The 86,129-nt window shown below is 71.3% G+C and carries 86 protein-coding genes and 1 pseudogene (1 of these 87 only partly in view); 38 read left to right on the plus strand and 49 right to left on the minus strand.

Features of this window, described 5'->3' with window-relative positions:
* The 7 genes from ACT4MF_RS10580 to ACT4MF_RS10610 form a co-directional block, all read right to left on the minus strand.
* Positions 1-50 carry the beginning of a sugar O-acetyltransferase gene (locus ACT4MF_RS10580; RefSeq protein ID WP_444682593.1) on the minus strand. It extends 508 nt beyond the left edge of the window, so the window shows 50 of its 558 coding nt (coding positions 1-50); it begins with the start codon at positions 48-50; the stop codon falls past the left edge of the window.
* Between the two features lie 55 nt (positions 51-105).
* Positions 106-504: a DUF7975 family protein gene (locus tag ACT4MF_RS10585; protein WP_099255744.1), complete on the minus strand. Its 399-nt coding sequence runs from the start codon at positions 502-504 to the stop codon at positions 106-108.
* Between the two features lie 83 nt (positions 505-587).
* Positions 588-1,733 carry a DUF7118 family protein gene (locus ACT4MF_RS10590; RefSeq protein WP_444682594.1) on the minus strand — a complete coding sequence of 382 codons (1,146 nt, stop codon included), beginning with the start codon at positions 1,731-1,733 and terminating at the stop codon, positions 588-590.
* Positions 1,733-2,116, minus strand: coding sequence for a phosphoribosyl-AMP cyclohydrolase (gene hisI, locus ACT4MF_RS10595; protein WP_444682595.1), 384 nt, complete (start codon positions 2,114-2,116; stop codon positions 1,733-1,735). Before hisI ends, ACT4MF_RS10590 begins: the two co-directional genes overlap by 1 nt.
* Positions 2,117-2,201: 85 nt before the next feature.
* Positions 2,202-2,663, minus strand: a complete 462-nt coding sequence (locus ACT4MF_RS10600; protein ID WP_444682596.1) for a GNAT family N-acetyltransferase — start codon at positions 2,661-2,663, stop codon at positions 2,202-2,204.
* Between the two features lies 1 nt (position 2,664).
* Positions 2,665-3,996, minus strand: coding sequence for a DUF92 domain-containing protein (locus ACT4MF_RS10605; RefSeq protein WP_444682597.1), 1,332 nt, complete (start codon positions 3,994-3,996; stop codon positions 2,665-2,667).
* Between the two features lie 329 nt (positions 3,997-4,325).
* Complete coding sequence (locus ACT4MF_RS10610; protein ID WP_099255740.1) at positions 4,326-5,105, minus strand: HAD-IIA family hydrolase; 780 nt, start codon at positions 5,103-5,105, stop codon at positions 4,326-4,328.
* A gap of 168 nt (positions 5,106-5,273) precedes the next feature.
* On the opposite strand from ACT4MF_RS10610, the gene ACT4MF_RS10615 reads away from it, so the two are divergent.
* Together ACT4MF_RS10615 and ACT4MF_RS10620 are read left to right on the plus strand one after the other, a co-directional pair.
* Positions 5,274-6,047 (plus strand): GTP cyclohydrolase III, encoded by a 774-nt coding sequence (locus ACT4MF_RS10615; RefSeq protein ID WP_099255739.1) that lies wholly within the window; start codon positions 5,274-5,276, stop codon positions 6,045-6,047.
* Positions 6,048-6,213: 166 nt separating this feature from the next.
* Positions 6,214-6,444 carry a hypothetical protein gene (locus tag ACT4MF_RS10620; protein WP_444682598.1) on the plus strand — a complete coding sequence of 77 codons (231 nt, stop codon included), beginning with the start codon at positions 6,214-6,216 and terminating at the stop codon, positions 6,442-6,444.
* Between the two features lie 124 nt (positions 6,445-6,568).
* Here ACT4MF_RS10620 and ACT4MF_RS10625 read toward each other — a convergent pair whose 3' ends face one another.
* The gene (locus ACT4MF_RS10625; protein ID WP_099255737.1) at positions 6,569-6,775 is read right to left on the minus strand and encodes a DUF8149 family protein; all 207 of its coding nucleotides are present in this window, start codon (positions 6,773-6,775) and stop codon (positions 6,569-6,571) included.
* A 150-nt stretch (positions 6,776-6,925) separates the two neighbouring features.
* On the opposite strand from ACT4MF_RS10625, the gene ACT4MF_RS10630 reads away from it, so the two are divergent.
* The 6 genes from ACT4MF_RS10630 to tgtA all read left to right on the plus strand — a co-directional run bounded on the left by ACT4MF_RS10630 (position 6,926) and on the right by tgtA (position 13,946).
* Positions 6,926-8,488 carry a heme-binding protein gene (locus ACT4MF_RS10630; protein WP_444682599.1) on the plus strand — a complete coding sequence of 521 codons (1,563 nt, stop codon included), beginning with the start codon at positions 6,926-6,928 and terminating at the stop codon, positions 8,486-8,488.
* A 154-nt stretch (positions 8,489-8,642) separates the two neighbouring features.
* Positions 8,643-9,107 (plus strand): universal stress protein, encoded by a 465-nt coding sequence (locus tag ACT4MF_RS10635; RefSeq protein WP_444682600.1) that lies wholly within the window; start codon positions 8,643-8,645, stop codon positions 9,105-9,107.
* An 89-nt stretch (positions 9,108-9,196) separates the two neighbouring features.
* Positions 9,197-10,450, plus strand: coding sequence for a DHH family phosphoesterase (locus ACT4MF_RS10640; protein WP_444682601.1), 1,254 nt, complete (start codon positions 9,197-9,199; stop codon positions 10,448-10,450).
* Between the two features lie 44 nt (positions 10,451-10,494).
* A complete protein-coding gene (locus ACT4MF_RS10645) occupies positions 10,495-11,487 on the plus strand; it encodes a carbohydrate kinase family protein (protein ID WP_444682602.1) in 993 nt (330 codons plus the stop codon).
* Between the two features lie 82 nt (positions 11,488-11,569).
* Positions 11,570-12,346: a Nif3-like dinuclear metal center hexameric protein gene (locus ACT4MF_RS10650; protein WP_444682603.1), complete on the plus strand. Its 777-nt coding sequence runs from the start codon at positions 11,570-11,572 to the stop codon at positions 12,344-12,346.
* Positions 12,347-12,449: 103 nt separating this feature from the next.
* Positions 12,450-13,946: a tRNA guanosine(15) transglycosylase TgtA gene (gene tgtA / locus ACT4MF_RS10655; RefSeq protein ID WP_444682604.1), complete on the plus strand. Its 1,497-nt coding sequence runs from the start codon at positions 12,450-12,452 to the stop codon at positions 13,944-13,946.
* 28 nt (positions 13,947-13,974) lie between these two features.
* Here the strand turns inward: tgtA and ACT4MF_RS10660 are convergent, their stop codons facing one another.
* Entirely contained in the window at positions 13,975-14,409 is a 435-nt protein-coding gene (locus ACT4MF_RS10660; protein ID WP_099256570.1) for a pyridoxamine 5'-phosphate oxidase family protein, read from the minus strand.
* A gap of 119 nt (positions 14,410-14,528) precedes the next feature.
* Complete coding sequence (locus ACT4MF_RS10665; RefSeq protein ID WP_444682605.1) at positions 14,529-15,704, minus strand: sensor histidine kinase; 1,176 nt, start codon at positions 15,702-15,704, stop codon at positions 14,529-14,531.
* A 144-nt stretch (positions 15,705-15,848) separates the two neighbouring features.
* Here ACT4MF_RS10665 and arcS point away from each other — a divergent pair, with 144 nt between their 5' ends.
* The 3 genes from arcS to ACT4MF_RS10680 all read left to right on the plus strand — a co-directional run bounded on the left by arcS (position 15,849) and on the right by ACT4MF_RS10680 (position 19,622).
* Positions 15,849-17,693, plus strand: a complete 1,845-nt coding sequence (gene arcS, locus ACT4MF_RS10670; protein WP_444682606.1) for an archaeosine synthase subunit alpha — start codon at positions 15,849-15,851, stop codon at positions 17,691-17,693.
* A gap of 183 nt (positions 17,694-17,876) precedes the next feature.
* A complete protein-coding gene (locus tag ACT4MF_RS10675; protein WP_180271849.1) occupies positions 17,877-18,041 on the plus strand; it encodes a DUF7838 family putative zinc beta-ribbon protein in 165 nt (54 codons plus the stop codon).
* Between the two features lie 339 nt (positions 18,042-18,380).
* A complete protein-coding gene (locus ACT4MF_RS10680; RefSeq protein WP_099256573.1) occupies positions 18,381-19,622 on the plus strand; it encodes a CaiB/BaiF CoA transferase family protein in 1,242 nt (413 codons plus the stop codon).
* A gap of 45 nt (positions 19,623-19,667) precedes the next feature.
* Here the strand turns inward: ACT4MF_RS10680 and aceA are convergent, their stop codons facing one another.
* From aceA to ACT4MF_RS10695, 3 genes are read right to left on the minus strand one after another with little or no spacing between them, the layout of a single operon-like run.
* Entirely contained in the window at positions 19,668-20,711 is a 1,044-nt protein-coding gene (gene aceA, locus ACT4MF_RS10685; protein WP_099256574.1) for an isocitrate lyase, read from the minus strand.
* Positions 20,712-20,716: 5 nt separating this feature from the next.
* A complete protein-coding gene (locus tag ACT4MF_RS10690) occupies positions 20,717-20,845 on the minus strand; it encodes a hypothetical protein (protein WP_275539533.1) in 129 nt (42 codons plus the stop codon).
* Positions 20,842-21,180, minus strand: coding sequence for a hypothetical protein (locus ACT4MF_RS10695; protein ID WP_099256575.1), 339 nt, complete (start codon positions 21,178-21,180; stop codon positions 20,842-20,844). The genes ACT4MF_RS10690 and ACT4MF_RS10695 overlap by 4 nt, the downstream gene beginning before the upstream one ends.
* Before the next feature lie 274 nt (positions 21,181-21,454).
* Here ACT4MF_RS10695 and thiL point away from each other — a divergent pair, with 274 nt between their 5' ends.
* Entirely contained in the window at positions 21,455-22,339 is an 885-nt protein-coding gene (gene thiL / locus ACT4MF_RS10700) for a thiamine-phosphate kinase (RefSeq protein ID WP_444682607.1), read from the plus strand.
* Between the two features lie 34 nt (positions 22,340-22,373).
* Here thiL and ACT4MF_RS10705 read toward each other — a convergent pair whose 3' ends face one another.
* A complete protein-coding gene (locus tag ACT4MF_RS10705; RefSeq protein WP_099256577.1) occupies positions 22,374-23,285 on the minus strand; it encodes a 1,4-dihydroxy-2-naphthoyl-CoA synthase in 912 nt (303 codons plus the stop codon).
* A 225-nt stretch (positions 23,286-23,510) separates the two neighbouring features.
* Here ACT4MF_RS10705 and ACT4MF_RS10710 point away from each other — a divergent pair, with 225 nt between their 5' ends.
* From ACT4MF_RS10710 to ACT4MF_RS10720, 3 genes are read left to right on the plus strand one after another with little or no spacing between them, the layout of a single operon-like run.
* Positions 23,511-24,536 carry an ABC transporter substrate-binding protein gene (locus ACT4MF_RS10710; protein ID WP_444682608.1) on the plus strand — a complete coding sequence of 342 codons (1,026 nt, stop codon included), beginning with the start codon at positions 23,511-23,513 and terminating at the stop codon, positions 24,534-24,536.
* Entirely contained in the window at positions 24,536-25,339 is an 804-nt protein-coding gene (locus ACT4MF_RS10715) for an ABC transporter permease (RefSeq protein WP_444682609.1), read from the plus strand. Before ACT4MF_RS10710 ends, ACT4MF_RS10715 begins: the two co-directional genes overlap by 1 nt.
* Positions 25,327-26,139, plus strand: coding sequence for an ABC transporter ATP-binding protein (locus ACT4MF_RS10720; protein WP_099256580.1), 813 nt, complete (start codon positions 25,327-25,329; stop codon positions 26,137-26,139). Before ACT4MF_RS10715 ends, ACT4MF_RS10720 begins: the two co-directional genes overlap by 13 nt.
* A gap of 22 nt (positions 26,140-26,161) precedes the next feature.
* Here ACT4MF_RS10720 and ACT4MF_RS10725 read toward each other — a convergent pair whose 3' ends face one another.
* Entirely contained in the window at positions 26,162-26,323 is a 162-nt protein-coding gene (locus ACT4MF_RS10725) for a hypothetical protein (RefSeq protein ID WP_180271851.1), read from the minus strand.
* Positions 26,324-26,455: 132 nt separating this feature from the next.
* Here ACT4MF_RS10725 and ACT4MF_RS10730 point away from each other — a divergent pair, with 132 nt between their 5' ends.
* Positions 26,456-26,860, plus strand: a complete 405-nt coding sequence (locus ACT4MF_RS10730; RefSeq protein ID WP_099256581.1) for a helix-turn-helix domain-containing protein — start codon at positions 26,456-26,458, stop codon at positions 26,858-26,860.
* A 53-nt stretch (positions 26,861-26,913) separates the two neighbouring features.
* Here ACT4MF_RS10730 and ACT4MF_RS10735 read toward each other — a convergent pair whose 3' ends face one another.
* The 3 genes and pseudogenes from ACT4MF_RS10735 to ACT4MF_RS10745 all read right to left on the minus strand — a co-directional run bounded on the left by ACT4MF_RS10735 (position 26,914) and on the right by ACT4MF_RS10745 (position 28,332).
* Complete coding sequence (locus ACT4MF_RS10735; RefSeq protein WP_099256582.1) at positions 26,914-27,144, minus strand: hypothetical protein; 231 nt, start codon at positions 27,142-27,144, stop codon at positions 26,914-26,916.
* A 156-nt stretch (positions 27,145-27,300) separates the two neighbouring features.
* Positions 27,301-27,948: a deoxyribose-phosphate aldolase gene (gene deoC / locus ACT4MF_RS10740; protein ID WP_099256583.1), complete on the minus strand. Its 648-nt coding sequence runs from the start codon at positions 27,946-27,948 to the stop codon at positions 27,301-27,303.
* Between the two features lie 92 nt (positions 27,949-28,040).
* Positions 28,041-28,332: pseudogene (locus ACT4MF_RS10745) on the minus strand (Hsp20/alpha crystallin family protein).
* A gap of 147 nt (positions 28,333-28,479) precedes the next feature.
* On the opposite strand from ACT4MF_RS10745, the gene gatD reads away from it, so the two are divergent.
* From gatD to ACT4MF_RS10765, 4 genes are read left to right on the plus strand one after another with little or no spacing between them, the layout of a single operon-like run.
* Positions 28,480-29,781: a Glu-tRNA(Gln) amidotransferase subunit GatD gene (gatD, locus tag ACT4MF_RS10750; protein WP_444682610.1), complete on the plus strand. Its 1,302-nt coding sequence runs from the start codon at positions 28,480-28,482 to the stop codon at positions 29,779-29,781.
* Complete coding sequence (locus ACT4MF_RS10755) at positions 29,778-30,821, plus strand: GNAT family N-acetyltransferase (RefSeq protein ID WP_444682611.1); 1,044 nt, start codon at positions 29,778-29,780, stop codon at positions 30,819-30,821. The genes gatD and ACT4MF_RS10755 overlap by 4 nt, the downstream gene beginning before the upstream one ends.
* The gene (locus ACT4MF_RS10760) at positions 30,818-31,030 is read left to right on the plus strand and encodes a hypothetical protein (RefSeq protein WP_444682612.1); all 213 of its coding nucleotides are present in this window, start codon (positions 30,818-30,820) and stop codon (positions 31,028-31,030) included. The genes ACT4MF_RS10755 and ACT4MF_RS10760 overlap by 4 nt, the downstream gene beginning before the upstream one ends.
* A 45-nt stretch (positions 31,031-31,075) precedes the next feature.
* Positions 31,076-32,353, plus strand: a complete 1,278-nt coding sequence (locus ACT4MF_RS10765; RefSeq protein WP_444682613.1) for a DUF6498-containing protein — start codon at positions 31,076-31,078, stop codon at positions 32,351-32,353.
* A 38-nt stretch (positions 32,354-32,391) separates the two neighbouring features.
* Here ACT4MF_RS10765 and ACT4MF_RS10770 read toward each other — a convergent pair whose 3' ends face one another.
* Positions 32,392-32,913 carry an HPP family protein gene (locus tag ACT4MF_RS10770; RefSeq protein ID WP_444682614.1) on the minus strand — a complete coding sequence of 174 codons (522 nt, stop codon included), beginning with the start codon at positions 32,911-32,913 and terminating at the stop codon, positions 32,392-32,394.
* A 109-nt stretch (positions 32,914-33,022) separates the two neighbouring features.
* On the opposite strand from ACT4MF_RS10770, the gene ACT4MF_RS10775 reads away from it, so the two are divergent.
* On the plus strand, positions 33,023-34,024 hold the full coding sequence (locus ACT4MF_RS10775) for an A24 family peptidase (RefSeq protein WP_099256588.1): 1,002 nt from the start codon (positions 33,023-33,025) through the stop codon (positions 34,022-34,024).
* Between the two features lie 32 nt (positions 34,025-34,056).
* Here the strand turns inward: ACT4MF_RS10775 and dnaG are convergent, their stop codons facing one another.
* Positions 34,057-35,673 carry a DNA primase DnaG gene (dnaG, locus tag ACT4MF_RS10780; RefSeq protein ID WP_444682615.1) on the minus strand — a complete coding sequence of 539 codons (1,617 nt, stop codon included), beginning with the start codon at positions 35,671-35,673 and terminating at the stop codon, positions 34,057-34,059.
* A gap of 176 nt (positions 35,674-35,849) precedes the next feature.
* Here dnaG and ACT4MF_RS10785 point away from each other — a divergent pair, with 176 nt between their 5' ends.
* Complete coding sequence (locus ACT4MF_RS10785; protein WP_099256590.1) at positions 35,850-36,104, plus strand: DUF3311 domain-containing protein; 255 nt, start codon at positions 35,850-35,852, stop codon at positions 36,102-36,104.
* Positions 36,101-37,585 carry a sodium:solute symporter family protein gene (locus tag ACT4MF_RS10790; RefSeq protein ID WP_444682616.1) on the plus strand — a complete coding sequence of 495 codons (1,485 nt, stop codon included), beginning with the start codon at positions 36,101-36,103 and terminating at the stop codon, positions 37,583-37,585. The genes ACT4MF_RS10785 and ACT4MF_RS10790 overlap by 4 nt, the downstream gene beginning before the upstream one ends.
* A gap of 49 nt (positions 37,586-37,634) precedes the next feature.
* Here the strand turns inward: ACT4MF_RS10790 and hemA are convergent, their stop codons facing one another.
* The 6 genes from hemA to ACT4MF_RS10820 all read right to left on the minus strand — a co-directional run bounded on the left by hemA (position 37,635) and on the right by ACT4MF_RS10820 (position 42,548).
* Positions 37,635-38,978: a glutamyl-tRNA reductase gene (gene hemA / locus ACT4MF_RS10795; protein WP_444682617.1), complete on the minus strand. Its 1,344-nt coding sequence runs from the start codon at positions 38,976-38,978 to the stop codon at positions 37,635-37,637.
* Complete coding sequence (locus tag ACT4MF_RS10800) at positions 38,975-39,652, minus strand: precorrin-2 dehydrogenase/sirohydrochlorin ferrochelatase family protein (protein ID WP_444682618.1); 678 nt, start codon at positions 39,650-39,652, stop codon at positions 38,975-38,977. Before ACT4MF_RS10800 ends, hemA begins: the two co-directional genes overlap by 4 nt.
* Positions 39,649-40,734 (minus strand): siroheme decarboxylase subunit beta, encoded by a 1,086-nt coding sequence (gene ahbB / locus ACT4MF_RS10805; protein ID WP_444682619.1) that lies wholly within the window; start codon positions 40,732-40,734, stop codon positions 39,649-39,651. Before ahbB ends, ACT4MF_RS10800 begins: the two co-directional genes overlap by 4 nt.
* 85 nt (positions 40,735-40,819) lie before the next feature.
* Positions 40,820-41,287, minus strand: a complete 468-nt coding sequence (locus ACT4MF_RS10810; protein WP_444682620.1) for a DUF7112 family protein — start codon at positions 41,285-41,287, stop codon at positions 40,820-40,822.
* Positions 41,288-41,298: 11 nt separating this feature from the next.
* Entirely contained in the window at positions 41,299-41,697 is a 399-nt protein-coding gene (locus tag ACT4MF_RS10815; protein ID WP_099256596.1) for a 30S ribosomal protein S6e, read from the minus strand.
* A gap of 125 nt (positions 41,698-41,822) precedes the next feature.
* A complete protein-coding gene (locus tag ACT4MF_RS10820) occupies positions 41,823-42,548 on the minus strand; it encodes a lipoate--protein ligase family protein (protein ID WP_444682621.1) in 726 nt (241 codons plus the stop codon).
* A 129-nt stretch (positions 42,549-42,677) separates the two neighbouring features.
* On the opposite strand from ACT4MF_RS10820, the gene ACT4MF_RS10825 reads away from it, so the two are divergent.
* The 3 genes from ACT4MF_RS10825 to ACT4MF_RS10835 all read left to right on the plus strand — a co-directional run bounded on the left by ACT4MF_RS10825 (position 42,678) and on the right by ACT4MF_RS10835 (position 46,039).
* The gene (locus ACT4MF_RS10825; RefSeq protein WP_444682622.1) at positions 42,678-44,357 is read left to right on the plus strand and encodes a sensor histidine kinase; all 1,680 of its coding nucleotides are present in this window, start codon (positions 42,678-42,680) and stop codon (positions 44,355-44,357) included.
* 87 nt (positions 44,358-44,444) lie between these two features.
* Positions 44,445-45,332 (plus strand): DUF8155 domain-containing protein, encoded by an 888-nt coding sequence (locus tag ACT4MF_RS10830; RefSeq protein ID WP_444682623.1) that lies wholly within the window; start codon positions 44,445-44,447, stop codon positions 45,330-45,332.
* Between the two features lie 245 nt (positions 45,333-45,577).
* Entirely contained in the window at positions 45,578-46,039 is a 462-nt protein-coding gene (locus ACT4MF_RS10835; protein ID WP_444682624.1) for a PaaI family thioesterase, read from the plus strand.
* On the opposite strand, the gene ACT4MF_RS10840 is transcribed toward ACT4MF_RS10835, so the two are convergent.
* From ACT4MF_RS10840 to ACT4MF_RS10850, 3 genes are read right to left on the minus strand one after another with little or no spacing between them, the layout of a single operon-like run.
* Positions 46,009-47,985: a molybdopterin biosynthesis protein gene (locus tag ACT4MF_RS10840; protein ID WP_444682625.1), complete on the minus strand. Its 1,977-nt coding sequence runs from the start codon at positions 47,983-47,985 to the stop codon at positions 46,009-46,011. The two genes, ACT4MF_RS10835 and ACT4MF_RS10840, sit on opposite strands and share 31 nt — an antisense overlap.
* On the minus strand, positions 47,982-49,235 hold the full coding sequence (locus ACT4MF_RS10845; protein ID WP_444682626.1) for a molybdopterin molybdotransferase MoeA: 1,254 nt from the start codon (positions 49,233-49,235) through the stop codon (positions 47,982-47,984). Before ACT4MF_RS10845 ends, ACT4MF_RS10840 begins: the two co-directional genes overlap by 4 nt.
* A 50-nt stretch (positions 49,236-49,285) precedes the next feature.
* Positions 49,286-50,191 carry a CehA/McbA family metallohydrolase gene (locus tag ACT4MF_RS10850; protein ID WP_099256603.1) on the minus strand — a complete coding sequence of 302 codons (906 nt, stop codon included), beginning with the start codon at positions 50,189-50,191 and terminating at the stop codon, positions 49,286-49,288.
* Positions 50,192-50,295: 104 nt separating this feature from the next.
* Between ACT4MF_RS10850 and ACT4MF_RS10855 the strand changes: the two genes are divergently transcribed.
* Positions 50,296-50,823, plus strand: a complete 528-nt coding sequence (locus tag ACT4MF_RS10855) for a nucleoside deaminase (RefSeq protein ID WP_099256604.1) — start codon at positions 50,296-50,298, stop codon at positions 50,821-50,823.
* A 30-nt stretch (positions 50,824-50,853) separates the two neighbouring features.
* Positions 50,854-51,846: a carbohydrate kinase family protein gene (locus ACT4MF_RS10860; RefSeq protein WP_444682627.1), complete on the plus strand. Its 993-nt coding sequence runs from the start codon at positions 50,854-50,856 to the stop codon at positions 51,844-51,846.
* 58 nt (positions 51,847-51,904) lie between these two features.
* Here the strand turns inward: ACT4MF_RS10860 and ACT4MF_RS10865 are convergent, their stop codons facing one another.
* Positions 51,905-52,732 (minus strand): BtpA/SgcQ family protein, encoded by an 828-nt coding sequence (locus ACT4MF_RS10865; RefSeq protein WP_444682628.1) that lies wholly within the window; start codon positions 52,730-52,732, stop codon positions 51,905-51,907.
* Positions 52,733-52,842: 110 nt separating this feature from the next.
* Between ACT4MF_RS10865 and ACT4MF_RS10870 the strand changes: the two genes are divergently transcribed.
* Complete coding sequence (locus ACT4MF_RS10870; protein ID WP_099256607.1) at positions 52,843-53,295, plus strand: DUF7124 domain-containing protein; 453 nt, start codon at positions 52,843-52,845, stop codon at positions 53,293-53,295.
* Positions 53,296-53,332: 37 nt separating this feature from the next.
* Here ACT4MF_RS10870 and ACT4MF_RS10875 read toward each other — a convergent pair whose 3' ends face one another.
* Positions 53,333-53,494, minus strand: coding sequence for a hypothetical protein (locus tag ACT4MF_RS10875; protein ID WP_180271852.1), 162 nt, complete (start codon positions 53,492-53,494; stop codon positions 53,333-53,335).
* Positions 53,495-53,628: 134 nt separating this feature from the next.
* On the opposite strand from ACT4MF_RS10875, the gene ACT4MF_RS10880 reads away from it, so the two are divergent.
* From ACT4MF_RS10880 to ACT4MF_RS10890, 3 genes are all read left to right on the plus strand, one after another.
* On the plus strand, positions 53,629-54,729 hold the full coding sequence (locus ACT4MF_RS10880) for an NADH:flavin oxidoreductase/NADH oxidase (RefSeq protein ID WP_444682629.1): 1,101 nt from the start codon (positions 53,629-53,631) through the stop codon (positions 54,727-54,729).
* Positions 54,730-54,796: 67 nt separating this feature from the next.
* The gene (locus tag ACT4MF_RS10885) at positions 54,797-56,014 is read left to right on the plus strand and encodes a GNAT family N-acetyltransferase (protein WP_444682630.1); all 1,218 of its coding nucleotides are present in this window, start codon (positions 54,797-54,799) and stop codon (positions 56,012-56,014) included.
* A gap of 81 nt (positions 56,015-56,095) precedes the next feature.
* Positions 56,096-56,911 carry a DUF7547 family protein gene (locus ACT4MF_RS10890; protein ID WP_444682631.1) on the plus strand — a complete coding sequence of 272 codons (816 nt, stop codon included), beginning with the start codon at positions 56,096-56,098 and terminating at the stop codon, positions 56,909-56,911.
* Positions 56,912-56,934: 23 nt separating this feature from the next.
* Here ACT4MF_RS10890 and ACT4MF_RS10895 read toward each other — a convergent pair whose 3' ends face one another.
* A complete protein-coding gene (locus ACT4MF_RS10895) occupies positions 56,935-58,146 on the minus strand; it encodes an ABC transporter substrate-binding protein (RefSeq protein WP_444682632.1) in 1,212 nt (403 codons plus the stop codon).
* Between the two features lie 67 nt (positions 58,147-58,213).
* Positions 58,214-58,963: a sugar phosphate isomerase/epimerase family protein gene (locus tag ACT4MF_RS10900; protein ID WP_099256612.1), complete on the minus strand. Its 750-nt coding sequence runs from the start codon at positions 58,961-58,963 to the stop codon at positions 58,214-58,216.
* Positions 58,964-59,272: 309 nt separating this feature from the next.
* On the opposite strand from ACT4MF_RS10900, the gene ACT4MF_RS10905 reads away from it, so the two are divergent.
* Positions 59,273-60,052, plus strand: a complete 780-nt coding sequence (locus ACT4MF_RS10905) for an HU family DNA-binding protein (protein WP_444682633.1) — start codon at positions 59,273-59,275, stop codon at positions 60,050-60,052.
* Between the two features lie 64 nt (positions 60,053-60,116).
* On the opposite strand, the gene ACT4MF_RS10910 is transcribed toward ACT4MF_RS10905, so the two are convergent.
* The 7 genes from ACT4MF_RS10910 to ACT4MF_RS10940 all read right to left on the minus strand — a co-directional run bounded on the left by ACT4MF_RS10910 (position 60,117) and on the right by ACT4MF_RS10940 (position 66,915).
* On the minus strand, positions 60,117-61,190 hold the full coding sequence (locus tag ACT4MF_RS10910; protein ID WP_444682634.1) for a methionine synthase: 1,074 nt from the start codon (positions 61,188-61,190) through the stop codon (positions 60,117-60,119).
* A complete protein-coding gene (locus ACT4MF_RS10915; protein WP_444682635.1) occupies positions 61,190-62,191 on the minus strand; it encodes a 5-methyltetrahydropteroyltriglutamate--homocysteine methyltransferase in 1,002 nt (333 codons plus the stop codon). Before ACT4MF_RS10915 ends, ACT4MF_RS10910 begins: the two co-directional genes overlap by 1 nt.
* Positions 62,192-62,289: 98 nt before the next feature.
* Positions 62,290-62,883 (minus strand): HemK2/MTQ2 family protein methyltransferase, encoded by a 594-nt coding sequence (locus ACT4MF_RS10920; RefSeq protein ID WP_099256615.1) that lies wholly within the window; start codon positions 62,881-62,883, stop codon positions 62,290-62,292.
* Entirely contained in the window at positions 62,880-64,145 is a 1,266-nt protein-coding gene (locus ACT4MF_RS10925) for a mechanosensitive ion channel family protein (RefSeq protein WP_444682636.1), read from the minus strand. Before ACT4MF_RS10925 ends, ACT4MF_RS10920 begins: the two co-directional genes overlap by 4 nt.
* Entirely contained in the window at positions 64,142-65,338 is a 1,197-nt protein-coding gene (locus tag ACT4MF_RS10930) for a mechanosensitive ion channel family protein (protein WP_444682637.1), read from the minus strand. The genes ACT4MF_RS10925 and ACT4MF_RS10930 overlap by 4 nt, the downstream gene beginning before the upstream one ends.
* Before the next feature lie 4 nt (positions 65,339-65,342).
* A complete protein-coding gene (locus ACT4MF_RS10935; protein WP_444682638.1) occupies positions 65,343-66,251 on the minus strand; it encodes a 16S ribosomal RNA methyltransferase A in 909 nt (302 codons plus the stop codon).
* 85 nt (positions 66,252-66,336) lie between these two features.
* Entirely contained in the window at positions 66,337-66,915 is a 579-nt protein-coding gene (locus ACT4MF_RS10940) for a DUF655 domain-containing protein (protein ID WP_444682639.1), read from the minus strand.
* A gap of 195 nt (positions 66,916-67,110) precedes the next feature.
* On the opposite strand from ACT4MF_RS10940, the gene ACT4MF_RS10945 reads away from it, so the two are divergent.
* A complete protein-coding gene (locus ACT4MF_RS10945) occupies positions 67,111-67,980 on the plus strand; it encodes a YqcI/YcgG family protein (RefSeq protein WP_444682640.1) in 870 nt (289 codons plus the stop codon).
* The gene (locus ACT4MF_RS10950) at positions 67,973-68,563 is read left to right on the plus strand and encodes a cysteine hydrolase family protein (protein WP_444682641.1); all 591 of its coding nucleotides are present in this window, start codon (positions 67,973-67,975) and stop codon (positions 68,561-68,563) included. The genes ACT4MF_RS10945 and ACT4MF_RS10950 overlap by 8 nt, the downstream gene beginning before the upstream one ends.
* 43 nt (positions 68,564-68,606) lie before the next feature.
* Here the strand turns inward: ACT4MF_RS10950 and ACT4MF_RS10955 are convergent, their stop codons facing one another.
* A complete protein-coding gene (locus ACT4MF_RS10955) occupies positions 68,607-70,067 on the minus strand; it encodes an MATE family efflux transporter (RefSeq protein ID WP_444682642.1) in 1,461 nt (486 codons plus the stop codon).
* A 121-nt stretch (positions 70,068-70,188) separates the two neighbouring features.
* On the opposite strand from ACT4MF_RS10955, the gene lipA reads away from it, so the two are divergent.
* Positions 70,189-71,169, plus strand: coding sequence for a lipoyl synthase (gene lipA, locus ACT4MF_RS10960; RefSeq protein WP_099256622.1), 981 nt, complete (start codon positions 70,189-70,191; stop codon positions 71,167-71,169).
* 284 nt (positions 71,170-71,453) lie between these two features.
* Complete coding sequence (locus tag ACT4MF_RS10965; RefSeq protein WP_444682643.1) at positions 71,454-72,851, plus strand: ABC transporter substrate-binding protein; 1,398 nt, start codon at positions 71,454-71,456, stop codon at positions 72,849-72,851.
* Between the two features lie 143 nt (positions 72,852-72,994).
* On the opposite strand, the gene ACT4MF_RS10970 is transcribed toward ACT4MF_RS10965, so the two are convergent.
* The 5 genes from ACT4MF_RS10970 to ggt form a co-directional block, all read right to left on the minus strand.
* The gene (locus ACT4MF_RS10970; RefSeq protein ID WP_444682644.1) at positions 72,995-73,699 is read right to left on the minus strand and encodes an ABC transporter ATP-binding protein; all 705 of its coding nucleotides are present in this window, start codon (positions 73,697-73,699) and stop codon (positions 72,995-72,997) included.
* Positions 73,696-74,508 (minus strand): ABC transporter ATP-binding protein, encoded by an 813-nt coding sequence (locus ACT4MF_RS10975; protein WP_245851749.1) that lies wholly within the window; start codon positions 74,506-74,508, stop codon positions 73,696-73,698. Before ACT4MF_RS10975 ends, ACT4MF_RS10970 begins: the two co-directional genes overlap by 4 nt.
* Positions 74,509-74,606: 98 nt before the next feature.
* Positions 74,607-75,983 carry a branched-chain amino acid ABC transporter permease gene (locus ACT4MF_RS10980; RefSeq protein ID WP_099256626.1) on the minus strand — a complete coding sequence of 459 codons (1,377 nt, stop codon included), beginning with the start codon at positions 75,981-75,983 and terminating at the stop codon, positions 74,607-74,609.
* Positions 75,980-77,092: a branched-chain amino acid ABC transporter permease gene (locus ACT4MF_RS10985; RefSeq protein ID WP_099256627.1), complete on the minus strand. Its 1,113-nt coding sequence runs from the start codon at positions 77,090-77,092 to the stop codon at positions 75,980-75,982. The genes ACT4MF_RS10980 and ACT4MF_RS10985 overlap by 4 nt, the downstream gene beginning before the upstream one ends.
* 282 nt (positions 77,093-77,374) lie before the next feature.
* A complete protein-coding gene (ggt, locus tag ACT4MF_RS10990; protein WP_444682645.1) occupies positions 77,375-79,003 on the minus strand; it encodes a gamma-glutamyltransferase in 1,629 nt (542 codons plus the stop codon).
* 115 nt (positions 79,004-79,118) lie between these two features.
* Between ggt and ACT4MF_RS10995 the strand changes: the two genes are divergently transcribed.
* Positions 79,119-81,383, plus strand: a complete 2,265-nt coding sequence (locus ACT4MF_RS10995) for a hypothetical protein (RefSeq protein WP_444682646.1) — start codon at positions 79,119-79,121, stop codon at positions 81,381-81,383.
* A 511-nt stretch (positions 81,384-81,894) separates the two neighbouring features.
* On the opposite strand, the gene ACT4MF_RS11000 is transcribed toward ACT4MF_RS10995, so the two are convergent.
* From ACT4MF_RS11000 to ACT4MF_RS11010, 3 genes are all read right to left on the minus strand, one after another.
* Complete coding sequence (locus tag ACT4MF_RS11000; protein ID WP_444682647.1) at positions 81,895-82,041, minus strand: hypothetical protein; 147 nt, start codon at positions 82,039-82,041, stop codon at positions 81,895-81,897.
* A 634-nt stretch (positions 82,042-82,675) separates the two neighbouring features.
* A complete protein-coding gene (locus ACT4MF_RS11005) occupies positions 82,676-85,084 on the minus strand; it encodes a heavy metal translocating P-type ATPase (RefSeq protein ID WP_444682648.1) in 2,409 nt (802 codons plus the stop codon).
* A 96-nt stretch (positions 85,085-85,180) separates the two neighbouring features.
* On the minus strand, positions 85,181-85,936 hold the full coding sequence (locus ACT4MF_RS11010) for a helix-turn-helix domain-containing protein (RefSeq protein WP_444682649.1): 756 nt from the start codon (positions 85,934-85,936) through the stop codon (positions 85,181-85,183).
* Positions 85,937-86,129: the final 193 nt, after the last annotated feature.

The following is an 86,129-nucleotide window of genomic DNA, read 5'->3' on the forward strand; positions in this document are numbered from 1 at the left end:
TTCGGATCGTAGCGCTCCCCGGCGAGCATCCGCTCCGTCTCGGTGGGCATACCCGACCGAACGCGCCCCGTCAAATAGCGGTTTCCGTCGGGTGGCCGGACCGGATCAGATCGCCGTCACCCACGCCCGGTAGTCGTCGTCGAGCCCGTACACCTCGCGGAACGCCCGGTCGATGAACCCCGCCACGCGGTTCGCGTCGGACCGGGCGGTGACGACGGCGTTGGTCCCCTCGGCCTCCTCCGGACTCACCAGTTCGTCGATCCGGAACTCCGGGAACTCCCCGAGCAGGTCCTTCAGCCGGTCCAACTCCCCGTCGGTGCAGTCCAGGACGAGCTCCGTCCCCGCGAGCTGGATCCACGGCGGCACCTCGCCGTCCCCCGTGGTGTCGCTGTCGGGGTCGACGTCGACGGTCATCACGTCGCTCGACCGGGCGCGATGGGCGGCCGCCGCGTCCGCGAACAGCTTCAGCCGGTCCGCCTCGGTCGCGGCGTCGAATCTGGTCATATCCACACGTCTGCACCGCCGACTCTTAAAAAGCCGTCTCACACGCCTCGCCGGTGTTCCGGGTTCACCGCGGCCCGGAAGAGCTACTCCCGCTTCGTCTCCGCCAGCACGTCCTCGGCGACCGACAGGGTCCGCTCCGCCTCGCGCACCCGATCGTGGATGACGCCGCGCTTGAGGAGGTCGAGCTCCGAGCCGTCGAGCGCGTCGCGCACCGCGGCCGCGCGCCGGAGCCGCTCGTACTCCTCGTCGCGGGCGAGCTCACGGATCGACCGGAGCGTCGCCACCGTCTCGTCGCCCGCGACCCGCGAGACGAGGGGGATCAGCTCGTCGATCTCGTAGGCCAGCTCGTCGCCGCCCGCCGGCGGCCAGTCGAGCGTCAGCGGCTCGGCGTCGAGCCGCTCGATGTAGGTGCGGTGGACCGCGACCGCGGTCCGGAGGGCGCCGGGGTCGTCGACGTAGTGTTCCAGCTTCGAGTTCGAGTAGTCCGCGTACTCCAACAGCGTCGGCAGCGGCTCCTCGCCCGCGTCGTACTCCGCCACGTACTCGCGCAGGTCGGTCGGCGGCACGTCCGCGTCGACGAACGGCGTGCCGTCGGCGCGGTCGAGGAAGGAGAACAGCTCTCGGGCCGACGCCGTCTTGTAGAACTCTTCGAAGGCCTCGCGGACCGCGTCGTTGTACGCCTCGATCGGCTCGCGGAGCCGGTCCACGTCGGCGTCGAGGTCGGCGTCGGCCATGTCGGCGACCTCGCGCAGCTCGTCGAGCCGGGCGTCGAGCGCCTTGCGCGCCTCCCGCGCCGCCTTGCGCGCGGCCCGATACTCGTCGAGGGCCTCGTCGCGGGCGGCGAGCAGGTCGACGTACTCCCCCGCCGGCTCCAGCGCCTCGCGGGCGGCGGCGAAGTCGGACTCGGAGAGCCGGCGCTTGTCGACCGCCTCGTCCGCGGCGGCGAACGCGTCGGCCGCGAGCGCGTCGTCGTCCGCGTCGACCGCCTCGCCAAACTCGCCCCGGAACTGGACGTATGAGCCGAAGTCGCCGGTGCCGACCGCGTCCTCCTCGTACTGGTCGAGCACGCGGTGCGCCCGCCGGTACGCGTCGGCGGCGGTCTCGATCCGGTCCCGGCCGAGGTCGGCGATCCGCTCTTCGATCCGGGTAAGCTCGTCGTAGCGCTCGCGCAGCGTCGCGGCCGCCTCGCCCGCCTCGCGGACGGGATCGCCTTCGTCACCCGCCGTCATCAGTACACCTCGTCCGGGTCGAAGACGCGCTCGCCGACGCGCTCGCCGTCGATGGTTCGATGGAAACAGGAGCGGTGGCCCGTGTGACACGCCCCCACGTTCTGGTCGACGAGGTACAGCAGGGTGTCGGCGTCGCAGTCGACTCGGACCTCGCGAACCTCCTGCGTGTGTCCGGAGGAGCCGCCCTTGTGCCACAGCTCGTCGCGCGACCGCGAGTAGTAGTGCGCCTCGCCCGTCTCGCGGGTCCGGTCGAGCGCCTCCGGCGAGACGTACGCGAGCATCAGCACCTCGCCCGACTCGGCGTCCTGCGCGATCGCCGGGACCAGCCCGTCGTCGCCGAAGTCGACCTCGATCGCCTCCTCTCCCGCGTCGGCGTCGGTCATGTCTCGCCGGACGCGTGGGGCTCGAATAGGCCTTTTGTCTATCTTCACGCCGCGGGCGGGGTCGGCGAGGGCGGCGGCGAGAGGCTCACTCCCGACGCAACACCAGCGCGTCGCCGTCGGCGTACGCGTCGGCGCGCCGGTCGACGACCTCGAACCCCATCCCCTCGTACAGCGACAGCGCGGCGTCGTTGTCGGGGTGCGCCTGGAGCGTCACGGGCCCGGTCGCGTCGTCGATGACCGCCGAGAGCAACCCGCGGGCGCGTCCCTCCCGGCGGTGGTCGGGATCGACGGCGAGTTCGGTGAGGTGGACTCCGGGTCGGTTCGGCGCGTCGACCGGGAGGAGGTAGCCGACCGCCCGCCCGTCGGCGACGCTGACGAGGGCCGACCCGACCGCGAGCCCGTACTCCAGCAGCTCCGGGTTCGGCTGTCGGAGGTGGGTCTGTAGCTCGCGGATCCGGTCGGCGTCGGCCGGCCGCGCGGCGCGGACTCTGGGGTCGGGGGCGGGACCGTCGGTGGCGCGCTGGTCCTCGGACGACTCCCCCGTCATCTCACGCCCCCACCCCGAGGGCGACGCCGGCGGCGACGGCGACGATCGCTCCCGACAGCGTCGCGAGGAAGTTCACCGCTTGGTTCCCGACCCGCTCGCCCTCGATCAGCGCCCCGAGGAGGCTGTCGACGGTCATCCCCGCGACGCCCGCGAGGGCGACGATCCCCCCGCCGGCGACCGCGTCGCCGATCGGCATTCCGAACGCGGCGAGGCCGGCGACGAAGAGCGCGCCGCCGACCCCGGCCAGCTCGCCCTGCCACGTCACCGCGCCGTCGGTCCCCGGCTCGACGCGGCGCAGGGTCGTCACCAGCCGGGGGCCGTCGAACAGCCCGCCGATCTCGGACGAGAGGGTGTCGGCCATCGCGGTCGCGGTCGCGCCCGCGAACGCGAAGCCGAAGAGCGCGCCCGGCACGCCGACGTGGGCGGTCGCCGCGTAGCCGACGACGGCGACGAGCGCGACCGCGGAGTTCGCCAGCACGTTCCCGGTGCCGCGGGCGCCCTCGTTCTCCTGCGCGACGCCCCGGTTCGCCTTCTCGTCGAAGCGGTACTTCGAGGCCAGTCCCCCGATCGCATAAAACGAGATGAGCGTGGCGAACCAGCCGACGCCGCCGAGGACGACGGCCAACAGCGCGGACAACACGCCCGTCAACATCCCGGGGACGGAGGCCGTTCCGAGCGCGAACGAGACGTAGCCGAGCGCGCCGGTCACCGCCAGGCCGAAGGCGACGAGCGGGACGGTGACCGTCGGGTCCACCGCGACGAACCCCCAGACGGCGAACGCGACGAGAATGACCGTGATGTGCGCGTCCCGGTCGAACACGAGCGACCTGACGAGCGCCGCCGTGAGCGCCGCCACGGCCCCGAGGAAGACGATCGCGGGGAGCCCGCCGACGAGGGCCGACCCGTCGATCTGGAGCAGCACGCCGATCTGTCCGGCGATGGCGCCGACGGTGCCGCCGGCGACGTACCCTGCCACGAGGGAGAACTCCTCGGTCGAGCGGCCGGCGACGACCGCCCGGCTGAGCCGCCCGCATCCCACCGCGAGCGTCGCCGCGGCGAACGCCTCGTACGGGAGCGGCGCGCGGGGGAGCGACGCGAACAGCGCGAGGCCGGCGGCCGCGAGCGCGAACGCGACGAAACCGTAGAGGCGTTCTTCCTCCCGATCGCCCGGCAACGCGAGCGTCTCGAACCACTCGCCGTCGCGGACCCGGAAGAAGGCGAGGCCGGCGGCCGCGAGGAACGGCACGGCGGCGGCGTCGCCGAGCGCCGGCGCGAGGACGGCGACCGCGGCCACCACGGCGAAGACACTCGCCCGTCGAAGCCTCCGTATCACACCCTCGAATACCCGCGACGCGCACTTAACGGTCCCGACAGCGCCCCGCCGCCGTCGGCGGACGCTCGCCCGGTCAACGCGCCCCGGCGTTCAGTATCGGTACTCGTTGAACTGCACCGCGTGCCCCTCGATCACGCGAACGGCCCGCTCCGGGTCTTCCTCGTCGTCGACCGCCTCGTCCTCGTGTGAGTTACCCTCTCCCATGCCCCGACGGAAGTTGGTCATCGGTATAACTGTTATCCGCACGGCGGAAGTGGTCGACGCGCCGGGAGCGCCACCGGGATCGACGCCGCAACGCACCGCTTGCGTCCGCAGCGACGCGCCCGCGTTCAGTCGAGGATCCGGTCGATGCCGCCGAAGTCGTCGATCACGTAGTCCGGCGAGACGTTCGCGTCGGCGACCATTGCCTCGTCGGTGACGCCGGACAGCACGAGGACGGTGGTCATCCCGGCGCGTTCGCCGAGCGCGATGTCGGTGTTGAGTCGGTCGCCGACGACGAGACACTCCTCCGTGGGAGCCTGCAGCCGCTCGCGGACCATCTCGATCGCCGTGTCCGAGGGTTTCCCGAGGACCGCGTCCGGCTCGCGCTCGGCGACGCCGGCGATCGCGTTGATCACCGCTCCGGACCCCGGCACGTCGCGGTCGGGGGCCGGGATGACCACGTCGGGGTCGGTGCCGATGAAGGGGATGTCTCGCTCCAGCGCCCACAGCGCCGTACAGAGGTCCTCGTAGCCGAACTCGCGGTCGATCGAGGCCACGAGCGCGTCCGCGGCGTCGACGTCGTCGGTCGTCGAGAGCCCGGACGCCTCGAACTGTTCGAGCAACCCCCGATCGCCGATACACAACAGCTCGTCGTCCGCGTGCCGCTCGCGCAGGTACCGCGTGGTCACGCTCCCGGCGGTGAACACCTGGTCCGCGTCGATCTCGTACCCCGCGGCGCCGAGTCGGTCGACGTACGCCGGCGGGGCTTTCGTCGGGTTGTTCGAGACGAACAGCGTCTCGACCCCGGCCTCGCGGAGCCGCCGGTAGCCCGCCGGCGCGCCCGGGATCGGATCGTCGCCTCGCACCACCGTGCCGTCCACGTCGAGGACGGCGCCGCTGAACTTCATGGGCGCATTCGGAACGCCACGGTGGTAGGGGTTGCGCCGTTCCCTCGTCTCCCGCCCGCCATTCACCGCACCCGGCCGCCGCGGCAAACGCCGTTTCACATCTGGTACCAGTTTCACCTTCGGGATAACGGAAGCGTAAAGCGGGGCCGTTCCCAATCCACGTTCACTGTGACGACGACTCAGGTGACCCTGGTCCAGATCGATAACTACGGGCCGTGGACGGTGACGCCGGAGCCCCGCAGAGAGATGGATCTCCAGGCACTCCAGTCGCGACTCTTCGCGGACATCGCCCAGTTCATGGGTCCACGAGACGCCTACGTCTTCTCCACCCGCTACGACAACATGATCGCCGTGACGAACGGCCTCGACGGCGCGGCCCACGCGGCGCTACAGGAGTCGATCGGGAACCGCTATCCCGTGAGCGTCAGCCTCGGGACCGGGGTCGCCGAGCGACCGATCGACGCCTTGGAGTCGGCGAACCGCCTGCTCCAGACCGAGGGGAGCGCACAGGACGAGGGTCGGACCGAGGTGCTCGCCGGCGACTACCTCACCGAGACCACTCCCTCCGACCTCCAGATCGGCCACTTCGACGTGGTGAACGTGACCGGGAAGTACACCGACCGCCTCAACGAGTTCGACACGTTCCTCAACGTCGAGCGCGCCTACAGCTCGCTGACGCGGTACCTCCGCGAGGAGCACGGCGCCCTGTCGTTTTTCGTCGGCGGCGACAACATCGTCGCCGTCTGTCCGGACCTCCCGGAGCGCGCGTTCGCCGACGCGGTCGCTCACGTCGAAGCCGACGCCGACATCGAACTGCAGGTCGGCGTCGGTCGCGGCGCCTCCCCTCACGAGGCGGGCTTCGCGGCCAAACACGCCCTCGAAGCCTGCCGCGCCGGCGGCACCAGCGTCGAACTCTCCGGCGCGTCGATTCTCGGCGACTGATCACCGCGCCTACCGTCGTCCCCGCGTCCGCGTCCGCTGTCTCCTCTCCGGTCGCCACCGCCTCTGTACCGCGTGCTTCGAGGGCCTCCCGAATCGCGCAGCCGTTATCTAATCCGATAATTTGACTGTGGCGTTTTTATATGGCCGCTCGCAACTCTCGGGCAACATGTCCGATGACACAGTGTTCGTCTGCACCGCGGACGACTGCCACGAAGGGCCGTGGGAGGGCTCCCACGACGCGATGGCGCACTGCGCCGAGCACCCGGACCACGGCTACACGGGACGCCCGCGCAAGGAGACCGACGACGTCATTCCCGCGACGGCGACGCGGAAGCGCGACAACCGCAACCTCCAGCACAAGGGCCACCCGAAGGGCGCGCTCGCGCAGGACGACTGACCGCGTTCGCGGCCGAACCGACCGCGAGACGCGCGTTCGCGGCTGAGGCCGGCTGCCGGCGCTCGGCGTCGCGCGCCCCCGCAGCGACTGATTCCCTCCCGGCGTCCTCCGGTTCTCTCGCTATTCAGGGCTCCTCGAAGAGTCCGAGATCCTCGGCGACGAGGTCCGCGAGCTGGTCTTTGAGCGCGGGGTCGACCTCCGCGATCTCCTCGCCGTCGTGTTTCCCGTCGTTGTGCTTGGTGAGCGCGTCCGCCACGTCGGAGAGCGGAACGCTGGTCTCCGTCTCGCACTCGGTGCACACGATCGGGACGGACGGTTCGTCGGTTGACATTGTCCGAGTAGTCGCGGGTGGCCCGTATAGGCCTTCGGGACGGGAGCGGGCGAGGGCCCCGTCCCCGGCGGGATCTCGCCCCGGTGTCGACGAGTCCCAGCGACTGAGGCGACTCGCAAACCCCTAAGTCCCGGCGACCCAAGTCGGCGTATGGTCGAGGCACCACAGACCGAGGAGGGGTGGTTCGCGCTGCACGACTTCCGGTCCATCGACTGGGACGCGTGGCGCGCTGCCCCCGAGCGAGAGCGGGAACGGGCGATCGAGGAGGGGGCGGCCTTCCTGAAACACCGAGAGCTGGTCGCCGACGCCGACGAGGGCGACTCCGGCCTGTTCTCCGTGCTCGGCCACAAGGCCGACCTGCTGTTCGTCCACTTCCGTCCCGCGCTCGACGACCTGTCGTCGATCGAGCGCCGGTTCGAGGACACGGCGCTCGCGGAGTTCACGGAGCGGACGACCTCCTACGTCTCCGTCACCGAGGTCTCCGGCTACGTCTCCGACGAGTACTTCGAGGACCCCGAGTCGGTCGACACGGGGCTCAGACGGTACATCGAGGGGAAGCTGACGCCGGAGATCCCCGACGACGAGTACATCTGCTTCTACCCGATGAGCAAGCGCCGCGGCGAGGAGTACAACTGGTACGACCTCTCCTTCGAGGACCGCGCCGACCTCATGGCCGACCACGGCGACGTCGGCAGGGAGTACGCCGGGAAGATCAAGCAGGTGATCGCCTCCTCCGTCGGCTTCGAGGACCACGAGTGGGGCGTCACCCTGTTCGGATCGGACCCGACGGACATCAAGGACATCGTCTACGAGATGCGGTTCGATCCCGCCTCCGCGCGGTACGGCGAGTTCGGCGAGTTCTACATCGGTCGCCGGTTCCCGCCCGCGGACCTGGGCGCGTACCTCGCCGGCGAGACGGTACCCACGGGCGACGGCGACGAGGGGCATCACGGCGAGGGGCACCGCGACGCGGGCGGCCACGGCGGCGAGGGTGGTCACGGAGGCGGAGACCATCACGGCGAGGCCGGCCACGGCGGCTCCGCGCACGGCGATCACCCCCACAGCGAGGGCGACGCGAGCGGGGAGGGCGACCACCCGCACGGGGGCGACGGGGACGACGACGCCTCGGACGCCGACATCCGCGGCGAGCTCGCGGACCTCGACATCTACGCCGGCAAACCCAGCGGCGAGGACGTGTACGCGACCGTCCTCTACAGCGAGGCCGACGTGGACGAGCTGTTCGACGAGGTCGAGGGGCTCCGCGGCAACTTCGACCACTACGGCACCCACGTGAAGACGGCGGTGTACGAGGGTCGCGCGACCGACCGCGCCGCCGTCGTCTCCATCTGGGACACGGCCTCCGCCGCCGAGACGGCGGCCGGCTTCCTCTCGGAGCTCCCGGAGATCGTCGCCCGCGCCGGCGAGGAGTCCGGGTTCGGGACGATGGGGATGTTCTACACCGTCAAGCCGGAGCATCAGGGGGACTTCACCGACACGTTCGACGACGTGGGCGAAATTCTCGCGGAGATGGACGGCCACGTCGAGACCGACCTGATGATGAACGTCGAAGACGAGAACGACATGTTCATCGCGAGCCAGTGGCACGCGAAGGAGGACGCGATGGCCTTCTTCGGCTCCGACGAGTTCCGCGAGACGGTCCAGTGGGGCCGCGAGGTGCTGGCCGACCGGCCGCGGCACGTCTTCCTGGCGTAGGCGAGACGCGAGGCTGGGCGGCGTTGCGAACCGCGCTCCTCGCCTGCGGTGCTTGCCGCGGTCACCGTCGTCCGCGCCGGTTCCCCCCCCTCTCGCCCGCCCCCGCGACACCCGACCGCCTGTTTTTAACTACTCCCTCGGCGAACGGGGTGGTATGTTCGACACGATCGTGGTCGCGACCGACGGTTCCGACAGCGTCCGCCGGGCCGTCGATGTCGCGGTCGATGTCGCTGCGCGGTTCGACGCAGAGGTCCACGCCCTCTACGTCGTCGACAGCGGCGAGGTCGAGTCCACGCCGGACGAGGTCCGCGACGACCTCCGCGACGCGCTCGACGACCACGGAGAAGACGCGCTCGAGCAGGTGACCGACGCCGCGATCGCGCGCGACGCCGACCTCGACATCACGTCCGAGGTGCGAGAGGGCCGCCCCGCTCCCGAGATCGCCGGGTACGCGCGGGAGGTCGACGCGGGCGTCGTCGCGATGGGAACCCGCGGTCGGCACGGGGAGAACCGGTTCCTCATCGGCTCGGTGGCCGAGCGCGTCGTCCGGACGTGCCCCATTCCCGTGCTCACCGTCCGGCAGCTCACCGACGAGGACCCCCGCCGGACGACGATCTGAGGGCCGAACCCCGCGGTTCGCGTCCGAGCGGTCGGCGCCCGACCGTGCGAGAACGGCGGAGTTTTCCCGCTCCCGCCCGGCGCGACGGTATGGACGACGAACTCATCGACGAGGGGGACATCCCCCGATCGCGGTACACGCGGCTGCCGGGCAAGGGATTCTTCTATCCGGACTCGCTGGACGAGGAGCGCGCCGAGCGGCGCGCGCGGGAGGCGATCGAGGGGAGCGAGGCGGTCGTGATCGCCGACGCCGACGCCGACGGGCTCGCCTGCGCGGCGATGATCCGGGAGGCGTACGACGCCGCGCTCGACGCCGCGGCGTTCGAGGCGGCCATCGCGGCGCGGCTCGACGACGACGGGGGTAACGACGAGGCGGACGAGGAGAACGAGCGCGGAGCGTCCGACTCCGAGGCCGACCCCACCGAGGACGCCCACGCTCAGTCGCCGGTCGGGCTGGTCGCCGCCGGGCCGTACTCCATCGACACGTCGCTTGAGCGCGTGCTCGCGTACGCCGACGGCGACGTGGACCTGTTCGTCTGCGATCTGTGCCCCGACGACTACGAGTGGATCGCCGAGCCGCTGGAGGCGCTCGCGGGGTCGACCGCCTCGATCCGGTGGTTCGACCACCACCAGTGGGACGAGTCGACCGCCGCGGCCGTCCGCGACCTCGGCGTCGACCTCGTGGTCGGCGAGTCCGACGAGGAGTGCACCGCCGACGTGGCGCTCCGCTCGCTCGACCACGACTTCGACGAGCGGTGGAGCGAGCTGGCGACCGTGACCCGCGACCACGACCTCTGGATCAAGGAGGACCCCCGCTCCGACGATCTGGCCGACTACTCCTACTGGGCCGGCAGCGAGGAGTACGCGGCGATCGTCGGCGCGTACGGCGCCGACCTCCCCGGGACAGTCCGGGAGTTCGTCGCCGATCGGCGCGTCGAGAAGGAGGCCCGGATCGGCGCCGCCGTCGACCGCGCGGTCACCCACGAGATCGGCGACTGGACCGTCGCGGTGACGTACGGGCGGTGTTCGCAGAACGAGGTCGCGGAGACGCTCCGGGAACAGGGGGCCGACGCCGCGGTGATCGTCAAGCCCGCCGGCTCCGCCTCGATCCGCGGCTCCGAGGAGTTCCGGCTCGCCCACGAGGTCGCCGGGAAGGTGAACGGGGGCGGCCACCCGCAGGCGGCCGGCTGCAAGCCCGACATCTACGACGACATGCTCGACTACGCGCACCACTGGACGACCGAGGGGCAGGCGTGCAAGCGGGTCATCCTCACCGCGTTCGAGACGGTCGCGGCGGAGGTCGCGGCTGAAGAGGGCGACGAGGCGAGCGACGCCGACGAGTAGCGAACCGCGAACTTTCATACCGGTCGGCGCCCCTCGGTTCACGCATGACAGACATTCTCGTGGCGGGCGAGACGCTCGTCGACCTGCTCCCCGGGGCGGGCGAGACGCTGCGCGACGTGGACGGCTTCACGCACCGACCGGGCGGCGCCCCGGCCAACGTCGCGGTCGGGCTCTCCCGGCTCGGCGAGCGCCCGGCGTTCTGGACCCGGCTCGGCGACGACCCCTTCGGCGACTTCTTGCGGGAGACGCTCGACGAGGAGGGCGTCTCGGACGCGATCTCCCGGCGCGTCGGCGGCAACACCACCCTCGCGGTGGTCTCTCCCGCGAGCGCCGACGGCCGCCGCTTCCGCTTCTACGGCTCGCGGGACGTGACGTTCGGGTTCGAGCCCGAGGGACTCCCGACCGACGCGCTGACCGCCGTCTCGTGGGTCCACCTCGGCGGCGTCGCCCTGACGCATCCGGCGGGGCGGACGGCGATGCGCCGGCTGGCGGCGGCGGCCGACGAGCGCGGCTGCACCGTCTCGTTCGACGTAAACTACCGCCCGGATCTGGTTCCGGAAGGAGACCGGGACGCGGTGGTCGAAGCGATCCGCGACATCCTCGGGGACACCGACGTGGCGTTCGCCAGCGACGAGGACGTGGCGGCGACCGGCATCTCCTCGCACGAGGGCGAGGAGTTGGCCGGCGACCTGCTGGGGCACGGACCGCACACGGCAGCCGTCACGCTCGGCTCCGACGGCGCGGTCGCGGCGAGTTCGACCGCGGCGCCGTGGGGCGAGACGACCGCGCGTCACGGGGGGTTCTCCGTCGAGGCGGTCGACGCCACCGGCGCCGGCGACGCGTTCACCTCCGGGCTGATAAGCCGGTTCGCCGCGCTGACGGACGGCACGACCGCCTCGACGGCGGCCGAAGCCGACCTCGCCGACGCGCTCGCGTTCGCCAACGCGACGGCCGCGCTCTCGGTGCGGGACCACGGGGGGATGGCGGCGCTCCCCGACCGCGGGGCAGCCGACGCCTTCCTCGCCGAGCGGGAGTAACCGCGTGAGCCGTCGTCGCGGCATGGCCGCGACGGCCGGGGAGAGCCGCGCGCTTTATTTCCCGCCCGGCGCACGCGTCGGTATGGATCGCTCCGACTACGTGCGGCGGCTCGACGACCGACTGGAGACGGCGGCGTACGCCGACGTCGACGCCAGCGCGAACGGATTGCAGGTTGGATCGGACGAGGGATCGGTCGAGCGCGTCGCCTTCGCGGTCGACGCCGCGGACGCGACGATCGAGGCCGCGGCCGAGGCGGGCGCCGACGTGCTCGTCGTCCACCACGGCATCTCGTGGGGCGGGATCGACCGCGTCACGGACCGAACGTACGACCGGGTCGCGGCGCTCGCGGAACACGACATCGCCCTGTACGTCTCGCACCTCCCGCTCGACGGGCACCCGGAGCTCGGCAACGCCGCCGGCGTCGCGGCGGCGGTCGGCCTCGCCGACCGGGAGCCGTTCGGCGAGATCGGACCGGTCACGATCGGGACGATCGGCGAGACGGACTCGCCGCGGTCGGCGGCGGCGATCCGCGAGACGCTGGACGGGTTCGAGGGACAGCCGGACGGCGAGGAATCGACGACGCGGGTCATCGAGTTCGGCCCCGACGAGATCGAGCGCGTCGCGGTCGTCACCGGCTCCGGGACCGACTGGCTCGACGAGGCGGTCGAGGCGGGCGCCGACGCGCTGATCACGGGCGAAGGGAAAGGGCAGGTCTACCACGACGCCCGCGAGGCCGGCCTCACCGTCTTCCTCGCCGGCCACTACGCGACCGAGACGTTCGGCGTCCGGTCGCTGCAGGCGCTGACCGAGGAGTGGGGCGTGGAGACGACGTACGTGAGCCACCCGACGGGGCTCTGAGCCGGGCGACGACGGCGCGCCCCGCCGCCGAGAGCGCGGCGGTCGTCGCCGGCTCGTCGCCCCCGAACGCAACCCTTACCGCCCGCGTCCCCGCACTCCGGGTATGCGCGATCACTTCGAGATCCGGGACCACGACGCCGCCGGGCGGATCGGGCGGCTGGAGGTCCCCCGTGCTGGGGTGACCGTCGAGACGCCGGCGCTCCTGCCCGTCGTCAACCCCAACGTCCTCACGATCGAGCCGCGGCGGCTCGCCGAGGAGTTCGGCGCGGAGATGCTGATCACCAACTCCTACATCATCCGGAGCACCGACCGGATCCGCGGCCGCGTCCTCGATCAGGGGCTCCACGAGTTCCTCGGGTTCGACGGCGCGATCATGACGGACTCCGGCTCCTTCCAGCTCGCCGAGTACGGCGACATCGACGTGACCACCGAGGAGATAATCGAGTTCCAACGGCAGATCGGGAGCGACGTGGCCACCCCGGTCGACGTGCCCACGCCGCCGGACGTCGACCGCGACCGCGCCGAGCGCGAGCTCGAGACCACCAAGACGGCCCTCGCCGACGCGGAGGCGGCCGACACCGGTGACATGCTCCTCAACGCCCCCGTCCAGGGGTCGACGTTCCCGGACCTCCGCGAGGCGGCGGGGCGCCACGCGAGCGCGACCGATCTGGACGTGTTCCCCGTCGGCGCGATGGTCCCCCTCCTGAACTCCTACCGCTACGCCGAGGTCGTCGAGGCGGTGCGCGCCGCGAAGCGGGGCCTCGACCCGGACGCGCCGGTCCACCTCTTCGGCGCCGGCCACCCGATGATGCTCGCGCTGGCGGTCGCCGCGGGCTGCGACCTGTTCGACTCGGCGGCCTACGCGCTGATGGCGCGCGACGGGCGCTACCTCACGGTCTCGGGGACCGAACACCTCGAGGAGATGGAGTACTTCCCCTGCTCGTGTCCCGTCTGCGCCGAGCACACGCCGGCGGAGCTCCGGCAGATGGACGGCGGCGGAACCGCCGACCGGTCCGCGGAGGAGCTCCTCGCCGAGCACAACCTCCACGTCACCTTCGAGGAGCTGCGGCGCGTGAAGGCCGCGATCCGCTCGGGCGACCTGCTCCAGCTCGTCGACCGCCGCGCCCGCGGCCACCCCGCGATGCTCGACGGGCTCCGGACCCTCCTCGACCACGCCGACGAGATCGAACGGACCGACCCGGTGTCGAAGGACGCGTTCTTCTACACCTCCCACGAGTCGGCTCGCCGCCCCGAGGTCCGGCGACACCACGACCGGCTCTCGCGGCTCGCGGTCCCCGACCGGCTCCTCCTCACCGAGTCCGACGCGCCCTCCGACCACGAGTACGACGCGGTGTGGCGCGTGAAACCGCCGTTCGGTCCCTTCCCGCGGGCGCTCTCGGAGACGTACCCGCTCACCGCGGAGGTCCCCGAGCGGCTCGACGGCGCGGCGCAGGTCGCCGCCGCCGAGGGCGTCGCGAGCCTCGCCGACGCCAACCCCGACAGCGACCTCACGCTCGGGCACGACGACTGGGCGGCGCGCGCGCTCGACGCGGTTCCCGACCGCGTCGAGACGGAGAACCTCCGGCATCTCGGCCGCTGAGAACGCGGGCGCGGCGCTCGGCGGCCGCTCACCCCATCCGCTTCGAGTAGTCCCACGAGTGGAGCCGTTTCGGCTCGATCCGGACTCGGACCTCCTCGCGCTCGGGCCGGAGGAGTCGGTCGCCGGTCGGGTTGTCGACGCCGCCGAGGTAGCGCTCCAACAGCGCGCGGAGCAGTTCCTTGTCCCCGTCCGGGCTCACCGTCGCGCGCCCCCGCCCCCTGACGCCCTTGTACGGCGGATCGTTCGTCGACACCTCGAACGAGACGCGGTCGTCGTGCGCGAGGAAGTCGGTGAGATCGGCGCTCGCGCTCGTCGCGCAGTTGACGGCGCCGTCCCACGAGAACCACAGCGAGACGATCCACGGGGCGTCGTTCGGGGTGCGGCAGCCGATGCGGACCGGAATCCGCGCGCCGTCGAGAAACTCGTCGACGCGCTTCCGGTCCCACGGCCCGGTGATCTCCATACGCGCCGTAGGGTGGCTGGGAACCTAACGGTTCGGCCGGGCGGCTAGCGGTTCGCCCGGACATCCGACGATTCGCCCGGAGGCGCCGACGGCCGTCGGCTTCGAACCCCCGCCCTTCCCTACGCCGCCGGAATCCCCATCGTCACCGTCGTGCCGGTGTCGCCGTCGCTCGCGCTGTCGTCGGTCGTCCGCGTCGTCTCGATCGACAGCCACCCGTCGAACGCGTCGGCGGTCGCCCGGACGATCCAGAGCCCGAGCCCGCTGGCGTGCTCCAACTGCGTCTCCGGCTCCCGGCCGGTGATCACGCGGCTCTCGGCCTCGTGGATTCCGGGGCCGTCGTCGTCGACGGCGATCGCCACGTCGCCGTCGACTTCGCGTGCCGACAGCTCGACCGCGGTCGCGCCGTGCTCGATCGCGTTCGTCGCGAGTTCCTCGACCGCGGTCGCGAGTCGGTCGTCGGCCAGCGCGGCGCAGGACTCGACGTCGACCGCGACGGTCTCGGCGCCGGCCTCGCGGGCGGCCTCGGCCGCGTCTTCGAGCAGCGGCTCGACCGGAACCGGCCCGCGCTCGCTGGGGCGGCGCTCGAAGGCCGCCTGCAGGCGCTTCGCGTCCTCCGCGAGCCCGCCGATCACCGCGGCGCTCTTCGCCACCGCCTCGGCCGAGTCGCGGAGCTCCGGGTCGTCGACGCCCTCGGCGATGAGCGACGCGTGGCCGCCGAGCACCGTCGTCTCGTTGCGGAGGTTGTGTCGGATGATCCGGTTCAGCACGGAGACCCGGCGCTGTTCCTTGGCGAGCTGCTGGGCGCGGACCCGTCGGGCGTCGTAGACGCCGATGATCACGTGCGCGACCGCGCCGATCGCGAGCACCTTCGCGACGGTGAAGGTCGGTGCGACCATCGGCGTCCCGAGCTGCGACTGGTACCGGATGACCCCGAGCATGATCGCTCCGAGCACGATGATCCCGAAGAGGCTCCAGACGGCGATTCGGACCGCGTTGCGCGTCGTGAACGTGCTCCGGTACAGGAGCCCGCCAACGACCACCAGCGCCACCGAGAGCACGGTCCCGAGCACCGACAGCACGACGCCGATCGGTGGTTCGGCGCCCGAGACCAGCGGGGTCACGTTCGGTATCAGCAGGGCGAACCCGGAAAGCGAGACGAACAGCGCGGCGGCGGCACGGGCGACGCCTCCCTCCGGCTCCTCGGAGACGTGGTCCGGATCGACCACTCCGAGCGTCACCAGCAGTTCTTGCAGCCGTCCCTCCCCCGCGTCTCGCGTGTCATATCGTCCTGCCATTCCCTCTGCGGACGCCGCTCCAAAATAAAACGCTTCGCACGCGAGTATCAGCCGGTGGAACTCGGAACGCGGGCCGGAGACCCCGCTGTCCGCCCCGCGGTCGCGGAACACAAGAGAATTGACCGTCCCCCCGCGAGGGGGAGTATGACCGAGTACTTCGAGGTCCACGAGCGCGACGGCGCCGCCCGGCTCGGCGAGCTCCGACTCGCAGAGCCGGTGGCGACGCCGGCGCTCGCGGATCCGTTCCTCAGGGACGCGGGCAGCCTCTGGGCCGAGAGCCGCGAGGTCCCCGACGGCGACGAGTCGTCGCTCACCGTCCTGCCGCACCGCGCGTTCCCCGCGGGCACCCGCGAGGAGGTCCGCGAGTCGTTCGCGGTCGACCACCCGGACGTCGACTACCCCTCGGCCGCGGTCGTCGACAGCGAGAGCGCCCGCGAGGTGGGCGCCGACGCGTACGTCCTCGCCGACGCCGCCGGCTTCGTCGGCCACGGCGAGGCGTTCCGCGACGCGCTCGTCGCGGCGAAGGAGTCCCTGCCGGCCGACACCGCGCTCACGCTTTCGGGCGTCGCCACGCCGCGGAACGTCGCGCTCCTGGCGTACGCCGGCGTCGACCTCGTCGACGCGACGTTGGCGCGGACGAAGGGGACGCAGGGGATGTACTGCACCGCCGACGCGGAGCATTTCCTCGAGGACCTCGACGAGCTGCCGTGCGCCTGTCCGGCCTGCGCGCAACCCCGCGCGGAGTTCACGCGCGCGGACTGCGCCGAGCACAACGTCAACGCGCTCCGCGCCGAGCTGCGGCGCGTGCGCGAGCGCATCCGGGCCGGCCGCCTCCGCGACTACATCGAGGGCCAGACCCGTCACGAACAGTGGCTCACGGCCGCGTTCCGCGAGTTCGACGACCAGTGGGGGTACCTCGAAGAGCGGACCCCGCTCATGCGCGACGCCGAGGTGACGGCGGCGACCGCGGAGACGCTCGACCGCGTCGAGATCCGGCGGTTCGCCGACCGCGTGACGAGCCGGTACCGGAACCGCTTCGCCGACCAGCCGCTCGTGTTGGTCCCCTGCTCGGCCACCAAGCCGTACAGCGACTCCCAGAGCCACCGGCAGTTCCACGACGCGATCCAGTGGCGCGGCCACACCGTCTCGATGACCTCGCCGATCGGCGTGGTGCCCCAGGAGCTGGAGACGACCTACCCGGCCCAGCACTACGACGCGGTCGTCACCGGCGACTGGAGCGAAGACGAGATCGAGTTCGTCGCCGAGGTGCTCCGGCGGTACCTGCGGCGCAACGACTACTCGCGGGTGATCGCGCACGTCCCCGACCACGGCTACCGCGAGATCTGCGAGCGCGTCGAGCGGGACCCCGACGTCGACGCGCCCTTCGAGTACACCTGCGTCGGCCACCCGACGAGCGACGAGTCGCTCGGCGAGCTGAACGCGGCCCTGCAGGGCGAGCCCGCCTACAGCAAGCGCGAGCGCGAGCACAACACGGTCCGGGCGCTCGCGGACTACCTGCTCGGCGACGGCGCCGGCGACGACCTGTTCGGCGGGCGCGGCGCGAGCGGCGCGAGCGCCGAGGGCGATCGATACGGCGGCGAGGCCGACATCCGGACCACCGGTCGCTACCCCAAGCTCCAGGTGTGGGGCGACGACCCCGACGCCGGTCGGGAGGGCGAGCCGGGCGAACAGCTCGCGACGATGGTGCCGCAGTACGGCACGCTCTCCTTCACCCTTGCCGGCGCGCGTCGGTGGGTCGAGAGCGACGCCCCCACCAAGCGGGTCGAGATCGACCCGTTCGTCCCGCACGGCTCCGTCTTGGCCCCCGGCGTCGTCGACGCGGACGACGACATCCGCGTCGGCGACGAGGTCGTTATCGAGGGACCGAACGCGTTCGCGGTGGGCCGCGCGGAGATGTCCGGCCCGGAGATGGTCGAGTCGACGCGCGGCGTCGCCAGCGAGGTCCGGCACGTCGACGAGACGCAGTAACGCCGACGCGGCGCGACGGCCGGCGGTCGATTACCGGTCGACCGCAGACCGGCTCGGACTCGCGGAATGCGACGAGGTGGAGGCGGTCGGCAAGGCCGGCGAAGCGATGATCGAAAGGCCTGATCACCCTCTGCCGGCCGTCGAATCAGTACCTTCAAAACCGCGCCGGACGGATGCGGGCGTATGGCGCTCGAAAAGGACGTGGACTGTCCCTCGTGCGGAGAGACCCAGTCGTTCTACCGGACCGCGGCGATGACGATCCACCTCGGTGAGAAGACGAAGTGGCGCTGTCCCGAGTGCGGGTACGGCTACATCGAGGTCGACGGGATCGACACGCTGCCGGCCTGACTCGCCGTCGACCGCTTCGTAGAGCCTTTTCGACGTTCTTGCACACGCATCCGTCGCCTCCCCGAGAGCCGAGGCCCCGTCGCGCCTGCGACCCGGTCGGCGCCCCGGCTGGTCTGCGAAGCGGTCGACGCCTCGGGTGGTGCGGCTCGCGGGCGCCCGCGCTCTGCCGGGAGGCTCATAACCCGTCCGCTCGAGTCGGAGGCATGGACGCGATAGGAGGGCCCGACGCGGGATCGGCCCGCCGGCCCGACGCGGGAGCGCACCGACGAGCGACCACTGGACCGACTCGACGAGCGACCGCCGCGCCGACCTGTGGGGGTCCGACGGGGGTGATGCCGCGTGGTCGGTGAGGCGCGCGACCCCGACGGCGACACGGGACCGCTCGACGGGGTCACGGTGCTCGACGCCTCGCGGGTGTTGGTGGGGCCGTTCTGTACGATGCAGCTCGGCGACCTCGGCGCCGACGTGATCAAGATCGAGCGACCGGGCGAGGGCGACCAGACGCGGACGTGGCGCCCGCCGGCCTTCGGCGAGGGCGACGACGCCCAGAGCGCCTACTACGCCAGCGTCAACCGCAACAGACGCTCCGTCGAGCTGAACCTCGCGAACGAGACCGGGCGGGAGGTGTTCCGGGACCTCGCCCGCGAGGCCGACGTGGTCGTCGAGAACTTCCGGGTCGGGAAGATGGCCGAGTGGGGGCTCGACTACCCCGACCTCGCCGAGGAGAACCCCGAGCTGGTCTACTGCGGGCTCTCCGGATACGGCGAGTGGGGACCGGACCGCGACGAGCCCGCGTACGACCTCGTGATGCAGGCCCGTGGGGGGTTCATGTCGATCACGGGCGTCGAGGGCGGCGCGCCGGTCAGGATCGGGGTCGCGCTCGCCGACATCGGCGCCGGGATGTACGCGACGCAGGCGATCCTCGCGGCCCTGTTGGAGCGCGAGCTCGGCGACGGAACGGGACAGAAGATCGACGTGAGCTTACTCGACGGGCAGGCCGCGTGGACCAGCTATATGGCGGCGAACTACTTCGCGAGCGGCGAGCCGCCGGGGCGGATGGGGAGCAAACACCCGAACATCGCCCCCTACCAAGCGTTCGAGACCCGCGACGGCTACGTCGTCGTCGCCTGCGCGTCCGACGCGTTCTGGCCGCGGCTCTGCGAGGCGCTCGACCGCCCCGACCTGCTGGCGGACGAGCGGTTCGAGACCAACGAGAAGCGCGTCCGCAACCGGGACGCGCTGGACCCCGCGCTCGAGGAGTCGTTCGCGGAGCTCACGACCCAGGAGGCCCTCGACCGGCTCGGCGAGCACGGCGTCCCCGCGAGCCCCGTCCGCGACATGGCCGACGTCTTCGACGACCCCCAGCTGGCCGCGCGGGACATGGTCGCCGAGTTCGACCACCCGACCGCCGGGCCGATGCAGGTGCCGGGCTCGCCGATGCACTTCTCGCGGACGCCGACGACGGTCCGCCAACACCCGCCCTCGCTCGGCGAGCACACGGAGACGGTGCTCCGGGAGCACGGCTACGGCGACGGCGACATCGCGGAGCTGAAAAAACAGGAGGCGATTCCGGACCGGTGACGCGACCGGCGGCGCGCGCGCTCGGTCGATCGTCGGCCGGCGCGGTCAGTCGTCGTCGGTGCTCTCGGCCGTGATCGGGTCGTTCTCGTCTTCGGTGAAGCCGGCGGACTCTTCCTGTCGCTCGCGCGCCTCGGGATCGAACTCGGCCTCGATGTCCTGGTAGCGCGGGACGAAGGAGAGCTCGTGGTGGCTCTCGGTCTCGTGGCCGATGTAGCGCTCCTCGAGGTCGAACTGCGCCTCCTCGTCGTTCTGCGCGATGTTCTCGAAGTCCTCGTAGGCCGCGTGGGCGCCCGAGTGGAGCCCGTACAGCGTGATGAAGATGTACTGGTAGCCCAGGTCGCCGAGCTCCTGGAAGGTGAGCGGGTCCTCCTCCGCGCCCCACTCGAACGAGGAGGAGTAGTTGAAGGCGAGATCCAGATCGGGATGGGTCTCGTGGATCGTCTCGGCGTACTCGATCGCGTCCTCGCGCGACGGGTCGGGCATCTCGGGCCAGACGAGGTCGACGCCGGCGTCGGCGTAGATCCGGCCGCGTTCGAGGTGCTCCTCCCAGTCGCCGTTCGCGGAGCCGTACGCGTCGGTGCGGGCGATGATGACGGTGTCCTCGCTCTGCTTGGCGTCGACGGCCGCCTCGAACCGGGAGCGCGCCTGTTCGCGGGAGACGATCTGCTTGCCCGCGATGTGGCCGCAGCGCTTCGGGGAGGTCTGGTCCTCGATGTGGATCGCCGCGACGCCGGCCTTCTCGTACTCGCGGACCGCGCGCCGGACGTTGTGGACGCCGCCGTAGCCGGTGTCGCAGTCGGCGATGACGGGGAGGTTCGTCGCCTCGACCATGCGCTTGGCGTTCTCGACCATCTCGCTCATCGTGACCATCTCCAGGTCGGGGAAGCCGAACTGGCCGAGGACGGTCGAGTACCCGCTCATGTAGGCGGCGTCGAGGCCGGCCATCTCCGCGAGTCGGGCGTCGAGCGCGTGGTAAATCCCGGGCGCGAACGTGTAGTCCTGCTCCTCGAACAGCTCGCGGAGCTGGCGGCCGGCCGGGTTGTCGATATCTCTGGTGAAGACGTCGTCGTCGAGTTCGTTGGGATGCATTGATGTCACTCCGTCGTCGCGTCGTCGGTGTACTGGGTGGTCGTCTCGTCGAACGTGGTGGCCGCGCGCCGCGTGAACGTGGTCGGGTCCGGTCGCGGTCCGCGCCCGGTCCCGGCCATGGGGACGGCGCTCATCGCGACCCCCCGTCGGTTCGCGTGCGGCGAGCCGGTCGCAGGTCGGGGACCAGCGGGGCGTCCCGCTCGCCCTCTGTCGGCGGGGGGCTCGGGCGTCGAGCGGTGTCGGTCGCAGTCGGCCCCCCGGTCGACGGGCGTGTCGTCGGGACGATGGGGGCACCCGCCTCCTCGGTGGTCGGCGTGCGCCCGGGGATCGTCCGGGGAGAAGTGTCGGCGTTCGTCGGATCGGTCGTCGTCCGATCCGGTGTCGATCGGTCGGTCGACGTTCGGTCGGTCGATCGGGTCGTCTGACTCGTCGGTTCGTCGGTGGGCGTGGTGTCGTTAGGTGTCGTCATCGGGTCGTGTGGGCGGTTGCGGCGGTCGTCTGGTGATCGTGCTGTCGGCGGGTCGGGGTGCTGCGTGTCCGCGTACGGATACTGTCATTGCACTCGGTAGGAGAGGGAGGTTGGTAATAAACATAATGATTGATAATGATAATATACGTTAATGTGTATTATCCGTTTAAATGTTTCTTGGTAACGGGCCACAAGATCGGCGCCGATCGGGGGCGCGGATCGCTTCCTCCGGACCGATCCCTTCTAATCCGTTCCCCCACGATCCAACGGTATCGTGAACGAGCGAGACGCGCTCCGGGCGCTCGCGGCCGACCTCCCGCACGCGGGCGACGACGCCGCGGTCGTGGGCGACACCGTGATCACGACCGACATGCTCCACGAGCGGACGGACTTCCCGCCCGGAACGACGCGGTACACCGCCGGCTGGCGCGCCGTCGGCGCGTCCCTCTCGGACGTGGCGGCGATGGGGGCGACGGCGACCGCCGCGGTCGCGGTGTACGCCGACGCCGCCTTCGACGACGATCGACTCGACCGCTTCATCGCGGGCGCGGTCGACGTCTGCGAGGCGGTCGACGCCGAGTACGTCGGGGGCGACCTCGACACCCACGACGAGTTCACCGCGGCCTCGACCGCGGTCGGCGACGCCACCGACGCGGGCGTCGTCACGCGGTCGGGCGCGCGCCCCGGCGACGCGCTCTGTGTCACCGGCGAGTGGGGGCGGTCCGCGGCGGCGCTCCGGTTATTTCACAGCGACAGCGACGAGGCGGTCGAGCGCGCCAACGACCTGTTCCGGTTCACGCCCCGGGTCGCCGACGGAGTGGCGCTCGCGGGCAGCGCGACCGCGATGATGGACTCCTCCGACGGGCTCGCGCGCTCGCTCCACCAGCTCGCGGAGGCGAGCGAGGTCGGGTTCGAGCTCGACCGCGATCGGGTCCCGGTTCACCCCGCCGTCGACGAGGTCGCGGAGGCCGACGAGCGCTTCGAGCTGGCCGCACACTTCGGCGAGGACTTCGAACTCGTCTGCGCCGTCCCCGAGGCGGCGGTCGAGCGCGCCCGCGAGGCGTGTCCGGGCGGGCTGACCCGCGTGGGGCGCGTCGTCGACGGCGGCGTGACGGCCGACGGCGACCCGCTCCCCGACCGCGGGTACACGCACGGGTAGTCGCGCGACCGACCCGCCGAGGCGGGATCGGCCCTCAGTAGTGCCAGGGGTAGTCGCGGAACCCCGGCTCGCGCTTCTCCAAGAACGCGTCGCGCCCCTCCTGCGCCTCCTCGGTCATGTACGCCAGGCGGGTCGCCTCGCCCGCGAACACCTGCTGGCCGACCATGCCGTCGTCGGTCATGTTGAACGCGTACTTCAGCATCCGCATCGCCGTCGGCGACTTCTTCGTCATCTCGTCGGCCCACTCGATCGCCACCGCCTCCAGCTCCTCGTGGGGGATCGCCTCGTTCACCATCCCCATCTCTTCGGCCTCCTCGGCGGAGTAGGTCTTCCCGCGGAAGAACACCTCGCGGGCCTTCTTCTGGCCGATCTGCTTCGCGAGGTACGCCGATCCGAACCCGCCGTCGAAGGAGCCCACGTCGGGGTCGGTCTGGAGGAACTTCCCGTGCTCCTCGCTGGCGAGCGTGAGGTCGCAGACCACGTGCAGCGAGTGGCCGCCGCCGACCGCCCACCCCGGCACGACCGCCACGACGGGTTTGGGCATGAACCGGATCAGCCGCTGGACCTCGAGGATGTGGAGCCGACCGGCGCGCGCCTCCTTCACGAGCGGGTCGTCCTCGTCGCCCGCCTCGTCGTCGTCGCGGTACTCGTAGCCGGAGCCGCCGCGCACCGACTGGTCGCCGCCCGAGCAGAACGCCCAGCCGCCGTCTTTTTCCGAGGGGCCGTTGCCCGTGAGGAGCACGCAGCCCACGTCCGCCTGCTTGCGCGCGTGGTCGAGCGCGGCGTACAGCTCGTCGACGGTTCCGGGGCGGAACGCGTTCCGGACCGCCGGGCGGTCGAACGCGATCCGGACGACCGGCACGTCGACGCCGCGGTGATAGGTGATGTCGTCGAACTCGTCGGTGACCGGCTCCCACGCGTCGGGGTCGAATAGCTCCGAGACCATACGCGCGTGTTGGTGTGCGCACTCATAAACGACGGCGGGTCGGCGGTGGACGGCGACCGCTCTGCAAGTATTGCGTTAATCGCTGACGTTTGGTTTGAACGATACCGGCGTATCAGCGATTGAAAAGCGGAAAAAGACGCTTTTAGGAGGATATCGGCCGTCACTGGTATCCGCCCCGGTTGCTGGTGGCGCGGAGGTATTCCACGCGTGGCCACTGTAGTGGGTATGTACGAGCGAAACGCGGGAGCCTCGCGGCGGTCGTTCCTCGCGGCCGCGGGCGGCGCGGCCACGGTCGGCCTCGCCGGCTGCCTCGGCGGCGACGACGGCGGCCTCGACGAACTGACGGTCGCGCATATGCCGATCTATCCCGACCTGCAGTGGTACGTGATGGAGGGCGAGGGGTATTTCTCCGAGATCGACGCCGAAATCGACGGTCGGGAGTTCACCGACGGCCCGGCGATCGTGCAGGCGTTCAGCGGCGGCGACATCGACATCGCCATGTTCGGGATCGTGCCGGCGATGATCGTCATCGACAACGACATCCCCGCACAGGTGACCGCGGCGAACATCCGCGAGCCGATGGGGGTCATGGCCGACTCCTCGTTCCACGACACCTTCGAGGAGCACGGCGCGGACGCGTTCGGGGTCTGGGAGGAGGAGCAGGGGCGCCCCTTCCGGTTCGGGACGTTCCCGCAGGGGAGCGTCCCCGACGTGCTGCTCCGCTACTGGCTCCGCGAGACCGGCGTCGACCCCGAGGCGAACGACAGCATCGAGATCCGCGAGATAAACGGCGCCAACGCGGTGTGGCAGGCGATCAACGGCGGCGACATCGACGGGACCTCGATCATGGAGCCGGTGCCGACGATCGCTCGAGAGGAGGGCTCGTCGGTCACGATGCTCCGGACGGCCGCCGAGATTCTGCCGGGACAGCCGGCCGCGGTCACGCTGATGAGCGACGCGGTCCGCGACTCCCCGCTCGCGGGGCAGTTCCTCGAACAGCACGCCCGGGCCACCGAGTTCATCGGCGAGAGCCCTGACGCGACGGCACAACACGTCGAGTCGGGGATCGGGATGCCGGCGGACCGCGCGCGGACGGCCCTCGACTCGCCGCTGTCGAACTTCGTCACCGACCCCGCCTCCATCAGCGAGGCGACGCCGGTGTTCTCGGAGTTCGCGGCGAGCAACGGCCAGATCGACGAACAGCTCAGCAACGACCAGATCTTCGACTTCGAGGTTTACGACTCGCTCTGATGGCCACCGACACCGGAGGGGAGTTCGACGGGAGCGGGTTGCGGGCCGATGTCGGCATCGGCGATCCGCAGCGGCTGCTCCGCGGCATCGCGGGGTTGGCCGGCTTCGTCGCGCTCTGGCACCTCGTCTCGCTCACGCAGCCGGCGATCGTGTTGCCGTCGCCGGTCGCGGTCGCGGCCGAGTTCCGCGGGCAGTTCGCCTCGGGGACGATGCCCGCGGCGCTGGCGTCGAGCGTCCGCCACTGGGTCCCCGGCACGATCGCCGGTACGGGGCTCGGCGTGGCCGCCGGCGTCGCCTTCGCGTGGAGCGGCCTGCTCGACGACGTGACGGCCCCGCTGATTCGGCTGCTCCGACCCGTGCCGCCGCTGGCGCTGATCGGGTTCGCGATCGCGTGGTTCGGGCTCAACCACGCCGGGGCGGCGTTCATCATCGCCGTCGGCGGGTTCTGGATCAACTTCTACGCGAGCTACGGCGCGGTCGAGGAGGTCTCCGACGACCTGATCGACGTGGGGCGGACGCTGGGCGTGCGCGGCGATCTCGACATGGTCCGGTCCGTCGTCCTCCCGGCGTCGCTGCCGGGGATCATGACCGGGATCCGCACCGGGCTCGGTCGGTGCTGGATGCTCGTCATCGCCGCCGAGATCTTCTCCGTGCCGGGGGTCGGCCGCGAGATCCTGCGCGCGAGCAACAACCTCCGCGTCGACCGGGCGATCGCGTACATCTTCGTGTTGAGCCTGATGTACCTCCTCGTCGACGTGGCGTTTCGCGCGGTCCAACGACGGGTGTTAGCATGGCAGGCGTGAACCGAGGCCCCGGGCCGGAGACGGGGGCGGACGGGTCCGGAGCGGCGGCGGATGCCAGCGTCGCCGTCGACGGGGTCGGCAAGACGTACGACGACGGCGGGAGTCCGGTTCGGGCGCTCGACGACGCGTCGTTCGCGGTCGACGAGGGGGAGTTCGTCTGTCTCGTCGGCCCGTCCGGCTGCGGGAAGACGACGCTGTTCCGGATCATCGCCGGGCTCACGGAGGCCACGGACGGAGCGGTCCGGGTCGCCGGCACGCCCGTCACCGGGCCGACGACGGACATGGGGGTCGTGTTCCAGGAGTACCACCTGTTCCCGTGGCTCACCGTCGAGGAGAACGTCGGGTTCGGCCTGGAGCGGACCGACCGGAGCGAGGCGGAACGGGAGCGGCGGATCGACGAGATGCTGGACCTCGTCGGCCTCACCGAGTTCCGCGACTCGTACCCGAAGTCGCTCTCCGGCGGCATGAAACAGCGCGTCGCCATCGCGCGGTCGCTCGCGGTCGACCCGGAGCTGCTCCTGATGGACGAGCCGTTCGGCGCGGTCGACGCGCAGACCCGAGAGATGTTACAGCGCGAGCTGCTCGACGTGTGGGGGTCGACCGGCAAGACCGTCCTGTTCGTCACCCACGACGTGACAGAGGCGGTGACGCTGGCCGATCGGATCGTGGTGATGGCGGCCGAGCCGGGACGGGTCGACGAGATCGTCGACGTCGACGTCTCGCGGCCCCGCGAGCGCGGCGACCCCGCCTTCGGCGAGCACGTCGCTCGCGTACGGGAGCTGATCGGCGCGGGACCCTAAGCGGGCGCCGCTCCGCACACGGCTACCCCTCCTCCTCGACCGCGGCCGCCAGCTCATCGATGTGTGTCCGGAGCACCGAGATCGTCGCGTCGGCGTCCGCGTACCCCTGATCGTAGCTGTCCAGCGTGGACTCGGTCTCGTCGAGGAACCGGTCGACCGCGGCCTCGATCGCCTCGTCGCTCATGGCCGCCGGTTCGATCGCCGCCCGGTTATACCCCCCGGCGACTGTTCGGGCGCTCTGGTAGCGGGGACCATACAATTGTGTCATTTACACACAAGTCTTTTGACGGAACGTATCGTACGTAGAGACAACATCATGCCGGATTCTCTGTCAGAACAGCTCCAGAGCGACATGGAGTGTGAGGGACTACTCGAGTGTTTTCACGGGCTCAAGCCGCTCGATCGCGAGTGCTTCAGCGTGCTCGTCGAGAGCGAGGAGGCCATGACCATCGACGCGATCGCCGATGCGGTCGACCGCGAGCGCTCGACGGCCTACCGGGCGGTCCAGCGGCTGCTCCAGACCGGGTTCATCACCAAAGAGCAGATCAACTACGATCAGGGCGGCTACTACCACGTCTACTCGCCGACCGATCCCGAGAAGATCACCGACGAGATGCAGCGCATGCTCAACGACTGGTACGCGAAGATGGGCCAGCTGATTCAGGAGTTCGAAGAGAAGTACGAGCGATCGGAGAGCGGCTCGGCGACCGCGTCGAGCTGATCGGGTTCTGCCGTAGACGTTTCTGCCGTGCTTCGGGTGTCAGTCGCGTTCGCTCAGCGGCGGCGCAGCGCGTACGCCGCGTAGCCGACGGCGGCGAGCAGGCCAGCGGACAGCAGGCTTCCGAACACCGCCGGTGAGGTCGTAACGAGCTCGCCGAACGGGTCGGTCAACGCGAGCACGCCGACGATGAGAACGAGGGCGATGAGGATGCCTACCGCGCCGAACGCCTTGAACGCCGCGTCCAGGTCTATACCGTGCGATTCGGGTTCGACCGAGTGGCTCATACGTCACAGTAGGCGCTCAGAGTATAAATTGGTACAACGGCGTTCTCACGTCGAGGGAACGCACGCGGCTCCGGCGACCCCGCCGGTTCCGGCGACCCCGCCGGCTCCGGCGACCTCGCCGTCGGCGGCGACGAGCGGGCGCCGTCGTCCGACGACCTACTCCGCGCTCTCTGGGTGGCCGTCGACGATGGCGACGCCGGAGGACGCGCCGATCCGCACCGCGCCGGCCTCGAGCATGGCGGTCGCCTCGTCGTAGGAGCCGACGCCGCCGGAGGCCTTCACGGGCAGGTACTCGCTCATCAGTTCCACGTCGGAGACGGTGGCGCCGCCGTCGGCGAATCCCGTGGAGGTCTTCACCATGTCGGCGTCGGCGTCGACGGCGGCCTCGCAGGCGCGGCGTTTCTCTTCGTCGGTCAGGAGCGCGGTCTCGATGATCACCTTCACCGGGACCGGCACCGCGGCGACCACGTCCGATATCTCGGCGGCGACGGCGTCGTCCTCGCCCGCCTTGAGCCGCCCGACGTTGATCACGAGGTCGATCTCGTCGGCGCAGGCGTCCCACGCGGCGACCGCCTCGTCGCGCTTCGTCCCGGGCGCGTGCTGACCGTGCGGGAAGCCGACGACGGTCGCGATCGTCTCCGGTGCGTTCCCGTACTCGGCGGTCTCGGGGAGATAACAGGGGGGGATACAGGCGTTCATCCCGTGATCGGCGGCCTCGTCGAGCACGGTCTCGACGTCGCCCCACGTCGTCTCCGGGCCGAGCACGGTGTGGTCGATGCTGGCGGCGAACTCGTCGCGGTCCATGCCCTCACGGTCGGTGGCGCGAGTAAAAAGACGTACTGGGTCGGTCCGGCGGACCGGCCGGTCGCGACGGGCGCCGACGTTCGGCCGACCGATCAGCTCTCGATCTCGATTTCGGTGCCGGTCACCGCGGCGTCGACGACGACCGGCAGACGGACGGTGAGGATGCCGTTCTCGTAGGTCGCCTCGATGGCGTCCTCGTCGACCGTCTTCGGGAAGCGGACCGACGGTGGTAGGTCCGGCGCACGTCACGGTTCGGGTCCTCGTGTTCGCCGGCGATGTTGAGCACGCCGTTGTCCCACGAGGCCGTGATCTCCTCGGGATCGAACCCGGGAGCTCCACCGTGAGCACGAACTCGCCGGTCGTGGGAGCGCCATTGTTGACCACCTCGAATGCAGCCGGTGGTACGGTTGCGCTTCGAAATGAAACATATCATTTCTGTCATTTGTTAGCAAACCTATCAACGACGCCGACACGGGACGGCTCCGCCGCCGAACGGTTGGATTCAAGTCCGCCGGAGGGGAATCCGGTGGTATGCAACCGGGAGATCGCGTCCGCGTCGACCGCGGGGACGTCACGAACGAGGGGGTACTGCTCCCCTCGACGACTCGCGACCACCTCGTCGTCAAGCTCGACGGGGGGTACAACGTCGGTATCGACCGCGACGAGGCGGACGTGGAGGTGCTCGAATCCGGCGCCCGCGACGTCGACGAGGGCGCCGACGCGGGCGGCGGCGAGGCCTCCGAGATCACCTTCGAGGGGGACCTCCCGACGGTGTCGCTCATCTCGACCGGCGGGACGATCGCCTCCACCGTCGACTACCGGACCGGCGCGGTCACCGCCCAGTTCGACGCCGAGGACGTGCTCCGGGCGGTCCCCGACCTGGCGGGCCGAGCCAACTACCGCGGGCGCGTCGTCGCCAACATCCTCTCCGAGAACATGGAGCCGCCGATCTGGCGGGAGCTCGCCGAGGCCGTCCGCGAGGAGGTCGAGGCGGGCGCCGACGGCGTCGTCGTGATGCACGGCACCGACACGATGCAGTACTCCGCGTCCGCGCTCTCCTTCATGCTCGACTCGCCGGTGCCGATCGTGTTCACCGGGAGCCAGCGCTCGGCGGACCGACCCTCCTCCGACAACGTGATGAACGCGGTGTGCGCGGTCGAGGCCGCGAAGGCCGACCACGCCGAGACGCTCGTCTGCATGCACGCGAGCCCCTCCGACGACGCCTGCGCGCTCCACCGCGGGACCCGCGTCCGCAAGAACCACACCTCCCGCCGGGACGCCTTCGAGACGGTCGGCGCCGAACCCCTCGGCCGCATCGACTACGAGGCCGCGGCCGAGGCGGGCGCCGACGGCGACGCCGCGGACGCCGCCATCGCGTGGCACCGCGAGCCGCTCCCGCGGGGGGACGCGGACGACGGCGGCGCCGCCGTCGCCCTCGACCCGGCCCTCAGCGGCGACGTGGAACTGGTGAAGTTCACGCCGGGCATGGACCCGGCCGCGTGGGACTACCTCGACGACAAGGACGGCGTCGTGATCGAGGGGACTGGGCTCGGCCACGTCCACACCGACCTCATCCCGCGGATCGAGGAACTGGTCGAGGGCGGCACCGTCGTCGCGATGACGAGCCAGTGTCTCGCCGGACGCGTCTGCGACCGGGTGTACGACACCGGCCGCGACCTGCTCGACGCCGGCGTCGTCGAGGCGGGCGACACGCTCCCCGGCACCGCGAAGGTGAAGCTGATGTGGGCGCTCGCGAACCTGTCCGACCCCGCCGAGGCGATGGGCCGCGACATCGCCGGCGAGCTCACCGAGGAGTCGCAGCCCTGGCGATGAGCGACCGGGAGTCCAGCGGCGCCGAGCCGGCCCCCGTCATCCGCGAGGCCCGCCCCGCCGACGCCGACGCGGTGACCGCGTTCGCGCGGGACACGTGGGGCGAGCGCCACGAGGACTACATCCCGCGCGTCTTCCCGGAGTGGGCCGCGGCCGACGATCCCGAGGCCGGCACCTTCGTCGCGACGCTGCCGCCGGACGCGGTCGCCGAGAGCGACGCGATCGGCACCACCGACGGACGCGAGCCGGGCGACACCCTCGTCGAGGGCGACGGGACGGGCGCGGCCGCGGCGGGCGATCGAGAGGCGGTCGTCGGCTGTATCCGGGGGGCCCTGCTCTCGGAGTGGGAGGCGTGGGGACAGGGGATCCGCGTCGACCCCGCCGCCCGCGGGTTCGGCGTCGGGACCGCCCTCTCGGCGGCCGTGCTCGACTGGGCCCGCGACCGCGGCGCGCGGGTGTGCCGCAACATGGTGTTCTCGTGGAACGTCATGGGGCTCGGGCAGTCGCGGGCGGTCGGCTTCGAGCCGGCGACAGAGTTCCGATTCGCCGAGCCGGAGCCGGAGTCGGATGCGGTCGACCCCTCCCTCGACGACCCCGACCCGAACGCGGCGTGGGCGTTCTGGCACGACAGCGACGCCCGCGACCACCTGCGCGGGCTCGCGCTCGACCCCGACGAGTCGTGGGCGTGCTCGGCGCTCACCCGCGACCGCCTCCGGACCGCGGCCGACGAGGACCGGCTCCTCGCGGTCGCCGGCGCGGACGCGCTCGCCGGGTTCGCGGTCCGGACGCGCCTGACGGAACGCGAGGAAGCCGGAGAACCGACGCGGACCGCGATCTACGGCGCCGCCGCGTGGCGCGACGTCGACGCGGCCGGCGCGCTGTACGAGGCGATCGCGGCCGACGCCGCCGCGGTCGACGCCGACGCCGTTCGGGTGCTGATCCCCGAGACGGTCGAACACGTGAGCGACACGGGCGCGAACCGTGTCCCGGTGGCGGCCGAACCGGACTTCGTGATGAGCGCGGACCTCACCGGTGAGCCGTGAGCCTCTTCGGCGTCGCCCTTCCCTGGTCGCTCCCCCTCACCCTCGTGATCTACGGCGTCGTCGTCGCCGCCGCGGCGTGGATCTACCGCGACGCGAGGGCGCGCGGGAGCCGTTACGCGGTCGTCTGGGCGCTCGCGACGCTCGTGTTCACGATCGTCCCGGTTCTCGCGTACCTCTACCTCCACCGCGACGCGGGGCCGGCGCAGTGACTCGCACCGACCGCTTATCCCCTCGGGACTGAATCGCTCGAACGAATGCCCTCCACCGACCACGCACCGCGCCCGGAAGCCCGCGCTGAGGACCGTCGCCCGCGGGCGATCGGGTTCGTCCTCTCCAACGCGCTCCCGCTCGTCGGCGTCGTCGCGCTCGGCTGGAACGCGGCGGCGCTGATGGCGCTCTACTGGTTCGAGCTCGGGATCGCCTCCCTCTGGGCCGTCGTCCGCGCGCTGTTCGCCGGGCGCCCCTCCGAGATCGAGCGCGACGCGCTGCTCGTCGGGCCGCTCGCGCAGCGACGGGTCTCGCTTTCGATCCCTCGAACCGGCCTCGAGATCCGGCTCTCCTCGCTGCTCGTGCTCCCCGTCATCGTCCCGGTCCTCGCCGTCGTCTGGCTGTTCGTCGGCGCGCTCACGGTCGGCGTCGTCGCCGACGGCGGGCTGGCGCCGGGCGCGCTCGACACCGTGGCGCTCGCGATCGTCGCCGTCTTCGTCGGCGAGGGGGCGACGACGCTCGTCGACTACTTCGGGCGCGGCGAGTACCGGGACCACAGCGCCCAGACGGCGATACGGGGCGTGTTCGCCCACGGTGCAGCGGTCTTCCTCGGCGGGCTGTTCACCGTTACGATCGTGGGCGCGGCGACGCTGGAGGGCGACACGCCGATCGCCGCGCTCGACCCGGACGCGGTCGGGCTCCCGCTCCTGCTCGGGGTCGTCGCGGTGAAGGCCGCGTTCGACCTCGCGGGGCTGTACAGCGACCGACTGGCCGCGTTCGACGACGCCTCGGCGCTCGATCTGGGGTTCTCGTCCGACCCGCCATCGCCGGAGCCGGTCGACGGCTCGCTCGCGGAGCCGGTCCGTACGGTCCGTCAGTCCGGGCGCGCTCGCCTCGCCGGGGCGCTGACGACGCCCCTCGCTCACCCGGGGCTGTGGTACGTCGCCGGGGCGTTCGCGCTTGTCGGCCTCCTGTTCGCGATCGGGGGGAACTGGGCGACCGTCGGCACCCTCGCCGCGGCCGCCGTCGGGCTCCCGCTGGGGGTCGCGACGCTCGACCACGAACTCCGGTACGGGCTCGTCTCGTACCGCGCTGGGGCGGACGCCCTCGTCGCTCACGACCGCCTCTTCGGCGCGACGCTGTGGCGCGTCGAGCCGTGGGACGAGACCGCCCTCCGGGTGACGCGGGGGCGACTCGACCGGCGGCTCGGAACCGAGACCGTCGTTATCGAACTCCGAGACGACGAGTACCGGCTCCCCGGATTGGCTGACCCCGAGCCGGTGCTGTCGGTGTTCGACAGGCGCGCGGAGCGACCCGCGGACTGAACGGGAGACCGATCGACCGGTCGGCGACCGCGCGGCGGTCACCGATTTTCGGCCCGGTAGAGCGGGTGTGCCTCGCCCGCGACCCGCCTGAACACCGCGATGACGCCGGCGTGAACGCTCACGAGGACGGTCACGCTCGCGACGATGGTCGCAACCTCGATCGGGGCCGGGAGCAGCCCGAGCGACACGATGAGCGTCGTCGCGCAGGCTGGCGCGTGGACCGCGTCGGTGGCGATCATCGCCCAGCTCGTGGCCACGAGCGAGACGGTCGCGCTCGCCGCGAGCCGGAACCCCCCCGGGGAGAACGCCGGCGGGGTCGCGGTGAGGCTGGCGCCCGACGCGATCAGCCACCACGCCGCGAACCCGGTCACGCCGCCGATGAGGTGGCTCCCGACGATCCGGGCGGCCCGATCGCGCTCGCTCCGCCTGTCGAAGGCGATCAGGAACGCCGACGGCCCGAGGCTCGGGAAGACGAACGGCTGGCCGGTCCCCCACGCGATCGCGCCGAGGACGGTGAAGAGGAGCCCGGCGTACAGACTGGTTCCGACGCGGCGTCGCATCGCCCGCCGGTCGGAGACGGCCCCACAAAGCGCCGGCGGTTCGGCTCGCGCTATCGATCGCGAGATACGAATCCGAACGCCTAATTGTGGCCGCGCCGCCGGTGATGACATGTTCGCGACGCTGCCGGACGCGCTCCGCCTGTTCGTCGTCCCCGTCTTCGCGTGGGCGGCCCTGCGGGACGTTCGGACCAGACGGCTTCCGAACCGGCTGTGGCCGCCGCTGTACGCGTTCGGGGCGCTCCTGTTGGTCTGGGAGGCGGCCCGGCTGTGGCCCTTCGCGGGGCTCGACGGGCGGCTGTTCCTCGTTCAGGCCGCGATCAGCCTGCTGTTCGTCGCCCCGCTGGGCTACGCGTTCTGGTACCTCGGCGCGTTCGGCGGCGCCGACGCGAAGGCGCTGATCGCGATCGCGGTGCTGTTCCCGACGTTCCCGGAGTACGTCGTCGCCGGGGCGAAGCTCCCGCTCGTCGACACCCAGATCGGCGTGTTCTCGCTGACGGTGCTCACGAACACGGTCCTGCTCGCGCTCGCGTACCCGATCGGGCTCGCCGCGGTTAACCTCGTCCGCGGGGAGCGCTCGGCGACGATGTTCCTCGCGCGACCGGTGGCGACCGACTCGCTGCCGGACCGCCACGGGCGCCTGTTCGAGAGCGACGCGGGAACGACCCGGAACGGCCTCGATCTGGACGCACTTCGGATGTACCTCCGTTGGCGGGGGGTGACGCTCGCGGAGTTGCGCGAGGACGCGGCCCGCCTCCGCGACCCCGACAGCGTCGCCGAGACGCGCGACCCGACCGACGGCGGGACGCACGTCGGCCCGCGGACGGACGGGGGGACGGCGACCGGTGCCGACGGTGAGAGCGGCGCCGACCGCTCCGCGGACCGGTCCGACGACCCGTGGGCCGCCGAGCGCTTCCTCGACGAGATCGACCACGGCGCGTACGGCACCGACGCCGAGACGCTCCGCGGCGGGCTGGCGGTCGTCGCCCGGAAGGACCGCGTGCTCGTGTCGCCGGGAATGCCGTTCGTCGTTCCGATGGCGATCGGGCTGCTCGTCTCGCTGACGTACGGCGACGCGCTGTTCGCGGTGCTGGGCGCCGTCGGGTTGGTCTGAGGCGGCCGGCGACCGCGGTCCGAGCGCCCCCGTCAGCTCCCGGCGCGCAGGTCGCCGACCGTGAGCACTCGCGTCCCCACGGGTCGCTTCACGAACTCCCCGACCTCGCGGCCGAGCAGCTGGCTGACTCCGCGCTGGGCGGCGACGTCGAGCAGCCGCTGGTCGATCGGGCCGTCGACGACGACCGTGTGCGGGGCCGTCTCGGCGCTCTCCACCGCGTCGAAGGCGTCGGCCGCCTGGACCTCGGTGAGGACCCCGCGGTCGTCGCCGAGCAGCCGGGCGCGGTCGCTGCCGGCGTCGACGATCTCCTGTACGTGTTCCTCGATCGAGCGCGGCTCGTCGTCGATCGGGGTGTCGTCCGCCGGTCCGCGTTCCTCGCCGCTCGACCCGCCGGTATCGGCGCTCGCCTCGTCGTCGGACGGCGTATCCGTTTCGTCCGCGTCGTCCGTGTCCTCTGTGTCGCCCGCGTCATCCGGGGCGGCGCCGTCTGCTGTATCGCCGCCGCGCTCGCCGTCGTCGAGCGCGTCGTCGCTGTCGGCCCCGTCTTCCTCTTCGGCTTTCTCGGCGTCGATCGCCGCGGGCCCCGGCGCGTCCTCGACCGCCTCCACGAGTCCGCCCGCGTTCGCACCGCGGGCCCCGTCGGCGGCGGCGCCGGAGTCGCTGCCGCCGTTCGCCTGGTCGGCTCCGGCCGCGGTTTCCGCGTCGCTCTCGGTCGTTCGCGCCGCTCCGTCGGCGGGACCCGACGCCCTGTCGGTGAGATCGGTCTCTCCGTCTTCGGGAGGGCGGTCTCCCTCGGGGGACGCCTCCCCCGGCTCGTCCGCGGCCGCCTCGCGGAGGTTCGGCTCGTCCGCGAGGCTGCTGTACGGCACCTTCCCGCGGAGCGCCTCGAAGACCGCGTTGCGGTCGAGGTCCTCGACCGACTCGCCCGGCGGCGCGAACGCGACGTAGTCCACGTCGCCCACCTGCGCGAGCTCGCGGAGGATCAGCTCGCCGCCGCGGTCGCCGTCGAGGAACGCCGTGACGGTGCGGTCGGCGGTGAGCTCCGCGACCGCGTCGGGAACGTTCGTCCCCTCGACGGCGACCGCGTTCTTAATCCCGCACTCCAGCAGCGTGAGCACGTCAGCGCGCCCCTCGACGACGATGACGGCGTCGGAGTCGCCGACGCGGGGGCCGGCGGGGAGTCCCTCGTAGTCGACGATCCCCTCGACGCGGGCGGCCTCGCGGACCTCCTCTAGGATGTCGTCGCTCCTGAGGCTCGTCTCCTCGAAGCCGCCGGCGACGAGCTCCTTGGCGCGCTCGACGACCTCGCGGCGCTTCGCCGCCCGCACGTCCTCGATGCTCGTCACCTCCACCGAGGCGTGACAGGGGCCGATGCGGTCGATCGTCTCTAGCGCGGCGGCGAGGATCGCGGTCTCGACCTTGTCGAGGCTCGACGCGACCGTGACCTCGCCGAACGACTGGCCGTTCTCGGACTCGACGGCGACGTCGATCCGACCGACCCGCGAGGACTCCTGGAGGTCCCGCAGGTCCAACTCGTCGCCGAGGAGGCCCTCGGTCTGGCCGAACACCGCGCCGACGACGTCGCTCCGCTCGACGACGCCGTCGGCCGCGATGGTGGCGTGAATGAGGTATTTTTCGGTGTCTTTCATGATGGGTGAATGGTGATGATCGGGCGGAGCCGGCCGCCCGTGCGTCGTTGTGTCCGTCGGCGAAAATAGTTATCGCACGCGCCTGCGTCGGCAGCGTTCGAAGAAAATTTCTCTTCGATGGTCAATACCGAACGATACCAACACTATTTAGTCACAAAGTTCTAACATTGCTCCACATGAGCCGATCACGGAGAGATATCGCGTGGATACCGACGTTCGCGGTCCTCGTCGCCTTCGCGGTGCCGTGGCCGCTGTGGGGAGTCGACCTAACCGTCGCCGGGCTGCCGGTGTGGATCTGGTGGCACGTCGCGTGGCTCGGGCTGTGTACCGTCCTGTTCTCGCTGTTCGTTCGGAGCGGCGCGTGGGAACGCGGGATGGGCCGTCGCCCGGAGTCGGGCGCCGGTTCGGCGCTCGGGGGTGATCGGCGATGACGCTCGGCCTGTCGCTCGGTATCGTCGTCGGGTACCTCCTGTTCGCGCTCGCGGTCGGCCTCGTCGCGTACCGCGTCTCCGAGACCACCGCCGAGGACTACTACCTCGCGAGCCGTTCGATCGGGACGGTCGTACTGCTGTTCACCACGTTCGCCACCTTGCTCTCGGCGTTCACCTTCTTCGGCGGCCCGAACCTCGCGTTCGCCGCCGGCCCGGAGTGGCTGATCGTCATGGGGACGCTCGACGGCGTGCTGTTCGCGGTGTTGTGGTACGTTATCGGCTACAAGCAGTGGCTGATCGGCGACCGGAACGGGTACGTCACGCTCGGGGAGATGCTGGGTGACCGGTTCGGCTCCGTGGGCCTGCGCGCGCTCGTCGCCGGGGTGAGCCTCCTCTGGCTGTTCCCGTACGTCATGCTCCAGCAGATGGGCGCGGGCGAGGCGCTGGTGGGGCTCACCGACGGCGTCGTCCCCTACTGGGGCGGCGCGGCGCTGGTCACCGCCTTCATGATCCTCTACGTCGTCCTCGCCGGGATGCGCGGGGTCGCGTGGACCGACACGGTACAGGGACTGTTCATGCTCTCAGTGGTCTGGATCGCCGCCGTGTGGGTGGTCTCGGCGGTCGGCGGCGTCGGCGCCGCCACCGGCGCCATGCTCGACGCCCGGCCCGACTTCGGGAGCTTCGGCGGCGGGATCTACACGCCCGGCTTCATCATCTCCACCGCGATCACCATCGCGTTCGGCGTGACGATGTTCCCGCAGATCAACCAGCGCTTCTTCGTCGCGAACTCCGGCGAGACGCTGAAGCGCTCGTTCGTGCTGTGGCCGGTGCTCGTCCTCCTCCTCTTCCTCCCCGCGTTCATGCTCGGCGCGTGGGCGGTCGGGATGCCGGTCGACGTGCCCGAGGGCGCCAACGTGCTCCCCGTGGTGTTGAACGAGTACACGCCGGCGTGGTTCGCGGCGCTCGTGGTCGCGGGCGCGATGGCCGCGATGATGTCCTCCTCGGACTCGATGCTGCTCTCGGGGTCGTCGTACTTCACCCGAGACGTGTACCGCCCCCTGATCAACGACGACGCCTCCGAGCGCCGTGAGGCGTGGGTCGCTCGGATCGGCGTCGCCGTCTTCGCCCTGCTCGCGTTCGTCGCGAGCCTCTTCCGCCCCGGGACGCTGATCGAGGTCGGCGACACCGCGTTCTCCGGGTTCGCGCTGCTCGCGCTCCCCGTGCTCTGCGCGCTCTACTGGGACCGGACGACGCGGACCGGGATGATCGCCGGCGTGCTCGTGCCGCAGATCGCGTACCTCGCGGTCGTGCTGTCCGCGGTCGTCGGCGCCGTGCCGACGCTGCCCCGCACCGTCGCCGGCGGCTGGGACGTGGCGCTCGGGCTGATGGTGCTGTCGGCGCTCCTCACGGTCGGCGTCTCGCTCGTCACCGCGCGGACCGCCGACAGCGACGCCTCGCGGTTCGCGGTCGCCGGCGACTGAGCCGACCGTCGCCGGTCAGTGCTGCGTTAAAAGCGGGCCGTGAGGCGGATCAGTCGTCGAGCTCCTCGGTGACGGAGTCGGGCGCGGACTCCATGTCGCCGGGCGCCGCGTCGTGTCCGGACTCGCTCCCGCCCGGCCCCTCCGGCAGCGCGTCGAACTCGGGGTCGAACAGCTGGAGCGCGGTCCGGATCGTCTCCCAGTCGTCCTCGCCGGCCGCGTCGCGCAGCGACCGGGTCGGGGCGGCGAGCAGCTGGCCGACCAACGCGTCCGCGAGGTCCGCGACGGTCTCGCGCTGCTCGTCGGTCAGGTCGCCCTGCGCCTCGAGCTTCGAGACGGCGCGGTCGACCTCTCTTGCCTTCACGCGGTCGGCGCTGGCGTACATCGCCGAGATGGCGTCGTCGGCGCGCTTGCGCTTGTACGCCTCCAGGATGCGGTCGAGCTCCTCGTCGATGATCGCCTCGACCTCCCGGGCCTCCTCCTCGCGGCTCTCGCGGGTCTTGCGCGTCACGTCTTCCAACGCGTCGATGTCGTACAGCGTCACTCCCTCGCGGTCGGCGAGCGACGGGTCCACGTCCCGCGGCTGCGCGATGTCGATGCAGACGAGCCGGTCCGCGCCCGCCACGTGTTGCGACCGGATCACCGGGTCCGGGCTGCCGGTCGCCGCGATCACGATATCGGCGTCCGGGATCACGGCCGGGAGGTCGGCGAGCGGCACGGCCTCCGCGGGAGTGTCGACCTCCTCGGCGACGAACGCGGCGTTCGGCACCGTCCGGTTGGCCACGACGATCTCCGAGACCGGGGTGTCGTCGAGGGTCCGGGCCGCGAGCGTTCCCATCTCGCCGGCGCCGACCACGACCGCGGAGCCGTCGGTGAGGTCGATCTCGTCGGCGGCCAGCCGCACCGCGGCCGAGCCGAGCGAGACGACGCCCTCGTTGATCGACGTCTCGTTGCGCGCGCGCTCGCCGACGTGGAGCGCCTTCGTCACGCCGTCTTTCAGCACGGGGCCGATGCCGCCGGCGGACTTCGACTCCTCGTACGCCTCGCGGAGCTGTCCGATGATCTGGTCCTCGCCGAGCACCAACGATTCGAGCCCGGAGGCGACCCGCATCAGATGCTCCAAGCTCTCCTCGTGATCGAGCCGGCGGACCGCGCCGCCGCGGACCTCGGGCGCGAACGACTCCAGCGCGACCGAGCCGTCGACGGTCCGGTCGGTGACGACGTACGCCTCCGAGCGATTGCACGTCTGGAGCGCGAACGCTTCTTCGACGCCGTCGCGCGCGAGCAGGTCCGAGACGGTGGCGCGGACGCCGTCGCCGCCCGCGGCCTCGATCTCGTCGACCGTCGCGCGGGAGTGGGCGACGCTCACGCCGGTGATAGCGCCCGTCTCCTTCATCTGGTGAGTACCTCCTCGATCACGGAATACGCCTCTTCCTGACCGTAGGAATCCCCCTTTTGTAAACCCTTCCAAACCCCCTCGGATCGCACGACGCGGCGGATCGCTTCCCGGCGTTTCGCGGGGTCGACACCCCGGTCTTTGAGCTCCGCTCGGAGCGTTCCCGACAGCTCCGCCATCGCGCCGGCGCCGTCGATCTCCGCCTCGATCCGCTCGCGGAGCGCCTTCGCGAGCGCGGGGCTCGCTCCCCCGGTCGAGAGCGCCACCCTGACCGGGTCGTCCTTGACCGTCGCCGGGACGACGACGCTTCGCGCTCCCCGCCCGCCCGAGCGGTCCGCGGCCGACACGTCGGTTCGGTTGACGAGCGCGCCCGCCTCGAGCGCCGCCGCCTCGGCCGCCGCGTTGACGGCGGCGGCGTCCGTGGCGGCGACGACGAGCGCCGGCCCGACGCGGTCGACCCAGCCGCGGACGGCGTCGGCGGTCGGCGCCGCGCGGACGAGCTCCACCGACTCCGCGTCCGCCTCGGCGAGTTCGACCAGCCGACCGTCGAACGCGGGGCTCACGACGACGACCCGCGCCTCGTCGGCGAAGCGAGACGCCTTCCGCGAGCCGACGGCGCCGCCGCCGAACACCAGAACCGTCTCGTCGGCGAAGTCGTGATACAGCGGGATCACGCGGTGTTGCTGTCGGCGCGGTCGGCGATGCGGATCCCCGTCTTCTTCAGAATCCGGGTCGAGAACAGCGTGTCCCAGTCGCTCTCGTCGACCTCCCAGTACTCGTCCATCAGCTCTTTCACCTCCGCGATCCGGCGCTCGCTCTCGGCCTCCGTCCGCCCGTGGGTCATCGCGAAGAAGTTGTACTCCCAGACGCCCTCGTGGCGGGGGCGCTGGTAGCAGTGGGTGACGAAGTCGAGCCCGGCGACCGCCGGCCCGACCTCGTCGAGCGCGTCCTCGGGCACGTCCCAGACGGTCATCCCGTTCTCCGTGTATCCGAGCGCGTAGTGGTTCGGGATGACGCCGACGCGGCGCACCTTCCCCTCCGCGTTGAACCGTTTGATCGTCTCGATCACCCAGTCGGTGTCGGCGCCGATCGCGGCCGCCACGTCGGCGTACGGCGTCTCCGTGATCGGGAGCCCGCCCTGTATCTCGACGACGAGGTCTCGCTCGTCGGGCGTGAGCGTCGACCGGTCGCTCGGCGAGACGGCGGGCCCGAGATCGGAGTGATCAACCTCGCCCTCGGGGACCGGCCCGTCGACGAGGAACTTCGCGCCGACGTGGAATTCGCGGACCTTCGGGAGGTTGTACGTCTCCTGGCCGGTCGCGGCCTCGATCTCCGCGAGCACCTCGTCGACCCGGTCGGCGCCGTCCTTGTCGGGGTCCGGGTGGTCGGCGACGCTCACCACGAACCACATGTTAAGGTGCGGGTGCTCGCGCTCGTAGTTGTGCGCCACCGCGGAGAACCCGTTGACCGTCTCCGCGATCTCGTCGTACCGGTCCTCGGGCGCGTGCATCGCCACGAGCGACGCCGCCCCGCCGATCTCCTCGGCGTTGACGAGCGCCCCGAACCGGGAGAGGATCCCCTCCTCGTCGAGTTCGCGCACGCGCTCGCACAGCTCCGGGCCAGTCACGTCGACCCCGTGCTCGCGGAGCGCGGCCGCGGCCGGTTCGAAGGGGCGCTCGATCACCGGGAACCCGCCCTGGAAGGCGTTGATGATCCCGCGGTCGAGCGCCGTCAGATCCGCGTCGACCTCTTGCATACTCCGATATCGGGTCCGCGCGAGAATAAGCGATTCGACCGCCGCGTCGCCGCTGACGCCGACCGATCGAACCGACGGCCGACACTCAGCCGTCGAGGTTGCGAGCGATGTCGGACAGCGACGAGCGAGGACCGCGCGTCGCCTCGTACACCGTCCGCTCGCCCGGAATCCGGAGCCCGTACTGCTCGCCGGCAACGACGACGTCGAGGACGATCACGTCGCCCGGATCGCGGTCGTTGTCGTCGAGCCACTCGGCGAGGCGGTTCGCCCCCTCGCCGGGCTCGCGCGCGAGCCGTCGGTTGTCGAACGCGCCCCGGAGGAGCCGCCCCTCGCCGTCGCTTCGGACGGGCGCGTAGTACTCCTCGCGGTCGATGGCGACGCGAACGATGTCGCCCGCGGAGAGCGCCAGCGACTCGCAGTCGCCGGACTCGACGCGCCCGTCGAGCTCGTCGTCGTTCGGGAGCCGGACGCAGGGTCGGCGAGTGCCGCCGCTCCGGGCGAGCGAGACGCGGATCGAGGCGACGCCCTCGTCGTCGGAGGGGACGCGGGGCATCGAAAAGGGGGTTACTCCTCGTCGGCGTCCGCGTCGCCCTCGCCGAGCGCGGCGGCGACATCGTCGCCGTCGACGACCGAGACGTTGATCTGCGCCACGTCGTCGTCGACCTCGCGGCCGCGGACGGTGACGCGCTTGCGCTCGCCCTCGCGGGACGGCTCGAAGCCCACGCCACCCTCGAGGAGCAGTTCCTTCAGGCGGGTGCCGGAGACGTCCTCGCGCATCGGGCGACCGGTCTCGTCGGAGCCGCCGGTGATCTCGATCGTGTGCTCGGAGAGCCCGACGGCGTCGCCGCCGATCTCGTCGCCGATCTCGCGACCGAGGAACCGGTTGGCGTCCTGTCCGTCGACCTCTCGCTGGAACGTCTCGCCGGTGTCGGGGTCGGCGATGACGACTTTGAATTCGGCCATGGGCGAACCGAGACCCCCGCGAATAAAAAGCACGTCGAAACCGCGATCCGGCAGCGTCCGTCTCCGATCCCCTTCGATCCGCCGGAAACCGCCCCGCGAACCGCGTCGCGACCGCCGATCGCCGGTCAGTCGTCGCCGGCGATCCACCGGATCGCCGGGTCGCCGTCGCCCCACGCTCCGTCGACGAACGCGCCTTCCAACGCTCTGGCGACGGCCTTCGGACGCTCCGGACCGCCCGCCGCCGCGACGCTTCCGACCGTGTCGGGATCGAACGGAACACCGAGCGCGTCGTACACCGGCGCCGTGGTGTCGGCGATACGGTCGGCGTCGCCCCTCGTGACGACCAGACAGCCGGCCACGAGCGCCGCGTCGCCGCGGACTCGCTGGGCGATCCCCGCGATCTTCCCGCCGCCTGCGGCGCGAACCGAGTGGTCGCCCGGACAGAACGATTCCGGCGGCTCACCTCGCGACACGTCCGCACCGAGACCTCGTAACGCTTCGAGGACCGTCTCGGTCGCGCGCTCGTACCGGGCCGGGATCGACCCGAGAGTTCGGTCGTCCCCGCGACCGTCACCGAGCGGGAACGCGTGCGCGAACGCGAGCGTGTCGCCCGGATACACGACGGCGCGTCCCCCCACGTCGCGCTCGATCGGCGCGAACCCCCGCTCGGCGGCGAGCCGCTCCGCCCGGTCGAACCCCGACTCTCTGGCGTCGCGGCGGCCGAACGCGACCTGTCTGGGGGGCGTCCACACCCGGAGTCCGGGAGTCCCGTCCCCCGCGCGCGCAAGCAGCGTCGCGGTGTGCTCTCGGTCCGCTCTAGGGCGTGGGTCGCGACCTCTGAGCACGCGCATGGGGACAGGGAAGGGGCGACCGAACAAGCCGGTTACGACGCGCGACAGACGCGCGTCGTCCGCGAACGGGAGCGGCTGCGAGCCCGTGACACAAATGTTTTGCCGGCTCTCTGACTGTATCTGGTAACGATGAGCGATCTCGGCGCGCTGCCGGTGCAGGCGTATCTCGCAGCCTGCCTGCTCGCCGGGATCATCGGGCTGGGACTCGGATACGTCGCGTGGACCGACCGCGAGGAGCCCGGCGGCACCGAAGTCGCGCTCTACCTGCTCTGTGGCGGCGGAATATCGCTGCTGTACGCCGTCAGAGTCGCCGCCGCGAGCGAACTGGCCATGATCGTGGCGCTCAACCTGTCGACGCCGCTCGTCGCTGCGGTCCCCGGCGTCTGGATGGCGTTCGTGCTGGCGTTCACGGGCCACGACCGGTGGCGCACGGAGAACCGGACGGTCGCGCTCGCGGCGCCGGCGTTCGTCTGGGTGTTGACCGCCTGGTCGAGCGGGACGCACGGCCTCTCGCGCCGCTCGCTGACTGCCGTCGCCGACGGCCCGTTCACGCTGCTCTCCTTCGAACTCGGGATCGCGGACGCGGCGTTCCTGCTGTACGCCTACGGGCTGTGTCTCGCCGGCACGTTCGTCGTCGTCGATCTGTACCGGCGGACGGGGAACCGCTACCGGCTTCAGACGTTCGTGATCCTGCTCGGAACGCTGTTCCCGTTCCTTGGCGGGATCGTCACGGTCGTCGACCTGGGGAGCTACGCCAACCTCGCGTGGTTCCCGGCGGGGCTCGTGGTCCACGGCGTGTTCCTGTACGGGACCGTCTTCTGGCTCGGGACGCTCGACGCCGCCGTCGTCGCCCGCGACACCGCCGTGGAGGTGATGCAAGACCCCGTGATCGTCGCCGGCTCCGACGGCCGGATCCGGGACCTCAACCCGGCGGCGGAGGAGCTCCTGCCGCCGGACGCGGTCGGATCGTCGCTGTCGGACGTGTTCCCGCGCCTCGAGGTCGGCGTGGAACACCCGATATCGATCGGCGAGCGCCAGTTCGACATCCAAGAGGACCCGATCACGGACCCCCGCGGCACCGACCGCGGACACGTGTTCCTCCTCCGCGACGTGACCGAGCGGGAGCGCCGCCAGACCGAACTGGAGCGCCGTGAGTCCGAGTTAGAGCGGCAGAACGAACGGCTGGAAGATTTCGCGGGCGTCGTCTCCCACGACCTCCGGAACCCGCTCGCCGCGGCGACTGCGGCGGTGGAGCTCGCCCGCAGCGACACCGGGAGCAACGCGGACGCGCTCGACCGCGCCGCGAACGCCCACGAGCGGATGGACGACCTGATCGAGGGGCTGCTGTCGCTGGCGACCGCCGGGAAGTCGGTCGACGCCGTCGATCGCGTCTCGCTCGACGGGACCGCCAGACGGGTCTGGTCCCGGCTCGAAACCGCGGCGGCGACGCTGTCGGTTAACGGGGCGGACGTGCCCGTACTCGCCGACGGCGACCGGCTCGAACAGCTCCTCTCGAACCTGTTCCGCAACGCGATCGAACACGCCGGCGACGACGTGGCGGTGCGGGTCGATATCGAGCAGCGGGAGGACGGCGTCGCGCTCGCGGTCGCCGACGACGGTCCCGGCGTGCCGCCGGACCAGCGCTCGACGGTGACCGAACGCGGCGTCTCTCTCGCCGGCGGCACCGGGCTCGGGCTCGCCATCGTCGGCGACATCGCCGACGCGCACGGCTGGGAGCTCTCCGTCGAGGAATCGGCGTCGGGCGGCGCCCGTTTCGTGATCTCGGGGATCGAGCCCGCGGACGACTGATCCGGCGTGCTGACGGTCGTCTCGGGGATCGGTCGCGACGGGCGGCTCCGACGCCCACTTGCCCGTCGAGCCCGTCGATCCGATCCGATGGTCGTTACGCTCCCGCCGTCGGTTCTCGACCGCTACCGGCGGTTCTCGCGGTTCAACTCCCCGTATCCCGCGCACGACGACGGCTGTGCGATCGATCTCTATCCGGGCGACGGGACGGGAACGTCACCGGTCGCCGGCGTCGTCCGCGAGACGCGGACCGTCGGCTGTCCGGACCGATCGTACGCAGCCGACGAGGATCACCTGATCGTCGTCGAGCTCGACGACGACTGGTGCCGACGGGCGGGCGCGGCGCCCGGAACGCTCGCGCGGATCCTCCACGTGGTCCCGGCGGTGTCGCCCGGCGACCGCATCGCCGTCGGCGACGCGCTCGGTCCGCTGACGCGCTCCGGCTTCTTCGGGCGGTGGGTCGACGATCACGTCCACCTCGGGTTCAGACCGCCAGGGGCGAACGCGCTCCGAGCGAGCGGGTCGCTCCCGGTCGACGTCGACGTGCCGGTCGAGGCGGTCCGATGGGACGGGACCGGCACGGTCGTCGAACGGGGACCGACGCACGTCGTCCTCGACGCGCCGGTCCATCCGGCTCCCGACCGGCGGTTCGCGGCGCTCGCGAGCGACGGCGGGGTCCCCGTCGATGGCGGGTTGGCGCACTACGCGGGTGGCGGCGCGTTCGACGCGCTCGCGGACGGGACGGCGGTGTCGCTGTGGGGGACCCGCGTCGGCGTCGCGAGCGGACGCGGCCTCTCGTGGGACCCCGTCGACCTGCTCGCGAACGGCGACCGCGTGGTCGGGTTGTCGCTGTTCGCGGCCAGGGGTGACGGGCTCGGTGCGAAGGTCGTCTGCCCGGACAGCCAGTTCGAACTCGGGGAAGCCGTCTCGCTCGCGCTCTCTCCGAGCGACGATCCGATCCGGCTCGGCGTCGGGTGAGCTCGGCGGAACCGGCGGCTGCCGAGGCGTGTGGCGAACAGCCGGCGCGAACGCTCCGCCGCGGCGGTGTGCCGGGCTCCCGCCTCGGCCGCCGCGGGGCGACGGATCAGGTCACGGGGCGGATGGCGCGGGATCGCCGATAAGGCGTCGGTGGTGGGGTCCTGCCGCGGTCCGTCCGTTCCCAACCTCCCAGCCGTTGTTGCGAGTTCCGGGGGCTACAAGCGGGGCGACGCCGACGGTGGGGTATGGACCGGAGCGAGGTCGAAGCGATGGAGCCGCTGCCGACGGAGGCGGTCGAACTCATCAAGCGGCGGATCGAGGAGGAGCACGGCTATCTCTCGTGGCTGAACACGTCTATCGACGTCGTCGAGCGCGGGCGGGTCGTCCTCTCGATCCCGTTCGACGACAAGTTGACGAACAGCGACGGCGGCACCATCCACGGCGGGGTGGCCGCCACGCTCGCCGACACTGCGGGTGGCATCGTCCAGCGTACCGCCTTCGAGGACCCGTTTTCCGGCGGCGTCTCGACGGTGAACCTCAGCGCGAACTACCTCCGGCCGGCGACCGGCGACCTCCGCGCAGAGGCGACGGTCGTCAGGTCGGGCGGCTCGATCGGCGTCAGCGACATGACGGTCACCAGCGCGACGAACGGCAACACCGCCGAGGTCGTCGTCGGTCAGGGGTCGTTCCGGCTGTTCCGCGAGTAGCCCGGGAGGTCGGCGAGGATCCCGTCGCCCTCGCCGAGGCCGCTTTCGGCGTCACCGAGGTCCTCCAGCGCAGCCGCGAGCTCCTCGACCGCGGCGCGGTCGACGCGGTCGAGTGCGGCGCGGACGACGACCGGCTGTTCGCCGAGCGAGACGAACCCGCAGCCGAGCCGCTCCGCGGTCTCGCGGAGTCCGAGCCCGGCGTCGGCATCGCCGGCGAGAACCGTCCTCGCCGGGCTCTCGAACGCGCGGACCGTCAGATCGTAGCCGTCGATCCGGTCGGTGAGGTCGCGGCGCGACTCGTCGCGGGCGGCCGCGAGGTCGGCGAGCGCGTCGTCGAGGCTGCGGCGGAGCCCCGAGTCGGTCGACCGGTTCACGAAGCGGACGTCGCCGTCGACGAGGTCCGCGAGGTCCGTCACGCCGTCGGGGTTGCCTTCGGGGACGACCACCCCCCACTCGCGGCTCCATCCGCCGAGGTCGACGGCCTCGACGTCCCTGTCAGTCGGGCCGGCGACGACCGCCACGTCGGGCACGCCGTCGCGGAGTCGGCGGTGGCCCTCCCGAGAACCGACCGGGAGGTATCGGGGACGCTCGAGCCGGTCGAGCAGGCGATTGAGCGCCGGGTCGTCCTCGCCGACTCCGAGCAGCGTCGGCGGGCGAACGTCGGGCGAGAACAGCTGCACCGAGACGCGCTCGTCCCGGTCGAGGTACTCGGTGTCCGGGTCGACCGCGACGACGCCGTCGGCCTCGACGAGGCTCGTCGTCGCGCCCGACCCCTTATCGACCGGATACACGAGGGGGAGACCGCCGTCGTCCGGGTCGAGCAGTCCGACCGGCATCAGTCGCATGCGTCCCTCGCCGTAGCGCTCGGCGACGGCCATCTCCCCGTCCACGGCCGCCGTCGCGGGCTCCGGCCGACCGGCCGCCTCGCGGATCGCCGGCGCGACGAACGTCCGGAAGATCGTGAGCGCGGAGACGGGGTAGCCGGGGAGGCCGACGTACGCCGAGGCTCCGGTGCCGTCCACGTCCTCGCGCCGGTCGAGCCGCCCGATCAGCATCGGTTTCCCGGGCTTGACCGCGACGCCGTGGAGCAGGAGGTCGCCGCGCTCCTCGATCACCCGGTAGATCACGTCGACCGCGCTCGCCGAGGTCGACCCGGACGAGAGCACGAGGTCGCACTCGTCGGCCGCGCGCCGGAGCAGCCGCTCCATCTCGTCGTAGTCGTCGCCGGCGTGCGGGTAGAGGACGGGCTCACCGCCCGCCTCCTCGACGCCGGCCGCGATCGTCGTCGAGTTCACGTCGTATATCTCGCCGCGCGAGGAGTCGAGCGCCTCGCCGGGGCGGACCAGCTCGTCGCCGGTCGACACGATCCCGACCCGCGGCGTCCCGACGACCGGCACCTCGTCGACGCCGAGCGCCGAGAGCAGGCCGATCTCGCGGGGCGTCAGGCGCGTTCCGGGGCCGAGCGCGCGCGCGCCGGCGGCGATGTCGGCGCCGGCGCTCATCACGTGGTCGCCCGGGGCGACGGCGGTCCGAACCGCGATTCGGTCGGTGTCGCCTCCCGCGCCGACTTCGTCCGTGCGCTCGACCATCACCACGGCGTCGGCGCCGTCGGGCATCACGGCCCCGGTGGATATCTCGGCGCAGGTCCCGGCGTCGACGGTCACGTCCGGCGCCGCGCCCGCGTGAACCGCCCCGACGAGGTCGAGTTCGGCCGGATCGGCCTCGTCGGCGCCGAAGGTGTCGCGGGCCCGGACCGCGTACCCGTCCATCGAGGCGCGGTCGAACCCCGGCACGTCGATGGCGGCGTCGATCCGCTCGGCGAGGACCCGGCCGCGCGCGTCCTCGAGCGGGACCGCCTCCGGCTCCGGCGAGAGGTCGAGCGAGTCGATCGCCTCGCGGGCGGCCGCCGGCGTCGCGAGGTCGCGGAACTCCTTGCGGTCGCTCATGGGCTCGCCTCCCACAGCTCCACGTCGACGACTTCGCCGGCGTCGATCCCCTCTCGCGGCTCGGGGACGACGACCCACCCGTCAGCGAGCGCGACGCTCGAGAGGATCCCCGAGCCGCTGGCGCGGGTCGGCGTGGCGGTGGGATGCCCCGCCGTTCCGTCGCCGTCCGGCTCGTCGGCGTCCGCCGAGAGCGACACCCGGGCGAACGTCCGGGTCCCCGGCTCGCTCGGGATCTTCCGGGCGAGCCTCGCGCGCCGGGTCGGGAACGGCGCGGCGGTCGTCCCGCCGACGTGCTTCTGCAGCGGTCGGAGGAACTGCGCGGCGTTGACGATGCAGGCGACCGGGTACCCCGGGAGGGAGACGACCGGCGTGTCGTCGGCGACGCCGAGACACACCGGGTGTCCCGGCTTCAGGGCGACACCGTGGACGAGCACCTCGCCGACGGCGTCGACGACCTCCGGGAGCAGGTCGCGTTCGCCCACCGAGGACCCGCCGGTGGTGACGACCACGTCGGCGTCGAGGTCGTCCTCGATCGCGGCCGCGAGCGCGTCCTCGTCGTCGGTGACCACGTCGCGATACCGGGCCGTTCCGCCCCACCGCTCGACCAGCCGGGAGACCGTGAGCCCGTTCGTCTCGATCACCTCGCCGGGACCGGGGTCGGACTGGACCAGCTCCTCGCCGGTCGGGATCACGGCGACGGTCGGGCGCTCGTAGACGGGGACCGCGTCGAGCCCGACTGACTGCAGGAGCCCGAGATCGGAGGGGCGGAGGGGATGCCCGGCCTCGAAGAGCCGCTGGCCGTCCGCCACGTCCTCGCCCGCCTCGCCGACGTTCTCGCCCTCGGCGACCGCGTCGAACGTCTCGACCTCGTCGCCGACCGCCTCCACCTCCTCGATCATCACGACCGCGTCGGCGCCCTCGGGGACCGCGCTGCCGGTGTGCACTCGCGCGGCCTCGCCCGGCGCGATCGAATCGGCTTCGGTGCCGACCGCGCGCAGGACGGCCGGCGACCGACCCGATGCCCCGAACGTGTCCTCGGCGCGGACCGCGTACCCGTCCATCGCCGCGCGGTCGTAGTTCGGGACCGGCCTCGGCGCGTCGATCCGCTCGGCGACGACCCGCCCGTCCGCGTCGGCGAGCGGCGCCGACTCGGTCCGGCCGTGGGGCTCTGCGGCGTCGAGCAGCGTCGCCAGCGCGTCCGCGACGCGGGTCCGCCGTTTGAAGCCGGCCTCGCGTCTGTCGTGGCTCATGGCCGGTCGTTTCGCGCGCGCAGGCAAAAACCCGTCTCCGGCGGGGACCGTCAGGTCACCCACGAGAGGACGCGCGCGGCCCGGTGGGTGCCCTGCGAGACGGCGACCCGGGCGGTCGAGACGGCCTCGGCGACGCCGCGGCGCGCGGCGGTCGCGCTCCGGATCGCTCCGGTCCGCGCGTAGTACCCCGACTTGCGGCCGGCCGCGCCGACGTAGTGTTTCGCCGCCATCCGGATCGGCGCGCGGCGACCGTCCACCCGCGTGGTCCCGTTCCGGATCGCGTCGAGCACGTCGTCCGCCGTGACGGCGTCGACCGATTCGCGCCCCTTGACCTCGACGTCGGTGAACGCGCGCCCGACGTACTCCAAGTGGTGCGCGTCGCTCGCGGCGACCCCCGGATAGCCGTACTTGGCGGCGAACCGCCGCGCGCGGCGGTTGCGATAGCCGGTGAACAGCCACGCGTTGAACACCTCGATCGCGTCGACCTCGGGGATCGGCGGGGCCACCGGCGATCCCCCGTCCCCGGCGGCGTCGACGCTCGCGCCGTTCGCCCCCGCCTCCCCGTCTTCCGCGCCCGGTACGGGGATGTTCCGCTCGCGGACGCCGTGCCGCGACCGCTGGAAGGGGTGCGGAACGATCGCGACGCCGCCGTGGTCGTGGATCCACGCGACCGTCTCGTCGTAGGGGCGCCGGCGCGGCGGCATGCGCTCGACGCCGATCGCGAGCAGGTGGCCGTGCGCGGTCGACACCTCCACGCCCGGGATACCGATCAGCCCGAACTCGTCGGCGATCTCGGCCGCGCGCTTCGACTCGCCGATCACGTCGTGGTCGGTGATGACCACCGCGTCGAGCCCGATCTCCGCGGCGTGTTCCAAGATGAGCTCCACCGGTTCGTGGCCGTCGTAGCTGTCGTCCGAGTGGACGTGGGGGTCGATGCTGACGGTGACGCGGGACACGGCTGGGGTAACGCCGGGAGACATATAAACGCGACCGCCGCGTCAGACGACCCGCCGCCGGCGCGTCAGACAAGGGTTAGGTACCCGTGGATGAACACGGACGTATGAGCGACCCGGAAGACGACGCGACGGGCGAGGCCGCGCCGGACGACGCCGACCAGGACGCCGACGTCGACGCGACCGACCGCGAGTACGTCGATCGCGCGATCGAGCTCGCCGAGGAGGCCGTCGAGATGGGGAACACCCCGTTCGGCGCGCTGCTCGTCCTCGACGGTGAGATCGTCGGCGAGGGTCACAACGAGACGCTGACCGAGGACGATCTGGCGGCCCACCCGGAGCTGACGCTCGCGCGGTGGGCCGGCCGCGAGCTCGACGCCGACGAGCGCGCACGCTGCACGATGTACGCCAGCACCGAGCCGTGCCCGATGTGCGCGGCCGGGATCCACTACGCCGGGATCGGCCGGGTCGTCTTCGGCGTCGCCGGCGAGACCCTCGACGAGCTCACCGGCGACGTGGTGTCGATCCCCTGCGCGGAGGTGATCCGGCGGGCCGACGGCGAGACGGACGTCGACGGACCGATCGCCGAGTCGGCCGCGATGGAGCTCCACGAGTCGGTGTACGGTGACGCGTAGCTCGGCCGAGCGAAGGTGGTCGCGGCACCGATGACCGGACCGCCGCCGGTTCTCGCGGTCGGCGCCGCGGCGATCGACGAGTGGTACGCCGTCAGCAACTTCCCCGAGCCCGACGGCGGCGCGTTCGCGAGGGAGGTGACGACCGCGTTCGGCGGCGTCGGCGCCAACGTCTGCGTCGCGCTCGACCGGCTCGGGCGCGAGGTCGGGCTCGTGAGCCGCGTCGGCGACGACGAGTACGGCCGGCGGGCCCGCGAGTACCTCGCCGACACCGGCGTCGACGCCTCTCGCGTCTCGGTCGGAGAGGACCCCTCGACGCGGTCGGTGATACTCAGCGATCCCGCGGGCGAGCGCGCCATCGTCACCGCGGGTGAGAGCTTCCGGCGCCTCCGGCTGGACGCGGCGGACCGCGAGGCGCTCGCCGCGACCGAGGCCGTCTTTCTCACCGGGTACACGCCCGACGCGGTCTCGCGGGCGGTGCTCGATGCGGTCGAGTCGGCCGCCGACCCGCCCGCGCTCGCCTTCGACCTCTCGGGTCCGGTCGAGGAGCTCGTCGGCCGCGGGACCGAGCCGGAGACGATCTACCGGCTCCTCCGCGCCGCCGACCTGTTCGTCGCCGGCGACGTGGCGGCCGCGGCCTACTTCGGCGGGCCGGACGCCGCGGTGGACCGCATCGCGGCCGCACAGCGCGCGCGGGGTGACCCCGCTCGGTCATCGCTCGGGGGCGACGGCTGGCCCCGTGCGGTCCTCACCCACGGCGCCGACGGCATGACCGTCGTCGCCGACGGGAACGTCAGTGAGTACGACGCGTTCCACGTCGACCGGATCGACGCGACCGGCGCCGGCGACGCGTTCGTCGCGGGGCTGATCGATCGGTGGTTCGCCGACGGCGGGCGTGTCGGCGTCGCCGACGGGGTCCGGTTCGCGGCCGCGGTCGCCGCGATCAACTGCACGTCCCGCTTCGCCCAGCGCGGACTCCCGACCCGAGACGAAGTGGAAGCGTTCCTCGCTGAGCGGGGACGCTGAGCGGAGCCCGGCGGCCGACGCACTGACGGGAGACCGGCTCGCCGCCGCTGACCCCGGCTCACCGCACCTCGTCCGCCCGTTCGACGACCTCCGCCACCCGCTCGGCGTCGACCGGAGCGGTCGTCTCGCCGCCCTCCTTGAGCGCGGTGCCGACGATCGCGCCGTCGGCGACCGAGAGCACGTCGCCGATCGTGTCGGCGCGGACGCCGCTGCCGACGAGGACCGGCGTGTCGAGCCCGTGCGCGTCGCGGTCGTCGACGACGGCCTCGAGCGCCTCGGGGTCCATCGCCTCGCCGGTCCCGCGCCCCGAGGCGATCACGGCGTCGGCGAGCCCCCGCTCGGCGGTGTCGGCGAACGACTCCGCGGAGAACCCCTCGGCCGAGAGCGGCGCGGAGTGTTTCACGTCGGTGTCGGCGAACACGCCCACGCCGACGCCGAGCCGGTCGCGGAGCCGGATCGTCTCGTGGGCCTTCCCCTCGACGACGCCCTGGTCCGTGACGCGCGCGCCGGTGTGCACGTTCACCCGGACGTAGTCGGCGCCGACCGCGGCGGCGACCGACAGGGCCGCGTCCGCGTCGTTGCGGAGGACGTTGATCCCGAGCGGGAGGTCGGTCTCGGCCGCGATCGCCGTCGCGGCCCGCGTGACGCCCGCGACGACGTGTTTCGGCGCGTCGTCCGGATAGAACGGGGCGTCCCCGAAGTTCTCGACCATGATCCCGTCGACGCCGCCCCGGTCGAGCGCGCGGGCGTCGGCGGCGGCGCGGTCGAGCGCGTCCCGCATCGCGGCCGCACCGTCGTCCGGCGCCTTCGGCGCTCCCGGGAGGGGCGGGAGGTGTACCATGCCGATCACGGGCGCGCGGGTTCCGAAGGTGGCCTCGAACTCCATGATGTCGACCGAAGACCCCCGCGGCGCATAAGTCTCACCACACGGGGGTCGTCCGCGCCGCGCTCGGCCCCCACCGTTTAGCCGCTCGGGCACGAACGGGCCTCCGAACGATGGGGATCGATGTCGACGACCCGGACCCGGTCGACCGCACCGGCGAGGTGACGCTCGTCCTCTCGCTGGGCGCCGCACGGCGGCTCGCGGAGCCGGAGGCGACGCTCGCTGACGCGCGCGAGTGGAGCCGCCACGTCGGGATCGTCGCCAACGACGCGGACGCGGTCGAGCGCTTCGTCCGCGAGACGGGGGTCGAGAACGACTACGCGCTCCGCAACTGGGACAAGTGGGGGACGCTCGAAGACGTCTACGAGGAGACCGACGCTCCGCGGGCGGTGTTCGTCGGCGCGTCCGACGCGAACCGGCGCGTCGCCACCCACGTCGGCTTCGAATACCTCTCGATCGACGAGGCGGCGGAGAAGGCGGATTGGGCGCTGTCGGAGCCCGAGCGGTCGAGCCAGTCGGGGATCGTCGGTCGCCTGTGGCGGGCGGTAGAGAAGCGGTTGGACTGAGCGCCTCCGGCGAGAACGCGCGGCTCGCGTCGCGTCGCTACCGCTCCAGTTCGACGGTCAGATCGGTCGCGATCCACGCGTCCGTGTTCCCCTCCTCCGTGAACACGGTGCGTTCCGGCGAGCAGCGACTCGCCTCGACCCGCGGCCGTGCGTCCGACGACTCCTCGACCTCGTGTTCGATCCGGTCCCCAGCGGTCATTACCGTTGGGTCAGGGGAGCGGGGGGTTATAGGTTTCGGTCAGCCTAAACCTCGAAAACCGACGGGGGCAGTTCGGCGGCGATCCGGGTGGGGGACCGGAGCCCATTACCCCGTGGCCACCGTCGGCCGATATCATGCCCGACTCGCTTTTCACCCCGTTCACGCTGCGCGACACCGAGTTCCGGAATCGCGTGATGCTGTCGCCGATGTGCCAGTACTCCGCGGACGACGGGCTCGCGAACGACTGGCACCGGGTCCACCTCGGTTCCCGGGCCGCCGGCGGGGCGGGAGTCGTGATGACCGAGGCGACCGCCGTCGAGTCCCGCGGCCGCATCACCCCGGACTGTCTGGGGATCTGGTCCGACGAGCACGCCGAGGCGATCGAGCCGATCGTGGAGTTCGTCAAATCGCAGGGCGCGACCCCCGGGATCCAGCTCGCTCACGCCGGCCGGAAGGCCTCGCACCGGCCACCGGCCGAGGGCGGTGCCCCCATCCCCGCCGACGCCGAGCAGGGGTGGGAGACGGTCTCCGCGACCGACGCGCCGTACCCGGACCCGGACGCCGACGAGGACGAGCTGGCGGCGACCCGCCGGCTGGACGACGCGGGCATCGCCGAGGTGACCGACGCGTTCGCCGCCGCCGCGGAGCGCTCGCGGGACGCCGGCTTCGAGATCGCCGAGGTCCACGCGGCCCACGGCTACCTGCTCCACCAGTTCCTCTCGCCGGTCACCAACGACCGCGACGACGCGTACGGCGGGAGCTTCGAGAATCGCACCCGGCTCCTCCGCGAAGTCGTCGAGGCCGTCCGCGACGTCTGGCCCGACGGGAAACCCATCTTCGTCCGCATCTCCGCGACCGACTGGCTCCCCGACCGCGACTCGTGGGACGCGGACGACTCGGTGCGGCTGGCTCCCCTGCTCGCCGAGGCCGGCGCCGACCTGATCGACGTCTCCGGCGGCGGGATCCACCCGGACCAGCAGCTCCCCGGGACGGGGCCGGGGTATCAGGTGCCGTACGCCGAGGCGATCCGAGAGGCGACCGACGTGCCGGTCGCCGCCGTCGGCGGGATCACGGAGCCGACCCACGCCGACGCCCTCGTCCAAAACGGGCGGGCGGACCTCGTCGCGCTCGGCCGGGAGCTGCTCCGTCACCCCTACTGGCCGCTGGAGGCCGCCCACGAGCTCGGCGCGGACGTTGAGTGGCCGGTGCAGTACCGGCGCGGGCAGTTCGACTGAGGGGGACGCGCGGGACTCCCTCGCACGGGCCGGGAAGACTTATTCCGCTCCCGCGAGCCGACCGGACATGGAGTACCGAGAGTTCCCCGACGAGCGCGCCGACGAGTTCGACGCGTTCATGCGGTACGCGTTCTCTCCGGCGGAGGGGCCGTACGACCCCGAAGAGGCGGACGACCACGACACCATCGCGGAGACTCGTGGGCTGTTCGCCGACGGCGACCCGGTCGCGGTCTGTGCGCACCACTACTTCTCGCTGCGGCTTCGAGGGGCGGACCGCGAGGTCGCGGGGCTCTCCGCCGTGGCGTCTCCCCCGGAGCACCGCCGGCAGGGAAACGTCGGTCGCATGCTCCGCGAGTCGCTGGCCGAGTACCGCGACCGCGGCGTCGACGTCTCGACGCTGTGGCCCTTCGAGTACCCCTTCTACGCCGGCTACGGGTGGGCGACCGCCTCCCGCTATCGCCTCCTCACCGCGCCGCCGGACCAACTCGGGTTCGTCGACGACCTGATCGCGACCGACGGCGAGGGGGCGGGGGCGTTCCGCCGGCTCGACGGGGACGACTACGCGGCCGTGAAACCGGTGATCGCGGCGGCGGCCGACCGCTACGACCTGACGATGGACTGGACCGAGGAGTGGTGGCGCGAGCGCGCCCTTCAGGGGTGGAACACCGACCCGTTCGTCTACGGGTGGGAGCGCGACGGGGAGCTCCGAGCGATCTGCCGGTACTCCTTCGACGACGACGCGGACGACGCGGACGACACCGTGATGCGCGTCTCCGACGTCGTCGCCGCGGACGACGAGGCGTGGTTCCAGCTCCTCCGGCTCTTCCGCAACCACGACTCGCAGGTGGCCGAGGTCCGGATCCGCGCCCCGCCGGACGCTCCCGCCCTCGACCTCGTCGAGGACCCCCGCGCCATCGACTGCAAGCTCCGGGCCGGACCGATGGTCCGCCTCGTCGACGTCGCCGCCGCCCTCGAGGCGCTGGACCCCGACCCGGCGATCGAGACCGCCTTCTCGCTGTCGGTCGCCGATCCCCTCGTCGACTGGAACGACGACACCTTCCGGGTAGACGTCGCTGCCGGGGCGGTGACGGTCGAGTCGGCGGCCGGCGGATCCGACGGAGCCGACGCCGCGGTCGACATCGGGAGCCTCTCGCAGCTGTACGTCGGGTACGCGTCGGTCGACGAGGCGGCCCGGAGCGGCGGACTCGAGGTCGATTCCGGGGTCGCCGCCGACCTACGCGCGCTGTTCCCGCCGCGGACGACGCACCTGCGCGAGGGGTTCTGAGGCGGTCGGTGCGGGCGCCCGTCTCCTCCGTCTCGTCTCCCCCGGGCGGGCTTTTTACCCGCGGACCGCCTACGACGCGACATGAGTTCCCGCGACGACCGACGCGACGACGAGCTCGAGGAGCGGCTCGACGAGCTCGAGGGCGTGTTGAGCGACCTTCGCCGCGACCTCCGCGAGACCGAGCGGGACCGCCGCGGCCCCCCTCGACCGCCCCGGCTCTCCGAGCTCGTTCGGTTCACCGAGCGGTACACCATCCCCACGGTGATCGCGCTCCTCGAGACGACGATCAAGTCGCTCGAACTGGTACAGGGGACGCTCCGGCTCGCCGACCCCGGTCGGAGCCTCGACGAGGCGGGGTCGGCGACCGACCGCCTCGGAGGGGTCCGGGACGGCGCGAGCGCCGGGCTGTCGCGGTCGCTCTCGGAGCTCCGCACGGCGCTCTCCGAGGCCGACCTTCCGGAGGAGGCCGCCTCCCGCTCGATCATCGAAGACGCGCGCGACCTCACGGCGGAGATCGAGGCCCGGATCGACGACGGCCGCCGCGAGGCCGACGCGGCGCGCGCCCGTCGACCCGACGCCGACCGAGGGGGCCTGCGGGACCGAGACGAGGAGCGCGACCGAACTGCGCCCGCCGAGTCGCCCGACCGCGGCTCGGGGGCGGCGACCGACGACGGCGCCGTCCGGATCGACGTGACGGACCCGGACACCAAGGACCGGTCCGATCACGAGGCGCGCGATGACGGGTCCCGCGGCGACGCCGCAGAGTCGCCCGAGGTCGACGTCGAGTCCGAGCTGGAATCGATAAAGCGAGACGTCGACGGCGCCGAAGAGGAGCACGACGAGAGCGCCGAAAGCGGTGACGACACGGACGACTCCGGGAAACCCGATCGAGAGTAACGGACAGGTCGGCGATCGATCGACTAGAACTCGCCGTTGACGATGTCGGCGACGCGCTCGCGGTCGAACAGCTCCTCGTCGACGCCGTACACCTGCTCGGCCGCCCGCTCTGTGAGCACGAGGTTCGTGATCGGTCCCTGATACAGCGGCCCGCCGCGGTAGACGTCGCCGTTCTCGACGGCCGACAGCCTGCTGGCGACGGAGTGGTCCTCCATGAACGCGACGACGGTGTCGCGGAACTCCTCGGCCGTCTTCGCCTCGTTTCCGCGGAGCAACAGCACGTCCGGGTCGATGTCGAGCAGCAGCTCGTAATCCACCTGGCCGCGGTCCGCGTGGAAGTCCTTGACATCGGTCGTCGCGAACGCGTCCTTGACCCCGAGGTCGCGCCACTGCTTGAAGCTCGTCCCCTCGTCGATGAGGTACGGGGAGAACGCCTCCGGCTGATCGATCGGCTGGGGCCACATGATCGCCACCGACGGGCGCTCCGATTCGGGGGGAACGATCTCGTCGACCCCCGCCTGGAACTCCTGGTGAAGCGCCTCGAAGGCCTGGTAGCGCTCCTCCTCTTGGAAGACCTCCGCGAGCTTCTCGAAGGCCTCGTACAGCGTGAGGTAGTCGTAGTCGTGCCACTCGTAGCCGCGGGAGAAGATGCTGTTGGCGAAGAACGGTGCGCCGGCGGACTCGATCTGATCGATGTCGTCCGCCTCCCAGTTGCTCGTCCGCCCGAGCAGGAAGTTCGGGTCCATCGCGAAGAAGTCGACCGTCTCGGAGAGCGCGAGGAACTCCTCCACGTCGAGCTCGCTCTCCCACAGCGACCTCATTCCCGCTTTGTCGACGCTCACGCCTGGAATCTCGTCGTAGAGCTGCGTGTGGTACCGCGAAGCGAGGTAGACGGCCTCCGGCGGCTGCTGGCCGAGCGCGATCCCCATATCCGCCCAGCTGCCGTTGTTGGCGGCCCAGCTCTCGGGGACGGCGTCGAAGGTGACCTCGCCGACCGACGCCATCGAGACGGTGTACGATTCGTCGGCGGGGGCGTCGTCCGACTGCTCCTCGTCCGCCGCCGACTCTCCGTCGGACGAGCCGCCGTCGGACCCGTCGGCGGGGGCGTCCCCGCCGTCGCCGGCTCCGGCGTCGCCACCGACACAGCCCGCGAGCAGGCCGGCCGCGACCGCGCCGCCGGTCGCGAGATAGTTCCGCCGCGTCGACTTCGCTTCGGATGCCTGGTCAGTCCCCATACGATTTAGGCTGGCCTAAATGTTTTACCGCTTTCGATCCTTTGGCCGGCCTAAAACAGAGGCGGGTTCAGAAGGACGCTCCCAGCCGCTCCGCGACCCGCTCGGCGGAGTCGAGGAGGAGGGTCGGGTCGTCGGTGAACACTTCGAGGGCGACCGTGCCGTCGAAGTCGCCGAGCTCCGACTCCACGAGGTCGTAGTCGACCTCGCCGGCCCCCACGGGGAGGTGGGTGTCGCCGCGGCGGCGCACGTCGTGGCAGTGGAGATGCGAGATGCGGTCGCCGTGGCTCCGGAGGAACCGCTTTATCGCCTTGTTGTCGCCCTCCATGTACGCGTGCCCCACGTCGAAGCAGATCGGGGTGTCCGTCTCTCGAGCGAGGTCGCCGAGGACGGACAGCTGGAGCCCCGCGTGCTGGTGACCGACGTTCTCGACGACGACCTCGACGCCGGCGTCGCGGCCGGCGTCGGCGACGCGCCGGAGCTGATCGGCAGCGACCTCGCGGAAGTCGACGTCGTCGCGGTCGGCGGAGGTCGCGTGGAGGACGGCCTTCTCCGCGCCCAGCTCGCCGGCGGCCTCCAGCAGCCGACGCTGGTAGTCGACGATGGCGTCGTTGACCTCGGGGACGTAGGTGGCCAGCCGCTGGCTGTACGGGAGGTGGACGAGCAGGTCCCGACCGGCGAGCGCGTCCGTCAGGCGTCCGCGGTCGATCTCGCCCGGAACGAGCGTCGGCTCGCCGACCCCGAGTTCGCAGAAGTCGAACCGCGTCGGTGACGCCGCGAGCCGATCGAGGTCGTCGCCGACGGTGAGGCCGATGTCCATGTCGACGGTGGGGTCGGCGGGTTTGTATAAATGATGCTGTCGACTCGGCGATGTTGTTGCGGTGTCGGCGACGCGCTCTGTCTCCGACCCACGCCCGCCGTTCGTCGCCCTTTGAACGGATGCCGAAACCGGATCCGGGACGCCGACCGGTACCGAGCACGAGGCCTGCTCGGGACCGAACTCGGAGTCCGCTCGCGACCGGACCGGATGTGCGGTACCGTGTCGACCGCTCCTACACGAAGTACGCGAGTGACATAATCCCGATGGTATTACAAATATATTTATATACCAATCAATCGTTATGGTCTTATGAATACGAACAACGCGGCCGAAACCACGATCTCGCGGCGGACCGTCCTCGTGAGGGGAGCCGTTCTCTCGGCGTGTCTCGGGGCGGGCTTGGCGACGTCGACCGGCGGGGTAGCGGCGATGAACAAAGCGGAACTGATCGAGGCGATGGCGAGCGAAGCCGGCGTATCCGGGGCCGACGCCAAGGCGGCTCTCGACGGTATCGTCCGCGCCGCGACGGCGGCACTGACGAACGGTGACAGCGTCGCCGTGGCCGGCTTCGGCGCCTTCAGCGTCCCGAAGCGCGTCGGTAAGCGGGCGGGTGCCGGACGCGCCGGCGAGTCGTCGAACGGCTTCGACGGGAAGGGGAACGACGTCGTCGAGCGGTCGCCGGTCGACTTCGACGCGTGTCCGGAGTTCGCCGCGGCGCTCGACCTCACCCCCGGCAACGGCGACGGGCGCCGCGCCGAGGCGGGCTCCCGGTGCCGCAAGGCGGACGTCCTGATCGACGCGGAGCGGATCGCCCGCGAAACGCGAATGGGACGACACGCCGGACTGTCGAAGGCCGACGCGAAGAAGGCGCTCGACGGGTTCACCAGCGCGGCGACGAAGGCGCTGAAGAAGGGCGACCGGCTCTCGATCGCCGACTTCGGCTCGTTCAGCGTCTCGAGCGTCTCGAGTATCTCGAAGCGCTCCGCGCGGACGGGGCGCAACCCGCAGACCGGGAAGGAGATCCAGATCGCCGCCAAGCGCGTCGTGAAGTTCAAGGCGGGGGCCGAGCTGTCCAAGGCGGTCAACTAACTGCGCTCGGTCGGGGACGACGAGCGCGGACCGACCGGCGGGCCGGCGTTTCGACGGCCCGGACTCAGTCGTCCGCGAGCGGATTGTCGACGTCGATCTCGCCGGCGTCGATCTCGGCCTCGACCTCGCGGGCCGCGGTGACCATGTTCTCCATCTTCCCGTACGCGATGTCGCGGGGGAGCAGCTTCAGCCCGCAGTCGGGCGAGATCGTGAGCTTCTCCGGCGGGACGACGCGGAGCCCCTGCCGGATGTTCTCTTTGATCTCCGTGACCGGCTCGACCTCGGCGGTGTGGGCGTCGACGACGCCGAGCGCGAGGTCGGGCTCGAACTCGGGGTCGGTGAACGTCGGGATCTGCTCGAAGTCGCCGTTACACAGCTCCACGTCGAACTCGTCGATCGGGTAGTCGTTGATCTCGGGGTAGATCCGCGAGTAGTCGCCGTAGCAGACGTGGAGGCCGATCCGGACCTCCTCGTCGATGCCCGAGACGATGCGCTCGAGGGCCTCGCCGACGATGGCGTGGTCCTCCGGCGTCGTCGCCAGCGCGGGCTCGTCGATCTGGATGTAGCGCGCGCCGGCCTCGACGAGCTTCTCGACCTCCTCGTTGACGAGGTCCGCGAGGTCGTAGACGAGCTCCTCGGTGGAGGGGTACGCCTCGTTGAACGCCCAGAAGCCGAGCGTGTACGGCCCCGTGATCGGGACCTTGACGGGACGCTCGGACACGTCGGACGTGAACGCGAACTCGTCGACCAGCCACGGCTCGTCGTACTCGACCTCCTCGACGACGGAGGGCTTGTCGAAGTAGTTGTGCCCCCACACCTTCACGGGGCCGTTGAACTCGTAGCCGTCGATGCGGTCGGCGAAGAACTCCACCATCTCGTTGCGGCGCATCTCGCCGTCGACGACGGTGTCGAGCCCGGCGCGCTCGTGCTCGTGCGTGATCAGCCGACAGGCGTCGTCGTGGGCCTCCTCGAGGTCCGATGCGTCGAACTTCGAGTCGGGGTCGTCGACGAGCTCGTCGGCCCGGTTGAGCCACTTCGGCTTCGGGTACGACCCGACGACGGTCGTCAGCAGGAACGCGTCGTTCGCGTGGTCGTGCGGGCGGAACTGTTCGCGGTTGGCTTCTGGGGTTCGGACCATTAGTCGAGCACCTCCGCGGCGGCGGCGAGCGTGTTCAGCTTCGCGCGGTACTTGTTGGTCGGCAGGTAGAACAGCTCCGTGTTCGGCGTCAGGTACGTCCGGTCGAACCCCTCGGCGGGGATCTGCGACTCGAACCACTCGACGCGCTCCGCGATCGTCTCCGGCTCCTCGACGAGCGTGTTCTGCCCGTCGACGAGCCCGAGCGCGAGCGAGTCGGTGGCGCCGAACTCCTGGACGTTGTAGACGGTGTCGTCGCGGTCGCCGGCGACCAGGTCGAGCCCGAGCGCGTCCGCGCCCGCCTCGTCGACGAGGTGGGCGTACAGCTTCTCGCCGAGCGCGCCGTACGAGGTCTGGACGACCACGTCGGCGTCGGTCGCGGCGGCGACCGTCGCGATCGCGTCGGTCGCGGCGGACTCCTCACCCTCCGCGGGCGGGTTCGTGACGAGCGACGGTTCGAGCAGGAACAGGGTCTCGTGGGCGGGGAACGCGTCGACCTCGCCCGCGAGGAACTCGGCGATCGCCGCCTGGAACTCGGCCTCGTCGCGGTAGTGCTCGTCGGTCGCGAGCTCCGCGAGCGAGTACGGGCCGGGGAGCGTCGCGGCGAGGGGGGCCTCGCCGTCGATCAGGTCGGTCGCCCGCTCCAGTTCGCGCGCCACGTCGCCGGAGAAGTCGAGGTCGTCGACGACCCGCGGGTCGCGGTAGAAGTTGTTGTTGTCGTAGTACCGCACGATCCCGCCGGTCTCGACGCTGTCGTGGACCGTGAGGGGGTGTGCGATCATGTCGTCCCAGCGCCCCTGTCCCTCGACGACGCGGTCGAGGCCGGCGTCGAGCTGGTCGTCGACGTACTCGGCGCGCACGTCAGCGTACTCCTCGACGATCGCCTCGCTCTCGTCGCCGCTCAGGAGGTCACCCTTCTGGTGCCCCTTGAGGTCGGAGAGCGTCTCCTTCGCCCAGTCCGGGAGCGGATACAACCCCGGCGTCGCCGCGACTCGTTCAGTCATCACCGTTGGTTCGGTATGCCGTCGTATAATATTTGCTAATACATTTTATGTCCTACAGTAATTGGATCGGCCGGAACTGCCGGGGGACGGGGCCCGTCCTACTCCCGCCGCAGCGCCAACACGGTGAGCGTCTCGAACGGGAACGACTCTTCGACGGCCGGCTCGGCCGCGAAGCCGGCGTCCGCCACCAGCTCGAGCACCTCGTCGTACCCCGTCAGCGACGAGACTAACAGCAACACCACGCCGTCGGGCGCGAGCACGCGCCCCACGTCGTCGAGGAACGGTTCGATGAGCTCGCGGCCCGACTCGCCCCCGGAGAGCGCGTGCTCCATCCAGTCGTCCCACTCGTTGTCCGGGTCGGTGGGGAGGTACGGCGGGTTGAAACACACCGTGTCGAACGCGTTCGCCCGGAACGGCGAGAGGAGGTTGGCGACGACCCCCTCGACGCCGCGCTCGCTGGCCTGCCGCGCCGCGTGGGGGTTGAGGTCGCTGCCGACCACGTCGAGTCCGCGCTCGTCGGCGATCTGCTGGGCGACCCACCCCGACCCCGTGCCGACCTCCAACACCCGCCCGTGCGCCCGGTCGATCGCCGCCTCCGCGAGCAGTCCGGAGTCCTCGGCCGGCTGGTAGACGACGGCGTCGTCGACCCCGCGCCGCTCCGCGAGGCCGGAGTCGCGGTCGTCTCCGGTCATCGGTCCGTCGCCCCCGTTTCCCCGCTCCCGCTGCCATCGTCGCCGTCACCGTCGCTTCCGTCGGCCTCCGACGCTCCGTCGCCTTCGGCGTCCGCTCCCTCGCTCTCGCCGCCCGAGCGCGACCCGCCCCGCGTCGCCGCGCGCCCCTCGACCGAGGCGTCCAACTGCGGGCCGGAGGCTCCCTCGGCCCGCGCCGAGAGCGTCTGCTGCGGGAAGGGGATCACGATCCCCTCGTCCTCGAGCGTCGCCTTGATCGCGTTCATCGCGGCCGTCTGGGTGCGCCAGCGCTTGCGCATGCTCGGGTTGCGGATCCAGTACCGGAGCCCGAGCACGACCGCCGAGTCGGCGAACCGCTTCGTCACGGCGTTCGGCTCGGGCATCTCGGCCACGCCCTCGACCCCGGTGACGGTCTCCTCGATCACCGCCGCCGCGCGCTCGATGTCGGTGTCGTAGTCGACGCCGACCTCGACCTCGATCCGCAGGCGGTTCCGTCGCGACCGGTCGATTATCGAGCCCGACCGAACCGTGTCGTTCGGGAGCGTGACCACTTCGCCGTCGAACGACCGGAGACGGGTGCTCATGATCGATATCTCCGTGACGGTCCCCTCGTGATCGCCGACTTCCACCCAGTCGCCGACCTCGAACGGCCGCGAGAACATCAGGACGAAGCCGGCGAGGATGGCTCCGAGCGTCTGGCGGGCCGCCATCCCGACCACGATCCCGAGGAACCCGGCCCCGACGAGGAGGCCGCCGACGTTGTCGGTGAACAGCCCCACCACGACCAGCAGCGCGAAGGTGTACACCGAGAGCTGCGTGAGCCGCCGGATCACCTCCTCTTGGTGGTCGGACAGCGCCGTACTCTCGGCGGAGATCTCGCGGATGACGCCCCCGAGGAAGTCGGTGACCGCGTAGGCGCTCGCCAAGAGCACCACCGCGAGCACGACGTTCGACAGCTGGTCCGCGATCGCCGCCGATTCGTACGCGTTGAGGAGCGCGCCGCTCCGGTCCCACACCGCGAGCAGCGAGAGCGCCCCGACCGCGGTGGCCCCGGCGACCGCGACCGACAGCAGGAGCCGGCGCTTCGAGGAGAGCTCCCCGTTCCGCCGTTTCAGCCACCCGGTGAGCAGCCGGACGCCGACCACGGCGGCGACGATCAGCGCGGAGACCACGGCGCGTTGGACGTTCCCCGTCAGGACGCCGTAGAAGTCGCTGAGGGGTCCGGGAAGGGCGGTCGCGTTCTGCGCGAGGAGAGCGGCGCTCACGGCTCCCCTCCGTCTGCGGCCGAGCTGCGATCAGCCGCCTCCCCGCCGCTCGCCGCCTCCCCGTCGCCCCCCAACTCCCCGTTGCCCGGTGACACCGCGGTACCCGGTCGGGTCGACAGTTCGCGCTGCGGGAAGGGGATCCGGATCGCCTCGCGCTCGAACGCCGCCTTGACGGCCTCGATCACGGCGTTTTGCGCGTTCCACTTGCGCTGGATCGTCGGCGGCTGGATCCAGTAGCGGAGCCGGAGCACGACCGCCGAGTCGGCGAACCCGCTCCGGATCACGTCCGGTGCGGGGGTGTCGTTCACCGCGTCGCACTCCTCCATGGCCTCGGTCGCGACGCGGGCGGCGGTCGCGACGTCGGCGTCGTAGTCGATCCCCACGTCGGTCGTCAGCCGGAGCGAGTCCGTTCGCGTGAAGTTGACCACCTCGCTGCCGGTCACCTCGTCGTTGGGTATCAGGACGTGCTCCTCGTTGAAGGTCCGGATCTGGGTGTTGTAGAGGGTGACCTCGGTGACGATCCCCTCCCGGTCCGCGACGGCGATCCAGTCGCCGACCTCGAACGGGCGCGCGAACAGGATGACGAATCCCGAGAGCGCCCCGGAGAGCGTCTTCCGTGCGGCGAACCCGATGACCACGCCGAGCGCCCCCGCGCCGAGGAACAGGCTCTGGACGGGGATCCCCCACAGCGTGACGACGAAGGCGATCGCGGGGACGAACAGGACCAGTTGGACGACGTGGTGGGCGATCTCCTGTTGGTGTTTCGAGACGACTTCGTGGGCGGTTCCGTACGCGATCGCCCGCCTCGTCAGCAGCGTGGCGGTGTACGCGCCGGCGAAGACGATCACCGTCACCAACACGCGGATCAGGTCGGCGGGGCCGATGGCGATGAACTCGAAGGCGGCCTGGACCTCGGCGGTCAGCTCCCAGACGCCGATGAGGAAGCCGGTGAACGCGAACGTCGCGGCGGTGACGATAGCCCACTGGGCGGTCCGAACCACGTCGCCGGTGACCCGCTCTTTCGCCCAGCGCCCGCCGACGACCAGCGCGGCGGAGAGGAGCAGCAGCGCAGCGATCGCGGCGATCGTCGCCACGTACTGCTCGGTCGTACTCCGGAACCGCTGTTGGATCCGGAGCGCCCACCGCCAGTACCACGGGATCTGGACGGCGAGCGGCCCCATCGACCAGCTCATCGACTCAGACCTCCGTCGGGGAGCCGTGATCGCGGGCCAACTCGGCCAGCGCCGCGAACGCCGACGGGTCGAGGTCGCCGGGCCGCTGTCGGAGCAGGTCCTCGTCCGCGGCGTCGACGACCGCCTCCGGATCGTCCAACCCGGAGATGTGGCCGGTGTTTCGGATCGCGTTTCGGACCGTCTTGCGCCGCTGCGTGAACAGCGCCTTCACGAACCGGAGGAAGAAGGCTTCGTCGCCCACCTCGTAGTCGGGGTCGCGGGGCGTACACCGGACCACCGCGCTCTCGACGGCGGGCTGGGGGGCGAACGCCTCCTTCGGGACGCGCTCGACGATCTCGACGGCGGCGTAGTGTTGGGCGGACACCGAGAGCCGACCGTACTCGGCGTCGCCGGCCGACGCCACCATGCGCTCGGCGAACTCGGCCTGGAACATCAACACGAGCGGCTTCCCCTCGGGGAGCAGCCGGAAGGCGACCTCCGAGGAGACGCCGTACGGGAGATTCGCGACGCAGGCGGTGAACGGCGGCAGATCCACGTCGAGCGCGTCGCCCTCGATCACGTCGAGGAGGCCGTCGTCGATCGCCGTCGCGAACTCCTCGCGGAGGAAGCCGGCGAAGACGCCGTCGCGTTCGATCACGGAGAGCCGGCGCTGGGCGTCGGTGTCGTCGGAACCGTCGTCGGCCGCCACCGCCAGCAGCCGGTCGGTGAGCGCTCCCGCGCCCCCACCGATCTCCAAGAGGTGGCTCGCGTCGACGTCGTCTGGGAGGTACGCGGGGATCCGATCGAGCACGCGGTCGTCGACGAGGAAGTGTTGGTCGCGGTCGGGGTTCGCGCGCTCCCCCGCCCGCCGGGCGAGCGCGTCGGGGTCGCGGTCCCCGTACGCCGCGCCAGCGCCCGTCGATGAGTCGGTCATGGCCGCGTTACTCCGCCGTTCGGGGTAAAAGTCCCGTTTCGGGGCGTCCGAGCGGGCCCGCGCCCGACTCGTCCCCCGTCCCGCCTCACTCCTCGTAGCCGACGAACCGCCGGTATTTGAGGTCCTCCTCGCGGATCTCCTCGACGATCCGTTCGACGAGCACCTCCTTCGGGCGGTGGAGCCCGCCGACGCGCTCCGAGACCTCCGCGAAGCTCTCGAAGGGGCCGCGCTTCCGCTCATCGAGCACCTTGTTCCGGAGCTGCTTGCCGATCCCCGGCAGGAGGTTGAGCTGGTGGAGTCGCAGGGTGATCGGCCCGGCCTCGTTGTAGAAGTCGACGAACCGCTCCTCGTCGGCGTCGACGATGTCCTCGACCGCGTACTCGATCTCCGCCGCCGCGTTCCGGGTGAGGTCGTCGAACGACACCTCGCGGTACCGGCCCACCACGGCGCCGTCGAGCGCGATCCGGTCGCTCACGGAGACGTCCGTCGCCTCGTCGAGCGCGAGCTCGTACAGCCCGAACGTGTCCGTCCCGAGCCCGTACGCGACCGGCGACTTTCGGTACTGCGGGCGGTCGTCGTCCGGCCGCCCGTTGGGCATCACGTCCAACAGGACGACCGCGGGACCGTCGGCCGCGTCGGGGGCGTCGGAATCGGGATCGCTCATACTCGTTTTAGGGGTCCGCGCGGTGAAAAAACCGCTGCCGCGCGGGGCCGACAGCGATCGCGCTCGGAGCGACGGCGGATCGGTTCGCGACCGATGGCGCCCCGTCGTCCGCGAGCCGCGGCGTTCCCGGTCGCGGCGTTCCCGGTCGCCGGTGACCGCCGAAAGCCAAAAGCCGATCTACCCCCCACGATCGGTATGAACGAGCCCGGTACCGAGGGCGTGCTGTTAGACCAGGAGACGCTCCACGATCGGCTCGACGACGCACCCGGCTGGCTGCGGGACCACTACCGCACCTTCCGCGAGTCGATGCTCGGCGAGCGCGACGGCTCCCCGTTCCCCTGTTACTTCGGTATCGAGGTCGAGCGCGAGGGCGACCTGCTGTACGCCGCCTGCGAGTCGCCCACCGACCCCGCGGCCCTGCTCCGGCTGCGCGACGTGATCCTGGAGTACCTCGACACCTACGAGGATCACGCTGACCGCGCGCCGCTCGCGGTGTTCTTCAAACCGCCCGCCGGCGACCGCGGCGAGGCGCACTACCACGAGCGGCTCTGGCACGTCCTGGAGTTCCTCCACGTCCACGACCCGGAGCCGTGGCCGGACGAGATCCCGACCGACCCCGACACCCCCCGGTGGGAGTTCTGCTTCGGCGGCGAGCCGCTGTTCCCGACCTCCCGCGCGCCGTTCTACGAGGAGCGCAAGAGCCGGTACTCGCCGGTCGGCCTCGAGATCACCGTCCAGCCCCGCGCCGTCTTCGAGGGGATCACCGCCGACACCGAGGCGGGCGAGCGGGCCCGCGAGACCATCCGCGACCGCATGGGCGACTACGACGGGGTCTGCCCCCACGCCGACCTCGGCGACTGGGGCGTTGAGGGCGACCGCGAGTGGACCCAGTACCTGTTCCGCGAGGACGACGACGCGAGCCCGGACGCCTGCCCCCTGCGTCCGACCCGCGACCACCCGAAGGCGCCGGAGGCGCTGCTGGAGCCGGGGGCGTGGCGCCGGCTCGCCGACCCCTCCGCGCCCGGCGACGACGCGACCCTGACCACGGGGTTGGGCGATGACTGACTCGTCGGAGGCGGTGACGGGCTCCGACGCGGGTTCCGCGCTCCCCGCGGACGCCGTCCTCCTGCTGATCGACTTCCAGACCGGCTTCGACGAGCCGGGGTGGGGGGAGCGAAACAACCCCGACGCGGAGGCGGTCGCGGCCGCGCTGCTGGCGCGGTGGCGCGAGGCCGACCGCCCGGTCGCGCACGTGCGACACGCCTCGACCGAGCCCGGCTCCCCGCTGCGCCCGGACGCCCCCGGGTTCGCGTGGAAGCCCGAGACCGCGCCCGCCGAGGACGAGCCCGCGTTCGAGAAGTCGGTCAACGGCGCGCTCCTCGACTCCGGCCTCGACGAGTGGCTCAGCGAGCGGGGCCACGACACCCTCGTCGTCTGCGGGCTCACCACCGACCACTGCGTCTCGACGACGACCCGGATGGCCGAGAACCGCGGCTACGGGGTGTTCGTCGTCGCCGACGGCACCGCGACCCACGCCAGGACGACCCACGACGGCGAGCGGATCGACCCGGAGACCTCTCACCGCGTCGCGCTCGCCCACCTCGACGGCGAGTTCGCGACCGTGGTCGAGAGCGGCGACATCGCGTGAACCGGCCGGGGATCGCGTACGGTCTGACGGACCCGAAGCCGCCTCAGTCGCCGGCCGGCTCCGTGTTCCCGTCGTCGCTCGCGCGGTCGGCGGCGTTCCCGAACAGTCCCCGTCGGGTCGTGTACCGGAAGTACGCGCCGAGCCCGCAGAAGCCGACGACGTTCGAGACGGCGACCGCCCAGAAGACGGCCTCGACCCCCCATCCGAGTCCGGGCGCGACGGCGACGCCGAACGCGCCGAACGTCGCCGTCGCGGGCACCGAGCCCACCGCGATGGGGAACCGGACCCCCCAGTACTTGACCAGGTCCGCGACGAGGGAGGTGCGGGTGCGGGAGGCCCCGTTGAAGCCCGCCAACAGCGTGTACGTCCCTCCGAGCGCCCAGTAGGAGGCCGCGAGAATCCGGAGGTACGACGCGGACAGCGACCGACCGGCCGCCGTGAGGTCGGGCGCCAGAAAGTCGGTGATCGCGCCGGCGAACAGGAACTGGACGGCGCCGAGTGCGAGGAACGCCGCGACGACCATCCCGGTCCCCACGACCGTCGTCCGCCGGGCGCGTTCGGGGGCGTCCGCGCCGAGGTTCTGGCCGATCATCGACTGGGCCGCCTGCTGCATCCCGAGCGCGGGAACGACGGCGAGCGTGGCGACGCGCGCGCCGACCGTGTACGCCGCGACGCCGGCCGCGCCGCCGGCGACCGCGACCAGCCCCACGACGAGCACGCGCACCAGCTCGCTCGCCCCGCGCTGGCCGCCGAGCGGGAGCCCGACCCGGAGGATCTCCCGTGCGGTCGAGCGGTCGACGGCGACCGCCTCGCGGGTGAGCCGGAACGTGTCACGCCCGATCCCCGCCGCGTACGCGAGGACGTGCCCGAGCCCGACGACGGCGGAGATCGCGGTGGCGAGCGCCGCGCCCGCGACCCCGAGCGCCGGGACCGGCCCCGCGCCGAAGATGAGCACGGGTGCCGCGACGAGGTTGACGAGGACGCTGGCGACGCTCACGTGCAGGACGGCTCGCGTGTCGCCGTAGGCGGTGAAGCAGTTCTCCACCGTGTCACCGACCGCGCCGAGCGGGAGGACCGCGACGATGATCGCGAGGTACGTCGCCGTCGTGCCGGCCAGGGCGGGGTCCGCGCCGAGGAGCCGCACCAGCTCTTCGGAGTACGCGACGACTGGAACCGCGATCGCGCCCGTGACCGCGAGCGCGACGGCCGCGCCGGTGACCGCGACGCGGCGCGCCCCCGCTGCGTCCCCGTCGCCGGCGCGCTGCGCGACGAGGATCTGGGTCCCGAGGGCCGCGACGACCACCGCCGCGCCCAGAAGCGACTGGATGGGGAGGCTGAGCCCGACCGCGGCGACGGCGTCCTCGCTCACCCGACCGAGCCAGAACGTGTCGACGAGGGCGTTCGCGACGTACACGAGGTTCTGTGCGACGAGCGGGGCCGCGAGCAGCAGGAGGACCCTCCCTACCGGCCCGCCGGTGATCGCCTCGCGGTCGACGTCGAACATCGAATAGTTCCGAATCGGTTGGGGATAATAAAACGCTACTGATGTTAGATAGCATACGTCTTCTCGCGCCGGCGGTCGGTCGGACCCGCACGTTTTTGCGCCCGGCCGCCGTGGTTCGGGTATGCAACGCGGCCGTCGGAAGCCGGACTGGCTGAAGTCGCGTCCCCCGTCCGGCTCCCGGTTCACGGAGATCAAAGAGCGCCTCCGCGAGCGTGACCTCCACACCGTCTGCGAGGAGGCCAACTGTCCCAACATGGGCGAGTGTTGGTCCGGGGGCGCGAACGCGCCCCCGAACGGCGAGGCGGCGGACGCCGCCGAGGCCGGCCCCGGCACGGCGACGTTCATGCTCATGGGCGACCGCTGCTCGCGCGGGTGTAACTTCTGCGACGTGGAGACGGGAGGGATGGAGCCGCTCGACCCGGACGAGCCGGCGAACGTCGCGGACGCGGTCGACGAGATCGGGCTCGACTACGTCGTGCTCACGTCGGTCGACAGAGACGACCTCGCGGACGGCGGCTCCGCGCACTTCGCCGAGACGATCCGCGAGATCAAACGACGCGACCCGGAGATTCTCGTCGAGACGCTGATCCCCGACTTCCAGGGCGACCCCGAGGCGATCGACCGGATCATCGACGCGGGGCCGGACGTGATCGCCCACAACGTCGAGACGGTCGAGCGGCTCCAGTGGCCGGTCAGAGACCGACGGGCCGATTACGAGCAGTCGCTCGCGGTGCTCGATCGGGTCGACCGCCAGTCGGACATCCACACCAAGACGAGCCTCATGCTGGGCGTCGGCGAGTACGACCACGAGGTGTACCGGACGCTGGGCGACCTCCGCGAAGTCGGCGTCGACGTGGTCACCTTCGGCCAGTACCTCCAACCCTCGCGCTCGCACCTCGACGTGTTCGAGTACGTCCACCCCGACGTGTTCGAGACGTGGCGCGCGGTCGCCGAGGCGGAGTTCGACTTCCTCTACTGCGCCTCGGGACCGATGGTCCGCTCGTCGTACAAGGCCGGCGAGCTGTTCGTCGAGGCGCTGCTCCGGGAGGGACGCGCCCCGGAAGACGCCCGGCGACACGCGCGGGCCGCGGGCGGAGACTGAAGCCGCCGGAAGCGACCGGCACCCGCGGGAGCCGCGACCGGGGTGTCGTCTCGGGTTCTCGACGCGCTCTCGACGCTCCGTCTCCCCCGGAACGAGCGGCCGCTGTGTGAGTCGCCCCGTCCCGACCCGGAGCCGACGCAACCACTCACGCTTTTGAAACGCTGCGCGGCGAAAAAACACCCGTCGACCCGGAACGTAATACACCTTATATGGATGTTATTGACACTACCTGTGCGGATGTTGACAGGGATATACTTATGAAAGTGGGCTCTATATGAGTGGTTATGTCATACCACAAAAGACGGCGTGACGTGTTGAAGACTGTCGGTGTCGCCGGGGCGGTCGGGCTCGCAGGCTGTGCGGGCGGCGACGGTGGCGACGGCGGTGACGGCAGCGACGGGAGCGACAGTGGCGACGGCGGCGACGGCGACGACGGAATGGACGGCGGCGACGGCGGCGACGGCGGCTCGGGCGGCGGCGGTCCGGACCTGATCACCGTCATCGGCTACCCCGAGAGCGGGATCCAGCTGTTCCGCGACTACTACGCCGCGTCCGACGGGGCCGAGGACATCCTCATCCCCGACGGGCTACAGGACCCCTCGCTCCCCGGACAGGTCGGCAACGAGATGGCCAACGTCACCGGGACGGCGCCGGCGGCGGGCGGTCCGAACCAGGCGGCGTTCGAGAGCCTGTATCAGGACGAGTACGACGAGACGCCGGGCGTGTTCACGTCGCAGTCGTACGACTCCGCGGCGGCGCTGATCCTGGCGAACGTCGCAGCGGGCGAGAACAGCGGCACCGCGATCCGCGACCAGCTCCGTCGCATCGCGAACCCGGGAGGCACCTCGTACGGACCGGGCGAGTTCCTGGACGCCGTCGAGGCGGCGGCGAACGGCGAGGACATCAACTACCAGGGCGCGTCGAGCGCCGTCAACTTCGACCAGAACGGCGATCCGGCGTCGGCGGCCTACTCCATCTGGGAGTTCGCCGGGCTGGACGCGGACTCCGTCAGCGTCCAGGAGACCCAGAGCTTCGAGGGCGAGAACCCCGACGGAGCCGGTCCCACTGCTGACTCCTCGCCGGGCGGCTTCGGCCGCGAGGTGAGCGTCGGAATCCTGCTTCCCGAGACCGGGGACCTCGCGTCGACGGGTCAGCCGATGATCCGTGCGGCCGAGATCCCGGCCCAGCAGATCAACGAGTCCGACCTCGACCTGACGGTGAACGCCCAGTTCGAGGACACGAACACCTCCCCGGACCAGGGGGTCAGCGGCGCCGAGTCCCTCGTCAGCGCGGGGGTCCCGGCGATTTGCGGGACCGCCTCCTCGGGCGTGAACGTCCCCGTCTGTCAGGAGACGCTCATCCCGAACGAGGTCGTCGGCTGCTCGCCGTCCAGCACCGCTCTGTCGGTGACGAACCTCGAAGACGACGACTACATCTTCCGGACCGCCCCGAGCGACCAGCTTCAGGGCCGGGTCATGGCACAGGTCGCGTCCGAGCGCCTCGGTGCGTCGACCGCCGCGACGCTGTACGTCAACAACGACTACGGCCAGCAGCTCTCGGAGCGGTTCAGCAGCGTGTTCGAGGACACGTTCGGCGGCACGGTGTACGACCAGATCAGCTTCAACATCGGCGAGTCGTCGTACTCCAACGTCGTCGAGCAGGCGCTCTCCGGCGGGAACTGAGGCGCCCGGCGCGCTCCGGCGGAGCCCCGTTATTTTTCGCGCGAACCGACCACGTAGCGGCGAGCACGGCCGTGGTCACTCGGCTGATCTCGCGTCGATCCGGAAAAGAGCCGCGCGGTACTGCAGTCTGCGATCGCCGACGGCTATCCGCCGAGGAACTCCCGGCGGACCTCCTCGTCGTTCAGCAGCGCGGTCCCCTCGTCCTCGAACCGGTTCTGGCCGTTCGCGAGCACGTAGCCGCGGTCGCAGCGCCGGAGCGCCTCCTTGGCGTTCTGCTCGACCATCAGGACCGCCGTCCCCGTCTCGTTGATCTCGTCGATCTTGTCGAACATCTCGTCGACGAGGTCCGGCGCGAGGCCGGCGCTGGGCTCGTCGAGCAGGAGCAGCTCCGGATCGAGCATCAGCGCTCGGCCCATGGCGAGCATCTGCCGCTGGCCGCCGCTCAGCGTGCCGGCCTGCTGGTGTTTCCGCTCTTCGAGGATCGGGAACCGGTCGTACACCGTCCGGAGCGCGTCCTGCGGGACCTCGTCGAGGATGTACGCCCCCATCTCCAGGTTCTCTTCGATGTCGAGCTCCGCGAAGACGTTCTCGCTCTGCGGGACGTACCCCAACCCCTTGTGGATCACGTCCTCGGGCTTCGTCCCGCTGATGTCCTCGCCGGCGAACGTCACCGTCCCGCCCATATGCGTCGTCAGCCCGAACACCGACTTCATGACGGTTGACTTGCCGGCGCCGTTCGGGCCGACGATGGTGACGTACTCCTCGTCGTCGACGTCGAGGTCGACGTCGGTGAGTATCTGGAGGTCGCCGTAGCCGGCGTTCAGGTCGCGCACTTCGAGCAGGCTCACACTTCACCCCCGAGGTAGGCCTCGATGACCTCCTCGCTCTCTTTGATCTCCGTGGGGGTCCCGTCCTTGAGGATCCGGCCTTGATGCATGACGATGACGCGCTCGCAGTTGTTCATGATGAGGTCCATATCGTGTTCCACGATGAGGAACGTGTACCCCCGCTCGCGGAGCTCGTGGATGTGCTCGAGGAGCCGCTTTTCGAGCGTCGGGTTGACGCCCGCGAACGGCTCGTCGAGGAGCAGCACGTCTGGATCGGTCAGCAGCGCCCGAGCCATCTCCAGCAGCTTCCGCTGCCCGCCGGAGAGGTTCCCCGCGTACTCCTGGGCGAGGTGGTCGATCTCGAAGAAGTCGAGCACCTCCCAGACCCGCTCGAGCTGCTCCGTCTCCTGCTCGCGGACCGACCCGCGGGTCATCGGCATGATCGATCGCCACAGCGACTCGCCGACCTGTCCCTTCGGTGCGAGCATCATGTTCTCGAGGACCGTCATCTCCTCGAGTTCGCGGGCGATCTGGAACGTCCGCGCGAGCCCCCTGTTCGCGATCTCGTGGGGCTGGAGCCCGGTGATGTCTTCGCCGTTGAACCGGACCGTCCCCGCGGTGGGGTCGAGCATCCCGGTGATGAGGTTGAACGTCGTCGACTTCCCGGCGCCGTTCGGTCCGATGAGGCCGGTGAGCGTCCCCTCTTCGACGTCGAAGCTGACGCCGTCGACGGCGGTGATCCCGCCGAACTCCTTCCGGAGCCCCTCGACTTCGAGGGGGGCGTACCGGGCCCCGTCGTCCGCGCTCGGAACGTCGGCCTCGGTGCCCATCACTCCGGAGAGGTCGGCCCCGGACGCGGCGTCGTCGGCGTCGCTGCCCGCTTCGGGGTCCGACGGCTTCGACTCGGTGGGGGACTCGTCCGTCTCGCTCATTGGTTCTCACCCCCGTCCGCGGCCGCCGGGTTCCCGGTCGGGCCGTCGCTTCCCGGTCGAGCGAGGTCGACGCTCGACGCCGTCTCTTTGCGGTGGCCGAGCAGCCCCTCGGGGCGGTTGTGCATCAGCCAGATCAGCACCACGCCCATGATCACCAGCCGCAGCTGGCTGACGCTGTCGAGCGTGTACAGGATAAACGGCATCGGGTCGAGCGACGCGAACCCGGCCATCGCCTCGCCGAAGTTCCGCGGCGCGTCGCCCAGATCGAAGGCCGCCTGAACGAGGTTCTTGAAGTACCGCGGCCCTTCGTACAACACTCCGGCGAAGATCGCGCCGCCGAGGAAGCTCCCCGTGTTCGACCCCGAACCGCCGATGATCAGCGCGATCCAGATGAAGAAGGTGATGTTCGGCCGGAACGACGGCGGCGTGATGCTCCCGCGGCTCGAGTACCACAGGATGCCGCCGAGCCCCATCAGCGCGGCGCCGAGCACGAACGCCGTGAGCTTGAACCGGTCGGTGTCCTTCCCGAGGGCGTTCGCGACGTCCTCGTCCTCGCGGATCGCCTTCAGGACGCGCCCGAACGGCGACTTTCCGGTCCGCGAGAGGAGGAGATAGAACAGCCCGACGCCGATGAGCAGGAGGACCCCGTACGCCAGTCCGTCGATCACCGGCTTGGGGTTGTTCGGGATGAGGGTCCGCTCGACCACCGCGACGAACCCGAGGTACGGCTCCCAGAGGAACAGCGTTCGCAACAGCGCTTCGAGCGGGTCGGTGTAGTTCAGGATGAGCCCGCCTCCGCCGCCGAGCCCGACCGTGTCGGCCGTCGGGTCGATCGTGAACAGCCAGAGGTCGATCGTGTCCGGCACCGTGAACGTCTGGAACGTCCGGGACATCATCGTGAACCGGACGATCTCAGAGAACGCCACCGTGACGATCGCGAGGTAGTCCGCCCGGAGCCGGAGCGCCGGCAGCGCGACGAGGAGACCGAAGAGGCCGGCCGCGACCACGCCGGCGACCACCCCGACGACCAGCGGGAGGCCGAAGCCGCCGACCTGCGCGGCGCCCCCCTCCGCGACCGGCGGCTTCGAGACCAGCGCCGTCACGTAGATGCCGATTCCCATGAAGCCGACGATGCCGATGTTGAACAGCCCGGTGTATCCCCAGTGGAGGTTCAACGCCAGCGCGAGCATGCCGAACACGCCGATGTAGAAGGTGAGGTTGGCGATCGAGTTCAGCTGTCCGCGGAGCCCGTAGCCGAACACCACTCCGGCGAGGATGTACGCCACGTAGAGCGCGCCGAGGACGGCGAGGACGAGCGTCACGTCCCGCTCGAAGAGCCCCCTGAAGCGCGCGCGAACGTCACTCGCGCTCATGCTGTGGTCCTCCCGGCGAAGATGCCTTCAGGCTTGAACAGCAGTATCACGATCATCACGAGGAAGGCGGCCGCGCGACCGAACTCCGAGGGGATCCAGACCACGGAGACGGAGGCCGTCAACCCGATGATGATCCCGCCGCCGATCGCCCCGTAGATCGACCCGATGCCGCCGAGGATGACCGCGGCGAACACGAGCAACAGGAGCAGCCAGCCGTCGTTGAATCCGAGCGTCCCCTTCCAGAGGACGAACATGTACCCCGCGACGCCGGTGAGCCCGGCGCCGACGATCCACGTCGTGCGGATGACCCGCTCCGTCGGGATCCCGGTGATCCGCGCGAGGTCCTCGTTGTCGGACATCGCGCGCATCGCCTTCCCGAGCTTCGTCCGCTGGAGCAGGAGATGGACGCCGAGCATGAGGCCGGCCGCGACGACCACGAGACTGATGTCGTGCGCCGTCACCCGGAACGTCCCGTCGATCGCGGGCACGTTGACGCGTGGAACCGACCCCGCGGCGGTCGTCCCGCGCACGCCCGCTCCGAAGACGAACTGGAGCAGGTATCGGAGCGCGAACGCGACGCCGATACTGGTTATCAGCAGCGCGATACCGCTCTCGCCGCGGATCGGCCGGTAGACGAACCGGTCGATCACCAGCGCCAGCGCGATGGTGGCGATCCCCGCGAGCAGGGCCCCGAGCACGACGGCGAGCGGCGCGGTCGTGACCCCGATACCCAGCGCCCCGCCGAACACCGAACCGCCCGCACCGACGAGCAGGAGCGCGCCGACGCTGTTTTCGCCGATCCCGGCGACGAGATAGCTCGTCGCCATCCCGGCGAACGCCCCCGTGGTGAGGTAGTCGCCGTGCGCGAAGTTCGCGAAGTTGAGAATACTGTACGTCATCGAGAGTCCGATACCTGCCAGACCGATTATCAGCCCCCTGAGTAACCCGTCCCAGATGAGGGACGCGAGGCTGCTAACCTGAATTCCCCCACTCAGAAGCCCGGAGGCGAGCGACCACGCCATCCAGAGGGCCACGAGCAGGACCCCGATGGCGAGCGGTTCCTCGCTGAGGGTTTGGCGGTAACGGACGTACGTTTCAGAGACACTCACGTGATAACACTCCTCACCATAGCGTATGAACCAACGTATAAGACGTTTTCTACCCTAAATTACCCGACGTATGCCTCATTTGGCCATGTAAGTACAATCTCAAGTGTATATATGATATTGACTACCAATGGGGGCGACTGCGACGGTGACGGCGCGCTCCGACGCGTCCGCCGGTCCGGCCACTGATCGGGGTCCGAACGACGCAACGGCGCAAGGACGGCGACGGCGCGGACGGTCCGCGTGACGAGCCGTGAGGGGTTTCTCAGCCGGGGACCGTTTCGGTCAGTACCCCTGCGCGTTCCCGTCTTTCCGGGGCTCGGTCGCCGCCGAGAGGACGCCCTCCCGGGATCGCGCGATCTGCGCGCCGCCGAACGCGGTCGGCGGGAGCGTTCGGACGTCGTGGCCCTTCCGGGACAGCTTCGCGGCGACCGCCCCGTCGACGCGCGGTTCGAGCGCCAACTCGCCGCTCTCGCGGTACCGCCACCGCGGCTCGTCGAGCGCGCGCTGGAGCGGCAGTCCGTAGTCGACGAGGTTCGAGACCACCTGCACGTGCCCCTGCGGCTGCATGTAGCCGCCCATCACGCCGAAGGCGGCCCAGTCGTCCTCGTCGAATCGGATCAGTCCGGGCATGAGGGTGTGGAACGGTCGCTTGCCGGGTTCGAGCCGGTTCGGGTGGTCCGGATCGAGCGAGAACGACGAGCCGCGGTTCTGTAAGGCGATCCCGGTTTCGCCGGCGACCAGCCCGGACCCGAACCCGGCGAACCGCGAGTTGATGTACGAGACGACGTTGCCCGCCTCGTCGGCGACCGTCAACAGGACGGTGTCGGCGTCCTCGGCGTTGGCGTCGGGGACGCCGAAGCTCGCGTCGCGGTTGGCCGTCTCGCCGACCTCGGCCGCCCGTCGCTCCGCCCACGCCGCGGACGCGAGCGGCGGGACCTCCTCGTAGGCCGGGTCGGTGATGTAGCGGTGGCCGTCGTGGAAGGCCATCTTCAGCGCCTCCGCGAAGTAGTGGACGCGCTCGGGAGCGTCGTAGTCGTGCTCGCCGGCGCCCACCTCGGCCGCGACGTTGAGCGCCTCCAGCGCGATGAGCCCCTGGTTGTTCGGCGGGAGCTCGTACACCTCCGCCCCGTTGTACGTCGTCGACACCGGCTCCGGCCACTCCACCTCGAAGTCCGCGAGGTCCTCGACCGTCATGAAGCCGCCCGCCGCCTGCACCTCCGCGGCGATGGCCTCGCCGATCTCGCCCTCGTAGACGGCGTCGGCGCCCGCCTCGGCGATCAGCTCCATCGACTCGCCGAGCCGGGGGAGCGTCACCCGCTGTCCGACCGAGGGCGACTCGCCGTCGAAGAGGTACGCCTCGCGGGCGTGGTCGCTCTCGAACAGGTCCTCGCCCTGCGTCCACTGGTCCGCGATCACCTCGCTGACCGGGTACCCCTCCGTCGCGTAGCGGATCGCCGGCTGCAGGAGCCGATTGAGGCCGAACTCGCCGAACCGCTCGGCGGTCGCCTCCCACCCCCGCGCGGTCCCCGGGACCGTCACCGTCTGTGCCCCGGTCGTCGGCATCTCGACCCCGCTCGGGTCGCCCTCGTCGATGTCGTCGTCGGCCGCGAGCGACTCCCGGACCTTTTCCACCGTCGCGCCCGCTGGCGCGCCGCCGCAGGCGCGCATGGCGCCGACCTCGCCGTCGGCGGTGCGGTACAGCGCGAACACGTCGCCGCCCAACCCCGTCGACGTGGGCTCGACGACGTTGAGGGCGGCCGCGGTCGCCACCGCGGCGTCGAACGCGTTCCCCCCGTCGCGGAGCACCTCGATCCCCGCCTCGCTCGCGAGGGGCTGGCTCGCCGCGACCACGCCGCGCTGTCCGTACACCGTCGACCGCCGGGAGCCGAACCGGTCCACGTCTGGATCCATGGCCACACGTTCGCCGGCGGGATGTTAAACGTCTCCCCGGACGGTTCCGGCGTTTCGAAACCATCGTCTATTGGTAACGTTTAACGCACTCCGGGCCCTCATCTCACGGAATCAGATGACCGGCCGAGACGACGCGGACGGGACGGAAACCTCGGAGCCGAGCGCCGAGCGCGCGCCGAGCGGCGGGGCTCCCGCGGATCGCCGGCGACGCCGCGTGCTCGGGTACGCTGGAGTCGCCGCGCTCGCGGCGGGCGGCGCCGCCGGCGCGTGGTACGTCTCGCGGCCGGACTCCGCCGACGGAGGCGCGACTGACGAGGGGGCCGACGAGCCCGACGACACCGACGGGGCGGAAGAGCCACCCGCGGACGCTCCCGAGGAGATCCCGGCGGTGGTCGGCCGATACGCGCCGGACCTGTACTTCGGCGCGTTAGAGCGGTGGTACCCCACCGACCCGCGTCCGTACGTCGTCGAGACCGACGACGGCGCCGTCGTCGACGGGTTCACGGCGCTCGACGACTACTCGGCGGCGTTCCGCGAGACCGGGTCGCCGCCCGCGCCCACCGTGTTCTACAACGTCGTCGAGGCGGCGCCGGGCGTCGACGCGGTGCAGTACTGGCTCTACTCGGCGTTCGACCAGTTCACGGTCAACTTCCACTGGCACGACTGGGAGCTGTTGCAGGTGTTCGTGGACCGCGAGAGCGGCGACCCGCTGCTGCTCTCCGCCAGCGCGCACTCCCGCGCCAGCCCGAACAACGAGTTCCTCGACCCGGAGATCCCCGAGGGGTCGCGTCCCGGGGTCCTCTCCGAGGTGGGGTCACACTCCAGCGCCAGCGAGGTCAACGGGCTCGTCCCCAGCTTCGAGCGGCTCCCGACCGGGGATCTGGTCTCCGACGTGACCAACGACGCGATCGACGTCTCGGCGACGCTCCGCGCCCCCTTCGCCTACGGCCTCCCCCGAGACGAGGGGGCGCGGCTCCCGTTCGTCCTTCCGGAGCTCGACGGCGCCCCCCTCCACGAACACCCGTCCCTGTCGATCGAGCGGACGGACCTGATCGACGAGCGGGTGACGGTCGGCGCGTGGCGCGGGCTCCCGACCCCGTCCGCGGACCTCCCCCTGCGCGACCCCGGACTCGTGATCGCTCACCCGGACAGCGCCGTCGACGCCGACGCGACCTACGCGCTCGAACCCCTCCCGCCGCTCCGCGAGGCGATCGACGACTTCGTCGGGCCGCAGCTGAGCTTCGAGTTCGCGATCCCCGGCTTCGCCGAGGACGCGCTCGCGAGCCACATCACGTCGGTCGGCATCCCCTGGGAGCAGGAGCGGTTCACGGACCCGCTCTCGGACGTCACCGACCCCGCACACCGCCGGCGGATCGACGGCGCGGAGCCGGCGGGGCTCGCGAACCGCGTCGTCGGTCGGGTCCGGCGGCTCCGGGCCGGCACGGCGGGCGCGCTCGACGGGGTCACGGACGGGGCCGCCGACGCGGTCGCGGACGTCGCCGGGGTGTCGCTGTTCCCGCTCTCGACGGAGGTGGCCGTCCGGCTCGCGAGCGAGGCCCCGACCGCGACGGTCACCCGCGGCGGGGTCTTCGAGTACCTCCGCGTCGAGCCCGGCCCGCATCTCCTCGTCGCCAACGGGCCGGGTCTCGCCCCGGTCGCGTCCCGGTTCGTCCACGAGGGCGGGCTCGCTCGGGTCGGCGGCGACGGGGAGCTCACGGTCGTCGCCCGCGAGGACGCCGGCTGGATCCGGGGCGACGCGAGGGAGGCGAACGGGGTCGACCGCGTGCGCGTCGTCGAGGACTACGCCGGCGTCGTCTACGAGGGCGAGCCGGTCGAGACCGACCGATTCGCGGTCGCGGTCCACCGCGCGGGCCGGTACACGGTCGAGGTGGTCGACCGCGACGGGACCCGCGGGGCGTACCGCGTGACGCCGGACTCCTTCGACGACGACGACAACGCGGTTCGCCGGGAGGTCCGGACCGGGAAGCTCGCGCTCGCGCGGACGCTCCGTGGCGAGCTCGACGAGCTGTCCGCGCTCGCGGCGTCGCTCAGTCCGGATGGCGACGGCGATACAGACACCACCGCCGAGAACGAGACGGACGGGGACCGGCAGCGCGACCGAACCGCGTCCGACCCGGTGCGCGACGGTATCTCGCGTGCGAGGGAGTCGGCGGCCGGGGCGGTCGACGCCGCGGCGAACGGCGAGGAGCGGGCGGCCGACGACCGGCTTTCGGCGTCGGCCTCGTCGCTGCGGGAGGTCCGGGACGCGTTCGCGACCGACGACCAAGCCGGCTACGACGACGCCGCGGTCGAGGCGATCGATCCGAAGGCGCTCGCCGGGATCGGGCGCGCGAACGACGCCGTCGACGCCCCGCTCTGAACGGCGGACGCAGGCGACCGCCGGCTCCCCCGAGCGACGGAAGCCGGTGGAACCCACTCTTCGAGGGCGTCGATCGGGTCGTCCGACCGTCCCCCGTCTCGCGGCGATAAATCGATAACCGCGATATCAAGTACAGGTCGCGGCGTCTATCCAGCTGTCTGCGGTCGTCGATCTCGAACGCGTGTCCACCGCGGTGACGAGGTGCAGTCTCTCGTTGATGCTGGCGGACATCTCACGGCTGCGCTCGCACGCCCCTCGATCCGATCGCCGCCACTCGGCATGGAAGTCGGAATGCCAGCAACCGCGGCTGTAGAGACGCACAACGAAGCTCCTCGTCCGGTTCGACTACATCCGGCAACGCAGCGCCGACGACCGCAGGATCAGGGCCACGAGTCTTCGCCGTCTGCCGGAACAGATGGCCAAAGTGACGCGTTTGGGGTGGTCTGGCGTCGATGAGAGTTTTCACGGGCCGGCCAGTGTTTGCGTCCGGTGTCCGAAACCGCTGCGAACGTCACGCGTTCAGGCCCCAGTCCACATCCTCCTCGACGCCCTCACGCTCTCGATCCGCTCGCTCGACTTTCGTCCGACCGACGCGCTCGACGGCTTCCGCGCGGTCGAGTTCGCCGTCGAGGACCCGGTCGGAAATTTCGGCGGCCATGTGGTACAGCTGCTCAGCAACGTTGTCAAATCCGTGTCTGCCTGATCGGACGGGACTGACTGGGGCCTCTGTCCACCACAGTGGTCCCAACAAGATCGTCTCAGAGGCTCCTTCTACCGTCAAAAATAGCGGCCTCGGCACTCATAGGGCTCGTCATCGCTGGTGCCGAGGCAGCTCGGAGCGGTGCATCGTCATCGGCCGGTGGCTCGTAGTCGGCTCGCCGCCTAAAAGGGCCGGGTCGCTCCCGGAGCGCCGTTCGCCGATCGAAAAATCGGGCCGAGGTCGGTCACTCGTCGCCGTGACACGACCCCGCGTACGCGTTCCACCGGCCGGTTCCGTTCGGGATCCGCTCCGTGTCCGTCGGGTCGAACGTCGCCGCGGAGCGGGCGACCGCCTCGGCCGCGGTCGGGAGGTCGTCGCCCGCCTCGCGGCAGGCCGCGTCTCCGTCGGTCGACGCCGCTGTCTCCGTCTTGATACTCGTCTCGCACGTGCTCGGACCCTCGGGACCGACCGCCGCCTCCGATTCCGAGCCTGGATCAGCCGTGTACTACGGGTGGCACATCCCCACGGATGAGCGCATCCTTAATAATTGTTCATGTTTGTTATCGCGTCGCGGGGTGGCCGGTCCGGCCCCCTACTCGAACGACTCGGGCTCGATGCCGGAGAGCCGCATCGCGTTGCCGGTGACGCCGAGGCTCATCCCCATGTCGCCGACGACGACCGCGACGGCGACGCTCACCAGCCCCAGCGGCACGCCGAGCGCCAGCAGGAACTTCACGCCGAGGCTCGCCCAGATGTTCTGGCGGATGACGCCGTTGGCGGTGTGCGAGAGCGCGTAGAGGTACGGGAGCTTCGCCACGTCGTCGCCCATCAGCGCGATGTCGGCGGTCTCCAGGGCGGTGTCCGTCCCCGCGGCGCCCATCGCGATGCCGACCTCGGCGGTCGCCAGCGCGGGCGCGTCGTTGATCCCGTCGCCGACCATCGCGACCTCGCCGTACTCGGCCTGCAGCGACTCGACGGCAGCCACCTTCTCCTCCGGCAGGAGGTCCGCCCGGTACTCGTCGACGCCGACCTGCTCGGCGATCGCTCGCGCGGTCCCCTCGTTGTCGCCGGTCAGCATGACGACGCGCTCCACGCCGAGCGCTTGGAGGCGCTCGACCGCGCGCGCCGAGTCGCGACGGACCTCGTCGGCGACCGCGACGGCGCCCGTCAGCTCCGTCGCCGTCCCGACGAGCACCACCGTCTTCCCCTCGCGTTCCAGCGCGGCGAGGGCGCCCTCGCCGAACGCACCGGGGGAACCGTCCCCCTCGGCCGCGGCTCCGACTTCGTCGTCTCCGGTCACGACCCCGCCGTCGGTCTCGGCCCGCGCCCGCGACAGGTCGAACCCGAGCTCCTCGAACAGCGCGGGCTTCCCGGCGTAGTACGTCTCGCCGTCGATCTCGGCCCGGATCCCCTTCCCCGTGAGGCTCTCGAACCCGGTCGGCTCGGGGAGGTCGGTCGTCCCGGCCCGCTCGGCGCGGTCGAGGATCGCGGTCGCGATCGGGTGTTCGCTCCGGCGCTCCAGCGCCGCCGCCCGGCGCAGCAGGGCCGTCTCGTCGGCGTCGCCCAGCGGGAGCAGGTCGGTGACCGTCAGCCGCCCCTCGGTGAGCGTCCCGGTCTTGTCGAGCGCGACCGCGTCCACGTCACCCATCGCTTCGAGGTGGTTCCCCCCCTTGACCAGGACGCCGTTCCGCGCCGCGCTCGTGACCCCGGAGACGACCGAGACGGGCGTCGAGATGACGAACGCGCAGGGACACGCGATCACGAGCAGCGTGAGTCCGCGGACGAACCACGTCCCCCAGTCCGCGGCGAACGTGACCCCGTAGCCGGCGATCTCGACCGCGATCGGGTCCGCGATGACCAGCGGCGGGACCGCGGCAGTCAGGATCGCCAGCACCACCACGACCGGCGTGTAGTACCCCGCGAAGCGGTCGACGAACCGCTCCGTCTCGGTCTTCTCGGCCTGCGCGCCCTGCACCAGTTCGATGATCCGCGCGAGCGTGGAGTCGCCTGCGGTCGAGGTGACCTCGATCTCGAGGTACCCCTCCTCGTTGATCGCGCCCGCGAACGCCTCGTCGCCGGGGGCCTTGTCGACGGGGACGCTCTCGCCGGTGATCGGCGACTCGTCGACCGCGCTCTCCCCCTCGACGACGGTCCCGTCGAGCGGGATCTTCTCGCCCGGGCGGACGACCACGACCTCGCCGACCGCCACGTCGTCGGCGGGGACGGTCGCCTCGTCGCCGTCGCGCTTAACGGTCGCCTCGTCCGGCGACAGCTCCATCAGCTCGCGCAGGGAGTCGCGCGCGCGGTCCATCGCGTAGTCCTCCAACAGCTCGGCGATGCTGAACAGGACGGCGAGCGTGGCGGCTTCGACGAAGTAGCCGATCCCGGTCGCCGCGATGATCGCCGTCCCCATCAGGAGGTCGATGTCGAGGCTCCGGTTGCGCGCCGAGTAGAACCCCCCGCGGATGACGGGAACCCCGCTCGCGGCGACCGCGCCGATGAACAGGGCGTCGGCGAGCGTGAGCGGGGCGCCGAGCACGCTCGCCACCGCGGTGTTCCGCCCCGTCAAGACGAACTCGAACAGGAGCCCGAGCGTCACGAGCCCGGCGCCCACCCACGTCTTCTTGGCGCGCGCGCTCGTCCAGACCTCGGCGGGGGGCGCGACGGCGACCCCGCCGGCGCCCGCGCCGTCGCCACCGGCCTCGGTGCCGTCGGCGTCCTCGGAGCCGCCCGTCCGCCCCTCGGTGACCTCGTACCCGGCGCCTTCGATCGCCGCGATCACGGCCGCCTCGTCGGCGACCTCCGGGTCGTACGTCACCGTCGCCGTCCCGGCGGTCGGGTTGAGCGCCGCGTCAGTCACGCCGTCGAGGCGTCCGAGCGCGTTGTCGACCTTCCCGGCGCAGGAGGGGCAGTCCATCTCGGGGACCGCGAGGCTGGCGGTCAGCTCTCGGCGGCGTCCCGCTTCGCCGGCCCCGTCGCCGTCGTCCGAACCGTCTGTCATTACGTGGAGAGACGGGCCGTATCTCGATAAGCCTTGGTTGGAACATTCCAACTGGCCGGCTCCGATCGGACCCGACGCTCCCGCCGGCGGCCGATCTCACCGCGAGGCCGGCCCGGCGTCGACGACCCGGCCCTCGGCGACGTGCGCCTTCGCGAGCCGCTCCTCGGCCCGACGGAGCCGGTACGTGAGCGTCGACCGCGGCACGTCGAGGTGGTCGGCGAGCCCGCCGACGTCGACCTCGCGGGGGGACTCGTAGTAGCCGTGTTCGACGGCGGCCCTGAGCGCGGCCTCCTGCTCGGGACTGAGGCCGATATCGCTCTCGCTGGCTCCCGATCCGCCGGTCGCGCCCGACACGCTCGCCGTCTTGAGCAGTTCGGTCCGGGCGGCGTCGCCCACGGCTTCCCGGAGCGCGTCGAAGAAGTCGCCCACGTCGCCCTCGCCGGAGTGGATGAGTCGCCAGGTGTAGTGGCGCCCCTCGTGGCGCGTCTCGAACAGCACGCTCTCCCCGAGATGGTCGCGCGCGATGTGCGGGACGGACGCGCAGACCGGCGTGGGCTCCCAGTCGGTGTACAACACCAGCGTGTCGTCCGTGTGGTCGAGGACGCGAGTGGTCTGGGCCGCGCCGCAGTGCTCCGACGCGAGGCAGTCGGCGTAGTAGTCGCCGTCGAGGAAGGCGGCCTCGATGTCGTCGAGCGCGGCCGGGGTGCCGGTCGCGTGGTCGACGCGCCAGAGGTGGTCGTCGGTGGCGTGCACCGACAGCGACCGGACCCGAGCCCCCGAGTGGTCGGCCAGCGCGTCGGCCACCCTGTTGCGCCCCGGCTCGTACTCCAGGGCGAAGACGAGTTCGCGCATGGCCCCCGATACGCGCCCGGTGGTAATAACGCGTGTCCCGAGCCGCCGCCGCGGCAACACGCGCCCCGCGACCGAATCTGTGTGCGCCCTCCGGCGTGAACTCCCCCGCGAATGACCTGGAGTTGCGAACGACAGAATCTATGCACGGGATTGGATCGAGCCCGTTCCCAGAGAACCACTCGCGAAGGCCACG

It is taken from the genome of Halorubrum sp. FL23 (assembly GCF_052439115.2).
GTDB lineage: Archaea > Halobacteriota > Halobacteria > Halobacteriales > Haloferacaceae > Halorubrum > Halorubrum persicum.

Bases quoted from the DNA above. Each gene is read 5' to 3' on its own strand.
- ACT4MF_RS10665 (WP_444682605.1), bottom strand. From the start codon at position 15,704: ATGGCAGGACGATATGACACGCGAGACGCGGGGGAGGGACGGCTGCAA.
- ACT4MF_RS10585 (WP_099255744.1), bottom strand. From the start codon at position 504: ATGACCAGATTCGACGCCGCGACCGAGGCGGACCGGCTGAAGCTGTTC.
- ACT4MF_RS10725 (WP_180271851.1), bottom strand. From the start codon at position 26,323: ATGAGCGACGAGGCGATCGAGGCCGCGGTCGACCGGTTCCTCGACGAG.
- ACT4MF_RS10675 (WP_180271849.1), top strand. From the start codon at position 17,877: ATGGCGCTCGAAAAGGACGTGGACTGTCCCTCGTGCGGAGAGACCCAG.
- ACT4MF_RS10825 (WP_444682622.1), top strand. From the start codon at position 42,678: ATGAGCGATCTCGGCGCGCTGCCGGTGCAGGCGTATCTCGCAGCCTGC.
- ACT4MF_RS10895 (WP_444682632.1), bottom strand. From the start codon at position 58,146: ATGGGGACTGACCAGGCATCCGAAGCGAAGTCGACGCGGCGGAACTAT.
- ACT4MF_RS10815 (WP_099256596.1), bottom strand. From the start codon at position 41,697: ATGGCCGAATTCAAAGTCGTCATCGCCGACCCCGACACCGGCGAGACG.
- ACT4MF_RS10950 (WP_444682641.1), top strand. From the start codon at position 67,973: ATGACTGACTCGTCGGAGGCGGTGACGGGCTCCGACGCGGGTTCCGCG.
- ACT4MF_RS10785 (WP_099256590.1), top strand. From the start codon at position 35,850: ATGAGCCGATCACGGAGAGATATCGCGTGGATACCGACGTTCGCGGTC.
- ACT4MF_RS10965 (WP_444682643.1), top strand. From the start codon at position 71,454: ATGTCATACCACAAAAGACGGCGTGACGTGTTGAAGACTGTCGGTGTC.
- hisI (WP_444682595.1), bottom strand. From the start codon at position 2,116: ATGACCGACGCCGACGCGGGAGAGGAGGCGATCGAGGTCGACTTCGGC.
- ACT4MF_RS10865 (WP_444682628.1), bottom strand. From the start codon at position 52,732: ATGGAGTTCGAGGCCACCTTCGGAACCCGCGCGCCCGTGATCGGCATG.
- aceA (WP_099256574.1), bottom strand. From the start codon at position 20,711: ATGCATCCCAACGAACTCGACGACGACGTCTTCACCAGAGATATCGAC.
- ACT4MF_RS10610 (WP_099255740.1), bottom strand. From the start codon at position 5,105: ATGAAGTTCAGCGGCGCCGTCCTCGACGTGGACGGCACGGTGGTGCGA.
- ACT4MF_RS10955 (WP_444682642.1), bottom strand. From the start codon at position 70,067: ATGTTCGACGTCGACCGCGAGGCGATCACCGGCGGGCCGGTAGGGAGG.
- ACT4MF_RS10765 (WP_444682613.1), top strand. From the start codon at position 31,076: ATGCCCTCCACCGACCACGCACCGCGCCCGGAAGCCCGCGCTGAGGAC.
- ahbB (WP_444682619.1), bottom strand. From the start codon at position 40,734: ATGCAAGAGGTCGACGCGGATCTGACGGCGCTCGACCGCGGGATCATC.
- ggt (WP_444682645.1), bottom strand. From the start codon at position 79,003: ATGGATCCAGACGTGGACCGGTTCGGCTCCCGGCGGTCGACGGTGTAC.
- ACT4MF_RS11000 (WP_444682647.1), bottom strand. From the start codon at position 82,041: ATGGCCGCCGAAATTTCCGACCGGGTCCTCGACGGCGAACTCGACCGC.
- ACT4MF_RS10945 (WP_444682640.1), top strand. From the start codon at position 67,111: ATGAACGAGCCCGGTACCGAGGGCGTGCTGTTAGACCAGGAGACGCTC.
- ACT4MF_RS10910 (WP_444682634.1), bottom strand. From the start codon at position 61,190: ATGGTCCGAACCCCAGAAGCCAACCGCGAACAGTTCCGCCCGCACGAC.
- ACT4MF_RS10920 (WP_099256615.1), bottom strand. From the start codon at position 62,883: ATGACCGGAGACGACCGCGACTCCGGCCTCGCGGAGCGGCGCGGGGTC.
- ACT4MF_RS10630 (WP_444682599.1), top strand. From the start codon at position 6,926: ATGGTCGAGGCACCACAGACCGAGGAGGGGTGGTTCGCGCTGCACGAC.
- ACT4MF_RS10710 (WP_444682608.1), top strand. From the start codon at position 23,511: ATGTACGAGCGAAACGCGGGAGCCTCGCGGCGGTCGTTCCTCGCGGCC.
- ACT4MF_RS10880 (WP_444682629.1), top strand. From the start codon at position 53,629: ATGCCCGACTCGCTTTTCACCCCGTTCACGCTGCGCGACACCGAGTTC.
- ACT4MF_RS10890 (WP_444682631.1), top strand. From the start codon at position 56,096: ATGAGTTCCCGCGACGACCGACGCGACGACGAGCTCGAGGAGCGGCTC.
- ACT4MF_RS10620 (WP_444682598.1), top strand. From the start codon at position 6,214: ATGTCCGATGACACAGTGTTCGTCTGCACCGCGGACGACTGCCACGAA.
- gatD (WP_444682610.1), top strand. From the start codon at position 28,480: ATGCAACCGGGAGATCGCGTCCGCGTCGACCGCGGGGACGTCACGAAC.
- ACT4MF_RS10715 (WP_444682609.1), top strand. From the start codon at position 24,536: ATGGCCACCGACACCGGAGGGGAGTTCGACGGGAGCGGGTTGCGGGCC.
- ACT4MF_RS10625 (WP_099255737.1), bottom strand. From the start codon at position 6,775: ATGTCAACCGACGAACCGTCCGTCCCGATCGTGTGCACCGAGTGCGAG.
- ACT4MF_RS10940 (WP_444682639.1), bottom strand. From the start codon at position 66,915: ATGAGCGATCCCGATTCCGACGCCCCCGACGCGGCCGACGGTCCCGCG.
- lipA (WP_099256622.1), top strand. From the start codon at position 70,189: ATGCAACGCGGCCGTCGGAAGCCGGACTGGCTGAAGTCGCGTCCCCCG.
- ACT4MF_RS10695 (WP_099256575.1), bottom strand. From the start codon at position 21,180: ATGACGACACCTAACGACACCACGCCCACCGACGAACCGACGAGTCAG.
- ACT4MF_RS10720 (WP_099256580.1), top strand. From the start codon at position 25,327: ATGGCAGGCGTGAACCGAGGCCCCGGGCCGGAGACGGGGGCGGACGGG.
- ACT4MF_RS10915 (WP_444682635.1), bottom strand. From the start codon at position 62,191: ATGACTGAACGAGTCGCGGCGACGCCGGGGTTGTATCCGCTCCCGGAC.
- ACT4MF_RS10640 (WP_444682601.1), top strand. From the start codon at position 9,197: ATGGACGACGAACTCATCGACGAGGGGGACATCCCCCGATCGCGGTAC.
- ACT4MF_RS10885 (WP_444682630.1), top strand. From the start codon at position 54,797: ATGGAGTACCGAGAGTTCCCCGACGAGCGCGCCGACGAGTTCGACGCG.
- ACT4MF_RS10995 (WP_444682646.1), top strand. From the start codon at position 79,119: ATGACCGGCCGAGACGACGCGGACGGGACGGAAACCTCGGAGCCGAGC.
- ACT4MF_RS10600 (WP_444682596.1), bottom strand. From the start codon at position 2,663: ATGACGGGGGAGTCGTCCGAGGACCAGCGCGCCACCGACGGTCCCGCC.
- ACT4MF_RS10645 (WP_444682602.1), top strand. From the start codon at position 10,495: ATGACAGACATTCTCGTGGCGGGCGAGACGCTCGTCGACCTGCTCCCC.
- ACT4MF_RS10905 (WP_444682633.1), top strand. From the start codon at position 59,273: ATGAATACGAACAACGCGGCCGAAACCACGATCTCGCGGCGGACCGTC.
- ACT4MF_RS10855 (WP_099256604.1), top strand. From the start codon at position 50,296: ATGAGCGACCCGGAAGACGACGCGACGGGCGAGGCCGCGCCGGACGAC.
- ACT4MF_RS10660 (WP_099256570.1), bottom strand. From the start codon at position 14,409: ATGGAGATCACCGGGCCGTGGGACCGGAAGCGCGTCGACGAGTTTCTC.
- ACT4MF_RS10845 (WP_444682626.1), bottom strand. From the start codon at position 49,235: ATGAGCCACGACAGACGCGAGGCCGGCTTCAAACGGCGGACCCGCGTC.
- ACT4MF_RS11005 (WP_444682648.1), bottom strand. From the start codon at position 85,084: ATGACAGACGGTTCGGACGACGGCGACGGGGCCGGCGAAGCGGGACGC.
- ACT4MF_RS10840 (WP_444682625.1), bottom strand. From the start codon at position 47,985: ATGAGCGACCGCAAGGAGTTCCGCGACCTCGCGACGCCGGCGGCCGCC.
- ACT4MF_RS10870 (WP_099256607.1), top strand. From the start codon at position 52,843: ATGGGGATCGATGTCGACGACCCGGACCCGGTCGACCGCACCGGCGAG.
- ACT4MF_RS10770 (WP_444682614.1), bottom strand. From the start codon at position 32,913: ATGCGACGCCGCGTCGGAACCAGTCTGTACGCCGGGCTCCTCTTCACC.
- ACT4MF_RS10935 (WP_444682638.1), bottom strand. From the start codon at position 66,251: ATGACCGACTCATCGACGGGCGCTGGCGCGGCGTACGGGGACCGCGAC.
- ACT4MF_RS10875 (WP_180271852.1), bottom strand. From the start codon at position 53,494: ATGACCGCTGGGGACCGGATCGAACACGAGGTCGAGGAGTCGTCGGAC.
- ACT4MF_RS10590 (WP_444682594.1), bottom strand. From the start codon at position 1,733: ATGACGGCGGGTGACGAAGGCGATCCCGTCCGCGAGGCGGGCGAGGCG.
- ACT4MF_RS10975 (WP_245851749.1), bottom strand. From the start codon at position 74,508: ATGGGCACCGAGGCCGACGTTCCGAGCGCGGACGACGGGGCCCGGTAC.
- ACT4MF_RS10755 (WP_444682611.1), top strand. From the start codon at position 29,778: ATGAGCGACCGGGAGTCCAGCGGCGCCGAGCCGGCCCCCGTCATCCGC.
- ACT4MF_RS10690 (WP_275539533.1), bottom strand. From the start codon at position 20,845: ATGAGCGCCGTCCCCATGGCCGGGACCGGGCGCGGACCGCGACCGGAC.
- ACT4MF_RS10735 (WP_099256582.1), bottom strand. From the start codon at position 27,144: ATGAGCCACTCGGTCGAACCCGAATCGCACGGTATAGACCTGGACGCG.
- ACT4MF_RS10930 (WP_444682637.1), bottom strand. From the start codon at position 65,338: ATGAGCTGGTCGATGGGGCCGCTCGCCGTCCAGATCCCGTGGTACTGG.
- ACT4MF_RS10705 (WP_099256577.1), bottom strand. From the start codon at position 23,285: ATGGTCTCGGAGCTATTCGACCCCGACGCGTGGGAGCCGGTCACCGAC.
- ACT4MF_RS10635 (WP_444682600.1), top strand. From the start codon at position 8,643: ATGTTCGACACGATCGTGGTCGCGACCGACGGTTCCGACAGCGTCCGC.
- ACT4MF_RS10810 (WP_444682620.1), bottom strand. From the start codon at position 41,287: ATGCCCCGCGTCCCCTCCGACGACGAGGGCGTCGCCTCGATCCGCGTC.
- ACT4MF_RS10830 (WP_444682623.1), top strand. From the start codon at position 44,445: ATGGTCGTTACGCTCCCGCCGTCGGTTCTCGACCGCTACCGGCGGTTC.
- arcS (WP_444682606.1), top strand. From the start codon at position 15,849: ATGACCGAGTACTTCGAGGTCCACGAGCGCGACGGCGCCGCCCGGCTC.
- tgtA (WP_444682604.1), top strand. From the start codon at position 12,450: ATGCGCGATCACTTCGAGATCCGGGACCACGACGCCGCCGGGCGGATC.
- ACT4MF_RS10835 (WP_444682624.1), top strand. From the start codon at position 45,578: ATGGACCGGAGCGAGGTCGAAGCGATGGAGCCGCTGCCGACGGAGGCG.
- deoC (WP_099256583.1), bottom strand. From the start codon at position 27,948: ATGGACCGCGACGAGTTCGCCGCCAGCATCGACCACACCGTGCTCGGC.
- ACT4MF_RS10730 (WP_099256581.1), top strand. From the start codon at position 26,456: ATGCCGGATTCTCTGTCAGAACAGCTCCAGAGCGACATGGAGTGTGAG.
- ACT4MF_RS10650 (WP_444682603.1), top strand. From the start codon at position 11,570: ATGGATCGCTCCGACTACGTGCGGCGGCTCGACGACCGACTGGAGACG.
- ACT4MF_RS10820 (WP_444682621.1), bottom strand. From the start codon at position 42,548: ATGCGCGTGCTCAGAGGTCGCGACCCACGCCCTAGAGCGGACCGAGAG.
- dnaG (WP_444682615.1), bottom strand. From the start codon at position 35,673: ATGAAAGACACCGAAAAATACCTCATTCACGCCACCATCGCGGCCGAC.
- ACT4MF_RS10980 (WP_099256626.1), bottom strand. From the start codon at position 75,983: ATGAGCGCGAGTGACGTTCGCGCGCGCTTCAGGGGGCTCTTCGAGCGG.
- ACT4MF_RS10900 (WP_099256612.1), bottom strand. From the start codon at position 58,963: ATGGACATCGGCCTCACCGTCGGCGACGACCTCGATCGGCTCGCGGCG.
- ACT4MF_RS10860 (WP_444682627.1), top strand. From the start codon at position 50,854: ATGACCGGACCGCCGCCGGTTCTCGCGGTCGGCGCCGCGGCGATCGAC.
- hemA (WP_444682617.1), bottom strand. From the start codon at position 38,978: ATGAAGGAGACGGGCGCTATCACCGGCGTGAGCGTCGCCCACTCCCGC.
- ACT4MF_RS10775 (WP_099256588.1), top strand. From the start codon at position 33,023: ATGTTCGCGACGCTGCCGGACGCGCTCCGCCTGTTCGTCGTCCCCGTC.
- ACT4MF_RS10790 (WP_444682616.1), top strand. From the start codon at position 36,101: ATGACGCTCGGCCTGTCGCTCGGTATCGTCGTCGGGTACCTCCTGTTC.
- ACT4MF_RS11010 (WP_444682649.1), bottom strand. From the start codon at position 85,936: ATGCGCGAACTCGTCTTCGCCCTGGAGTACGAGCCGGGGCGCAACAGG.